This window comes from Allobosea sp. RIT-PG3_2 (assembly GCF_057321085.1).
Genome location: NZ_JBXWCA010000001.1, coordinates 227,349 through 342,691 on the forward strand (window position 1 = coordinate 227,349; position 115,343 = coordinate 342,691).

96 protein-coding genes and 1 tRNA gene (1 of these 97 only partly in view) are annotated in these 115,343 nt (G+C 65.3%); 56 read left to right on the plus strand and 41 right to left on the minus strand.

The window, feature by feature from the left end; all coding sequences use genetic code 11:
* Nucleotides 1-47 precede the first annotated feature (47 nt).
* Nucleotides 48-398: an AraC family ligand binding domain-containing protein gene (locus AC2FAN_RS01045; RefSeq protein ID WP_485172399.1), complete on the minus strand. Its 351-nt coding sequence runs from the start codon at nt 396-398 to the stop codon at nt 48-50.
* A gap of 1,053 nt (nt 399-1,451) precedes the next feature.
* Between AC2FAN_RS01045 and AC2FAN_RS01050 the strand changes: the two genes are divergently transcribed.
* From AC2FAN_RS01050 to AC2FAN_RS01115, 14 genes are all read left to right on the plus strand, one after another.
* Nucleotides 1,452-2,603, plus strand: a complete 1,152-nt coding sequence (locus AC2FAN_RS01050; protein WP_485172400.1) for a tyrosine-type recombinase/integrase — start codon at nt 1,452-1,454, stop codon at nt 2,601-2,603.
* Nucleotides 2,600-2,908 (plus strand): hypothetical protein, encoded by a 309-nt coding sequence (locus AC2FAN_RS01055; protein WP_485172401.1) that lies wholly within the window; start codon nt 2,600-2,602, stop codon nt 2,906-2,908. The genes AC2FAN_RS01050 and AC2FAN_RS01055 overlap by 4 nt, the downstream gene beginning before the upstream one ends.
* 93 nt (nt 2,909-3,001) lie before the next feature.
* Nucleotides 3,002-3,253 (plus strand): hypothetical protein, encoded by a 252-nt coding sequence (locus tag AC2FAN_RS01060; RefSeq protein ID WP_485172402.1) that lies wholly within the window; start codon nt 3,002-3,004, stop codon nt 3,251-3,253.
* 125 nt (nt 3,254-3,378) lie between these two features.
* Nucleotides 3,379-3,861: a hypothetical protein gene (locus AC2FAN_RS01065; RefSeq protein ID WP_485172403.1), complete on the plus strand. Its 483-nt coding sequence runs from the start codon at nt 3,379-3,381 to the stop codon at nt 3,859-3,861.
* A gap of 33 nt (nt 3,862-3,894) precedes the next feature.
* Entirely contained in the window at nt 3,895-6,180 is a 2,286-nt protein-coding gene (locus tag AC2FAN_RS01070) for a primase-helicase family protein (RefSeq protein WP_485172404.1), read from the plus strand.
* 238 nt (nt 6,181-6,418) lie between these two features.
* The gene (locus AC2FAN_RS01075) at nt 6,419-6,631 is read left to right on the plus strand and encodes a hypothetical protein (protein ID WP_485172405.1); all 213 of its coding nucleotides are present in this window, start codon (nt 6,419-6,421) and stop codon (nt 6,629-6,631) included.
* A gap of 282 nt (nt 6,632-6,913) precedes the next feature.
* Nucleotides 6,914-7,297, plus strand: a complete 384-nt coding sequence (locus tag AC2FAN_RS01080; RefSeq protein WP_485172406.1) for a phage terminase small subunit P27 family — start codon at nt 6,914-6,916, stop codon at nt 7,295-7,297.
* A 378-nt stretch (nt 7,298-7,675) separates the two neighbouring features.
* Entirely contained in the window at nt 7,676-7,807 is a 132-nt protein-coding gene (locus AC2FAN_RS01085; RefSeq protein WP_476807893.1) for a hypothetical protein, read from the plus strand.
* Nucleotides 7,808-8,023: 216 nt separating this feature from the next.
* Nucleotides 8,024-8,254 carry a helix-turn-helix domain-containing protein gene (locus AC2FAN_RS01090; RefSeq protein ID WP_485172407.1) on the plus strand — a complete coding sequence of 77 codons (231 nt, stop codon included), beginning with the start codon at nt 8,024-8,026 and terminating at the stop codon, nt 8,252-8,254.
* Nucleotides 8,255-9,005: 751 nt separating this feature from the next.
* The gene (locus AC2FAN_RS01095) at nt 9,006-10,445 is read left to right on the plus strand and encodes an oligosaccharide flippase family protein (protein WP_485172408.1); all 1,440 of its coding nucleotides are present in this window, start codon (nt 9,006-9,008) and stop codon (nt 10,443-10,445) included.
* Nucleotides 10,446-10,857: 412 nt separating this feature from the next.
* Nucleotides 10,858-11,547 (plus strand): sugar transferase, encoded by a 690-nt coding sequence (locus AC2FAN_RS01100; RefSeq protein WP_485172409.1) that lies wholly within the window; start codon nt 10,858-10,860, stop codon nt 11,545-11,547.
* Between the two features lie 300 nt (nt 11,548-11,847).
* The gene (locus AC2FAN_RS01105; RefSeq protein WP_485172410.1) at nt 11,848-12,960 is read left to right on the plus strand and encodes a glycosyltransferase family 2 protein; all 1,113 of its coding nucleotides are present in this window, start codon (nt 11,848-11,850) and stop codon (nt 12,958-12,960) included.
* Between the two features lie 215 nt (nt 12,961-13,175).
* A complete protein-coding gene (locus AC2FAN_RS01110) occupies nt 13,176-14,600 on the plus strand; it encodes a hypothetical protein (RefSeq protein WP_485172411.1) in 1,425 nt (474 codons plus the stop codon).
* A 275-nt stretch (nt 14,601-14,875) separates the two neighbouring features.
* Nucleotides 14,876-16,474 carry a hypothetical protein gene (locus tag AC2FAN_RS01115; RefSeq protein WP_485172412.1) on the plus strand — a complete coding sequence of 533 codons (1,599 nt, stop codon included), beginning with the start codon at nt 14,876-14,878 and terminating at the stop codon, nt 16,472-16,474.
* Between the two features lie 381 nt (nt 16,475-16,855).
* Here the strand turns inward: AC2FAN_RS01115 and AC2FAN_RS01120 are convergent, their stop codons facing one another.
* The gene (locus AC2FAN_RS01120; RefSeq protein WP_485172413.1) at nt 16,856-18,085 is read right to left on the minus strand and encodes a hypothetical protein; all 1,230 of its coding nucleotides are present in this window, start codon (nt 18,083-18,085) and stop codon (nt 16,856-16,858) included.
* 31 nt (nt 18,086-18,116) lie between these two features.
* Nucleotides 18,117-19,457, minus strand: a complete 1,341-nt coding sequence (locus AC2FAN_RS01125; protein WP_485172414.1) for a GumC family protein — start codon at nt 19,455-19,457, stop codon at nt 18,117-18,119.
* Nucleotides 19,458-19,628: 171 nt separating this feature from the next.
* Here AC2FAN_RS01125 and AC2FAN_RS01130 point away from each other — a divergent pair, with 171 nt between their 5' ends.
* Entirely contained in the window at nt 19,629-20,069 is a 441-nt protein-coding gene (locus tag AC2FAN_RS01130; protein ID WP_485172415.1) for a hypothetical protein, read from the plus strand.
* Nucleotides 20,070-20,072: 3 nt separating this feature from the next.
* Here the strand turns inward: AC2FAN_RS01130 and AC2FAN_RS01135 are convergent, their stop codons facing one another.
* Nucleotides 20,073-21,386: a Gfo/Idh/MocA family protein gene (locus AC2FAN_RS01135; protein WP_485172416.1), complete on the minus strand. Its 1,314-nt coding sequence runs from the start codon at nt 21,384-21,386 to the stop codon at nt 20,073-20,075.
* Entirely contained in the window at nt 21,383-22,474 is a 1,092-nt protein-coding gene (locus AC2FAN_RS01140; RefSeq protein ID WP_485172417.1) for a Gfo/Idh/MocA family protein, read from the minus strand. The genes AC2FAN_RS01135 and AC2FAN_RS01140 overlap by 4 nt, the downstream gene beginning before the upstream one ends.
* 222 nt (nt 22,475-22,696) lie before the next feature.
* On the opposite strand from AC2FAN_RS01140, the gene AC2FAN_RS01145 reads away from it, so the two are divergent.
* A complete protein-coding gene (locus tag AC2FAN_RS01145) occupies nt 22,697-23,923 on the plus strand; it encodes a glycosyltransferase (protein ID WP_485172418.1) in 1,227 nt (408 codons plus the stop codon).
* A 115-nt stretch (nt 23,924-24,038) separates the two neighbouring features.
* Here the strand turns inward: AC2FAN_RS01145 and AC2FAN_RS01150 are convergent, their stop codons facing one another.
* From AC2FAN_RS01150 to AC2FAN_RS01160, 3 genes are read right to left on the minus strand one after another with little or no spacing between them, the layout of a single operon-like run.
* Nucleotides 24,039-24,362, minus strand: coding sequence for a hypothetical protein (locus AC2FAN_RS01150; RefSeq protein WP_485172419.1), 324 nt, complete (start codon nt 24,360-24,362; stop codon nt 24,039-24,041).
* A gap of 11 nt (nt 24,363-24,373) precedes the next feature.
* Entirely contained in the window at nt 24,374-25,663 is a 1,290-nt protein-coding gene (locus AC2FAN_RS01155; RefSeq protein ID WP_485172420.1) for a Y-family DNA polymerase, read from the minus strand.
* Entirely contained in the window at nt 25,660-26,082 is a 423-nt protein-coding gene (locus tag AC2FAN_RS01160) for a LexA family protein (protein ID WP_485172421.1), read from the minus strand. Before AC2FAN_RS01160 ends, AC2FAN_RS01155 begins: the two co-directional genes overlap by 4 nt.
* Before the next feature lie 439 nt (nt 26,083-26,521).
* Here AC2FAN_RS01160 and AC2FAN_RS01165 point away from each other — a divergent pair, with 439 nt between their 5' ends.
* The 3 genes from AC2FAN_RS01165 to AC2FAN_RS01175 all read left to right on the plus strand — a co-directional run bounded on the left by AC2FAN_RS01165 (nt 26,522) and on the right by AC2FAN_RS01175 (nt 31,171).
* A complete protein-coding gene (locus AC2FAN_RS01165) occupies nt 26,522-26,746 on the plus strand; it encodes a hypothetical protein (RefSeq protein ID WP_485172422.1) in 225 nt (74 codons plus the stop codon).
* A 445-nt stretch (nt 26,747-27,191) separates the two neighbouring features.
* On the plus strand, nt 27,192-28,394 hold the full coding sequence (locus AC2FAN_RS01170) for an SIR2 family protein (RefSeq protein WP_485172423.1): 1,203 nt from the start codon (nt 27,192-27,194) through the stop codon (nt 28,392-28,394).
* Nucleotides 28,391-31,171 (plus strand): hypothetical protein, encoded by a 2,781-nt coding sequence (locus tag AC2FAN_RS01175; protein WP_485172424.1) that lies wholly within the window; start codon nt 28,391-28,393, stop codon nt 31,169-31,171. Before AC2FAN_RS01170 ends, AC2FAN_RS01175 begins: the two co-directional genes overlap by 4 nt.
* A gap of 451 nt (nt 31,172-31,622) precedes the next feature.
* Here the strand turns inward: AC2FAN_RS01175 and AC2FAN_RS01180 are convergent, their stop codons facing one another.
* From AC2FAN_RS01180 to AC2FAN_RS01190, 3 genes are all read right to left on the minus strand, one after another.
* The gene (locus tag AC2FAN_RS01180; protein ID WP_485172425.1) at nt 31,623-34,409 is read right to left on the minus strand and encodes a UvrD-helicase domain-containing protein; all 2,787 of its coding nucleotides are present in this window, start codon (nt 34,407-34,409) and stop codon (nt 31,623-31,625) included.
* A gap of 458 nt (nt 34,410-34,867) precedes the next feature.
* Complete coding sequence (locus AC2FAN_RS01185; RefSeq protein ID WP_485172426.1) at nt 34,868-35,854, minus strand: hypothetical protein; 987 nt, start codon at nt 35,852-35,854, stop codon at nt 34,868-34,870.
* A gap of 403 nt (nt 35,855-36,257) precedes the next feature.
* Nucleotides 36,258-36,542 carry a hypothetical protein gene (locus tag AC2FAN_RS01190; RefSeq protein WP_485172427.1) on the minus strand — a complete coding sequence of 95 codons (285 nt, stop codon included), beginning with the start codon at nt 36,540-36,542 and terminating at the stop codon, nt 36,258-36,260.
* Nucleotides 36,543-36,677: 135 nt separating this feature from the next.
* Here AC2FAN_RS01190 and AC2FAN_RS01195 point away from each other — a divergent pair, with 135 nt between their 5' ends.
* Complete coding sequence (locus tag AC2FAN_RS01195; RefSeq protein WP_265053253.1) at nt 36,678-36,845, plus strand: hypothetical protein; 168 nt, start codon at nt 36,678-36,680, stop codon at nt 36,843-36,845.
* Nucleotides 36,846-36,876: 31 nt separating this feature from the next.
* Here the strand turns inward: AC2FAN_RS01195 and AC2FAN_RS01200 are convergent, their stop codons facing one another.
* Nucleotides 36,877-37,074, minus strand: a complete 198-nt coding sequence (locus tag AC2FAN_RS01200) for a hypothetical protein (RefSeq protein WP_265053252.1) — start codon at nt 37,072-37,074, stop codon at nt 36,877-36,879.
* Between the two features lie 249 nt (nt 37,075-37,323).
* Here AC2FAN_RS01200 and AC2FAN_RS01205 point away from each other — a divergent pair, with 249 nt between their 5' ends.
* A complete protein-coding gene (locus tag AC2FAN_RS01205) occupies nt 37,324-37,875 on the plus strand; it encodes a PRC-barrel domain-containing protein (RefSeq protein WP_485172428.1) in 552 nt (183 codons plus the stop codon).
* A gap of 67 nt (nt 37,876-37,942) precedes the next feature.
* Here AC2FAN_RS01205 and AC2FAN_RS01210 read toward each other — a convergent pair whose 3' ends face one another.
* Complete coding sequence (locus AC2FAN_RS01210) at nt 37,943-39,469, minus strand: NAD(P)H-hydrate dehydratase (protein ID WP_485172429.1); 1,527 nt, start codon at nt 39,467-39,469, stop codon at nt 37,943-37,945.
* 282 nt (nt 39,470-39,751) lie between these two features.
* On the opposite strand from AC2FAN_RS01210, the gene AC2FAN_RS01215 reads away from it, so the two are divergent.
* Both AC2FAN_RS01215 and glnA read left to right on the plus strand, forming a co-directional pair.
* The gene (locus AC2FAN_RS01215) at nt 39,752-40,090 is read left to right on the plus strand and encodes a P-II family nitrogen regulator (RefSeq protein WP_265053250.1); all 339 of its coding nucleotides are present in this window, start codon (nt 39,752-39,754) and stop codon (nt 40,088-40,090) included.
* 98 nt (nt 40,091-40,188) lie between these two features.
* Entirely contained in the window at nt 40,189-41,598 is a 1,410-nt protein-coding gene (glnA, locus tag AC2FAN_RS01220; protein WP_265053249.1) for a type I glutamate--ammonia ligase, read from the plus strand.
* 127 nt (nt 41,599-41,725) lie between these two features.
* Here the strand turns inward: glnA and AC2FAN_RS01225 are convergent, their stop codons facing one another.
* Nucleotides 41,726-42,394: a hypothetical protein gene (locus AC2FAN_RS01225; RefSeq protein ID WP_476806481.1), complete on the minus strand. Its 669-nt coding sequence runs from the start codon at nt 42,392-42,394 to the stop codon at nt 41,726-41,728.
* Between the two features lie 151 nt (nt 42,395-42,545).
* On the opposite strand from AC2FAN_RS01225, the gene AC2FAN_RS01230 reads away from it, so the two are divergent.
* Entirely contained in the window at nt 42,546-43,649 is a 1,104-nt protein-coding gene (locus tag AC2FAN_RS01230; RefSeq protein ID WP_476806482.1) for a glycosyltransferase family 4 protein, read from the plus strand.
* Between the two features lie 9 nt (nt 43,650-43,658).
* Here the strand turns inward: AC2FAN_RS01230 and AC2FAN_RS01235 are convergent, their stop codons facing one another.
* Both AC2FAN_RS01235 and AC2FAN_RS01240 read right to left on the minus strand, forming a co-directional pair.
* Nucleotides 43,659-45,050, minus strand: a complete 1,392-nt coding sequence (locus AC2FAN_RS01235; RefSeq protein ID WP_485172430.1) for a hypothetical protein — start codon at nt 45,048-45,050, stop codon at nt 43,659-43,661.
* 162 nt (nt 45,051-45,212) lie between these two features.
* A complete protein-coding gene (locus tag AC2FAN_RS01240) occupies nt 45,213-45,407 on the minus strand; it encodes a hypothetical protein (protein WP_485172431.1) in 195 nt (64 codons plus the stop codon).
* A gap of 280 nt (nt 45,408-45,687) precedes the next feature.
* On the opposite strand from AC2FAN_RS01240, the gene parE reads away from it, so the two are divergent.
* The 3 genes from parE to AC2FAN_RS01255 all read left to right on the plus strand — a co-directional run bounded on the left by parE (nt 45,688) and on the right by AC2FAN_RS01255 (nt 49,233).
* Nucleotides 45,688-47,769 carry a DNA topoisomerase IV subunit B gene (gene parE, locus AC2FAN_RS01245; RefSeq protein WP_485172432.1) on the plus strand — a complete coding sequence of 694 codons (2,082 nt, stop codon included), beginning with the start codon at nt 45,688-45,690 and terminating at the stop codon, nt 47,767-47,769.
* Nucleotides 47,770-47,928: 159 nt separating this feature from the next.
* The gene (locus AC2FAN_RS01250; RefSeq protein ID WP_485172433.1) at nt 47,929-48,870 is read left to right on the plus strand and encodes a LysR family transcriptional regulator; all 942 of its coding nucleotides are present in this window, start codon (nt 47,929-47,931) and stop codon (nt 48,868-48,870) included.
* A gap of 102 nt (nt 48,871-48,972) precedes the next feature.
* Nucleotides 48,973-49,233 carry a hypothetical protein gene (locus AC2FAN_RS01255; RefSeq protein WP_265053241.1) on the plus strand — a complete coding sequence of 87 codons (261 nt, stop codon included), beginning with the start codon at nt 48,973-48,975 and terminating at the stop codon, nt 49,231-49,233.
* Between the two features lie 2 nt (nt 49,234-49,235).
* Here the strand turns inward: AC2FAN_RS01255 and AC2FAN_RS01260 are convergent, their stop codons facing one another.
* The gene (locus AC2FAN_RS01260; RefSeq protein ID WP_485172434.1) at nt 49,236-49,931 is read right to left on the minus strand and encodes an alpha/beta fold hydrolase; all 696 of its coding nucleotides are present in this window, start codon (nt 49,929-49,931) and stop codon (nt 49,236-49,238) included.
* A 162-nt stretch (nt 49,932-50,093) separates the two neighbouring features.
* Here AC2FAN_RS01260 and AC2FAN_RS01265 point away from each other — a divergent pair, with 162 nt between their 5' ends.
* Nucleotides 50,094-51,569: a DEAD/DEAH box helicase gene (locus tag AC2FAN_RS01265; RefSeq protein WP_265053239.1), complete on the plus strand. Its 1,476-nt coding sequence runs from the start codon at nt 50,094-50,096 to the stop codon at nt 51,567-51,569.
* A 186-nt stretch (nt 51,570-51,755) separates the two neighbouring features.
* Nucleotides 51,756-52,814 (plus strand): GGDEF domain-containing protein, encoded by a 1,059-nt coding sequence (locus AC2FAN_RS01270; protein WP_485172435.1) that lies wholly within the window; start codon nt 51,756-51,758, stop codon nt 52,812-52,814.
* A gap of 28 nt (nt 52,815-52,842) precedes the next feature.
* Here AC2FAN_RS01270 and AC2FAN_RS01275 read toward each other — a convergent pair whose 3' ends face one another.
* Entirely contained in the window at nt 52,843-53,232 is a 390-nt protein-coding gene (locus AC2FAN_RS01275) for a HesB/IscA family protein (RefSeq protein ID WP_265053237.1), read from the minus strand.
* Between the two features lie 206 nt (nt 53,233-53,438).
* On the opposite strand from AC2FAN_RS01275, the gene AC2FAN_RS01280 reads away from it, so the two are divergent.
* Both AC2FAN_RS01280 and AC2FAN_RS01285 read left to right on the plus strand, forming a co-directional pair.
* Entirely contained in the window at nt 53,439-54,506 is a 1,068-nt protein-coding gene (locus AC2FAN_RS01280; RefSeq protein ID WP_485172436.1) for a malate/lactate/ureidoglycolate dehydrogenase, read from the plus strand.
* 7 nt (nt 54,507-54,513) lie between these two features.
* The gene (locus AC2FAN_RS01285) at nt 54,514-54,873 is read left to right on the plus strand and encodes an MmcQ/YjbR family DNA-binding protein (RefSeq protein ID WP_485172437.1); all 360 of its coding nucleotides are present in this window, start codon (nt 54,514-54,516) and stop codon (nt 54,871-54,873) included.
* A 217-nt stretch (nt 54,874-55,090) separates the two neighbouring features.
* Here the strand turns inward: AC2FAN_RS01285 and AC2FAN_RS01290 are convergent, their stop codons facing one another.
* From AC2FAN_RS01290 to AC2FAN_RS01325, 8 genes are all read right to left on the minus strand, one after another.
* Nucleotides 55,091-55,978: a PhzF family phenazine biosynthesis protein gene (locus tag AC2FAN_RS01290; protein ID WP_485172438.1), complete on the minus strand. Its 888-nt coding sequence runs from the start codon at nt 55,976-55,978 to the stop codon at nt 55,091-55,093.
* Between the two features lie 110 nt (nt 55,979-56,088).
* Nucleotides 56,089-56,496, minus strand: a complete 408-nt coding sequence (locus AC2FAN_RS01295) for an SUF system Fe-S cluster assembly protein (RefSeq protein ID WP_265054819.1) — start codon at nt 56,494-56,496, stop codon at nt 56,089-56,091.
* A gap of 11 nt (nt 56,497-56,507) precedes the next feature.
* Nucleotides 56,508-57,761, minus strand: coding sequence for a cysteine desulfurase (locus AC2FAN_RS01300; RefSeq protein WP_485172439.1), 1,254 nt, complete (start codon nt 57,759-57,761; stop codon nt 56,508-56,510).
* Nucleotides 57,762-57,763: 2 nt separating this feature from the next.
* The gene (locus AC2FAN_RS01305; protein ID WP_400506761.1) at nt 57,764-57,970 is read right to left on the minus strand and encodes a tautomerase family protein; all 207 of its coding nucleotides are present in this window, start codon (nt 57,968-57,970) and stop codon (nt 57,764-57,766) included.
* A complete protein-coding gene (gene sufD / locus AC2FAN_RS01310; protein ID WP_485172440.1) occupies nt 57,970-59,319 on the minus strand; it encodes a Fe-S cluster assembly protein SufD in 1,350 nt (449 codons plus the stop codon). The genes AC2FAN_RS01305 and sufD overlap by 1 nt, the downstream gene beginning before the upstream one ends.
* On the minus strand, nt 59,319-60,071 hold the full coding sequence (sufC, locus tag AC2FAN_RS01315) for a Fe-S cluster assembly ATPase SufC (protein ID WP_476806493.1): 753 nt from the start codon (nt 60,069-60,071) through the stop codon (nt 59,319-59,321). The genes sufD and sufC overlap by 1 nt, the downstream gene beginning before the upstream one ends.
* Nucleotides 60,072-60,219: 148 nt before the next feature.
* Entirely contained in the window at nt 60,220-61,692 is a 1,473-nt protein-coding gene (gene sufB / locus AC2FAN_RS01320) for a Fe-S cluster assembly protein SufB (RefSeq protein ID WP_265053229.1), read from the minus strand.
* 59 nt (nt 61,693-61,751) lie between these two features.
* Nucleotides 61,752-62,957, minus strand: coding sequence for a cysteine desulfurase family protein (locus AC2FAN_RS01325; RefSeq protein ID WP_485173040.1), 1,206 nt, complete (start codon nt 62,955-62,957; stop codon nt 61,752-61,754).
* A gap of 291 nt (nt 62,958-63,248) precedes the next feature.
* On the opposite strand from AC2FAN_RS01325, the gene AC2FAN_RS01330 reads away from it, so the two are divergent.
* Nucleotides 63,249-63,920, plus strand: a complete 672-nt coding sequence (locus tag AC2FAN_RS01330) for an alpha/beta hydrolase (RefSeq protein WP_265053228.1) — start codon at nt 63,249-63,251, stop codon at nt 63,918-63,920.
* A gap of 10 nt (nt 63,921-63,930) precedes the next feature.
* Here AC2FAN_RS01330 and gcvA read toward each other — a convergent pair whose 3' ends face one another.
* Nucleotides 63,931-64,881, minus strand: a complete 951-nt coding sequence (gene gcvA, locus AC2FAN_RS01335; protein ID WP_485172441.1) for a transcriptional regulator GcvA — start codon at nt 64,879-64,881, stop codon at nt 63,931-63,933.
* On the opposite strand from gcvA, the gene AC2FAN_RS01340 reads away from it, so the two are divergent.
* Together AC2FAN_RS01340 and tyrS are read left to right on the plus strand one after the other, a co-directional pair.
* On the plus strand, nt 64,880-65,233 hold the full coding sequence (locus AC2FAN_RS01340) for a DUF1127 domain-containing protein (RefSeq protein ID WP_265053226.1): 354 nt from the start codon (nt 64,880-64,882) through the stop codon (nt 65,231-65,233). The genes gcvA and AC2FAN_RS01340 overlap by 2 nt on opposite strands.
* Before the next feature lie 206 nt (nt 65,234-65,439).
* The gene (gene tyrS / locus AC2FAN_RS01345) at nt 65,440-66,693 is read left to right on the plus strand and encodes a tyrosine--tRNA ligase (RefSeq protein ID WP_265053225.1); all 1,254 of its coding nucleotides are present in this window, start codon (nt 65,440-65,442) and stop codon (nt 66,691-66,693) included.
* A 16-nt stretch (nt 66,694-66,709) separates the two neighbouring features.
* Here tyrS and AC2FAN_RS01350 read toward each other — a convergent pair whose 3' ends face one another.
* Nucleotides 66,710-70,144 carry a hypothetical protein gene (locus AC2FAN_RS01350; protein WP_485172442.1) on the minus strand — a complete coding sequence of 1,145 codons (3,435 nt, stop codon included), beginning with the start codon at nt 70,142-70,144 and terminating at the stop codon, nt 66,710-66,712.
* Nucleotides 70,145-70,369: 225 nt separating this feature from the next.
* Here AC2FAN_RS01350 and AC2FAN_RS01355 point away from each other — a divergent pair, with 225 nt between their 5' ends.
* Together AC2FAN_RS01355 and AC2FAN_RS01360 are read left to right on the plus strand one after the other, a co-directional pair.
* Entirely contained in the window at nt 70,370-70,834 is a 465-nt protein-coding gene (locus AC2FAN_RS01355) for a peroxiredoxin (RefSeq protein ID WP_485172443.1), read from the plus strand.
* Between the two features lie 82 nt (nt 70,835-70,916).
* A complete protein-coding gene (locus tag AC2FAN_RS01360; RefSeq protein WP_485172444.1) occupies nt 70,917-72,227 on the plus strand; it encodes a M23 family metallopeptidase in 1,311 nt (436 codons plus the stop codon).
* 188 nt (nt 72,228-72,415) lie between these two features.
* Here AC2FAN_RS01360 and prfB read toward each other — a convergent pair.
* From prfB to AC2FAN_RS01375, 3 genes are all read right to left on the minus strand, one after another.
* A protein-coding gene (gene prfB / locus AC2FAN_RS01365; RefSeq protein WP_265053221.1) for a peptide chain release factor 2 occupies nt 72,416-73,544 on the minus strand; the annotation gives its coding sequence in 2 pieces (ribosomal slippage) (nt 72,416-73,474 and nt 73,476-73,544; 1,128 coding nt in all).
* Nucleotides 73,545-73,712: 168 nt separating this feature from the next.
* A complete protein-coding gene (locus AC2FAN_RS01370) occupies nt 73,713-76,157 on the minus strand; it encodes a penicillin-binding protein 1A (RefSeq protein ID WP_265053220.1) in 2,445 nt (814 codons plus the stop codon).
* A gap of 155 nt (nt 76,158-76,312) precedes the next feature.
* The gene (locus AC2FAN_RS01375) at nt 76,313-77,554 is read right to left on the minus strand and encodes an N-acetylmuramoyl-L-alanine amidase (RefSeq protein WP_485172445.1); all 1,242 of its coding nucleotides are present in this window, start codon (nt 77,552-77,554) and stop codon (nt 76,313-76,315) included.
* A 675-nt stretch (nt 77,555-78,229) separates the two neighbouring features.
* On the opposite strand from AC2FAN_RS01375, the gene AC2FAN_RS01380 reads away from it, so the two are divergent.
* Nucleotides 78,230-81,067, plus strand: coding sequence for an Rne/Rng family ribonuclease (locus tag AC2FAN_RS01380; protein ID WP_485172446.1), 2,838 nt, complete (start codon nt 78,230-78,232; stop codon nt 81,065-81,067).
* Nucleotides 81,068-81,216: 149 nt separating this feature from the next.
* Nucleotides 81,217-81,570 (plus strand): hypothetical protein, encoded by a 354-nt coding sequence (locus AC2FAN_RS01385; protein WP_265053217.1) that lies wholly within the window; start codon nt 81,217-81,219, stop codon nt 81,568-81,570.
* 4 nt (nt 81,571-81,574) lie between these two features.
* On the opposite strand, the gene AC2FAN_RS01390 is transcribed toward AC2FAN_RS01385, so the two are convergent.
* Both AC2FAN_RS01390 and AC2FAN_RS01395 read right to left on the minus strand, forming a co-directional pair.
* Nucleotides 81,575-83,896 carry a mechanosensitive ion channel family protein gene (locus AC2FAN_RS01390; protein WP_485172447.1) on the minus strand — a complete coding sequence of 774 codons (2,322 nt, stop codon included), beginning with the start codon at nt 83,894-83,896 and terminating at the stop codon, nt 81,575-81,577.
* A gap of 81 nt (nt 83,897-83,977) precedes the next feature.
* Nucleotides 83,978-85,162, minus strand: coding sequence for a pyridoxal phosphate-dependent aminotransferase (locus AC2FAN_RS01395; RefSeq protein WP_485172448.1), 1,185 nt, complete (start codon nt 85,160-85,162; stop codon nt 83,978-83,980).
* 270 nt (nt 85,163-85,432) lie between these two features.
* On the opposite strand from AC2FAN_RS01395, the gene AC2FAN_RS01400 reads away from it, so the two are divergent.
* The 4 genes from AC2FAN_RS01400 to accC all read left to right on the plus strand — a co-directional run bounded on the left by AC2FAN_RS01400 (nt 85,433) and on the right by accC (nt 88,754).
* Complete coding sequence (locus tag AC2FAN_RS01400; protein ID WP_485172449.1) at nt 85,433-86,239, plus strand: DsbA family protein; 807 nt, start codon at nt 85,433-85,435, stop codon at nt 86,237-86,239.
* A gap of 129 nt (nt 86,240-86,368) precedes the next feature.
* A complete protein-coding gene (gene aroQ / locus AC2FAN_RS01405; RefSeq protein ID WP_265053213.1) occupies nt 86,369-86,824 on the plus strand; it encodes a type II 3-dehydroquinate dehydratase in 456 nt (151 codons plus the stop codon).
* A gap of 71 nt (nt 86,825-86,895) precedes the next feature.
* The gene (gene accB / locus AC2FAN_RS01410; protein ID WP_476806505.1) at nt 86,896-87,351 is read left to right on the plus strand and encodes an acetyl-CoA carboxylase biotin carboxyl carrier protein; all 456 of its coding nucleotides are present in this window, start codon (nt 86,896-86,898) and stop codon (nt 87,349-87,351) included.
* A 41-nt stretch (nt 87,352-87,392) separates the two neighbouring features.
* On the plus strand, nt 87,393-88,754 hold the full coding sequence (gene accC, locus AC2FAN_RS01415) for an acetyl-CoA carboxylase biotin carboxylase subunit (RefSeq protein WP_476806506.1): 1,362 nt from the start codon (nt 87,393-87,395) through the stop codon (nt 88,752-88,754).
* 225 nt (nt 88,755-88,979) lie between these two features.
* Here accC and AC2FAN_RS01420 read toward each other — a convergent pair whose 3' ends face one another.
* Nucleotides 88,980-90,092, minus strand: a complete 1,113-nt coding sequence (locus AC2FAN_RS01420; RefSeq protein ID WP_265053210.1) for a M20 family metallopeptidase — start codon at nt 90,090-90,092, stop codon at nt 88,980-88,982.
* Nucleotides 90,093-90,406: 314 nt separating this feature from the next.
* On the opposite strand from AC2FAN_RS01420, the gene AC2FAN_RS01425 reads away from it, so the two are divergent.
* A tRNA-Gln gene (locus tag AC2FAN_RS01425) sits at nt 90,407-90,480 on the plus strand.
* A gap of 304 nt (nt 90,481-90,784) precedes the next feature.
* Here the strand turns inward: AC2FAN_RS01425 and AC2FAN_RS01430 are convergent.
* Nucleotides 90,785-91,288, minus strand: coding sequence for a YciE/YciF ferroxidase family protein (locus tag AC2FAN_RS01430; RefSeq protein ID WP_485172450.1), 504 nt, complete (start codon nt 91,286-91,288; stop codon nt 90,785-90,787).
* A gap of 134 nt (nt 91,289-91,422) precedes the next feature.
* Between AC2FAN_RS01430 and AC2FAN_RS01435 the strand changes: the two genes are divergently transcribed.
* Nucleotides 91,423-91,653 carry a hypothetical protein gene (locus AC2FAN_RS01435; RefSeq protein ID WP_476806508.1) on the plus strand — a complete coding sequence of 77 codons (231 nt, stop codon included), beginning with the start codon at nt 91,423-91,425 and terminating at the stop codon, nt 91,651-91,653.
* Nucleotides 91,654-91,702: 49 nt separating this feature from the next.
* Here the strand turns inward: AC2FAN_RS01435 and AC2FAN_RS01440 are convergent, their stop codons facing one another.
* The gene (locus AC2FAN_RS01440) at nt 91,703-92,389 is read right to left on the minus strand and encodes a DUF2161 domain-containing phosphodiesterase (protein ID WP_485172451.1); all 687 of its coding nucleotides are present in this window, start codon (nt 92,387-92,389) and stop codon (nt 91,703-91,705) included.
* Nucleotides 92,390-92,620: 231 nt separating this feature from the next.
* Complete coding sequence (glpK, locus tag AC2FAN_RS01445; RefSeq protein ID WP_485172452.1) at nt 92,621-94,123, minus strand: glycerol kinase GlpK; 1,503 nt, start codon at nt 94,121-94,123, stop codon at nt 92,621-92,623.
* 183 nt (nt 94,124-94,306) lie between these two features.
* Here glpK and AC2FAN_RS01450 point away from each other — a divergent pair, with 183 nt between their 5' ends.
* Both AC2FAN_RS01450 and AC2FAN_RS01455 read left to right on the plus strand, forming a co-directional pair.
* Nucleotides 94,307-95,455 carry a Ppx/GppA phosphatase family protein gene (locus tag AC2FAN_RS01450; protein ID WP_442864956.1) on the plus strand — a complete coding sequence of 383 codons (1,149 nt, stop codon included), beginning with the start codon at nt 94,307-94,309 and terminating at the stop codon, nt 95,453-95,455.
* 9 nt (nt 95,456-95,464) lie between these two features.
* Nucleotides 95,465-96,223, plus strand: coding sequence for an RlmE family RNA methyltransferase (locus AC2FAN_RS01455; RefSeq protein WP_485172453.1), 759 nt, complete (start codon nt 95,465-95,467; stop codon nt 96,221-96,223).
* 9 nt (nt 96,224-96,232) lie between these two features.
* On the opposite strand, the gene AC2FAN_RS01460 is transcribed toward AC2FAN_RS01455, so the two are convergent.
* Nucleotides 96,233-96,853, minus strand: a complete 621-nt coding sequence (locus AC2FAN_RS01460; protein ID WP_485172454.1) for a hypothetical protein — start codon at nt 96,851-96,853, stop codon at nt 96,233-96,235.
* A gap of 37 nt (nt 96,854-96,890) precedes the next feature.
* Nucleotides 96,891-98,330 (minus strand): DHA2 family efflux MFS transporter permease subunit, encoded by a 1,440-nt coding sequence (locus AC2FAN_RS01465; RefSeq protein ID WP_476806513.1) that lies wholly within the window; start codon nt 98,328-98,330, stop codon nt 96,891-96,893.
* Between the two features lie 290 nt (nt 98,331-98,620).
* Between AC2FAN_RS01465 and AC2FAN_RS01470 the strand changes: the two genes are divergently transcribed.
* The 9 genes from AC2FAN_RS01470 (at nt 98,621) to AC2FAN_RS01510 (ending at nt 110,986) form a co-directional block, all read left to right on the plus strand.
* Nucleotides 98,621-98,947, plus strand: a complete 327-nt coding sequence (locus tag AC2FAN_RS01470) for a hypothetical protein (protein ID WP_485172455.1) — start codon at nt 98,621-98,623, stop codon at nt 98,945-98,947.
* A gap of 183 nt (nt 98,948-99,130) precedes the next feature.
* Nucleotides 99,131-100,624: an IMP dehydrogenase gene (guaB, locus tag AC2FAN_RS01475; RefSeq protein WP_476806515.1), complete on the plus strand. Its 1,494-nt coding sequence runs from the start codon at nt 99,131-99,133 to the stop codon at nt 100,622-100,624.
* Between the two features lie 67 nt (nt 100,625-100,691).
* The gene (locus AC2FAN_RS01480) at nt 100,692-101,102 is read left to right on the plus strand and encodes an MAPEG family protein (protein ID WP_476806516.1); all 411 of its coding nucleotides are present in this window, start codon (nt 100,692-100,694) and stop codon (nt 101,100-101,102) included.
* Nucleotides 101,103-101,279: 177 nt separating this feature from the next.
* A complete protein-coding gene (locus AC2FAN_RS01485; protein WP_485172456.1) occupies nt 101,280-102,335 on the plus strand; it encodes a DUF2865 domain-containing protein in 1,056 nt (351 codons plus the stop codon).
* Nucleotides 102,336-102,559: 224 nt separating this feature from the next.
* Nucleotides 102,560-103,570 carry an extracellular solute-binding protein gene (locus tag AC2FAN_RS01490; RefSeq protein WP_265053198.1) on the plus strand — a complete coding sequence of 337 codons (1,011 nt, stop codon included), beginning with the start codon at nt 102,560-102,562 and terminating at the stop codon, nt 103,568-103,570.
* Nucleotides 103,567-105,252 (plus strand): ABC transporter permease, encoded by a 1,686-nt coding sequence (locus AC2FAN_RS01495; protein ID WP_476806518.1) that lies wholly within the window; start codon nt 103,567-103,569, stop codon nt 105,250-105,252. Before AC2FAN_RS01490 ends, AC2FAN_RS01495 begins: the two co-directional genes overlap by 4 nt.
* Before the next feature lie 94 nt (nt 105,253-105,346).
* Complete coding sequence (locus AC2FAN_RS01500; protein WP_265053196.1) at nt 105,347-107,107, plus strand: AsmA family protein; 1,761 nt, start codon at nt 105,347-105,349, stop codon at nt 107,105-107,107.
* Between the two features lie 78 nt (nt 107,108-107,185).
* Nucleotides 107,186-108,364, plus strand: coding sequence for an E22 family MetX-like putative esterase (locus tag AC2FAN_RS01505; protein WP_476806519.1), 1,179 nt, complete (start codon nt 107,186-107,188; stop codon nt 108,362-108,364).
* 573 nt (nt 108,365-108,937) lie between these two features.
* Nucleotides 108,938-110,986: a methyl-accepting chemotaxis protein gene (locus AC2FAN_RS01510; protein ID WP_476806520.1), complete on the plus strand. Its 2,049-nt coding sequence runs from the start codon at nt 108,938-108,940 to the stop codon at nt 110,984-110,986.
* Between the two features lie 105 nt (nt 110,987-111,091).
* On the opposite strand, the gene AC2FAN_RS01515 is transcribed toward AC2FAN_RS01510, so the two are convergent.
* A complete protein-coding gene (locus AC2FAN_RS01515) occupies nt 111,092-111,577 on the minus strand; it encodes a hypothetical protein (RefSeq protein ID WP_485172457.1) in 486 nt (161 codons plus the stop codon).
* A gap of 161 nt (nt 111,578-111,738) precedes the next feature.
* The gene (locus tag AC2FAN_RS01520) at nt 111,739-112,371 is read right to left on the minus strand and encodes a MarC family protein (protein WP_265053192.1); all 633 of its coding nucleotides are present in this window, start codon (nt 112,369-112,371) and stop codon (nt 111,739-111,741) included.
* A 214-nt stretch (nt 112,372-112,585) separates the two neighbouring features.
* Between AC2FAN_RS01520 and gyrA the strand changes: the two genes are divergently transcribed.
* Nucleotides 112,586-115,343 carry the 5' portion of a DNA gyrase subunit A gene (gene gyrA / locus AC2FAN_RS01525; protein ID WP_485172458.1) on the plus strand. Its footprint extends 41 nt past the window's final position, so the window shows 2,758 of its 2,799 coding nt (coding positions 1-2,758); it begins with the start codon at nt 112,586-112,588; its stop codon lies beyond the right edge, outside the window.

Below are 115,343 nucleotides of genomic sequence, written 5' to 3' on the forward strand. Positions count from 1 at the left end.
GAGCGCAGGGTTCCCTCTCCTAGCCCTGCGCGTCGCGATTCCCTCGCCTAACCTTGCGCGTCGCGCCAATGCGGATAGGTGACATAGGCGGTCACGACATCCTCCTCATCGGCGCGGATTGTCACCGTCTCGCCCTTGGGCATGTAGACGATCTCGCCGGGGCCGGCGGTCACCGTTCCGTCCTCCGTCGTGACGGAAAGCCGGCCCTTCAGCACGATCATGATGTCGTCGACCGCCATCGTTTCGGTCAGGCTCGATCCGGCGCCCCAGCGCCCATAGCCGATGGTGACCGGCCCGCCATGCCGCTCGTCGACGAGGTTGCCGACATAGATCTCGGCGTCCTGCCCGGGCGAGCGTTCCAGCGTCGCGTCGGTGATCGCAAGTTTGCGCAGCTTCATCATCCTCTCCATCTCATCCCCGTCGGGAACTACGGGCTTTCGGCGCTCAGGTTCCCCATGCAGGGCGCCGGCAGGGTGAGGGGCGGCTGCTGATCGCCCGAGCGCAACGGCGCCGCCTTGTCCTCGATTGCAGCGGCAGGCCCTCAACCGGCGCTCCGCGCCGCCTTCTCCCCCTGGAAGTCGGCTGTTGCCGACTTCGACACCCCAGGCTGAGCATCTCGGGCAGGCCCGAGACAGATGGGAGAAGGAAAAGGCGTCGCGGCTCCCTCGCCTTCCCGTCATTCCGGGGCGGCCAAGGGCCGAACCCGGAACTCACGACCGGGTGAGCGCTCCCCACAGCTCCGGCGAGAGGAACGCTCGGAAACGTGGCTCGGGTTGGCGTCTGGCAGGGGGTTCCGGGTTCTCGCTTCGCGAGCCCCGGAATGACGGAGGGCGCAAGCTCAGCCATGATCGCGCAGCGCGGGGATAGCGCGCCGCCCTTATCCCCGCCCCTCATCGCCCGCCCTAACCTGCCCTCGCCCATCACCCAAGCGGGGCGGCCGTCCGGAGGTGTGCTGGAGGTTGGGTGAGGGTCGGCGCCTGCGGGCGGGGGTCACGCCCCGCTCCCGGGAGGCTTCGGGGCACCGCTCTGGGGACATTACGATCCCTGCGCGAGGAGCTCGCTGGGAGGATCGAAGGGGAAGGCTCCGCAAGCGGAGACGCGACAAGGCCGGCATCGGGCCGAAACCGGGGGCTCCCCGTTTCGGAACCATCCGATGCACGAGACAAAACGGGCCGCCTCGCGGTCCGTGCCGAACTGGCGTCGAGGTGCGTGGAGCCGGAACCGGAGACCGTAGAAGCGCGGCCCGGAGACTGAAATCGCCGAAGGCGGAGCGCCACGGGGCGTGCGGATGGTGGCTCTATAAGGATTCAGTTTCGGTCGATTTCGGTCGATTTCAGATGCATTCATTCCTTGCAATTTCAAACGTTTAGGACCAATTTCGGTTTCAGAACATTTCCGTCCCTTTCAGTTTTTGGGGGGAACGGAAGGGTGTACGAAACCGGGATGGACCGATGCCGCTGCGCCAGAAAGACCTTAACGACCTCCCCCCGGGAAAATACCATGACAGCGGGCGGCTCGGCACTCCCGGCCTGATCCTTTGGGTGAAGCCGACCGGAACGCGCTCGTTCATCGCCCGCATGCAGATCGACGGCAAGCGGGTCGAGATGGGCGTCGGCTCACTGCGCGACACGCCGTTGTCGCTCGCCAGAGAGCGCGTTCTGGCGCTGCGCCAACAGGTCCGCGCCGGCATCGATCCACGCCGTGAAAAAGCCAGAGTGCGCGCTGCCGCGATCACCTTCGGCGAATTGGCAGATCAGGTCTGCACGGCGCGCGAACAGGCCGGCAAGGGCAACGCGCAGCACATCGCGCAATGGCGCACCACGCTCGACGCCTATGCCAACCCGACGCTCGGCAAGCTGCCGGTGGGCTCGGTCGATGCATCCGCCATCGCCGATGCGCTGCGGCCAATCTGGACCACGAAAGCCGAGACCGCCAAGCGCGTCCTGCAGCGCATCGGGACCGTGCTGGAACTGGCAAGGGCGCAGGGCGCCTATCCGCATCCGTCGCCGTTGCCGGCCGTTCGCGTGCAACTCGGCAAGCAGGACCGGGCGGTCGAGCATTTCGCCGCCATGCCGCTCGACGATCTGCCTGCCTTCATGCGGAAGCTGGCGGCGCTGAAATCGCCGTCCGCGCGAGCCTTGGAGTTCACGATCTTGACGGCGGCACGGTCGAAGCCGGTTCGGCTGCTCGAACCCGGCCAAATCGACGGAGCGGTCTGGACAGCGCCGGCCGAGAACATGAAGGGCGGTCGCGCGCACCGCACGCCGCTCTCGAAACAAGCGCTTGCCGTGTTGGCTGCGGCCAGCCGCTTCAACGGCAAGCGCTACCTGTTCGCCGGCAATGGCGGCAAGACGCCATTGAGCACGATGGCGATGGTCGAGCTTCTGAAGCAGAGCGCCCCCGGTTTCACCGTTCACGGATTCAGAAGTGCCTTCAACGATTGGTGCCGGCGCGAGGGAATCGACCACGATCTGCAGGAACGGGCGCTCGCACACATCGAGGCTGACAAGACGCGCCGCGCCTATGCCCGCGACGATCTGCTGGCCGAGCGGGCTCCGGTCATGCGGCGCTGGGCGGCGTTCTTGTATGGGGCTGCGGCATGAGCCCCCGGCGCCTTTATCCGGTGATGGCGCTTTGGCTGAGATTTACGCCAGACGGGCGGGTTTCCGGCGTCGGGTTTGGGCAGAAGCTAAAACAGCCTCCCGGCAGGCCGCTCGATGCCAGGCGCGGCATGCTCCTGCATGAGGCTGTCCGTCAGCGCTTCAAAGGCGAGCCGATTAACCGCAGCACGATGATGCGCGAGATGATGCGTCTTATCGGGACTGACGAACCGCGGACGCAGCGACGGGCCTTTCAACGCGCTGTTGCCCGCCTGGCGCAGGGACGCCCGATTTTCTGGCGGCTCTAGCCGGATTTCTTGCAAAAGGTACAATTATGGCCCGCTCGCCGAAATTCTAATCGGCCCATCTTCGGCTTCAGAACCCATCGCTGGAGCCATTACATGACCGACATTCGCAACGCAGACGCCCGGCTGCCGCACGAGGGCTTCGTCAACGGCGCGACCGTCCGCGACTTTCTCGGCGGCGTCTCCGAGACGACGTTCTGGCGGCTGATGAAAAGCGGGATCGTCCCTCCGCCCGATATCCGCCAAGGCAAGATCCGGCTTTGGGACGTTGGGAAGCTGCGCGCGATCGGCAACAAGCCGGCGTCCCGGCGCAAGGCCCGCACGCAACACATCTCGCCCGCAACATAGTTACCGCCGCGGCTGGTTCGACAGCAACGGCGGCTCGTCAATGTTCACGTCCACACAACGTGGAATCTAGCCAAGACGCGCCATCCTGTCGATCAGCCTGCGGCCACCCAAAACGGGAGGCCAACATGCACAACCCCGCGATCATCCAAGCCTCGGACGGCGCCTGGTGGGAGTGGACACCGACCGGGCCGAGGCGGTTCGACCCGACTGCAGCATCGGTTTGCTTCGATATCGAACGACTCGCCGCCGCCTGGTTACGGCATGACGGCGAGGGGCGATATCGGCTTTTCCGACATGAGGACAGTGGCTGCCGGCCACGGGGCTGCAAGCGCGGGTTTCATTGCAGCATCAGCGCCCCTCACCTGTTTCGCGACAGCCGGGTTCGGGCGCTCGTCTCGGCCGAGCCGGTGTGGCTGCGCTTTGCTGAAGACCTCCTCGCCGCGCGCGACCGGGCCGGGCATCCCGGCCAAGCCGCGCTCATCCGGATCGACGAGATCACCGCCACGCTGATCAAAGGGACGCTGCGTGGCTGGACCCCGCGCCCGCCCGGCTTCGACACAGTGAGCCCGTTCCAGCCGCAGCAGCTCCCCCTGCCCGGCATCGACTGACCGCGTGCAGCCGCGTCCGCAAAGGCAAACGCCATGGACATGACCGCGTCCCCATCCGTTCTCGATCGCCCCCTCCATGTCACGATCTGGCACTCGGTCACCGCCAAAAAAGATCATGGCCGACAGACGACGATGCGCAAGCTGGCGGACAGGATCAGGCACCACCGCGGCCGCGAGAAGGCTGCCCTGCCCCTCCTCAAGCTCTCCAATTTCGGCAACCTTGCGACCGACGCCGGCACACTGAGACACGACGCCAACCTGCTCGCGATGGAAGGCCTCGAGATCGATTACGACGGCGGCGAGATCACCCTCGACGAGGCCGCGGAGGTGCTGCTCAAGGGCAACGTCGCCGCAGTGCTCTACAGCTCGCCCTCGTCGACGGCAGAGCGTCCGAAATGGCGCCTCCTGCTGCCGACCAGCAGGCCGCTGGAACAGAGCTACCGCGACCAGCTGCTCGGCTTTGTCGCGGGCCTGTTCTTCGTCCACTACGGCGCCGACGTCTTCGACGGGGCGAGCTGGACGGCGAGCCAGTCGTTCTATTTCGGCTCGGTCGTCGGAAACGAGCAGCATCATCGCGTCGAACTGATCGACGGCGAGGCGGTCGACCAGGCGGCCCGGCGCAGACCCGAGATTTGGCGACCCAAGCCCGGCTATGTCGCCACCCCGGCCGACCCTGGCGCAGGCAGCCCTGCCGGCGCCACGAACGGCGCCAGCCGCCCCGACATCGCCGCAGCCCGTCAGGCGATCCGCCGCGGCACCAACTTCCACGACGCGATGAAGACGCTCGCGGGCTCGCTGTTCGGCCGGGGCCATTCCCGCGACGCGGTCGGGGCGGAGCTGCTTGCCGAGCTTGATGCCGTGCCGCCCGAGCAGCGCGACGGGCGATGGCAGCGCCGTCGGTCGCCGAAGCACATCGCAGGCTTGCTCGGCTGGTTCGAGAAGCGGGAGAACCAGAAGCAGGCCAGGGCGGGCCGCGAGGCGCCAGAGGACGAGCACGGGGACGCAGCCGGCGCCGGGGACGAGGCAAAGGAGCCCGCGCTCACGCTGGACGATTTCGTCGCCCATCTGCCGGATCACAAGTACATCCACATGCCGACCGGAAACTCATGGCCGGGGGTCAGTGTCGACGCCGTGCTGCCCAAGGTCAGCGGCGTCGGCACCAAGGAGATCAAGGCAACCCGCTGGCTTGATCGCCACAGGCGGGTCGAGCAGATGGCCTGGCTGCCGGGAGAGCCGGCGCTGGTCCGGGACCGCCTGTTTGTCGATGGCGGCGTTATCGACCGCCCCGGCGCAACCGTCTTCAATCTCTATCGCCGCCCGCAGCCGCCGAGGGGCGATGCGACGCTGGCCGGCCCCTGGCTCGATCACGTCCGGCTCATCTACCCGGACGATGGGCCTCACATCGTCGCCTTCCTGGCGCATCGCGTCCAGCGCCCGGGCGAGAAGATCAATCACGCCCTCGTCCTCGGCGGCAGCCCCGGCATCGGCAAGGATACGCTGGTGGAGCCAGTCACCCACGCCGTCGGGCCCTGGAATGTCCGCGACGTCGCCCCGGCTCGCTTGCTCGGGCAGTTCAATCCTCACGTCAAATCGGTGATCCTCCGGATCAGCGAGGCCCGCGACCTCGGCGAGATCAACCGCTACGACTTCTACGAGCACTGCAAGACACTGCTGGCGGCCCCGCCCGATTACCTGTGCTGCAACGAGAAGAACCGGCCCGAATACGCCGTCTCCAATATCTGCGGCGTGGTCTTCACGACGAACTACAAGACCAACGGTCTGTATCTGCCCGCTGACGACAGGCGCCACTATGTCGCCTGGTCGAACCTAACTACGGCCGATCTGCCGGAAGGGTATTTTGCCGGGTTGTGGGCGTGGTTGGAGAAGGCTGGCGGCCACGGACACATCGCGGCCTATCTGCGCCAATACGACCTGTCGGGCTTCGACGCGAAGGCGCCGCCCCGCAAGACCCCGGCGTTCTACGAGATCGCCGCTGCCAACGGCGGCGAGGAAAGCGAGCTGCGCGACGTGCTCGACGCCCTCGCTGGCAGCCAGAACACCGATGTCGTGACGATTGCCCAGCTGGCCGCCCAGGCCCGCAAGAGCGGCAACGACGCCCTCAGTGAATGGCTCAATGACCGAAAGAACCGACGGATGATACCGGCGGAGCTGGAAAAGGTCGGTTACGCCAAGGTTCCGAACCCGCACGCCGAGGATGGCCTGTGGTCCATCAAGGGCAAGCGGCTGGCCATCTATGCCCGGAAGGTGCTGCCAAAGGCCGAAGCCCTCCGGCGCGCAGCAGACCTTGCCCGTCAGTGATGTCAGTGAAGTCAGTGGTTCCCTATTCCGCTCGCCTATTCCCTCACGCGCACGCCTCTTTCTTGAACTTTTGGGTTGGGGACAGGCTGAGAGGGTGGATGGGAGAAAACCCGCAGCAAATAGGGAACCACTGACTTCACTGACTTCACTGACACGACCACGTGACTTGTCCGGCGCTGGCCACGCCCGACGACCCACCGAACCGGCCCGGCCAGGCCAGCCAAACGGGAGCAACGTCATGGACGAATACAAGCATGTGCGCGAGAGCTATTCAGTCGTGCGGGACGGCAAGCGGGTCACGGTTCCGACTCGTGAGCTGACACCTGAGGAGATTCGTGCGCTCGCTGACGAGCTGAGGCAGAGGGGCAAGCTCTACCTCGCTCTCGCCGACGACCCCGATCTCGCGCGTCGCTATGGCGGCACGCCACCGACCGACACCAGCCTGAACTGATCCGACCGGGGGAATCGAGGCCGGGGGGGAGGTCTGCAAGCCCGGCCGGGGCCTCCGGGAACCGACCCGTAGTCAATCGCTCGCGCTCGCCCGAAATTCAACGAATTTTGAAGTACAATAATCGAGATTGTGTCCATTCTCTCGGCGCAGATACTTGCCACGTTCGGAGCACGGCCGATGCCAGCAGGACGCCCGCCGAAGCCGCGTCGCATCCGCGAGTTAGAGGGCCGGCGCGGGCATCGACCTATCCCGAACAGCGTCGAGAGCTATGGCCGGCCACTGGTGCCCGCTTATCTCGACGACGAGCAGCGGGGCTTGTGGAAACAGATCGAGGCCGGTATGCCGCCCGGCCTGCTGACTTTGGCCGACAGTCAGGCGGTCGAAAGGATGTGCGTCGCGTGGGCGAGGTTCCGCGAATGCCAGCGCAAGATCGGGGCGTTGACGATGTTCAGCAGAGGCTCGACCGGCCAGTTGGCGATGTCGCCGCTAGTCCGGATTCAAAGTCTCGCAGCAAAGGAGATGCATCTGGCCGGCGAGGCACTTGGCTTGAGCCCGGTCGCGCGCGCCCGGATCAGCGCGCCCGAGAACGTCGACAATGATCCCCTGGCGCTGCTGCTCGACGGCCAGGTCTACAGGCCGGCCGTACCGCGAAGATCGAACAACTGAGAGGTTGTGTGTCAGTCTGGTGGGACGCCCTTGGAAGAAACCCCGGTTGCGAGTTTCTGCGAATGGGGCAAGTCCGCTTTAAGGATCCCCCCACATCGCGCCGCTAAAGCAATGGTGAGCGCGTTGAATTACATTTGCCGTTTGTCGAGGCTGTGTCAGCCTGTCCCAAGGGAATGCTGCTCGTTCCCACCTTCCACTCTTGCCTATGCCTTCCTCGCTTATGTCTTCCGTGGTTCATGGGGGCGTCCGATGTCGGCTGAAGATCGTGGGCTAGCCCGACTGCAGATGAGGTTCCCGGAGTTCCGCGACCGCTTCGCGCGAATGGAGGACCGACGTTTTCGCGGTGTCTGCGAGGAGTACGATCTTGTCTGGGAGGCGATGTCCCAGGACGAACACTGCGCGATGTTCAGCTTCGACGACTACTGCCTCCTTGCGGCCTCGATCGAGCACGACGCCATCACAATGGCCGAGGCCGATTCCGAATCCCGGCGCCATCGCCCGACCGGCTAGTCCCCGGGGGCAGCGCCGTCGGCTTCCTAGAATTTTATAGTCAGGATCTCGCTCCACAATTAGTGGACGATACACGATGGCAGGCGTAGCCTCGACCCACCGCTGGGACGCGGTCGAACGCCACCGGACCGCAAAAGCCCCCCGGCCCAAAGGGCCGGTGGCGTCTCGCGTCCATGGGACGGTATTTTCCGGGCCGGCCTTGCGATATACTGGGCGATGGCTCAGCCCTTTGATTTCGCTGCTATCATTGCCGGCCTCGAAACGGCCGGGCTCAATCGTTCCGAAATAGCCCGGCGCGTCAGGATTTCGCCGAGCTATGTGACCATGCTGGCCCGGGGAGATCGGAGAGCGCCGAGCATGCAAATTGGCATGCAACTGCTCTCGCTGGCAGCGCAGGTGCCCGGCGAAATAAAGGTTCCGGTTTTCCCCATCGTGAAACAGCGATGATTTATAGTCCGCGCGCCATCCTTGAGCGCGTGTCATGCCTGTCATCCATAAAAGCGGCCATCAGTCCGAGGATGATCCATCGAATTCGTCATGAGCGACAAGACGGTCGATCGCGTCGGCGACCCACATAACTGGCTGTTACACAGTCGCGTTGCTGACCTGACTATCGACGGCCGTCGCGCTCAGCGCGCTGGGCAGGATGTGTGCCGTTCCGTCACAGCGCACGGTTTCGTCAAGCTGCGTGCAGACGTCTAACCGAGATTGACTCTCGATCCCGTGCCGGTCGACCAGCGGCCCTCTTGATCTGAACGAGGGGTCGGGTCCGGTTTGAAACCGGGCGCAAACTGAATGCTGGCAATGAGTCCCGACATGAGACCTCAAAATCGACCGAGGCGGAGATGGCGCGGGTCAACCGCCTTTTAATCCGGACAGCCATCGTGATCGTGGTTGGCGCGATGGTCTTCATCCCGCTCATCAGGTGAGCGTGGTCGGCCTTTGCAGTAAAGGGCATCAGCTCGGTAAAAGCTGCCGTTCAATGACGGTTCGCGCAGAGGAGAAGCTGGCTTCCGCATGCGGCTGAACGGCCTGTTGGAGTTCCAGAAGCAGCGGGCCGACCACACGCACCTACGGTCCGACCGGATTAACGTGGAAACGCCTGTTGACCTTCGGCTAGGCTATCTGGGAATGGTCCTTGCTTGGGCCGGCTCGCGCGTCGTAAGGAGCGCGCTGGAGTCGGAGGGGTTTCATCCACTTGCTGAAACGTCTCGTTCGGTCAGGGGCATGGGCGGCCCTCGACAGCTTTAGCGCCGCCTTCCTGGCTTTCGCCTTTTTTGTCATATCGGCGCGACTGCTTCCGCCGGTCGAGTTTGGTATCGCCATGCTGGTTCTGAGCATCTACCAGATGCTCCAACCTTTGATCGACTCCCTGTTCCACGACGCTATCGTTCAGAAGGAAGGTCTCGACCATCGGGACGTCACCACCGCTACGACCTTCTGTCTCGGCTGGAGCGCCTTCCTGGCACTGACATTGTGGCTGCTTGCCCCGTCGTTGGCTTGGCTCCTCTCCGTTCCGTCCCTTGCCCTCTATCTCCCGATACTGGGACTTGGCCTCGTCTGTTGCGGTATGTCCGCGATCGTCAGCGCCCTCGCCCGCAGGGAAATGCAGTTCCGTTCCCTCGCGATCCGCACGGTCTGTGCTCGGACGCTGGGCTTGATCGTCGGAACCTGGATGGCGGTTCTCGGCTACGGCGTATGGGCGGTCATCGGCCATATTCTTGTCACTGCCTTCTTTTCCGCGCTCTTTCTGGTGGTCAGGACGGGCCTACCGATCGGGGCGGTGCACTGGCAGCGGCTCAAGCCGTTCCTCGCCTTCGCGGGGCCGACGGCGGGCACCCAGTTCCTTCTTTCCGCGAGCACCCGAGTGATAACGCTCATCGTCGGCGGCGCTCTAGGTCCGCTGGCAGCCGGCCTGTGGGGCGTCGGCTTCCGCTTCGTCGAACCCATCCTGGTCGTGTTCGCCACCACGGTCGGTCAAACCACTCTGCCCCTGTTTTCCAGGAAGCAGTCCGATCGTTCGGCGATCGCCGATTATCTCCGGCTCGGAACCCATGCGATGGCGGCACTGTTCGTGCCCGTCTTCGTGGGTCTCGCCTATTGCGCACCAGAGGTCATCGGCCTCTTCATCGGCGACCAGTGGCTCGAAGCCACCCGCATCATGCGGATCGTCTGTCTCGGCACCGTCGCCATCGTACTGCGACAGGTTGGGGAGATCGCCCTGATCTCGATCGGAAAACCCGGACTGGTCTTCAGGACCCACGTTCTCGGAAGCGTCCTTTCGCTCGCGGGGGTAGCCCTCGGCGCCCTTTTCGGCCTGGTCCCGGCCGCTATCGGATGGGCATTGCGGACGGTCCCGTTCCTCACTCTGAACACCGTATACGTGCGCAGGGAAATCGGTCCCGACGCCCGGGCCCAGTTTGCTGACACTCTTCCCGCCCTTCTGGCCAGTGTGATGATGTGCGCCGGTCTCTACGCCCTGGAGGGCTTCATTCCCGGATTTGTCACTCCCGGCGCTCGGCTTTCCCTGCTGGTCCCGCTTGGCGCCGCGGTCTATGCCATGAGCCTTCTCGCGCTAGACGGACGAGTACGCCGGATGCTCGTCTCCTTCGCTCGAGGGCGATCTCCTTGGTCCTGAACTTTATCCCCGCAATTTCGGAGTAGTCACGAAGGGGCGGGGCATCAAAATGAACCGTGGCTCGTTGTTACGACCTAAAGTCTGGTCGCGCAGCAGGACGCGGGTCCGGACTGCTTAAAAAATGGGCTTTAGGCTCGGTCGAGACGGCGTCCATCGATGTGGCAACGGTAGGCGTGCTCACAATTTAATCTAGTTCGGCTCCGGCACAGGCCGTCGGCTTACCAAACGATGCCTGGTAATTCCGGGGTCGCGCCAAGATAATCCCCTCGAAGCCTCCCGGACATTAACTTTCCTGGGCAGACCAGATTGCGCACTCTTTTTACGTGAGTTAAGCAACCGTTAATGCGGCGATCGAAATTTTAGGAGCCTTCTAAGGAAGGCCTCTGAGCACGGGGTAGTTGGGAGTCAATTCGTGAGCCACAGTTCCACGCCTCCGGAGTCAGGGGTGATAGGCCTCGTCCCGGCAGAGGAAAGTCGCACCGACGGACCGGTCGGAGGCAAATCAAAGCGAGTATTCGACATCGCGGTCGCCATCGGTTCGCTGATCATCCTGGCCCCCTTGATGATCATCATCTACCTCGTCTTGAAGATATCCGAGGGCGGCCCCGCGTTATACAGTCATCGCCGTGTCGGACGCGATGGAGCGCAGTTCGGCTGCCACAAATTCAGGACCATGGCCGTGAATTCCGCGGACATCCTGAAAGAACTGCTCGACCAAGACCCGGAAGCCGCCCGTGAATGGGCGGAGACGCGGAAACTCAAGAACGATCCTCGCATCTCTCGGTTCGGCCGACTGTTGAGGCGAAGCAGCCTCGACGAACTTCCTCAGCTCCTCAACGTCCTGAAGGGCGAGATGAGCCTTGTCGGCCCGCGCCCGGTCACAGAGGCGGAGTTGGATCGCTACGGGGCTGCCGCCGAGATCTACAAGCGGGCAAGGCCGGGTCTGACGGGGCAGTGGCAGGTGAACCGGACGGAGCAAACGACCTACGACATGCGGGTCCGCTACGACGTCGACTACGTGATAAACCAATCCATGTCCGGTGACATGAAGATCGTCGCTAGGACGTTCAGGGCCGTCATCTCGGGTGACGGAGCTTACTAAAGGATCAGTGGAAGAAGGCGCGCCAGATCGCCCAGCACAGCGCGGCCCAGATGCTAATAGACAACGGGTAACCGATCATCAGGCCGCGCATCGGACTTCTGCCTTTCTCGGACAAGCCGCTTGCTCGCTTCCGGTCGCGGAAACGCCCGAATAGTCCGGACAGGTCGGATCTTCGCAAACGCATCGCTCCATCCTTGTGCCGGATCGCGGTTAAGGACGGGTTAACTCTGAGGGCACAGAATGGCCATCACAAGGCGACCACCTCCGAAGTCGTTGACCGGAAGCGACGAGGCGCATGCCTTGCCCACGGCCACGATCATTATTCCCACATTGAACGAAAGCCGTCATATCGGCGGGTTGCTCGATCAATTGCTGCGACATGCTCCCCCGACGGTTCGTGAGATCATGGTCGCGGACGGCGGCAGCACGGACGGGACCCGCGACATCGTCCACGAATACGAGGAACGTGACCGCCGCGTTCGCCTAATCGACAATCCTTGCCGTATCCAATCGGTCGGGGTCAACCTGGCGGCATTGGCGTCCGACTCGGCGTCGGAGGTTCTCGTGCGGATGGACGCGCACGCGGACTACGGAGATGATTTTGTCGAGGCCATTCTCTCCGAGATGAGGCGTCTCGATGTCGACAGCGTCGTCGTCCGCATGCGGACCGAGGGATCGGGCTGCTTCCAGCGTGCAGTCGCCTTCGTATCGAACAGCGCCTCCGGAACCGGCGGGTCGTCCCACCGGATGGGAAATGGCTCACGGTACGTGGATCACGGGCATCACGCCGCGATCCGACGCACGACTTTTCTCGCCTTCGGAGGCTACGACGAGAGTTTCGCAGCCAACGAGGATGGCGAATTCGATCACCGACTGGTCAAGGCGCAGGGGAGCATCTGGCTCTGCGCGGAAGCGGATGTCAGATACTTCCCGCGGGAAACCCCGAAAGCCTTGGCGCGGCAATATTTCCGGTACGGCGTTGGTCGGCTGCGCACAGTCATGAAGCACCGCGCCATTCCCAAGGCGCGGCAGACAATTCCGGTCGTGTTGACGCTGTACCTGGCCGCGTGCCTGCCCGCCGCGATGCTGATCTCGCCCTGGTTGCTGTTGCCGTTGCTCGCTTATGTGGCTTTACTGGGAGGCGCGACGCTCTCGGCGTTGATGCGTTACCGCACCCCATGCGCGCTCGGTGTTCCGGTCGCGCTGGCGGTCATGCACCTGTCGTGGGGGAGCGGCTTTCTCGTCGGGCTGATGGGGCTCATCCGGGGGCGACACGACACCGGAAAGCGGCGGAACCACATCAGGCCCCCACGCATCGTAGAAACTGGATCGTCCTCTCAGAACGACCGCGGATCACCGATCAAGGCGGTCAGCACCGTTTCCACCTCGCCCTTACCCGAGCGGGTGCGTTGATGGGCCAAAAACCCGAGGCCGATACAGATCACGAGGACGAACGTCACGAGAGCCGCAGTCGCCATTTTATCGTTCCGTGAAAGACAACGGCACATCTTCTGCAAGCCGAACGCTAAGAAACCGCTAACCCACCCATTCGATGTCGATCCGTTCCACTTCGGTGCGTTCGGCGCGGGATGGAACGTTACGAACCGAAACATCCCTAGCGAGGCATGATGCTGCGCCAAGCCATACCAGAACGAATCGACGGTGGCGGCGAACTCGTCCTCGTCGACTTCGATCACACCTTGCTCGCATGCAACAGCACGGAGCTTTTCATCTCGCGATGCAAACCGAATCTTCTGGTCGCGATCATCGATTTCGTGATCAGAAAGCTGATACCGTGGAAGCTCACTCGCATCCCGCATTGGTATCGGCTGCGTGATTATGTCTGCTGCTTGCTAATCGTCCTTCTGACGCCCTGGAACGTGTTTCTCTGGCGTAGAGAGGCCCCGGCACTCTTCTCCCGCTACGAGAGCCGGGATGTGGCGGCTGCACTTGAGGACACGGACCTCTCGAAAGTCGCCATCGTCAGCTTCGGAATGCGATGGATCATCCAAGCTCTGATCCGAGACAGCCGCTGGCGGGAGGCTGTCCTTGTCGCGACGTCGGGGTTCGCGACGCCGGGTTATTTCGCCCGAGGCAAGCTCGAGATCGCAAGAGCACGGCTGGGGGAGGACGCCATCCGTCGGAGCACGTGCGTGACGGACTCGCTCGACGACCAGGACGTCCTTGACGAGGCCGGTCGCGGAATCCTCATCGAACCTCGCGGGGACAGGTTCAGGGCCGTAGAGCACCTCTATTTGCCGATGCGCTACACCACGATGGTGAAGTATCCGCGCTCGTATGCCCTGGATCAGTTCCTTTTCGTCGACATCCTGCTCGTGATCGCGGCGGCCAGCCTGAATCCGTCGACGTTCTGGAGTGCATGCCTCGTCGTGCCGCCACTGATGCTTTCGGTGATGTGCATCTACGAGGTCGGCTATTTCGAAAACGACATGAAGGCTGCCCTGAAGGAAGCCAAGCCCACGGTTTCGGACAACGTCGAACGCTATCGCGACTACCCGATAGGGTTCGGTGCTTGGGTGGCGGGCGTGGGCCTCGGACTGGTCGGGACCGGGCTCGGATGGATGTGTGGCATCCTTCGCGGCGAGCAATTCATGCCCTCGGCTATCGGATGGGTCGGTGCATTGATCGTCCTGCGCGGCGTCTTCTCTTTCTACAACGGGCTGCCGACGAGGCTTCGGACCTACGCCTACGCCCTGCTCCAGTTCCTGAAATACGGTCTGCCCTTCACACTACTGGTGCCGTCCCTGCCGGGCGCCATCCTGCTGTTCGCGCAGATTTCGCAGATGTGGGGTCGATACGTGTTCTATCGTGCCGGAGGCGATGCCAAGGCCTTCGATCGCGACCTGTTACGCTTGGGCTTCTTCTCGATAGGGCTGGCCTGCCTCGGCCTTGCCGTCGGCATCGCGCCGGGCGGAGCCTTCCCTTATCTGATCGCCGGGGGATGGGCCTGCGCTCGGGCACTCAAGGGCCCTATCAGGCGGCTTACAGCTGGCGCACGACTTGGCTTCGTCATTTCGAAGGATCCGGCCTGAGATGGACGATCCCTCGAACTTCACGGTTTCCCGACGCGTCTTCGTAGGAGGAATGCTTGCGGGAGCGACCTCCCTAACGGTCTCCACCTGTCCCGTATCCGCCGCCGTTACCATCGCGGAGATGCTGCCCGCCGGATACGGGTTCGTTCATGCCATCGGAGCAGACGGGGTCGCGAGATTGGTAACAGTCGAGCGGGACGGCGGCCGAGTTCCCGTCATCGCGAAACTGCCCTGAACCCCGACACCCTCGACGAATCACCGACTACAGGCACCCCATGGCTCCCCCGAAACCTCCGTCCATCGACCTCTCGCTGGCCCTTCCCGCGTTCATCACTGGATCCATCGATCTGGCACGATATCCGGGCATCGAGGTCGGGATGCTCGGCGCCGGCCCGTCGGTGGAGGCTCAACGCAAGCTCAACGCGAAGAAGATGGCTGAAGCCTTCGACAAGAAGCGCTTCATCGAACTGTCGCCGGACAGGTTCGAATACGACGCCTCAGACGTCCAGGAAGGCGTCAACGTAGGATTGCAAGTTCCCTTCGACTGCCCGGGCCTCATCGGCGCAGGTCCCGCACCCGAAAGAGGGACGCGGCTGATTCAGTTCGCCCGGAACCATCCGGCCCTGACGATCAGTGACGTCGGAAACGACGAGCGCCGACAGGCCTTCGGCCGGATCTACAAGGGCTTTGCCGTCGGCTACGGGACCGACCAGAGCAATCAGCCATTCGCCTCCACGCTGATGCTGGGGCGAACCTGGGCATGTCGCTTCGAGGACATTATCGAACACAGCTACCTTGCGGGAAACGGCAAGATGTTTCCGGGAATGGTTGGACTGCACTTCTTCACCGCGAACAAGCAGTTCAGCTTCTCGAACATCCTTTCGAACATCCGCATCATGTCGGCGCAGCGCAACCTACTTCGCACGAGTTCCCTCGGGACGGGGAATTGCTGGCAGAACGTCTACCTGGGTGGCGGCGGTTTCAAGCAGCGGGTGCAACTCACCGGAGCGGCCGTCCACTTTTCCAGCGACAGCCAGATGCATGCCGGCGGCAGCATATCTCAGCTCAACATCGAATGGGTCGTCGCCAACAGGCTGATGTTCTGCGAAGGCATGCGGAGTGGCGCGTTCAACAGCCTGCGCATTGAGGGTTGCGTGCTCACCGGAGCCAATCCCAGGCTCTTCCACGTGACGAATTCCAAGCTCGCGATACAGTCATTGGTGATGATGGATAATTTGGTCGCGAACGAAGCTTCATCGGCTTCGGTCTTTTTTGCCGACTACGGCAGCACCATCGACGTCGCCGATGCGGAGCTGCACTGGTCGGGTCCGGGTCATCATCCCGAAGCCGTTATGGGGCAACCGGTGCGGCTGGTGGACGTCGACGAGAGCGGGGTCGGCAGCCCTGCCGTATCCATCCGCCACCTGAACGTCGGAGGCCCCGGCTATGACGCCGGGAAGCTCGAAATCGACGCGTCGACCCCGGGGTCCCTAGGGGCGATTTCCTCATTCGGGAGCTACACTTACCGACAACCCCGGTCGACCGTCCTCGGCGCGGTCTTGCCCGTTATGGACAGGGATTTCGAAGCCTACGGCCACTTCGGACACGCGACGGTCAATTTCATCAGTCCGTTAACCGCGGAGCGTCGTGTCAGGGTGTCGTCGTTCCTGGCGCCAGGGATGACCGAGAGGCACCACCTCCGCGGCCGGGGGGATACCGTCCGGATCAGACGCGATGTGACGGCGAAGGGAGATTTTCCGGTCGTCGTCGAGAATGAGACGGGAACCCCGCTTGCCCGGCTGAACCGCCCCGGTGACGTCACCGTGTTGGCCGCCGACGGCGATGGCGGCTTGCATGTTGAAGCGGTCGGCTGAGGGCAAAAAGAACAGGTGCCGTCCGCTGCGGCTTCGCGCCGTCCACAGCGCCTTCGCATGCAGGATCCCCTGAACGATCAGAAGGGCCATGCCGCGGCGCTCACCTTCACGATCACATCCTGAAGCGCCCCCATGCCGGGTGGGCGCAAGCAGTTGGCCCGTCTCGATGATCAGGATCGCGATCAAGAGCAACGCCCCCATACGCCACGGCCGCGGCGGTTATCCGAGCGCAAGTGCACAAGCCCAGCAGGACCATTCCATCATGCGGCTGATAATTCGCGACGGAATCGACGAGATGGAGCCGCATAGCGATCGGTGCGAGAGTCGGCAAGATTAGTTAGATGAACGCGGACGGCGATCCGGACATATGGCATGCGAACTCTAGGTCATCTTGCCGACGGCTCTATCCTGCTCGGGAACTTCGTACAAGGTTGAGAGGAGCACGATGAGCAGGACGCACATGGGCAGGGCCAGCGTACTCCCCGCGATGTTGAAGAAGACGAACATGGTGAAGGCCATCGTCAGGTTCGCAGCCCCCCTGAACAATGCGATGAGCAGGAAGGTGTAGAACCCCACGAAAGTTAGGATGCCGTACTCCGAGACAAGCTTGGCGAACGGCAACAGCAGATATGCATCGCCTTTCGCCGTGGCCCCGGCCCCGTTTCCGGTGAGTAGAAATGCTGGATCGCCGAGCTGCTGGAGGAAAAGACTGATCGGCACCGCGAAACGGGCATATCCGCTCGTTCCCTGCGATGTGAACTCATCCATCCTGCGCCCAATCGTGTCGAACCATCCGACCAAGCCAGCAACGACCATGCCGATCGATCCAACCGAGGCCGCCGCGACCGCCATGCGACCCGAGAGCTGCGCGACGACGAGTGGGGCGCAGAAGGCGAGGATCATCAATCCCGTGCCCGAAAGCGAGAGCAAAAGCGCGGAGGCGATAACACCGCACACCACGATGCGACGGAAGAACAGGGCCTCCAGGATCAATGCGATGCCGCAAAACTGGGAAATGAACGAGGCCTCGAGAATGAACACGGCGTTCGGTTTGTAGTAGGGCGACAGGTAGGACAGAGGCTGCATGTAGTTGTAGTTCGAGAACAGCATCGCCTTCGGCATGAGGGCATCCAGATTGACCCAAAAGCCGATCCCGACCGTGTATTGCGTCGCGACTTGAAAGATGGCGAGCATCGACATGACTGCGACGCAGCCAACGAAGAACCGCATGATCTCAAGATAGGCGACCCGGTCGATCCTCGCCCGGAAAACCATCGTCGCGTAAAGGACTATGACGATCCCTAGCGATGTGATCGAGAACTGGAACGCCATCATCTGGCTCGCGATGGCGAGCACCGAGAAGATCAGGAAGCCGACCAGGCGCAGCAGATCCACCAGCACCGCCCCCCTGGTCAACAGCAGGATCAGGCCGACGATGAAGACGGGAAGCACAAGCTGGATTTCGCCTCCGGCCCCGGCCGGGATCGCGAACTTCTGAAGGAAGACCAGAGTAGCGATCTGCACCTTGGCGAAGAGGACCACCGCCTCGGTCGCCTGTCTTTCTCTCGAACGCGGTATCACCACCAATTCACGTCCGGCAGCAAACGCCATCCCATCAAACCTCCCCGGAGCGCCCACGGGTTCAGCTCAACCCCGCCGGGATGCGAGCGTGCGAGGTCTGGTCGTACTTGAAATCGCCGACGATGGTCAGGTTCGCCAGGTGATGTCTCCACACCATCTCGACCGCCAGTGCGGCCAGCACAGCGAGCATCAGGCTGGCAAGGACACCCAGCGGCAAGAGCAGCGATGCGCGCGGAAAGCTTGGTCGCAGAGGCTGAACTGCGGGCTGCACGACCTGAAGACTGGAGAGACGGTCATTGGAACGCCACGCATTGTCGATATCGGCCTCCGCGCCCTTGCGTCGCAGGATTTCGAGATAGCTCTCGGCGGCGGACACCTTCCGGTTCAGGCTGCCATACTCCTCGTCCGTTCTGGACAGCTTCAGGAGACGCTCCTCGATCGCCTTGATCTCCCCGACTTGACTGGCTTCCAGAGCGCGCATCCCCGCCAGTTCCGCGTTCGACGTGACCAGCTTCTGGGCGGTGTCTTGATAGATCTTGACGTGCAGCAACGAAGGATCCTGGCCGAGCTGGCGGGCGGAAGACGTCGCCGCATCGTCCTGCGTGGTGCTCGCAGCGCTCGTGGGGCCGAAAATCTCCGGAGGAAGGCTGATGCGCTTCCGCAGGGCCGCCACCTGAACCTTGATCGAGTTGATCTCGCTGTCGACCCGCTGGATGCCGCCGCGCGTGGCGGACAGGTCGCGTGCGATGGCGTCACGGCGCTCAAGCGCGAGGCGCCGCTCTTCCTTGACCGAGAAGACGCTGTTCTCGGCCTCGTACTTCCTTAGATTGCTGGCGGCTTCCCCCAATTCACGCTCGTAGTGCCGCTCTTGATTTCGGAAAAAGTCGGTCGTCTCCGGATTCGTTGATAGCGACAGGTGCCGCTCGCGCAAGGCGGCGGCAACCGCGTTCGCGACCTTGGCGGCATAAACCGGATTGGGATCGCGGAAGGCGAGCTTGATGATGTCGGTGTTCGGCTCGATCAGAACCCTGAGATTGGCAAGCACGAAGAGTTCCGCCTGCCGATTTGAGGGGATGTCATCGCGGAAGATCTGAGGCCTTGTCACGCGAAGATGGGCGACGGTATCCGAAATGTCGACGGCCCGCGCGATGACGGCCTCGCTTTGAGCAATCATGACTTCCGACTGAACGGCCTGTTCCCGGCGCGTACTGGCCCCTCCCTGCGTCCTGGATGCATCGAGCTGCGCCGCCCTAGAATCGTTGAAGAGGATCAGGGCCGTTGCTTCGAAGAGCGGGGGCACGAACTTGATCACCGCAATAGTCGCCAGATTCACCACCGCGACGCAAACCAGCATCAGATATTTACGCTTCCACAGGACCGAGAGGAAATCCGGGAACGTCATGCGGCGATACCTCTCGCAACGCCCTCCCGACCCCAGGATCAGAAGCGCAACTTGAACTCTCCTCTTCCATCTATGGGAGATCTCCCATAGCGGCAACTTAAGAAAATCTTAATGGTGAACGGAGCACCCGATCGAACCGTTACCCCAATTCCACCATTGCGGATCGGACGCATGCCGGCCATTCTGCGCACAGCTAACGACTTGGTTCCCTTCGGGAATTCGTTGCGTCAGGAGATGGCAATGAGCCTTTTAATGCGCTTCCGTGCGCCTGGACGCGACCGAAAAGCCGACGAGACCAGGCATCATGACATTCGCCGGAAGGTGAAGGACGTAATCGATGCCATAGACAGGGAGAGTTCCGGCCTGTCCCGTCGCTTCGAACAGGCGAGGGACCAGGCAGCGGCGGCTCTCGGAACGATGGATGCTTCCTTTGCGGAAAGAGAACCCGACGTCGAGCAGGAACTGGTCGGGGCGGAACGCCAGATGATTATCGCGAATTCCAGGATCGCCGCACTGGCCGCCCAGCGCCGCAAATACGGCCTCGTCCTGCGCGTTCTCGACGGCGTCGATGGCGAAGGGCTGTTCATCGGTAGGCTGGACGTCGCCGACTGAAAGTTAGCTCTTGTGTATCCTCGCGACGGCGCCTGCGAAAATGGCCTCCGATCGCGCCGGACGGTAGCTCTCGCGATACTGCGGCGACGGCTTGACCTCGTCACCGAGCGGTTGCATCGCAGCAAAGCTGGTCGTCGGTTTGACCGCCGCTCCCCCCTTGCCTGCATGGTGGATGAGCAGGGTGAGTTCATTGAGGTGCAGCAGGTAGTCCGGCGACATCGGCTGGGGCTGACCCTGCTCCATGGCCCGAATCATTTCCCCGATACCGAGCAACTTGTCCTGGGCATAGACCTCCTTGCGGCGCAGCCAGCTCACGAGCCGATGCTTGAGAGTCGTGCCAACACCTCTCTCCGCCTCGACCGCGTGAGACTTCCAGCGCCGCACGAGCGTCATCGCCCGCCCGCCGATTCCGAACAGCCGCCCGATCAAGGGCTGGGCCCTCGCCGAATAGAACTTGCGGCCGGCCAGGCTCACCCGCGAGAAACGCTCAAGCCTCAACGGGGACTGATCATGGAAGGCGTTGTCAGCGCTGATCTGCCCCTCGATGCCGATGATCCTCATCGAGTGGTCTCGCGGGGCGACCCATGAGCAGGTGATGCGCGCTGAGACCCCGTCGGCGAAGGTCAGACAGGCCACGGAGAAATCGGGCGTATCGTTGGGGTCTAGGGGCGTGTCGGTTTTCCGCTCCACGAGGTGCGAGGCATAGGCCGACACGGAAGTGGCCGGGCCGAAGATCGCGCATATCCAGGACAGATGGTAGCCAACATGCTCGACGGTGCAGCCCTCTTGGAGTTCCTCCGCATAGGGGAACGGCGCTCCAGTTGGACTTTGCACGGTCTCGAGCTTCATCAGATGCGCCGGGTTGTCGTCCAGCTCGGCATAGACGAGGACGGGCTTCCCTATGGCGCCGTCCCTAACAGCCTTCCAAATCGTCATCACGGCGTCGGAATACAGATTGCACGGCGCGCCCGTGAAGATCAGTCCTTTCGATCTCGCCAGATCGAACAGTTCCCGGGACAGTTCAAGATCCGTCGTCAGTGGCTTTTCTGAATAGACGTGCTTGCCCGCCGTAAGCGCCCGTTTGATCACCTCGTAATGAGATCGGATGCTCGTCAGGTTGACGATGATGTCGATGCTCGAATCTTCGAGGATTTCGTCGTAACTCGAGAAGGCTCTGAACCCATAATGCGCGGAGACGACTCCCATCCGCGCGGTGTCGATATCGAAGACGCCGGCGATCTCGATTTCGGGGTAGGCCCAGCGAGAGCGCATGTAGATGTCGAAGACGTAGCCGCAGCCGACGAACGCGATTTTCATGCGGCACCCCTGATCGACGACTTACAGGAATGGATATCGGATCGGATCGTCTCGATGGTTCGCATCACCGCGACGCTGTCGGACAGCGGCATGTGCGGACTTTCAAGCAATCCCGCTTCGACGCAGTTTCGGACTTCGTCCGCCTCGTAGTGATAGCCGTTGCCGACGTAGCGGTGGCTCGAACGAGCCCCGCGGCCGCGGCTAGAGCGCCCGGCTATCTGTGCGGCGAGATGAACGAGGGGATGCTGCTTCAGCCGGGACCTCCAGCCATACGTGGCGCCCCGGAACGAAAGGGGTTTTTCGCGTGTGACGATGAGCCCCGTCGGCCGAACGATCGAACCTTCCACCGCAATCATCCCATGATCGCCGAGCACATGAAATCCATCGGGCGCCCATGAGCGCAAGCTAACATGGAACGATCCGATCACGCCGCCGGGATAGGTCAACTGGAAAGCGGCATCCTCGTCGACCCCGGTCGGGCCGACCGTCCCGGTCGCCGTCACGTGGACCGGCGAGCCGAATAGCCATTGGCCCAGCGACAGCGGGTAGGCACCCAGATGGAAGGTGGCACCTCCGCCGAGCGCCGCATTGAACATGCCGTTGGCCTCCTCGGGAACCTGGGACGTTCCGAAACTCCCTGAGACGAATCTCGGCTGGCCAACAATCCCTTCCAGGATTTGCTCCCGCAGCGCGCCGGCGGCAGGCAGGAAACGCGTCCACATCGCCTCCATAACGAAAACAGACCGGGCCTTCGCCGCGCTGGCAATTTCTGAGGCTTCCGCTTCGCTTGTTGCAAATGGCTTTTCGACCAGCACGGGAATTCCGGCCTCGATGCACATGATCGCGTGGGAGGCGTGTTCGGAAGGCGGCGTCGCTACGTAGATCGCATCGACCCCGCCCTGCTGAGCTGCCTTCGTGTAACCTTCAATGGCTCGCGGGATGCCGAATTCCGCTGCGAACCTTTTGGCGGATTCGCTTGACCTCGAAGCGACGAATTCTGGCCCCGCCCCCCTCGCAGTAATGAGGCCCGATACGAATTTTGCGGAAATGGCGCCGGTACCGAATATCCCCCAACGGAAGCGCTTCACGTAAGTTTCCTCGAGTAAAAGGTCCCGCTCATTGGACGCGAATTCAGCACGTTGCGGAACGGTAGGCAATCGTAAGCCTGCGTTATCGTTAGCGCGCTGGGAAACTGCAAATCCAGGAATGAGAAGGCATACCGGACGATCGCTCGCGTTAATCAATGCTCGAAACGCGACTTGCCCCAGCGGCCCCTATATTGCATTTGAAAAACGCACAGCGACGTGCACGTGACGGGCGGTGAAGGGAACATTGTGGGCAAATCCGAAAGGCTTTCTATCCTTTGGCTGTGTCGGCGTGTCCCTCTTCCTCTCGACGCCGGAGATCGGGTTTATTCTTATCGGCTGATGGAAGCGGCCGCCCGGATTGCCGATGTAACGTCGTGTTCGATCCTGCCCGAGGGGGTGGACCCGACAGCTTTACCCACGTCCATCGAATGGCACGCGATCGATACACCTGAAATCGGGACTGTGCGCAGTCTTCTGAGTCCACTGCCGCTCGTCTCTGCGCGTTCATCTCCGCCGGCAGTGGTCGCGGCGCTTCGAGACCTCTTGGAAAGGCGGCGCTTTGACGTCGTCGTCTTCGACTACTACGCCTCAGGCTGGGCTTTCAATGAAGTCCGTCGATCGGCGCATTCGGGCAAAATACTCTACATCGCACATAATCACGAAGCCCGGCTGTCATCCGACATCGCGAACGACTTCACAGGTAACCCGATACGAGGTTATCTCCTTAAGCGCAATGCAGAAAAGATCGCGCGTCTGGAGCGCAAGGTCGTGCGGAACTCCGATCTTATCGTATGTCTTACGGACGCTGATCGCCTAGTGTTCGAGGCCGAAACATCACACAACGTATCCTATCTGATCCTACCTCCTGGGTATTCGGGGCCGCGCGTTCCTGAGCGCGTCATAACCGAAGAGACGCCGCGCCATGCCGTCATGCTCGGATCGGTGCGCTGGACGGCCAAGCAGATGAATGTGGCATCCTTCTTGCGGGCGGCCGACGACAAATTTCATCGCGCGGGCGTAACCATCGACATCATCGGCGACGTCGACGAGGGGTTCCGAGATCACTGGGAACCCCGCCTGAAGGCGACCAGGTTCCGCGGCTTCGTCGACGACGTGGCCATGGAAATGGCAAAGGCGAGGATCGGGCTGATGATCGAGGCGACCGGGGGCGGTTTCAAACTGAAGTTGCAGGACTACGTTTTTCACCGCGTCCCTGTCGCCGCGCTGTCAAGGTCTTACGAGGGGCTTCCCCCCGCCGTATCAGATACCTTCATCGTGGAGGACGGGATGAACAGCCTCACCGACCGCATCCTCATCGAGATCGACGACATCGACGGACTGAACACGAGGCAAAGCCAAGCTTACGAAGAGGCGAAAGGCCTCTTCGACTGGGATGCCAATGCGCGGATGCTGATCGAGTCCATCGCCGACAGGCGCGTCGCCGCCTGAATCTCAAGCAAGTTTCGGGGTCGGCTGGCTTGATACATGGCATGCCCCGCCCCGGCGGCCCGTCGCGAACGTTATCGAGAGACTTGCCAGGACGACGACGACAACCGCTATACGGTCATTGTCTGGCAGAACAATCCGAGGATTCCGGGCGTCTCCTATTCGTTGGAAGACGGAACGCCCCTTCACGGCGTTCGAATATAAAATAGCCACCGCCGTTTTCTTCGTCGCTGTCGTACGGACCGTCGACGAGGCAACCGTACTCCTCGGCAAGTTCCTCAAGCTGTCGCATCACATCGGTTGCGCCGGCCAATATGTGGAAGCCGACGCCACCGCACGTCCCGGTGTCCCGGGTTTCTGCGAGGGACTGGCGGATCACCTCTAAAGCCTTCGCCGGGATGTCGACGGGGCACTCCGGGCTAGTCAGTCGGAACTCGTCCATAGCCTCACTCCTCACGCTGACACGCGTTCTCCAATCACAGGTACTTCGCTGATACGGGTCGTGTAGCGAGGCGACCGCATCTCAAATTTGGTCACCCAAGCCTTCTGCTGGCGGGCGATTCCCGTAGCGGCAGGGAACACTGACCCACGGCCATGCTGACGGTTGCAGGCGTCCAAGGCCTGCATGAGCCTGCCGCTCTTCTCACGATCAAGGGCACTGATCAGGGCTCGCTGCGAGTGCTCCGGCGCAACGAGGTCGACCGTCATCAAACCGGCTTTGGAGTACCGATAGCCCGGCTCCCAGATGCGGCGCGCGCCCCATTTCGCAGCGCGAACCAGGACGAGAGTATCGTTGCTGGCCTCGGGGAAGTCGACGGTGGTTGAGACCGAGCGCGCCGGACCTTTGTCGAAGGGCGAAGTGTGAAAGAACACCGTGACGTGATCCGTTGCGAGGCCATGATGCCTAAGCTTCTCGCCAAGCCGGGTCGCGTGCGCGGCGATTGCCTCTTGCATCATCTCCAGGCTTTCAACCCGACCGGCAAAGGATCGAGTTACCGCGCAGCCTTTCCGAGTAGGCGCGACGGCCTCCAAATCGATGCAGGGCAGGCCGCGAAGCTCGTGGATGATGCGTTCGCCCACGACCGTGAGCGTCTTCCTCGCGAGCTTTGGGTCTAGCGCCGCTACATCCGCGGCCGTCTTGCAGCCGAAGGCGCCAAGCTTCCCCTGGCTGGCGCGACCAATGCCCCACACATCCGCCAGTTCCACGAGCGGCAGCCACTCGCGCCGGGCCTCGTCGCTGGTTAGGTCGCAGACGCCGCCGAGCTGGGGCGTTGACTTCGCAATCTTGTTGGCGAGCTTCGCCAGCGTCTTGGTTGGACCAATTCCGACGCAGGTCGGCACGCCCGTCCACTGTGAAACTGTCGAGCGTAGATCGCGCCCCAACTCCTCGCGCTGCTCTGGCGCAATCGCCGTCAGATCCAGGAAACTCTCGTCAATCGAGTAGATCTCGATATCGGGGGCGAACCCCTGATAGACCGTGTTCATGCGACGGCTCATGTCGCCGTAAAGCGTGTAATTGGACGAGAAGACGATAACGCCCTCGCGTTTGCAGAGGTCTCGGATCGAGAACATCGGGGCGCCCATCTTGATGCCGAGCGCCTTGGCCTCGGCCGTCCGAGCAACCGCGCAGCCGTCGTTGTTCGACAGGACGATAACCGGGCGTCGCTTCAGCTTCGGGTCGAACACCCTTTCGCACGAGCAATAGAAGCTGTTTCCATCGATCAGGGCGAACGAACGTTTCATCGCCGAAAGCGCCGCACCGAATTGGTGACGACGCCGAAAATCTCGATCTCGGCATCAGCCCCAGGCTCGTAATCCGGATACCGACGATTGCCGAAAGCGAGGCTTTGCCGGCCCCCGGAGATGCGGAGTACCTTGACCGACCGCTCACCGTTTACGTCGACAACCACAGCGTCGCCGTCACGCGGGGAAAGGCTGCGATCGACCGTGATCAGGCTGCCATCAAAAATTCCGACATCGATCGCGCTATCCCCCGCGACGGTCATGATGAAGGTTGCGGGAGCATTCTTGATCAGCGTTCGCGACAGATCGATGGGCTGATCAAGGTAGTCATCAGCCGGCGACGGGAAGCCCGCTCGAACGGCCTTCAGATAGACCGGAATGAGCATGGGCGGCCCAACGACCGCAGGCTGGGCATGCATAGGCAGCGCTCCTCTGTTGAGAACATAAGAGGAACATCAAACCATCGAGAGTCAAGTTGCGAGTCGGCAACATCCTAGGACAGCGTGGTGATTTCGGGCTTGTCAGCCAGCCGCCGAGATGCCGCGTAAGCCGTGCACCAGTGGGCTTCGCTGGGTCGGCTCCGGAGCCGCTAGTCCTGCACAAAAAAGCTGCCGACGCGCGGGGATGAGATGCGCGCCGGCAGTTGGTTCGCCGGCCTGGGAGGAGTCGGCGCCCCGCAGTCCTCTTACGCTGCATCAAGGCCCGGTGTTCCGGGTCATCCATATGAATGGCGAAGATTGGGCAGATCAGCTTTTGATTGCCGCTTAGCGGCTGGGAGCGCCATCACGCGTCCCAACTGGAACCGGGCCCCCGACAAGGTGTTTGACGATGGCGGCGTAAAATTGACGGAGCAAACATATGAACCTCCCGCAAGGGCAGGAGCACCCAGAAAGGCGCGAACTCTTTCGAGTGAAATGCCGCGATGAAGATCAAAACCATTACACGGTCATTGTCTGGCGAAGTTATCCTGGCCTCGACAAGACTTTCTACTCGCTCGATGACGGCACACCCGTCGATCGTGAGGACGGCGCCATCTTCACCATCGTGCCTACCGGGGAGCAACTGACCCGGTGCGAGGACTGAGAAAAGAAACAACTGGAGTGGCCGCCTAGCTGCCTTGCCGGCATTCCACCTGCCATTCGGCATCTCGCGATCTAAGGCTTACCTCTTGTAGGCTAGAATAGCGGTTATCCCGATACATCACGACGCTATCGTCTGGTAAAGCGGCGCGACGCCGGTTAAACGCGCCCTCCAGCATCTTAGGCGATTAGGTCAGCGGTTTCTGCCGCTGGGTCGACCAGCCTTGGAATCCCCTTCGCATGATCGGATGTCGACCCGCGGCGCAACCGGAGTTGGCCCCCTAGCCGACGTCCAGAACATCCGCTTCCCGGCAATCCAATCTTCACGCGTGTCCAAATCGCCTGGAGGGTCGAACGGAATCCCAAGTAACGTCGGACGATTTTGATCGTTGGCAACGACCCTATGAATTGCGAGCATGGTGCTTCTGCATTCTATTTTTTGAGTTTTAATGGCTACCGACGTTGCTCCCGAAGACAGGGTTATTCAGCTAGGCACTGGGCTGGCCGCGATTCCTGAACGCCTACTGCTAGCCCATGCGCGCGGTGAGGTGTTGTTCATTTGCGGCGCTGGCATATCGAAGCCAGCGGGACTTCCAGATTTCCGACAACTCGTCCTCGACGTTTACGGCGAACTCGACGCCCCAACACACGCCGTGCTGGCCAATCTCCCGCCAGTCGCCTCCAATGAGTGGCAATCCCCCAACGGTGAGTTGACCGATCGTCAGACGGCCGAAGTGAGGCGCTTTATCATCGGCGACTACGATGTCGTCTTGGGCATGCTCGAGCGACGGCTGGACGACCAGACACATGGCGGAAATCGGGTCAGACGAACCGTGGCGGCAATGCTGCGCTCAGGCTCCACGAGCCCAGCCCCGATCCACAAGGCGCTTATGGTCCTGGCGGATCGTGGGGCTGCTCGTTCTATCGTAACGACGAATTTTGACCTTCTTCTTGAATTGGCAGCACAGCGGTCGCGCTCGTCGGTCCAAACTTATTCGCTCGGGGCCATTCCACGGCCGTCGCGCCAGCCCGATTTCTCGGGAGTGCTTCACATCCATGGAGCACTCGGCCGGAGCGCCGACCGGACATCGGAACTCGTTCTTTCGGATCAGGATTTTGGCGAAATCTATCTGCGTCGGCGCGTGGTGCCGGACTTCATCTACGACGCGGCGCGCCTCTACCACCTGGTGCTTGTGGGCTATAGCGCCAACGACGCTCCAATGCGTTATCTGCTCAATGCAGTCGCCGCGGACGGCAAGCGCTTCGACGACCTAAAGGAACGCTTCACCTTTACGAGTACGTCCGACCTCGTGGCGCTCGAGGACTGGAGAGGGCGAGGGATCACGCCGATCCAGTATGACGCTAATGACAATCATCGCCCGCTACGGACAACTCTGGAGCGATGGGCGGCCTTGTCTGCGATCAACGGAAAGAAGGCGCTCGTCGACGCCGCCCTTCGACGAATCGTAAGAACGGATCGGCGATCGGCGAGCGATGTTGATCGCGACCTTTTCGACCACTTCTTCCGCCGAGACACCGCGAGCGAACGAGCAAGAATGTCCTCTCTGGTTTCTGAAGCCGGGGCCGGCATCGACTGGCTCGACGCGATCTTGAAGATCAGCGCCGAGCCAGAGCGGAGACGTCAATCTTGATACGGCCCTGGAGATATCTCGATCCGACGGAGCGCGAGACGTTCCGGGCGGCAACTGTCTTCCTTAAAAATCGACTTGCGGAGCAGGAAACCGTGGATTGGGCGCTTCGGCTCGATGCGAACCGGCGGATCGAACGGATCGTGCTGGAGGGTTTGCTGAATGAGCCAGGCGCACAGGAGCTTGCCGAACCCTGGGCAACGGCCTGGCGTCTCATCGACGAGAGCTGGTCGAACACGGGCTTAGCCGAGCGCGACAGTATCGCTGTTTACGGTGTTCAGAGAAGGCTCCGCGCAGGAGACCGCTCCGGCGCAGCGGTCGCAGCAATTGTGAACCTGGTCATGCCGCGCCTCAAAGTCGAGCCGATCGAGGCGTGGCGATGGGACTACGTCAAGAGGCCGCGGACGCCAACGACCGTTGAGGACGTCCTATCGGCCGCCCTCACAAGCGGCGGTCTGGTCGATCTGAACGTGCTCGAGCTGGCGGCAGTGCACGACGTCGCCTTCCTGACATCCCTCGCCAATGCGCTCGAAGCGGCTGTCAACCACGGCTTGGACATCGCGCGCAGGCTGGGTTGGGGCGAAACGCGGTCGTTCCTCGGATTGGGCATGCTCAACAGAGTCTACTACACCCAACCGACAAGACGGGGCGGCGAGAACAACGAAGACAGCGAGCCTGACGCCTACCATCACGGCATCGCTCCCTCGGTGAAGCTCTTACACGCGGTCGTGGAAAAGCTGTCGACCGTCGAGCCAGACGCGGCCCGGCCGTTCGTCGCCCGCTGGCACGCGAATCATTCGACGGTCTTTATCCGTCTTTGGACTGCGATGGCCCGCAGCGCGCAGCTCGTGTCGGTGGAGGCGGTAGCATCCTTCATGAGTTCACTCGCCGACCGGCTGTTCTGGAATGTGCATACTTTCCCCGAGATCGCCGAGCTTCGCGCTCTTCGGTTCCCTGAGCTAAGTCCGCGATCGCAAGCGGAGATAGCAGCTCGTCTACGGAAGGGCCCGCCGCGCAACCACTGGCCGAGGAAGGCAGAAGGAGAAAGAGTTGCAGAGGCCCGGCGGTATTCGGCCGCTCGCGAGCTGAGGCGGATTGAGATTGCAGGCGGCGTCTTGCCTCCTCGCCCGAAGGAATGGCTGGATGATTGGTTGCCGCAATTCGCCGATCTGGAGCGAATGGCGATCGACGAGGGATTTCCGGAAGTGGCCACCGCCAGATCCGTACCGGCGAACCCCGATGGTCGGTACAACGATCTTGAAGGTGTGGCGCGGCTCCAAGCTCTGGAGACGGCCTTGGCGGCAAGTCGAGGCGGTTGGAATGACGATCCTGCCGAACGTGCGAACGATTGGATAAATCAAGAGGGCAACGCCGAGAAGGTGCTGGCCGATCTCGAAGACGCCAAGGAGGGCGGCGATGACTTTCCAAGAGTTTGGAACCGGTTCGGCTGGGCGCACAGGGCACGTCAGCAGGACGGACGCGCGGCACCGGACGCGGAGTTGAACGCGGAGGCCGCCCGTGTACTCGCGCTCTTGGACAAACTATCGAAGTCGACGCTTTATGCCGCAATAGAAGGCGTCTGCGCTTGGTTGGACGCTTGGGGAAAGCGCGCCGTGGGCTCGCCTTTGGCGCTGCCGATCTGGCGCCGGCTCTGGCCACTTGCCGTTGAAGCCACGAACCGCGTTCCCGAGGGCGAAGACCAGAAGGAACTCACCGTCGCCTCGCCGACGGCACGCGACGACAACGAACCTATGGATCTGGACACGCTCAATACGCCCGCCGGTAAGCTCGTTGGCGTGTTCCTCGCCGCTTGCCCGAAGCTGGCCCCCGAGACGCAGGCCTTCGCTTCACGCTCGACGGAAAGGGAGATGCGCGACACCGTGATCGAAGCAGAAGGTCGCAGCGGCCTCATCGCCAGGCACCGGATGATCGAGGGGTTGCGCTATTTCCTGAAGGCCGATCGCGACTGGACGGAAGAACACCTTGTCGGTCCACTGTTCAAGGACGACGGCGCGGCGCCGGCGCTCTGGCGGGCCGTTGCCAGGAACACCCACTTCACGGAGGTCCTGAAGATCATTGGCCCGGCGATGGCCGAACGGGCGAAGGATCGTAGATTGGGCCGAGAAACGCGGCGCAGGTTGGTGTTCAGCCTGGTCGTCGAGTCGCTTCACGCCTTCCGCGAGGGCCGCCCTCCAGCGGTGCCCAACACGCGACTGCAGCAAACATTGCGAATGCTGGACGATGAGGTCCGCGCGTCGGCCGCCGACGTGATACAGCAATTCGTTCGCGACCTGTCCGCCAAAAATTCGGGCGGGGAAGCCGATCGCGAAGAGAAGGCGGAGGCGCCCGCGGATGAGGCAACCGCTGCTACTCTCTTTCGCTCCGCTGCGGTGCCTTTCTTGCGCGAAGTGTGGCCGCAGGAGCGATCACTCGCGACGCCTGGCGTTAGCAGGGCGCTGGCCGACCTGCCGGCAACCTCCGGCGAGGCGTTTGCCGAGGCCGTTGAGGCGATCGCGCCGTTCCTCGTGCCGTTCGAGTGTTGGTCGATGCTCGAATACGGCCTGTACGGCGACGAAGAGGAGCAAAGAAAACTGGCCATCGTCGACACCGAGGAGAAGGCTAAGGGACTTCTCCGGTTGCTGGACTTGACGATCGGCTTCTCGGAAGGGGCGGTAGTCCCCTACGATCTTGCCGACGCACTCGACCAAATTTCCCGTATGGCACCCGGATTGGCCGTCACGAAGACATTTCGCCGTCTCGAAACGGCGGCGCGTCGATGAGGAAGCGAAGCAGTACCAATCGCCGTTGCTGAAAAATTTGGCGCATCGGTAGGGCAATGCCTGATCCGGACTCGACCGAGAGCGTCGTCCGGCGTCGAGTTCGCGGTCGGAGCGTCCCCGCTGTGAACGACGCTTCGTCCGCTCCCGAAAAAGTCCGCCAGCGGAACGTGCTGCAGCCGGGACATTAGGTAGTCTAGCTTGAGTCTGCTGTTGGGCCGCGGCCGCATGTCGGCTTATGGCGCAGGGCTTCCCTAAGGCGCTCTGCTACGGCTAAGTTTGGGTGGCTAGCTGAAGTTTGGTAGTCCGCTCCGCAGGATCGGAGGCGCCCATATCGGCCCTGGGGATCACCTCCACAAGTGCTCGAAGGCCGACGTGAGCCGGTCCCGGGGGAAATCTTGAAGGGATCGGCGTTGCTTCAACGGCGACGTTGCCGACAGCGGTGGCTTTAGCACTACTGAACTGTAGGTCGCCGAGACGCTCGCGATCTATTTTGCTTTTGCTTGCCTGCGAACACGGCGTGCCTGCAGTTTGGATACTGGCTGCAGCCGACGAACGAGCGCCCGGTCTTCGTTTTCCTTTCGACCAACTGACCAACCCGGCAGGCCGGGCATTGCTGTAGCGGATGGCCGTCGATGGTCTCGAAGCGGATCTCCTCGCCCACGACCTCGCAGAGTTCCTGGATGTAGCGCGAGGGCTGGGCACTGTCGGCCAGCAGGAAGACGCCGCGGCTGGCCCTGGTCAAGGCGACGTAGAACAGGCGTCGTTCCTCTGCGTATGCGAAGGTCTCGGGATTGGGAATCACTAGGTTCAGCAGTTCGTCGTCTTCTACACGGCTCGGAACACCATAGTCGCCCTCGCTGATGTCCAGGAGGATACTGTAGTCGGCTTCGAGGCCTTTCGAGCGGTGGAAGGAAAGCGACGAAACGTCGATATGGGCGAATGCCGGCCTGTGTTCGGCGAACGGGTTGAGATGGTTGTAGCGCCAGAGAACAAGTACTCTAAGCTTATGCCTTGCCGTGCCGCGCCACTGTTCCGCGATGCTTCCCAGGAACACATCCAGCCGCGTTAAAAGCCGCAGGCAGGCTGCGCCGAAGTCCGGCCTCTCCTTTGCGCTTCCGATCGGGATGACGCGGAGCGATTTGGGTATAGCGGGGCGTACAGAGCGTACCGACTTACTGAGCTGTTCCGGGTTCCGTTGAACGAAACGCGCCGCCGTCTCCGCGATCAGCTGGTTGCAGCGGTAAGTCTGCTCGAGCCGGCCTTGCCAACTCGACCCGAAATTCCGCTCGAACCTTGTGAAGAGGGTCACATCCGAACCAGCAAAGCGGTAGATTGACTGCCAGTCGTCGCCCACGGCGAAGAGTTTGGAGAACGGCTTCTGGTCTCGCAGCGACTTAATGAGTTTAGCCCTGGGTCCAGATATGTCCTGAAATTCGTCGACGAGGATCAACGAGTAGGGACTGGTGTATCGTCTCGTCTCAACCAGCTGCGACGCATCGGCGATCATGGAATCGAAATCGATCCGTCCGGCATCCTCGAGCTTTTTGGAATAGGCCTGGGTGACTCTGTAAACGACGCGCGAAAATATTCGGCCGCGTTCCTTATCGTGGAGCGACTTCGCGCGCCCGAGCAGCATATCGAGCGTCAGATGGCTCGCACGGATGTGCTTGATGCATGTTCCGATGAGCTGGTGGTAGTGCTTGACCACCACTGGCTCCAGCGCCTTCGCCATATCGCTATACGGCTTCGGCACGATTGGTATCCCGCGACACTCAAGGTGCTCGTGCATGACATCGAATATCGTGCCGTCAGCGGCCTGGGCGGATCGCGTCTCGAAGAAATCGATCTGCCCGGCGTGATAGTCGCGGCGCTTTGCCTCGGCGTGGTCGACATAGTCCTTGAACGGTGAGGCTCCGTTTGCGTCGATCGCAAAATGTTCGTGCACGGTACCGGTCGCCGGATAATAAAAGTCGGGATGAATATGTCGGACGGCTCCTTCCGCATCCTGCACCTCGACCTGTCGTTCGTATTCGAACGCGACCGAGTTCATCCAAAGCCAATTGGCGATCGACTGTTCCTGCAATGACTTGACGTAAATTCCGGCCAGCGAGCCGATCGTCGCCTTACCTCTGGTCCGCCGCTCCGCAATGTATCGGTCATAGTCAACCTCGCTGTCGAACGTTTCCCGGGGGATATCGGCCTTGGGATGCACGACCAGGAGATCAACCCAAAGCCGCATAAACTCCCTGTCGGAACTGGCTAGTTCAACGATGATTTCCTCAATCGCCTGGGCTTCCCCGGCGGAATGTTCGACCCAGTTGGCAAGCTGGGGTGGCCGTCCGTTGACCTCCTGGATTATGCCGCGGCCTAAGGCGTGGAAGGTTGTCACACGACATTCAAGTTTGTCGGGCTCGACCTTCAATTGACTGGCGATGCGCTCCCTGAGGTCATCGGCCGCTTTTCTGTTGAAGGCCAAGACCAGTATCTCGTCAGGGCGTACCAACTTCTTCTCGAGCACATACGCCACTTTGCCCACCATTGTGGCGGACTTGCCCGATCCGGCCGACGCGATGAGCAAGTTGTTGTCCTCGAGGCGGATACAGGCCTCGCGCTGCTGCCCGGACAACGACCGGCCGTCCAGGTCGTCGAAGAACGAAGCAAAAGCGGCCAGTTCAGCCATGACGAACCGCTCGTTAAAGTGATGGCGCGCGTTTGGATCAGTTAGGAACGAGTAAGAGGCCGGCAAGGCAGCCTTGAGCATCTGCGCCATCAGCCCGGGATCGAACATAGGGTGGGAGAACGCCGTTGCCGCCTTTACTGGCACCCCGGCCATTGCGCTGCCGAGGTCCGAATTCGCCAGATATCGGTGGTTGTCCGTCACGACCGCGCCGAGTCTCGCGTCGATCTCACGCAGCTGATCAGTCGCGGAACGGATCAGCTCGCCCAGATATTGGTTGACGAACGCCACGAGGTCGGCCGCGAGTTCATCTGCGGCAGCTCGGCCGAGGCCCGATAGGCGATCAGTGTTGGTCCTTGAGCGGATCTCAACGGCGTGCCACAGCGCCCCTTTGGCGGTTTGGACCGATACTAGATCTAAGCATTCCAACTCGGTCTCGCTGCCGCCCGACACCAGGCAAATACCGGCGGTCGAACGCCGACCCGGTGTCAGTGTCCAGTTCTCGCCAGAGAACAGCCGGGCGAAAAGTCCGGGACGATAACTGCGGGCACGCTTCACCATGGCTGTTTCAATCGAGGACGTGGCATGGGCTCAACAAATTGCGAGTTCGATTATGTGCCAGGCTCGATGGCTGTTCGAGCGGACGCTCCTTCATCAAGAACCTTCTGGACATAAGATGTTAACCCGTGGGGGGCGAAAATCGACGCGATATCTATTTCGAGAGATCACCGCGGGAGATGGTGCGATGAAGACATCAGCGATTTTGGCATTTTCCATGAGTTTGCTCGTCATCGGCGGCTGCGTTGCCGTCGGGAAGGGCAAGGGGAAGGCGCCTCCGCCGGTCGCATCGCCAATCGTAACGAAGGGCTAATCGCGGCGCGCGATGGCCCGGCGCCGTCGCGCGTTTACCCTCGTTGGCGCCGCGATCCCCAGTTCGCGCACGGCTCTGGTTCCTCTACAACCCGTGTCTGGCCCGCATGTCCAGGTCGACGGAGCCGGCAGGTTGCGTCGAAGAATCCTTATCCATCGGTCATCGGCTCGGCGCGCCGCTCGACGCCGGTTCGTGGCCGATGCTGCGCGAGGCGGTCAAGGCGACCGTGGCCGAGATCGGCGTTCCGGAGGCAGCACGGCGCTAGGGTGCCAGCCCTGAGACCTTCAAGTCGGTGGTCTATCGCCGCGAGATGCCGGGGCTGGGCACGCGCGCCCGGCTGGCGAACGTGGTGGAGTTCCGGGCTCGGGCCGAACCGCGGGCGCTGACCGACCAGCGCGTCCTGGCGCTGCCCTATTTCGAGCGCGATTAGCCCTCGATCTGCGGATCGCGGGGGGGAAAACGGCCAGCGCTTAAGCACCGTCACCCGGCCGAGATGCCGGCGGTCGACAAGATATTCGGCTTCGCGATAGCCGCTACGGACGAGCGATGTGATGATGGCCTCGGCCGGTGCCTCGGTCTGGAGCAGGACAGCGCCGGAAGAAAATCGGACGGAAGTGTTCTCCGCGTGTTGCTCCGCGACATCGCGCCGCGCGCTCCATGACTGTGCGTAGATACGCCTTCGACGTTCATCCCCGGAGCACCCCCGATAAAGCGTCCGGCCGGGGCCTCGATAAGGCGGCATCATCATCCACAAGGCATCCAATAAGAGCCGGTCGTCGCAGTAATCGCTCAAAGTCTCGCTGTCAGAGGCGTACATCGCAGCGAATTTGGCTCGGCAGCGGGGATCGGGCTTGTGGCGCAAACGCACCAGAGCGCGCAGCACATCCGGCATGAGCAGTTCATTGGACGCCTGACTTAGCGTCGAGTTCAGGGCGTTGGCGTCGCCCGCCTTCATCGCCGCAACCGCGCTGTTGCCCAGATCGACCGGGCGCTGGCGTATGCGCGCGATCCGTTCGCGTAAATCCGGGGGGAGGTCAGCCTGGGACACGCCAGCAGGATGCCGCCGGATGCGGCGCGAGTCGACTCGCCGTCCAGTATTCACGGTGGCCGGTGCCGACCAAACCGTCTTGGCCATCGGGCCGGACCGAAACAAGCGACGCGCACCCATCAACGCAGCTCCACCACTCAACGGAGCCGGCAACGGGGCGATGCGAATCGTTCCGCTTGGTCAGCCGGTCAGGCGCTGCCACCAGCCACGGCGGGTGAAGCTAACGCTGGTGGTGGGGAAATCCACATGAACATTGAGGGGGCTTGAAGGGGGGACGCGATTTTTCCAACCATAAAAAATGCAAATAATCCAAAGAGTTATAGAATATTTGTGCGGATGGTGGCTCAATCCATCCGCGCCGCATCCTGGCAGTGGACGCGGATCACTCGACCAACGCGCCTCGCGGCGCTCCGCCAGCCCCGTATCGACGCGGCGAAGCCAGCCTTCGCCGCGTGCGGACGCATGCTTGCCGTGATGGCGCGCCTTGCGCTCAGCCGAGGCGGCGCGTCACGCCGCCCTTCTGCACGCGGCCATGGGGGGCGGGAGGGCCGAGATAATAGGCGCCGCCGCCTGCGCCCAAGCCGACACCGAGCGCCGGCCAGCCGGGATCGGCATAGGCGTTGAGCTCCCAGCAGCGCAGCTTCTGGCGCTCGGACTCGGTGGTGGCGTCGTTGCAGCGGGAAACCTGCGAGCGCTGCCAGAAGGCTGCGGCCGGCTGCGACGCGGCCGGCACGGCGGCGCCGGCCATCAGCGCCAGGAGGAACATCCTGTTCATCGCCTCTTCCCGTTCAGGGTTGGAGCCCTATGATGGCCGGCAGGCCCTTGCCGAACGCTTAAGGGGGCGTCCGAACCGGCGCGCGCCGATCGGACGCGGCGGCATGGCGACCCGGCCGAGCACAGGAGACCCGACGTGAAGCTGCCCATCGCCATCCATACCGACGAGGATTACGACCGCGCGCAGCAGCGCGTGGCCGAGCTGAACAGGTTGCCGGAGAGTTCCGACAAGGAGAAGGAGCTGCATGCGCTGGCCGAAGCCATGCTCGCCTTCGAGCTGCGCCGCGACGACGCCGAGGACTGAGGCGCGCGGGCCGTCTCAGCCGGGCCGCGCCTTATGAATCGTTGCTGGCGTTAAGCTCCTCGGGGCGCATCCCCTCATCCGGCGGCCCGGCCTGCCGCGCCGCCCATTTCGTCACGATCTCCGCGACGAGATCGGCCCTCGAGCGGCCGGGAGCCTGCTTCTCGATATAGCGATCGAGCGCCGCCAGCGTCTCGTCGCCGAGTGCAACCGCAACTGTAGCCAGCGACATCGAAGCCTCCATCGTCATTTCCAGGGAACAGCGCCGCGCCTGCGGCGTTTTCCCAGTGCGGCATACGAGCACGACCTCGTTCCGCGAGCAAATTCTTTCAGAACCGAAGCGAAACTGATGTCTTCGGGCAGGTTATCCTTGTCTTAGTGCATCCTCTCAGCTTCGATACATTACGGTCTGAACAAATTTGCCTCTCGTTTGTTGTTAGGACAACCCGCATCGCTGCGGAAACATTCAGGAGGACAGCAAATGATCAAACGTATTGTGTTAGCTTCCGTCGCCGCGGGCCTGCTCTCGGCTACAGCCATCGCCCAAACGACTTCGCCGACGCCTCCCTCCTCGGCTCCGAGCGCCTCGACCTCGGCCGAGAAGGCCACGCCGGCGCCGACCAATCTCGCCGGCCAGGGCAAGTGGCGCACGAGCAAGCTGATCGGCGTCGATATCTACGGCCCCGACGACAAGAAGGTCGGCGACGTCACCGAGGTGATCGTCGACAAGATGGGCAAGATCGAGATGGTGACCGTCGGCGTCGGCGGCTTCCTCGGCATCGGCGCGAAGGATGTCGCGATCCCGTTCGAACAGGTCAGCTGGAGCGACCAGCCGATCACGCCGCCCGCGCCGGCTCCGGCTCCGGCCGCTTCGGGTAGCGGCGGCACCGCCGGCGGCAGCGCGACGATGCCCGCCACGCCTCCGGTCGCCGCGGCGCCTAGGGCACCGGCGATGTATCCGGATCACGGCAAGATCACGCTGACCAAGGACCAGCTCCATTCGGCGCCCGCCGTGACGTATTCGGGCAGCTAAGCCCGAGCTGTTCCTAGCACGCACTGGAGCCCGCCCGCCAGGGCGGGCTTCTTGCCGTCTGGAAAGTTCAGCCGAAAGGCAGGCCGCGCATCAGCGGCGGGATCGCCTCCGGGAGATCATCCGCGATCAGTCCGAATCCGAGCGCTTCTCCGGCCCGGCCATGCAGCCAGACGGCCGCGCAGGCCGCCTCGAAAGCGCTCATCCCCTGCGCCAGCAGGCCGGCGATCAGCCCCGCCAGGACATCGCCGGAGCCCGCCGTCGCCAGCGCCGCCGAACCGGTGGCATTGATCGCAGCCCGCCCGTCCGGCGCGGCGATGACCGTATCCGCCCCCTTGTAGACGACGATGGCTCCGCACAGGGCAGCCGCCCTTCGGGCGCGCTCCAGCTTCGAGCCCTCCGCCGCAATCGTAGGCTCGTTGCCGAACAGGCGCTGGAATTCGCCTTCGTGCGGGGTGAGGACGCGAGCGGCGTCGCGCTGTGGAGTGAGGGCCTCTCCTCGCAGAGATGTCGCGAGCAAGGTCAACGCATCGGCGTCGAGCACAATCGGCTTGTCGCTGACGAGGGCGGCACGAACGAGCCCGGAAGCCCGATCGTCCAATCCCAGCGCCGGGCCGGCCAACACGGCCGAAACCCGCCGATCGCGAAGGAACTCGGAAAAGGCCTCACCATCCGCAATCGGCCGCTGCATCAGTGCATCCGGGCCGCGCGACGCATGCGCGGCCAGCGCTTCGGGTGCACAGAGGATAGTCGCGAGCCCGGCGCCGATGCGCAGGGCGGCCCTCGCGCTCAACCGCGGTGCACCGACACTGGCGATGCCGCCCGCGGCCACCGCGACGGCTCCGCGGCGGAATTTGTGCGTATCGAGGCCGTGATGCGGCCAGGCTCCCAGCCAAAGCGCAGGTTCGTTGCGAAAGGCGGTCGGTGCGATGTCCCGCAGCGCCTCTTGGGCCGGAATTCCGATATCGGCGACGACGGTTTCGCCGCAAAGCGAGCGGCCCGGCAGCAGCAGATGACCTGGCTTCAACCGGAAGAAGGTGACGGTCTCCGTCGCCTGTACGGCGGGGCCTTCCGCCTGCCCGGTATCGCCCGACACCCCGCTGGGAACATCCACCGCAATCACCGGCCGGCCGGAAGCGTTCATGATGGCGACGGTCCCCGCAGCCTCGCCCGAAAGCGGGCGCCCCAACCCGGCGCCGAAAAGCGCATCGACGAAGAGACCGGGCTTTGGATCTGCAAGCGACGCCAGAGGCAGAACCGGCCCGTTCCAACGGGAGAAGGCGATCGCAGCATCGCCTCGGAGAGCCTCTGACGCGCCGAGCAGCGCCACCTGGACCTTCAGCCCCTGCTCCTGCAGCAGCCGCGCAGCGACAAATCCGTCGCCGCCATTGTTGCCCGGCCCGCAGGCGACCGCGATGGTCGCGCCCTCCCCGACGCGGCGCAGCACCGCCTCGGCGACAGCACGTCCGGCCCGTTCCATCAGGACGATTCCCGCCGTTCCAGCAGCGATCGCGATGCTGTCGGCCCGGCGCATCTGCTCCGTGGAAAGCAGGACGAGTTCCGATGGCTTCATCGCGTCGGTTTCGGCGGTGGTCATATGCCAACATTGGATTGCGTCACCAAGCACTTCAAGAGAAGGCTCGCCTGGCTGATTGATCTAGAAATAAGCATATGATCATTTTTTGTGCTGTTTTTTGCCTCATAGGCAGGCTGTCCGACCGCCCCTGCCGCATGGCGGGGCGTTCGCGCCGATGCTATGAGCAGAAGAACGGTCGCAACCGTCCGAAGCTGAGGGCCCATCTGCCCGAGACGGCGGATCGTTGTGGTTCCATTCCGGCGCGAGCCGGATCCTCGAAGCGCAGTGGAGGTCGATCGGCGCATGAAGAAGATCGAAGCGATCATCAAGCCCTTCAAGCTGGACGAGGTGAAGGAGGCGCTTCAGGAGGTGGGGCTTCAGGGTATCACGGTCCTCGAAGCCAAGGGCTTCGGCCGCCAGAAGGGGCATACCGAGCTCTATCGCGGGGCCGAGTACGTGGTCGATTTCCTGCCGAAGGTGAAGATCGAGATCGTACTGGCTGACGACATGGTGGACCGCGCCATCGAAGCGATCGTCAAGGCCGCCCAGACGGGCCGGATCGGCGATGGCAAGATTTTTGTATCGACCATCGAGGGGGCGATCCGCATCCGCACCGGCGAGACCGGCGCAGACGCGATCTGAGGACTCTCTCCCCATCATTCGGAATCAAAGGCCGCGGCTGGATTGGAGCCGGCGACGGCCCACGAGTTTGAGAAACTATTGGCAAGAGGAATGCTGAAATGAAGAGCGCCAAGGATGTCCTCAAGGCGATCAAGGACAACGACGTCAAATATGTCGACTTCCGCTTCACCGACCCGCGCGGCAAGTGGCAGCATGTGACCTTCGATGTCGGCATGATCGACGAGGACATCTTCGCCGAGGGCACGATGTTCGACGGCTCATCGATCGCCGGCTGGAAGGCCATCAACGAGTCCGACATGCTGCTGATGCCGGATCCGACGACCGCGACGATGGACCCGTTCTTCTCGGCCGCCACCATGGTCATCAACTGCGACGTGCTCGAGCCGGCCACCGGCGAGCCCTATGGCCGCGATCCCCGCGGCATCGCCAAGAAGGCCGAGGCCTATCTGAAGTCGACTGGCATCGGCGACACGGTCTATGTCGGTCCCGAGGCCGAGTTCTTCGTCTTCGACGACGTCAAGATCGCTGCCGACCCGTACCACACCGGCTTCAAGCTCGATAACGTCGAGCTGCCGATCAACGGCTATGCCGATTACGAGGGCGGCAATCTCGGCCACCGCGTCGCCACCAAGGGCGGCTACTTCCCCGTCCCGCCGCAGGATTCGGCGCAGGACATGCGCGGCGAGATGCTGGCTGCGATGCAGTCCATGGGCGTGGTCGTCGAGAAGCACCATCACGAGGTCGCTTCTGCCCAGCACGAGCTCGGCATGAAGTTCGACACGCTGACGCACACCGCCGACCTGATGCAGATCTACAAGTACGCGATCCACAATGTGGCCCAGAGCTACGGCAAGACCGCGACCTTCATGCCGAAGCCGATCTATGGCGACAACGGCTCGGGCATGCATGTCCACCAGTCGATCTGGAAGAACGGCAAGCCGGTCTTCGCCGGCAACAAGTACGCCGACCTGTCGCAGGAGTGCCTCTGGTACATCGGCGGCATCATCAAGCACGCCAAGTCGCTGAACGCCTTCACGAACCCCTCGACCAACTCCTACAAGCGTCTCGTCCCGGGCTATGAGGCTCCGGTGCTGCTCGCCTATTCGGCGCGCAACCGCTCGGCCTCCTGCCGTATTCCGTGGACGACCTCGCCGAAGGCCAAGCGCGTCGAGGTCCGCTTCCCCGATCCGATGGCGAACCCCTATCTCGCCTTCGCCGCCATGCTGATGGCCGGCCTCGACGGCATCGTGAACAAGATCGATCCGGGCCCGGCGATGGACAAGGATCTCTACGACCTGCCGCCGCGCGAACTGAAGAAGATCCCGACCGTCTGCGGCTCGCTGCGCGAGGCGCTGGAGTCGCTCAAGAAGGACAACGCCTACCTCAAGGCCGGCGGCGTCTTCAACGACGACTTCATCGAGAGCTATATCGAGCTCAAGATGCAGGATGTGGCGCGTTTCGAGATGACGCCGCACCCGGTCGAGTTCGCGATGTACTACTCCTACTGAGGGATCTCGGTGGGCGCCTCCTGGCGCCCACCGGGCAAACCTCGCCGGATGCGGCTCAGCCGCACCGGCCCAGGATGCCGGGGCGCTTATGCGCCCCGGCTTTTTTGTGCGCCCCCCACCTGCCTCGTCAGGATGCGCGGTTGTCGACGATGAGGATTTGCCCGGAGCTCCCCGCCGTCTGGGAAGCGAGATTGGCATTGTAGCTCGTCAGCGGCGGGACGAGCCCGACCGTCGACGCCGAGACGATCGCATTGGCGCCCGCCCCCGAAATGATGTTGTTGCTCACGACGATCTTTCCGGTCTGGGCGCTCGACGAGAACGCGATGCCGACGCCGCAATCGCGGACCAGGTTTCCGTCGCAGGCGAGATCGCGCGCGCCCTGCGCCGCGCCCAGCTTGATGCCGCCGGCCGCGCCTTCGATGATGTTCCCGTTCACCGCGGAATCCTGCTCCACGGTGATGCCGATGGCGGTGGTGTTGTAGTTTCCAACCCCACCTGAACCCGGAATCGCGGCGACGGTCAGGTTGCTGATCTGGTTGCCGGCCACGATCGAGCGGCGGGCGACGCCATCGTTGAAATAGCCGGAATTGGCGATGTTGATGCCGTCGCCGGCCGTGTCGACCCGGTTGTTCACGATGGTCGCGCCCGTTCCGTTCCGTCCCGCGCCCGGGGCTTCGTAGTAGAGGCAGGCCTCGCGGATGTTCCAGCAGGAGTTGCCCTGAATGAGAACCCGCGAGCCCCCATTGACGCGGACCGCCGAGGATTTGCTCGCCTCATCGTTAGCAAGAGAAGACAAGAACGAACAAAGAACATAATGGGTATATATTCCTACGCGCAACCCCCGGCCTTTTTGCTTGACCGCTGTCATTCCCAGGCCGAGGTAACGTCACCTTCACGCGTGATCCGGCAGGTTCAGGAGACAGTTTCCGGACGGCGGCGCGCAAGACTTGCAGACCATCTCGATCAATGGGCGTTTTCTCGGCCAGCCGCTGACCGGCGTGCAGCGCTTTGCGCTGGAATTGACCAGGGCGCTTGACCGGCGGATCGGCGCAGGCGCGGTTCCGGAATCGCTCAAGGCTGCGCGCTGGCGCCTCCTCGCTCCGCGGGATGCCCCCGAGACCCATGAATTCCGGCATATCGCCCTGGAACGCTTCGGCCCGTTCTCCGGCCATCTCTGGGAGCAAACCGCGCTCGCACGCCGGGCTGCGGGAGACATCCTCGTCGGCTTCGGCGGCAGCGGGCCGCTGCTGCATCGCAGGCAGATCGTCGTGATCCACGACGTCACCATCTTCCGCCACGCGGAGGCATTCAGCACCTCCTATCGCGCCACGCACAAGCTCCTCGGCTTCGGGCTGACGCGCACGGCGCGCGTCGCGACCGTCTCCCGCTTCTCCCGTGGCGAGCTCGGCGCGGTCTTCGGCGTCGCGCCTGAGACGATCCCGGTCCTCTACAACGCTACCGATCATTTCTCCGGGATCGTCCCGGACGAAACCGTGCTGCAACGCCTGGGCCTGGAAGGCGCGAAATTCTTCTTCATGCTGGGAACCTTGAAGCCCAACAAGAATGTCGATTTCGCCATCCGCGCCTTCGACGCACTCGGCGACACCGGCTGGAAACTCGTCATCGCAGGGGCGCTCGACCGAAGCGGGGTGTTCAAGGCCGATACCCCGGCGATCGCCGACAACCTCATCTTCACCGGGCGCCTGACCGATCCGGAGATCGTCGCGCTCGAACGCCGCGCCCGCGCCTTCGTCTTTCCGAGCCTCTATGAAGGCTTCGGCATTCCGCCGCTCGAAGCGATGACGCAGGGCTGCCCGGTATTGGCTGCGGATATTCCTGCCGTTCGCGAAGCCTGCGGAGACGCGGCGCTCTATTTCGATCCCCGCGATCGTGCCGACCTGGAAAGCGCGATGCGCCGGATCATGGGTGCCGATGGCGATGCGGCCGGGCTGGTCGAGAAAGGCCGTGCCAATCTCGCGCGCTTTTCCTGGAACAAGAGTGCCGAGACCCTCCTGTCGACCCTGTCGGACATGGCTGCGCCACGGCGCTGACCGCGCTCTTCACGAAATCTCGGACGCCGCATCCTGGCGCCGGAGCAGCGACGCGACGGTTGCCGTCGCCGGCGGGATGCACAGCAGGAAGACAGCCAGCGACACCGGCAACGAGGTCTGCGGCGTGCCGGCATTGGCGAGCCCGGCGATGGCGAGTGCCGCGAGCGCGCTGGCCAATGTCAGTCTGGGCCAGCGGAACGGCATCGACAGGAACAGCGGCCTCCCCAGGATGACCGCCACCGCCGCCCCGGCGGCACCGCTGTAAAGCAACCCGCTCAGCGAGCCGCCGGACAGGCTCCAGCCGGCGAGCGAGCTCAGGTTGAGAAGGATGGCGTCGATGACGGCAAGTCCTATGATCGGCTTCAGCCGCTGCGTCAGATGGGCAGGCGTCGGCAGCAGGTTCTGGACCCAGGCGCGCAACAGCGCGAGAATCGTCACGGCCGGGGCGGCGAGCAGGAAGGATTCGCGCAGCTCGGCCTTGACCAGCCAGGCCGCGGCCGGCGCCAACAGGCACAAAATCAAGGCCGCCGTCACGAGCGAGCTGTTCGCCAGTTGCCCGTAGTAGCGGCCGAGGCGCGTCCGGAACGCCGGCGAATCCGGCTCGCGGTCGTAGCTAGCGACCAGTTCGGGATAGCGGATCGCATGTAGCGCCGAGACGACCAGGATGAAGGGTCGCTGCAGGAGGTCGAGCGCCAGCAGCGCGCCGGCCGCCCCCTGGCTGCCGATCACGGCCGTCAGCAGCGTCTTGAGCCCGAGTGGCGCCAGAAGGCTGGCCACGGATGCTCCGGCCGAAACGCCGCCATAGGCCAGGTACTTCTTCAACAGATGGCGCTGCGGGCGGTGGAGCCCGTGCGCCAGCGGGCCACCGGCAAGCCGCGCCAGCACGATATAGACGAGGCTTCCAGCCAGCATGCCTGCTACCGCGCCTGAAAGCGTCGGGGCAAGCATGGCGCCGCCGAGCGTCCCGATCGCCACGAGCGACGCCCGAGCAGCCTGCAGGATCGAGAACAGCCGAAAATTCTGCCGGAAGCGCAGCATCGTCAGATGCAGCTCCGTGCCGCCCTGGAACACCGCAAAGAAGACTCCGCCGATGGCGATGCCTGCCGACGCCGCGCCCGACGCGAGAACGCCTCCTCCCACCAGCAGGCACAGCGCGGCACAGACGGCGAAAGCGTACAGGATGACCGAGCGCTGGGCCGTCTCGTCTGCGCCGGGATAGAACCGGCTGCAGGAGAACCGAATCCATTCGAAGACGGTGATGCTGGCGAACTGGCTGATCGTGATGAAGAGCGAATAATGGGTGAACTGCTGCGGCGCCAGGATGCGCGAGACAAGGAGCAGCAGCCCGAGCGCCAGCACGGCCTGATAAACATAGGCTCCGAGAGCAGCGATCTGGCCCACCCGCGCGATGCTCCGCTCAGGCCATGCCAGGCGCAGCACGCAGCCGCGCGCCGCTATCGGCCGGCTTGAAATCTCCAGCGATGGCGCAGCACATCGAATTGCCCTCCGGCCACAGGCCTAGGGCAGAAAGGTTGATATTTCCGTGTTGTCGGAGCGACCGGCTCAGTAGCAATGCAGGGCCGCCAGCCCGGCCGAGGCGGCGAGCGCCGCGAGCCACCACAGCCAGCGAGACGAGGCAGTCTCGGCGCTCAGCGAGGCGCTGACGACATCCTCATGACCGAAGGATTCGCCCGCAAGGCGCGCCGCGCGCTGCAGACCCGCGATACCCGTAACCGGCACTGATTGACGCGAAGCCACGGTCTCATCCCCCTTAGGCCGATCATAGCGCAATGCGACTATCCGCATAAGCCCTGACCGCAGCTTGCATCCTCTGCGGCCGTGGTTAACGCAGGCTGAACGCGCCCGGTTCCGCATTGGTCTTAAACCTGGATCGTCACAGCGGTATGACGGCCGGTGCATAGCCGCCGGCGAGAGAGTTTCGATGTGATGGGGAGCTGTCTATAAGCAGCTTGGCCGGGCTTTCCGCGCGGCGATGCGCTACAATTTAAAGTCGCGAATCAGGAAGCGTTTGGCAGTGATGGCGGATAACGGCGATCTTTTCGGCTCGGAACCGGAGCGGCCCCGCGCGGCCGACCCCGCGCCGGAAGCGCGTTCACCGGCTCCTGTGCCCCGCGCTCCGGCCAATGCGGGCAATGCGCCGCGCAACGGCACGCTGTCCGAGGCCGGCTACGACGCGTCCGCGATCGAGGTGCTGGAAGGGCTGGAGCCGGTGCGGCGCCGGCCCGGCATGTATATCGGCGGGACCGACGAGCGCGCCCTGCATCATCTCTTCGCCGAGGTGATCGACAACGCGATGGACGAGGCCGTCGCGGGCCATGCCAGCTTCATCGAGGTCGAACTGTTCGAGGACGGCTCGCTCGCCGTGAACGACAACGGCCGTGGCATCCCGGTCGATCCTCACCCGAAATTCCCCGGCAAGTCCGCGCTCGAAGTCATCATGACGACGCTGCATGCCGGCGGAAAGTTCGACTCCAAGGCTTATGAGACCTCTGGCGGCCTGCACGGCGTCGGCGTCTCCGTGGTCAATGCGCTCTCGGACCGGCTGGAAGTCGAGGTCGCGCGCGGCAAGACGCTCTATCGCCAGATCTTCTCGCGCGGTCTGCCGCAGGGGCCGCTGCAGACGGTCGGCCCCGTCGCCAACCGGCGCGGCACCAAAGTGCGCTTTCATCCCGATGCGCAGATTTTCGGCGAGGGTGCGCATTTCTCCCCTGCCCGCCTGTTCCGCATGGCGCGCTCTAAGGCCTATCTCTTCGGCGGCGTGGAAATCCGGTGGACCTGCGCGCCGTCGCTGCTGAAGCCGGAAGGCGATGTAGCGGCGGAGGCCGTGTTCCGCTTCCCCGGTGGCCTGCGCGATTATCTCGGCCGCGAGATCGAGGGCAAGGACCTCGTCGCCGAGCCGATCTTCTCCGGCAAGATCACCAAGGAAGGCAGCCACGGCTCGCTCGAATGGGCTGTCGCCTGGCTCGCGACCGGCGAGGACGGCTTCTCCTCCTCCTACTGCAACACCATTCCGACGCCCGAAGGCGGCACGCATGAGCAGGGCCTGCGCATCGCCCTGCTGCGCGGCCTGCGCGACCATGCCGAGCGCATCGGCCAGTCGAAGCGCATGGCGCAGGTCACATCCGACGACGTGATGGCGACCTGCGCCGCCATGCTCTCGGTCTTCATCCGCGAGCCGGAATTCCAGGGCCAGACCAAGGACAAGCTCGCGACGCAGGAAGCGCATCGCATCGTCGAGAATGCGATCCGCGACGCCTTCGACCACTGGCTCGCCGCTGCGCCGCAGCAGGCGCTGCGCCTGCTCGACTGGTCGGTCGACCGTGCCGAGGAGCGCCAGCGCCGGCGCCTTGAAAAAGAGGTCTCGCGCAAGACCGCGACGCGCAAGCTGCGCCTGCCCGGCAAGCTCGCGGACTGCTCCAATGCGGGCGCGGCCGGCTCCGAACTCTTCATCGTCGAGGGCGATTCGGCCGGCGGCTCGGCCAAGCAGGCGCGCAACCGCGCCAACCAGGCGATCCTGCCCTTGCGCGGCAAGATCCTGAACGTCGCCAATGCGACGCGCGAAAAGCTCAACGCCAACCAGCAGCTCGCCGACCTGATCCTGGCGCTGGGTTGCGGCATCGGCACGCAGTTTCGCGAGGACGATCTCCGCTACGAGAAGGTCATCGTGATGACCGACGCCGATGTCGACGGCGCGCATATCGCCTCGCTGCTCGTCACCTTCTTCTGGCGCCAGATGCCGCGGCTGATCGAGAAGGGCCATCTCTACCTCGCCGTGCCGCCGCTCTACCGGCTGCAGCACGGCGGCAAGAGCGTCTATGCCCGCAACGACGCCCATAAGGACGAGCTGATCGAGACCGTCTTCAAGGGCAAAAAGCCGGAGATCTCGCGCTTCAAGGGCCTCGGCGAAATGATGCCGGCCCAGCTCAAGGAAACCACCATGGACCCGAGCAAGCGGATCCTGCTCAAGGTCATGGTGGACCATGAGGCGAAGGAGGAGACCTCCGATACCGTGGAACGACTGATGGGCAACAAGCCGGAGGCGCGTTTCACCTTCATCCAGGAGCGCGCCGCCTTCGCCGGCGAACTGATCGATCTGTGAGGGTCGAGCCCCGCAATCCTGAGGGGCTGGGCCTCATGCCCGCCGGGCTGCCGGGAGATGCGGTTACGGGCAGGGTCCGCGCATGCCGAACCTGCCCCTCCCAACGGACCGCCATGACCGCAAGCACCACGCGGCACATCGCGACTGGCCGCTGACCACATGGCCGAGCCTGCTCCACCTCCATCTCGACGCGACGGCGATCTGGCATCGCCCGGCTGGGACGTCTCCTGGGACGACATCCGCGTCTTCAACGCGATCGCCGTCGGCGGGTCGATGGCCGTGGCGGCGGCGCAGCTCGGATTGAGCGAAGCGACCGTCGCGCGCCGGCTGAAGGCGCTCGAACGCGATCTCGGGCTGCAGCTCTTCACGCGCGAGGCCAACCGGCTGGCACCGACGGCAATCGGGCTGGAACTCGCCGCCGAGGCCCGCGAGATCGAGGCCGCTGCTCATCGCTTCACCATCCGGGCCGATGTCGCACGGCCGCTCGCCAACGCGCCGGTCCGCATCACCGCGACGACCTCGATCAGCCTGCTGCTGACGATGCATGCGACCGCCATCTCGGCGGCGGCCGGCGGTGTGGAGATCGTCATCCTCAGCACGCGCAGCCGCCTCGATCTTTCGCGCGGCGAGGCCGACATCGCGCTGCGCATGAGCAAGGTGCCGACGGAGCCCGGATACTACGCACAGAAGGTCGGCCGGCTGATGCAGGCGCTCTATGTCCGGCGCGACATCGATCCTGCGAGCGCCCCCGTCATCTCGGTCAACCGCGAAACCTCCTCGCGAATCGACGACTACATCATGGCCTATGCGACCGGCCGCCCCATCGCGGCGCGCGTCGGCGATTCCTCCGCGCGTTACGAAAGCATCCGCTCGGCCGGCGCCCTGTCGATGGCGCCGTGCTTCATGGGCGACGCCGATCCGGGTCTGGTCCGCCTCGAGCCGCCGCCGGAGCAGACCGGCGACGACATCTATCTGATTTCGCACGATGTCTCGCGCGGGCGGCCGAGCGTGATCGCCGTGCTGACCGCGCTGCGCAGGCTCTTCCGCGAGCAGCGATCCCGCCTTGCGGGAGACGCCGTCGAAGCGGAGCCCGGTCGGTAGAATTGCGCGTATCCCGGCAAGAACCGGCTAACCAAGCTTTTACGGCTCTCGCGTAACGTCGCCTCCAGTGCTCGTGACGTTACGAGACGCGGAGAGTGCGCCATGCGCCTGATCGAACTGTTCTGGAAGAATGACCGGGGCACCATGGCCGCCGATGTCGCCAAGGCCGGCGCGGCCATCGCCTTCCTTTCGGTGATCGCCGCCAACTTCATGTCGAGCCGCACGCCGCCACTGGACAAGGACCGGATGGCGGCCGTCAGCCTCGCGGCTTCCAAGCGGCAGCCGGTCGATCCGCTGACCACGGGTTCGATCACAAAGGCCGCGAACGAGACGCGCCTCGACCCCTGCGTCCTGCCGCGCTGATCTCAGCCGAGCCAGCGCAGAAGTTCGCGGGTCACGGCATCGGGCGCTTCCAGCGTCGAGAGATGGCCGCACTGCGGAACGACCGCAAGCCGCCCGCGTTCGCCGACGATCCCCGCCATTTCCCGCGCTTCGGCAACGGGCGTGATCTCATCCTCCGCGCCGACGAGAACCAGCGTCGGGCAGGTCGAACTGGCGAGCGTGGGCCGCGAATCCGGGCGCCGCATGATCACCTGCTGCTGCCGGATGAAGCCCTCCGCCCCGACATCATCCGCCATCTGACGCACCAGGAGTCGCAGCGGCTCGTCGGTCAAGCGCGCGGGGGCGACGAGCTTCTGCCAGAGCAGCGTGGTGACATTGTCGAAGGCGCCCTTCTCCGCCAGCGTGATCATCTGCTCGCGCGGCACATTCGTCTCCGGCGTCGCCGGCTTGGCGCTGGTGTCGAGCAGGGCGAGACGCGTGACACGCTCCGGCGCCTGCCGCAGGATCTCGAACGTGACATAACCGCCCATCGACAGGCCGCAGAGCGCGAAGCGTTCCGGAGCGCTATCGAGCAGACGGCGTGCAATGGCGGCCAAATTGTCGTCGAGACTGTGTTCGGCGACCAGAATGGGGCGTCCATCGGCTAGCGCGGGCCACTGCCCGGCATAGAGCGCAGCGTTGCAACTGAGCCCCGGAACGAGAATGAGCGGCTCCTTCATGAGGTGAAAAACGTCCTTTCAAGGCTAGATGATTGACTTTGCCGCGTTTTCTTTGCATTCCACACGAGTCCGAAGGCGCGCAGGAAGTGTTGTCGCGCCAACGCGGTGGTCGAGCAGGTCATCCCGCCGCGTTTCACCGACCCTGAAGAAGCGCCATACGCGATGTCATTTGCCGAACTCGGCTTGAGCGAAAAGGTTCTGACGGCCGTCACGACCGCAGGCTATAGCACGCCGACACCCATCCAGGCCCAGGCCATTCCGCATGTCCTTGCACGCAAGGACGTCCTGGGCATCGCCCAGACCGGCACGGGCAAGACCGCAGCCTTCACGCTGCCGATGCTCACCATCCTGGAAACCGGGCGCGCCCGCGCCCGGATGCCCCGTACGCTGATTCTCGAGCCGACGCGCGAGCTTGCCGCGCAGGTCGAGGAGAACTTCACGCGCTACGGCGTCAACCAGAAGCTCTCGGTGGCGCTGCTGATCGGCGGCGTCTCCTTCGGCGATCAGGACGCGAAGATCACGCGCGGCGTCGACGTGCTGATCGCGACGCCCGGCCGCCTGCTCGACCATGTCGAGCGCGGCAAGCTGCTGCTGACCGGCGTCGAGCTGCTCGTCATCGACGAGGCCGACCGCATGCTCGACATGGGCTTCATCCCGGACATCGAGCGCGTCTGCAAGCTCGTCCCCTTCACCCGGCAGACGCTGTTCTTCACGGCGACCATGCCGCCGGAGATCACCCGCATCTCCGAGCAGTTCCTGCACAATCCGGTGCGCGTGGAAGTCTCCCGCCCCGCGACGGCCGCGACGACGATCACCCAGCGGCTGATCGCCTCCAACGGCCAGGACTTCGAAAAGCGCGAGACGCTGCGCAAGCTCATCAAGGGCGCGACCGATCTGCAGAACGCGATCGTCTTCTGCAACCGCAAGCGCGATGTCGCGACGCTGCATAAATCGCTGCTGCGCCACGGCTTCCCGGCCGTCGCCCTGCATGGCGACATGGACCAGTACGCCCGCATGGCGGCGCTGGAATCGTTCCGTACGGGCGAGAACCCGATCCTCGTCGCGTCCGACGTGGCGGCTCGCGGCCTCGACATCCCGGCCGTCAGCCATGTCTTCAACTTCGACGTGCCGACCCATGCCGAGGATTATGTCCACCGCATCGGCCGCACCGGCCGCGCCGGGCGCGAAGGCGCTTCCTTCACCATCGTCACGCGCCATGACGAAAAGCTCGTCAGCGCGATCGAGAAGCTGACCGGCCAGGCCATCGCCTATGAGGGCGGCGGTCTCGACGCCCTGCCGCCGGGCGAGCCGCGGGACGAGCGTCGTGGCGGCCGTCGGGACGAGAAGCGCAGCTCTTCGCGGGGCGGTCGCGGGCGGCCGGAGCGCAGCTCGCGCTCCGAGACAGGGGCCTCGCGGGCGGGCAGCGACGAGAACGCGGCGGATACGCAGCGCAAACCACGCCGTGTCCCGATCCGGCCCGATTCCGAGACGACGCCGCCACCGCCCGTCGCGCGGAGTCAGGAAGAGCCCCGGCGCTCCCGCGCGCCCCGCACGCGTGACGACGATGACGGCCCGCAGGTGAAGGGGCTCGGCGATCACGTGCCGGCCTTCCTGCTGCGTCCGGTCCGCGTCGGCTGACCTTACGGCATCAACCGGATTTTAACGCCAGCTTCCTAGATTGGCCGTCGCTGCAGCGAGATCATCGCAGCAGCGGACGGGCGCATGCCGCCGTATAGACGGACAGGATGTCCCGCTTCGATTGGATCAATCGAAGCTGACGTGGCCGAAGGCCACGATCCGGCTTCATACCGGAATGGCGAAGGCATGGACGACGAAGCTTCGGTTTCCGCCCGCACCAACGATCTCGCCGAGCGCGTCGTCGCCGCCATGCGACAGCACGGCTCGCCGAGCTATCCCCGCGCCTTCGAGGTCTGGTACGCCCATCTGAGCGGCGAGATGCCGGCCGTCAGCATGGCGATGAACGCGATCATCGCCGGCAGCGAGGGGCAGGTGAACGCCGCCGACATCGACAACCTCTACGAGCGCTTCATCAGTTCGGAGCGCTTCTCCCGCCAGGCCGAGCGCACCAGCATGCAGGTTCTCGGCGAGATCGATGCGATGATGTCGCTGGTCGACAGGGCGCTCGGCTCCAGCGAGCTTTATCATGGCCGCCTCACCGCGATGTCGGAGGAGGTTCCGCCGCCGACCGACCGACACCAGCTGCGCGAATGGGTCGAGGCGCTGGTGATGTCGACCCGCGAGGAAGTCGTCCGCAAGGCCCAGCTCGAGGCCGAGCTGCGCAACAGCGCCAACGAGATCCGCAACCTGCGCGAGGCGCTGGAATCGACCCGCGCCGAGGCGCTCACTGATCCGCTGACCGGCCTCGCCAACCGCCGCCATTTCGAGGAGATGCTGCAGAAGTCGATCGATCAGGCGACGCTCCGGCGCGAGCCCTTCGCGCTGGTGATGGCCGATATCGACTTCTTCAAGCGCTTCAACGACGCCCACGGCCATCTGACCGGCGACCAGGTGCTGCGCCTCGTCGCCCGCACCATGAGGGACAAGTTCAAGGACAAGGCGGTCATCACCCGCTTCGGCGGCGAGGAATTCGCGATCATCCTGCCGGAGGCCGATCTGATCGCCGGCAAGTTCGGCGCGGAAACCGTGCGCCAGGCCTTGCTGACCCGTGAGCTGATCAAGCGCTCGACCAATGAAAACCTCGGCCGCATCACCATCTCGCTCGGCGTATCGAGCTATCGGCGCGGCGACACCGCCGGCTCGCTGGTGGACCGCGCGGATCAGGCGATGATGCAGGCCAAGCGCGACGGGCGGAACCGCACCGTCACCGAGGATGCGCTGGAGACGACGAGCCGCGTGGCTTGAACCGTCCTGACGCGGCCGCGTGGGCCGCTCAGGACGCTGCGAGCGCGCTTTCGCTGCGCGGCTTGATCTCGACCGACTCGCCGCAGCCGCAGGCCGAAACCTGATTGGGATTGTTGAACACGAAGGTCGAGGAGAAGCGGTCGGTCTTGAAGTCGAGCTCGGTGCCGAGCAGGAACAGCACGGCCTTGGCGTCGACGATCACCGTCGCATCCTTTTCGCTCACGACCTCGTCACCCTTGTCGACCGTGCGGGCGATCTCGAAGGTATACTCCATCCCGGCGCAGCCGCCCTTCTTGACGCCCACGCGCAGGCCGAGCGCCGGCATGTCTCCGCCGGCCGACTGAGCCATGATCTCACGGATGCGCGTGGCCGCGGCGTCGGTCAGAGAGATGACCTTGAGGCCCGGTATCGAAAACATCGTTGTCCCTCCTCGACCGGGGTCAAGGCCCGGTGAAGCAAGATTGTCCGCCTAACATAGGGATTGCGCCGCCCTACGTCGAGATGCCGATGGCGTGGCCATGCATCGCCGATCCGTCCCCCGCCCGCCAGACGCATTGTGGATCGAGCCGAGGCATGCACTCTGGCGCGATCGCCCTCGAGACCAGCTCAAGCGCCGGAAAGCCCATGCCTCATCGCCTCCACCGCCCCGAATCGCTGCGCGCCCTCGTCAGGGACATGGTCGCGAAAGCCGGCTGGACGGACGCGGAGGCGCAGGAGACCGCCGACCATCTCGTGCTCGCCAATCTGAGCGGGCATGACAGCCACGGCGTCGGCATGATTCCGCTCTATTTCCAGTCGCTGGCCGACGGCAATCTCAGCCCGCAATCGCAGCCGCAGACGCGGGTCGACGCCGCACCCTTCCTGATCATCGACGGCGCGGTCGCTCTGGGCCAGCCGAATGCGCGCAATGCCGTCGACCGCGCGGTCGAAATGGCCAGGACCGGCGGCGTCGCCATCGTCAACCTGCTCGATTCGCATCATATCGGCCGCATCGGCCACTACGCCGAGGTCGCGGCGGAAGCCGGGCTGATCTCGTTCTTCTGGGTGAATGTCGCCGGCCGCCCGCCGATCGTCGCGCCCTATGCGGCCAAGGAGGCGCGCTTCGGCACCAATCCGCATGCGATCGGCATCCCTGTCCCCGGCGGCGAGCCGCTCATCCTCGACTTCGCGACGAGCCGCATGGCGCATGGCAAGGCCCGCGTGGCCCTGAACAAGGGCGAGCAGGTGCCGCCCGGCTACATCATCGACGGCGAAGGCAGGCCGACGACGGACCCGGCGCATGTGTTCGCCAGCCCGGATCATCCGCTCGGAGCCCTCCTGCCCTTCGGCGACCACAAGGGCGCCGGGCTCTCGCTGATCGCCGAGCTGCTATCCGCTGGGCTGATGGGCGCTGCCCGCATCGACGAAAAGCCGCGAAAGACCTGGATCATCAACTCGCTCTTCGGCGTCATCATCGACCCCGCCCGGCTGGAGCCTGATGCCGAGCTGCGCCGCAGCCGCATCGAGAGCTATCTGGCCTTCGTGCGGGCGGCGAAGCCGCAGGACCCGGCCAATCCGGTGCTGGCGCCGGGCGACAAGGAGCGGACGGTCCGGGCCGAGCGTGGCGCGGCCGGTATTCCGCTGGACGACGAGACCTGGTCGCAGATCAAGGCCGCGGCCGCGCGCCATGGCATCGACGCCGAGAGCTATTGAGGCGGCCATGTCGCCCGAGGCCTACAACGCCTTCTGCGCCACCCTGCCCGCCACGCGCCATGTCGTGCAATGGGGCGGTGTCGATGTCTGGAAGGTCGGAGAGAAGGTCTTCGCCATCGGCCGCCAGCAGGATGACGGCGAGATGGCCATCAGCTTCAAATGCTCGCCGATGGCCTTCGATATCCTCAGCGAGCTGCCGGGCCTGAGACCCGCGCCCTATCTCGCCTCGCGCGGCATGAAATGGATCCAGTGGCAGTCCGGCGAAAGCATGCCGGACGATGCCCTGCAGGATTATCTGCGCGAGAGCCACCGCCTGGCCGCCGCGGGAATGACGAAGCGCGCGCGGGCCGAATTGGGGCTCGCCTAGAGCCTGCTGGGTTCTGACGGAACCACGCCGTCATTCCGGGGCTTCGCCTTCGCGAAGAGCCCGGGACCCATAAACACCGGGCCGGACAAGTTGCGCTGCAGACCGGCTCAGCCCTCTCTCATGCGTCGTGTTCATGGGTTCCAGGCTCGCCGCTTCGCGGCGCCCCGGAATGACGGCGGCGGGGCTCGAAGCCGGCGCGGCCAAGTGTCAACACCGGCTAGAGCAGCGCCTCGCCGCGGAACATCGGCACACTGCCGCCTCCGACGCGGGAGCGGAAGCCGTCCGCGACGCGCCGGGATGTCACGTTCAGCAAGCTCGGCCGGCCCATCTCGACGCCCTGGGTGATCGTATACGCGGCCTCGTCGCCGCCATCGAGCGAGAGCAGGAGCGCGCCGAGCGTCGCGCTGGCGCTGCCGGTTGCCGGATCTTCCCAGGTGCCGGCCAGCGGCGCGAACATCCGCGCCCGGATGCTGTTGCCGTCGCGCGCATAGAGAAACAGCGATAGCCGCCCGGCCAGTTCGGCATACTGACCTTCGAGGCTCCGGAAGGCTGCGAGATCGGGGGTGGCCGTGGCCAAGGCCTCGGGCGCGACCTGCGCCAGCACGAACTTGACCCCGAGCGAGGCCTGGACCGGCTGGTGGGCTGCCGTGACGATATCCCTGGGCGCGAGGCTCGCGCAGGCGGCGATGCCCTCGGCCGGCAGCTCGATGCCAAGCGAGAGCGCCTGCGGAGCGGCGATCACGGCGCCAGTCACCTCGCCTGCCCCATTACGCTCGATCGCGATCTCGACGAGGCCAGCCATCTGCTCGAAACGCAGCACGCCATCGCGGTCGCGGCCATGGCGCGCGAGCACGCAGGCGGTGCCGACATTGGGATGGCCGGCGAAGGGCATCTCGGCCGTACGGTGGAAAATGCGGACCCGCGCATCGTTGGCCGGGTCGTCAGCCGGCAGGACGAAGGTCGTCTCGCTGTAGTTCATCTCCGCCGCGAGCGCCTGCATCTGCGCATCGGAGAGCCCGCGCGCATCCGTGAAGACGGCGAGCGGATTGCCGCCGAAGGGGCCGTCGGTGAAGACGTCGACGGTTTCGTAGGGGAAGCGCGGCATCGCAGGCTCCGGGGGCGGATCGGGCTCAGCCTTTCCTGCCAGCGAAGCCGACCGAACGCCAATGAAGCGATGGAATGCGATTCATCACGCCGGCATGGGGCCGGCGGCATTCACCACATATCGAGGGCGACGCGAGCCTCGTCGGACATGCGCGACTGATCCCAGGGCGGATCGAACGTCATGTTCACCGTGACGCCGGCGATCCCGTTGACGGTGCTGACCGCGTTCTCGACCCAGCCCGGCATTTCGCCCGCGACCGGGCAGCCCGGCGCCGTCAGCGTCATGTCGATCGAGACCTGCCGGTCGTCGGCGATGTCGACGCGATAGATCAGGCCGAGCTCGTAGATATCGGCCGGAATCTCGGGGTCGTAGACCGTCTTCAGCGCCGCGACGATGTCGTCGGTCAGCCGGTCGATCTCCTCGGGCGGCAGCGACGAGCTCGAGCCGACCTGCGGCTCGTTGGGCTTGTAGCTGTCTTCCTTCAGCTCGATGGGTTCGGACGTAGCCAAGGCTGGGATCCTCGAAGAAATCATGCGAACAGGTTCTCGGCCTTCCTCAGCGCTTCCACCAGGCTGTCGACCTCCTCCAGCGTGTTGTAGAGGCCGAAGGAAGCGCGGCAGGTCGATGTCACTCCATATCGTGCCAAAAGCGGCATTGCGCAATGGGTGCCGGCGCGAACCGCGACACCGGCGCGGTCGATCACCGTCGCGACGTCGTGCGCATGGGCGCCCTTCATCTCGAAGGCGACGATCGCGCCCTTGTCCTTCGCCTTGCCGAAGATGCGGATCGAGTTCATCTCGCCGAGCCGCTCCATCGCATAAGCGCCGAGCTTCGCCTCATGCGCGGCGATGTTCTCGCGGCCCAGCGCCATCATGTATTCGAGCGCCGCGCCGAGCCCCACCGTCTCGATGATGGCCGGCGTGCCAGCCTCGAAGCGGTGCGGCGGGTCGTTATAGGTCACGGTATCTTCGGTGACGGTAACGATCATCTCGCCGCCACCTTCGTAGGGCGGCAGCTTGTCCAGCCATTCCTTGCGACCCCACAGAATGCCGGAGCCGGTCGGCCCATAGGTCTTGTGGCCGGTGAAGGCGTAGAAATCGCAGCCCAGCGCCTGCACATCGACCGGCAGGTGCACCGCGCCCTGGCTGCCGTCGACGACGAGTGGGATGCCATGCGCCCGGCAGATCTTCGCGACCTCAGCGATCGGCACGATCGTGCCCGTGGCGTTCGACATATGCGTCAGCGACACGACCTTGGTGCGGGCTGAGATCAGCTTCTCGAATTCCTCGACAAGGAAGTTGCCGTCCTCGTCGATAGGAGCCCATTTCAGCACGGCGCCGTGGCGCTCGCGCCAGTAGTGCCAGGGCACGATGTTGGAGTGGTGCTCGAGGATCGAGACGATGATCTCGTCGCCCTCGCCGAGGTTCAGATACCGCCCGAGCGAGGACGCCACAGTGTTGAGCGCGCCCGTCGAGGAGCGGGTGAAGACGACCTCCTCCAGATGCGCCGCGTTTAGGAAGCGCCGCGCGCTTTCGCGTGCAGCTTCATAGGCTTCGGTCGAGGCGTTCGCGAGATAGTGGAGCCCGCGATGGACGTTGGAATAGTCATCGCGCATCAGCTTCGTCATCGCGTCGATCACCGCGTTCGGCTTCTGGGCCGAGGCGGCGTTGTCGAGATAGACAAGCGGCTTGCCGTAGACCTCGCGCGACAGGATCGGGAAATCCCGCCTGATCGCCTCGACGTCGTAGGGCTTCAGCACGGGCTGGCCGGTGACCGCGTTCATGCTCACGCCTTTCCGGAACCGGGCTGCCGGTCGGCGACGAGCGCCCCGGCATGCCCCCAATCCTCCCGTTCGATCTCCTGGATCACGATATGGGTGTTCTGCGGGTTCTTGCCGAGCACCTTCACCAGCGTCTCGGTGAATTCCTTGACGATCTGGGCCTTCTGCTCGCGCGTCGCGCCCTTGGTGATCTGGAGATTGATGTAGGGCATCAGACGGTGCTCACCTCGGAAGCGGCCTCGCGGGCCTGGAGCCAGGCCACGACCTCGCCCATGACGATCTCGCGCACGTTCTCGTCGGCAATGAACTCGACCGCCTCGCCGGCGAAGGCCTGCAGCACCAGAGCTTCGGCCTGGGCACGCGGCAGGCCGCGCGCCATCAGGTAAAAGAGCTGGTCGCCATCGATCTGCGCGACGGTCGCGCCATGACCGCAGACGACGTCGTCGGCGAAGATCTCGAGCTCCGGCTTGTTGTACATCGAGGCGCCGTCGTTGAGCAGCAGCGCGTTGCTCTTCATGCTGCCATCGGTCTTCTGCGCGTGGGGACGCACGACGACCTTGCCCTGGAACACACCAGTACCCTCGCCGCCGATGATCGACTTGAACAGCTCGCGGCTGGTGCCGTGCGGCACTTCATGGTCGACGATCAGCGTAACGTCCGAATGCTCGGAGGCACGGAGCAAGTTGACGCCGCGCAGGCCGATCTCGCTGTGCTCGCCGGCATAGCGGACGAAATGCTGCTGGCGCACGGTGCCGGCCTTGCAGACCAGAGCGAAGGAGTCGAACTTCGCGTGGGCACCGACCGTCGCGAGCAGGCTCTGCACCTGCACGGTCGCGGGCTGCTGGCGGGTCACGAACCGGACATGCTGGATCTCGCTGTCGTCGCCGGTCTCGAAGACGATGGCGCCGTTGATCTGCTGGGCAGCGGAACCCGCGGCTTCGCTGACCTCGACGATCGTGCCCTTGGCGCCCTTGCCGGCCAGAACGACCGAGCGATGGAACACCGCCCGCTCCTCCTCGCCCGAGACGAGCGAGACGATCACGACGGGCTCCTCTAGCTCCACACCCTCGGCGATCTCGACGAAGACGCCGTCGCGCATCAGCGCCGTGTTGAGCATCAACCCCGTATCGTCAGCGCCGACCGAGGGGCCGGCCAGGATGCGGGTCAGATCCTCGCGCGGCGACACCAAGGCGTCGGCGAGCGAGTGCACCGAGACGCCCTCGGGGATCGCATCGAGCGCCGATAGCTCCGGCGCGAAGGCGCCATCGACCAGCACCAGCCGCAGACCCGCAAGCTCGATCTCGCCGAGCCGGGCCTTGACCCTGGCGGTCACATCGGCGGCGTCAGCGAGCGGGCGCGCCTCGCGCAGGATGCTGCGCAGGTCGGTATAGCGCCAGGATTCGAGCCGGCGATGCGGCAGGCCCTTGGCCTCGAAGCCGGCAAAGGCGTCCTCGCGCAGCTTGCGCACGGCCGGGCCGCCCGGCAGCTCGGCCTTGCTGTCGGCGTATTGCTGCGCGAGCTGCTGCTCGGCCGCCGTCTTCAACGGGGTGACGATGGCCATCACGCCGCCTCCGCATAGGCCGCATAGCCCGACTTCTCGAGCTCCAGCGCCAGCTCCGGGCCGCCGGTCTTCACGATGCGGCCCTTCGACATGACGTGGACGGTGTCCGGCACGATGTGATCGAGCAGGCGCTGATAGTGGGTGATGACCAGGAAGCCGCGGCTCTTGTCGCGCAGCGCGTTGACGCCCTCCGCGACGATGCGCAGCGCGTCGATGTCGAGGCCGGAATCGGTCTCGTCGAGGATGCACATGGACGGCGAAAGCAGAGCCATCTGAAGGATTTCCATGCGCTTCTTCTCACCGCCGGAGAAGCCGACATTGAGCGGCCGGCGCAGCATGTCCTTGGCGATGCCGAGCTTGTCGGCGGCCCCGTTGACCAGCTTGATGAAGTCCGGCGTCAGCAGCTCGGCCTCGCCGCGCGCCTTGCGCTGTGCGTTCATCGCCGCCTTCAGGAAGGTCATGGTGGCGACGCCGGGAATCTCCAGCGGGTACTGGAAGGCGAGGAAGATGCCGGCGGCGGCGCGGGCATCGGCCTCCATCTCCAGCACATTCTCGCCGTCGAGCAGGATCTCGCCGTCGAGTACCTCATAGTCCTCCTTGCCTGCGATGACATAGGACAGGGTCGACTTGCCGGAGCCGTTCGGCCCCATGATCGCGGCGACCTCGCCGTCGTTCACGGTGAGGTTCAGGCCATTGAGGATCTGCTTGTCCTCGTCGGCGATCTTGACGACCAGATTGCGAATTTCGAGCATCGTTTCGTTCCTGTGTCATCCCGTGCGCGGTGCAGCGCGAAGCGGTGCTCCGCAGACCCGGGATCGTTTTGTCCAGTGATGGTCCTGATGACGGTCCCGCATCTGCGCAGCAGCACTTCGTGCCGCAGCGCGTGCGGGATGACCGCCCTTATCCAACCGAGCCTTCGAGCGAGATGGTGATCAGCTTCTGCGCCTCGACGGCGAACTCCATCGGGAGCTGCTGCAGCACCTCCTTGACGAAGCCGTTGACGATCAGCGCCACCGCCTCCTCCTCGGAGAGGCCGCGCTGCTGGCAGTAGAAGAGCTGGTCCTCGCCGATCTTCGAGGTGGTGGCCTCGTGCTCGAAGATCGCGGTCGCGGTCTTGGCCTCGATATAGGGGATGGTGTGCGCGCCGCACTGGTCGCCGATCAGCAGCGAGTCGCAGTTGGTGAAGTTGCGCGCGCCCGTCGCCTTGCGATGCGCCGAGACGATGCCGCGATAGGTCGAGTCCGATTTGCCGGCCGCGATGCCCTTGGCGATGATCTTGGAGGTGGTGTTCTTGCCGAGATGCAGCATCTTGGTGCCGCTATCGACCTGCTGCGCACCGTTCGACACCGCGATCGAGTAGAACTCGCCGCGCGAGCCGTCGCCGCGCAGGATGCAGGACGGGTACTTCCAGGTGATCGCCGAGCCGGTCTCGACCTGCGTCCACGAGATCTTCGAGTTCTTGCCGCGGCAGTCGCCGCGCTTGGTCACGAAGTTGTAGATGCCGCCCTTGCCCTCGGAATCGCCCGGATACCAGTTCTGGACGGTCGAGTATTTGATCTCGGCATCGTCGAGCGCGATCAGCTCGACCACCGCGGCGTGGAGCTGGTTCTCGTCGCGCTTGGGCGCCGTGCAGCCTTCGAGATAGCTGACATAGGCGCCCTCGTCGGCGATGATCAGCGTGCGCTCGAACTGGCCGGTGTTCTGCTCGTTGATGCGGAAATAGGTCGAGAGCTCCATCGGGCAGCGCACGCCCTTCGGCACATAGACGAAGGAGCCGTCGGTGAAGACCGCGCTGTTGAGCGTCGCGAAGTAGTTGTCCGTCACCGGCACGACGGTGGCGAGATACTTCTTCACCAGCTCGGGATGCTCCTGGATCGCTTCCGAGATCGAGCAGAAGATCACGCCGGCCTGCGCCAGCTCCTTCTTGAAGGTGGTAACCACCGAGACGGAGTCGAACACGGCATCGACCGCGACGCGGTTCTCCGGCGCGACGCCGGCCAGGATCTCCTGCTCGCGCAAGGGGATGCCGAGCTTCTTGTAGGTTTCGAGAATCGCCGGATCGACCTCGTCGAGCGACTTCGGCGAGGCGCCCTTCTTCGGCGCGGCGTAGTAGTAAAGGGCCTGATAGTCGATCGGCGGGTATTGCACGCGCGACCAGACCGGCTCGGTCATCGTCTTCCAGCGGCGGAAGGCGTCGAGCCGCCATTCCAGCATCCATTCCGGCTCGTTCTTGCGCGCCGAGATGTAGCGGACGGTGTCTTCAGTCAGCCCCTTGGCCGGCTTGTCGACCTCGATCTCGGTGACGAAGCCGTATTTGTACTCGGTCACGTCGATCGACTTGACCTGATCGATGGTCTCCTGGACCGCTGCCATGTTCAGTCTCCAGTCGCGGGTTCAAGGCCCGCCGGTTTGGTCTTCGTTTTGCGGAACGCTCAGGCGGCAGCCCGGGTGCCCCGATCGGTGCTCGCAGCCACGAGCTTGCCGTAGGCCGCAAGAAAGAGATCGATATCTGCTTCGCAGGTGGTCCATCCGAGCGACGCCCGCAAGGCCCCTGCGCTCATGGCGGGGTCGATTTTCATCGCATCGAGCACATGCGAGCGCTTGACCTTGCCAGAGGAGCAGGCCGAGCCGGAGGAAAGCGCCGCGCCGGCGAGATCGAGCCTGATCAGAAGGGTCTCGGCCTTGAGGCCCGGCGTCGCGAAGGCGCTGGTATTGGGCAGGCGCGGAACGCTGCTGCCGAAGATCGCCGTCTCTGGCGAGAGCGCCAGCAAGCCGGCCTCCAGCCGCTCCCGCAATCCGCCCAGCCGGCCAGGCTCCGTTGCCAGAGCTTCGCGCGCGATGTCAGCCGCCGCACCGAGGCCGATGATTCCCGCAAGGTTTTCGGTTCCGGCGCGCCAGCCGCGCTCCTGCCCGCCGCCGCGCATGGGTTTGTCGGCGAGTTCGAGAGCACCGGTGCGGAAGACGATGGCGCCGATGCCCTTGGGACCACCGATCTTGTGCGCCGAGAGCGTCAGCACATCGGCGCCGAGAGCCATGATGTCGATGGCGATCTTGCCGGCAGCCTGCACGGCATCGCTGTGAAGCAGAGCGCCATGGCGATGAGCGATCGCTGCGGCCTCTGCCACCGGCTGGATCACGCCGGTCTCGTTATTGGCCAGATGGATCGAGACCAGCGCACGCGCGCCCGGGTTTTCCGTGACGAAGCGTGCTAGCCGCTCGTCGAGCCAGCCCAGATCGACCACGCCATGCTCGTCGACCGGGATCGCCTCGACGGCGCCGGCGGGGAAACGATGCCCCTCGCGCACGCAGGCATGCTCGGTCGCGCTGTGAAGCAGCAGGGAGGCCGGGGTGCGCACGCAGTCCCGCCCGCCATCGCAATCCATCAGGCCCGGCGAGAGCACCGTGACGTTCGCTTCGGTGCCGCCGCTGGTGAAGACGACGTTCGACGCCTTGGCGCCAACGAGCGTCGCGACCTGCTCGCGTGCCCGCTCCATCGCGCCGCGCGCGGCGCGTCCCTCGCCATGGACGGAGGATGGATTGCCCGGCAGTGCCAGCGCATGCGCGACCGCCTCCACCACCTCCGGCCGGGCCGGGGTCGTGGCGTTGTGGTCGAGATAGGCGCGTCCCGCCGTCACGATCCTTCCTGCTCCATCGTCATCATCATGCAGCTGCCAACACGAAATGCTTGAAATCGCACCAGTGCGCCGTGCTATAGCCGCCCATCACAACCGGCCGTAACGGTCGAAACGCGGTTCGCATGAGCGATCCACCGTTTTGTTCCTGACTTGTTCACGGCTGTTAGAACTATTCTAAGCGCTCTTCATCTAGGGCGCGCATGGTGGCGCCGTCAAGGGTGGCCGGGTTTCGAGCAGGCATGCGCCCGCTTTCTGCCCGCCCGCGCCGGCACTGCCGCAAGAAGCGGTGAGACGATGCCAGAGGTGATTTTCAACGGGCCGGCAGGCCGGATCGAGGGCCGCTATCAGCCCGCTAAGAAGCGGGGCGCGCCGCTGGCGATCATCCTGCACCCGCACCCGCAGTTCGGCGGGACGATGAACAACCAGATCGTCTACAACCTGTTCTACACCTATGTGAACCGCGGCTTCTCGGCGCTGCGCTTCAACTTCCGCGGCGTCGGCCGCAGCCAGGGCCATTTCGACCATGGCGCGGGCGAGCTCTCGGACGCCGCCGCCGCGCTCGACTGGATGCAGGCGCTCAACCCGGAGGCCAAGAGCTGCTGGATCGCCGGCGTCTCCTTCGGCGCCTGGATCGGCATGCAGCTGCTGATGCGCCGCCCCGAGATCGAGGGCTTCCTCTCGATCGCGGCGATGGCCAATCGCTACGACTTCTCGTTCCTGGCGCCCTGCCCGTCCTCCGGCCTGTTCGTGCACGGCTCGGAAGACCGCGTCGCGCCGGTCAAGGAGGTGATGGCGGTGATCGAGAAGGTGAAGACCCAGAAGGGCATCCAAATCGAGCACACGGTCGTCGAGGGCGCCAACCATTTCTTCGACGGCAAGGTCGACGTGCTGATGGAGCAGGTCGGCGTCTATCTCGACCGCAAGGTCGGCCCCGAGATCCTTAAGAGCGAGCAGGAACAGGCCTGAGCGGGCCGGCTCATGGCGCCGGGCGGGTCAGCCCCCGGCTCGATGCCATGACGGGCAGCGCCATGGCCGCTGCCCGCGCTTCCGCCAGGATCCAGTCGCGGAACAGCCTGATCTTGCGCTCGCGCTGGCGCTCCTGCGGATAAACGATCCAATAGGCCCATTCGTCGCGTACGGCGTGCTCGACCGCATAGACGAGCCGCCCGGCCGCGATGTCGTAGGCGAAGAGCTCGGGCACGGCCATCGTGACGCCGTGCCCGCGCATCGCGGCCTGGACATTCATCGCCTGCATCTCCAGCGACATCGTCCGTCCGGCCTGCTGTGGCATGTCGAGGCCGAGATCGGCGAACCAAACCTTCCAGGACGTCTCGTCGGCGCTGAGCAGCGGCGCCCGCAACAGGTCGGCCGCCTCGCGCAGTTGCAGCCGCTCGCGCAGTTCGGGCGCACAGAGCGGCGCGTAGTGGCAATCGAACAGCTTCTCCGCCGTGACGCCCGGCCATGAGCCCGGCCCATAGCGCACGGCGAGATCGACGCCCTCGGTGGAGAAGTCGACGAGATGCTGCGAGGTTCGAACGCGCACGGCGAATTGCGGGTTCTTCATCTGGAACTGCGCCAGTCGCGGCGAAAGCCAGGTGATGGCCATCGTCTGCAGCGAGGAGATCGTCAGGACCGTCTGGTTCTCCTCGCAGATTTCCCGGAACACCATGCCGATGTCGGCAAGCGCCTTTGCGACGGGTTTTGCGAGCCGCTGCCCGAGCGGCGTCAGCTCGACCTGTCGCGGCCGGCGCACGAACAGGGCAGCGCCGACGCGATCCTCCAGCAGCCGGACCTGATAGCTCACGGCGGCCTGCGTCATGCCGAGTTCCTCGGCGGCGCGGGTGAAGTTCTGGTGGCGCGCCGCAGCCTCGAAGACACGGACGGCGGCAAGCGGCGGCAGCTTCGGCGGCGGAAGGTGAGCGGGCATGCCGAAGCATAAGCTCTCCTTATGGCAGGTGACAATCTTCCGCTTTGTCGTGCCACGGCATTTCGCTCAGTTTCGACCCACACCGGCGGGCGCCTGTGCCCGCAATGCCGAGGTTCGGATCATGACATGTCTCTCCGAGACGGCGCTCCTGCGCGCGCCAAGCCGTTTGCCCCTCAATCATCCCTGGCTGGCGATATGGGATCGCTGGAGAGGCGCGTGGCGGGCGGGGCGCTATCTCGCCTCGCTCGACGAGCGTGCCCTGCGCGATCTCGGGCTCCAGCGCGATTTGCTGGCGCCGCCCGGCCCGCGAGACGCGGCCGAGCTGTGGCAGCAGCTGCCGCCACCTGTCTGAACGCGCCGAAGGTATTCAGGGACAGCCCCGGCCGCAGAAGCGGTTTCCACTTTGGCTGGAACATGCCGGGTCGCCCGGCGTCCTGTCGGACGCAAGCGGCGATCCAGCTCTTTGTTCGGCATTGGATTTTCCGAAAAGTGGTTTCCACTTTTCGGTCCGATGCTCTAGACGACGGCGGAACGACACCCATCAGATCGCAAGCCGCCATGACCACCTACAAGTCCGATTTCCTGCGCGTGCTCGACGAGCGCGGCCTCATCCATCAGGTCTCCGATCCGGCAGGCCTCGATGCTCTGTGCCGTCAGGGAACCCAGACGGCCTATGTCGGCTACGACGCGACCGCGACCAGCATCCATATCGGAAACCTCATTTCCCTTACGATGCTCTACTGGTTCCAGGAGACCGGCCACCGCCCGATCACGCTGATGGGCGGCGGCACCTCGATGGTCGGCGACCCCTCCTTCCGCGACGACCAGCGCAAGCTGCTCACCGTCGAGGAGATCGCCAGGAATATCGAGAGCATCAAGCGGGTCTTCGGCCGCATCCTGCGCTATGGCGACGGGCAGACCGACGCGATGATGGCCAACAATGCCGATTGGCTGCTGAAGCTGAACTATGTCGAGTTCCTGCGCGATGTCGGCCGGCATTTCTCGGTCAACCGCATGCTATCCTTCGATTCGGTGAAGCTCCGGCTCGATCGCGAGCAGTCGCTGTCCTTCCTCGAATTCAACTACATGATCATGCAGGGCTACGACTTCGTCGAGCTCAACCGCCGCTATGGCTGCCGTTTGCAGATGGGTGGCTCCGACCAGTGGGGCAACATCATCAACGGCGTCGATCTCTCGCACCGGATGGGCGGCCCGCAGCTCTACTGCGTGACGACGCCGCTGCTGACGACCTCGTCGGGCGCCAAGATGGGCAAGACCGCCAATGGCGCGGTCTGGCTCAATGCCGACGTCTTCAGCCCCTATGATTTCTGGCAGTACTTCCGCAACACCGAGGACGCCGATGTCGGCCGTTTCCTCAAGGTGTTCACGCGGATGCCGCTGGACGAGATCGCCCGGCTCGCCGCGCTCGGCGGTGCCGAGCTCAACGAGGCGAAGAAGATCCTCGCCACCGAGATCACGGCGATCGTCCACGGCCGCGAGGCCGCGGAAGCCGCCGCCGAGACCGCGCGCAAGACCTTCGAGGAGGGTGCGCTAGCAGTCGACCTGCCGAGTGTCACGATAGCACGGGGCGAGATCGAACCGGGCCTCGGCGTGCTCACGGCCTTCGTCAAAGCGGGGCTGGTGCCCTCGACCGGCGAGGCCCGCCGTCAGGTCAAGGCCGGCGGCCTGCGCGTCAACGACGTGGTCGTGATGGACGAGCGCGCCGCGCTCGGCCTCGCCGACCTGTCGTCCGACGGCGTGATCAAGCTCTCCTTCGGCAAGAAGAAGCACATCCTGCTGCGGCCGGAATAAGCCGCGGCGGAACCTCTCAACGCAGCGGCGCCTGGCCGGGCTGGACCGGGCGCTGCGCCGGCGCGCCGCCGAGCGGGTCGACGAAGCGGCGCAGGATGCCGGGTGCGATCGCCGATAGCGGGTTGATCGTCATGGTCGGCGCGCTCGCCGGGCCGGAGACGCGGAAATTCACCGCGAACAGCCCGCCATACTGGCTGCCGCCGCCGAGCAGCGCACCGACCACCGGCACCTGCGCGAAGGCGTTGTTGAAGGCATAGCCCGGCACGAAGGTGCCGCCGATATCGACCCGGTCGCGGCCATAGTCGACATGCCCCTGCAGGGTGAAGCCGACCTGGTGGCCCCAGATCACCATGTCGGAGACGTCGAGGCGGCTGGCCGAGCGCGTGAACTCGGCCTTGAGCTTGGTGAACGCCACCTCGGTGGTATCGATGCGCTGCTCTTCGGGGCGATCGCCGGAAAAGGCATTCGCGGATTGGGCGCCGACCACGCGGCGCAGGGCCGGCTCATCGCGCACGATGAAGTTCCGGAACAGCAGGTCGCCGCTCTGGTTCTCGCCGGCGCCCATGGTCAGGATGAGGTCGCCGCCATAGGCCTTGTTGTAGAGATCGAGGAAGCGCAGGAACGAACCGCCATTCTCTGACTGGACGACGAGCTGGTTGTTCTGGCGCCCCTGTTTCGCCGTCACCTCGGCTTTGCCGATCCGCCCGTGGAAATTGATGGAACGCAGGTCCCCGCCACGCTTGGCAAGCTTGAGCGTACCGTTGGTGATGGCCTCGTTGTTGAAACCGGTCAGGATCGGCACGTCGAGGTCGACATCGTAATCCGCACCCTTCGTCCCGGACTTGTCGCCGCCTTTGCCCGACGGCGCCGCGCCCTGGATATCCTTGATGAAGGGGCGCAGATCCGCGACGGCGCCGCGCACCGTGAGCTTCGTGACGTTGCCGTCCCGCCGCGCGTCGAGCTTCAGGTTATCGCCGGGCGACAACCGAAACTGCGAGAAACTCGCCACATCCAGGCCGTTCTGCTTGTTCAGCTCCACGCGCCCCTTGATCAGGGCCGATCCGGCATCGAACGTAAAGTCATCGAGATCCGGGCCGTCCGGATCGGCGACATAGAGGAAGCTGATCTTTCCGGCGCGCCCGGCCGGCTTGTTCAGGCCCGGAATGACGCCGTCCAACGCCACCTTGGTCAAGTCGATCTCGACGCGCGGCGGCCCGTCGCCGCCCTTGCCGAAGGTTTTCGCGACCTTCACGGGAAGCGTGCCCAAGACGCCCGAATCCGTGCCGAAGCCGCGCCTCTGCCGGGCGGCTGCATCGAGATTGAGCTGCAGGATGGCCTCGCCCTGCCCCTTGCCGTTCTGCCTGAGCTCGATGGTTCCCTTGTCGCCACCGATGCGCGCATCGCCGCGCAGGACAAGGCCATTGCGATCGACATTGACGGACAGATTACCGCCCTCAAGCTTCTCCGTGCCGAGAAGCGTATCGGAGCTGACGTTCGACAGTGTGCCCGACCCGGTCACCGCGACCTCGTCCGGCCGCAAATCGTCCGCCAGCGGCAAGGTGATCACGACCTTCATGTCGCTGCTTCCCTTGACGGCGCTCGGATCGATCTGCCCGAGGTTGAAATCCTTGAGCGCCGGGAAGGCGAACAGCGCGGCCAGCCCGTCCATCGAGCCCAGCGAGCGGAAGCCGATGCGCGCCTGCGCCCGCCGCACCGCGTAATCGGGCATCGCGAAGCTGCCTTCGCTGAGCTGCAACTGCCGGCCATTTCCCAGCTCGGCCGTCGCCTTGCCGACCGCGAGCTGAACGGTCCGGCCCGTCACCTTGCCGGTGACTGTGGCATCGGCGAGCGGCGGCAGGCCCGGATCGGGCAGGTAGCGAACCTGATCGGCATCGATGACGACCGACAGGGCGCCGTCCGGCAGGCCGTGGCCACGGATCAGGCGGGCATGATCCTCCGGCGCCAGATCGAGATCGACGGAGAGCGACTTCATCCGGCCGGCAGCGAGCTGGCGCCGCAACGTCCGATGAACATCATGCGAGGTGAATTCGGGCCAGATCGCCAGGAGCGCGCGCGCATCCGAGTTGGCGGCCTTGATCGCGAAGCGTTGCAGCGGGGAATCGCCGACCTTCTGGATGAAGGCCGTCATGTCGACGGTCGCGGCCGGTCCGCGGATCGCGGCCTCCTCGATCGTCAGAGCGCCATTGGCGGGATCGATCTTCAGCGCTGCCCTGAGGCTGTCGATCTGAACGGCGGGGTCGGCATCGAGCCCGGCGAGTTGTCCGCCTGCGTCGAGGGCCAGCCGCCAGCCGCCATCGTCCTCGCGCAGCGAGCCCTTGGCCTTGAGCTGCGTCGCCCCTGCCTTGAGTTCCGCGCTGCGGATGTCGAGCTGCGTCAGGTCGGCCCCGCTCGCCAGCTCGAAACGGGCCGAATCGACCACCACCGGCGGCATCGGACTTTCCGGGAACTTCAGCGTGCCCGAGTGGACGTCGATCTGGGCGGTGATCGACTTGCGGCCGTCCGGCGTCTGGCGGAGCGTCGCCTTGCCCTGCATGGGCATGCCTTCGACGATCAGCCCACCAGTGCCGAAGGCGAGCGCGACCGCCTCGGCCGGTTCGAAGCGCAGGATGTCGATATCGGCGCGCTGGGTGCCGTCGGCCTCCGTCGACATGTCGACCGCCAGCTCCTTCCAGCGCTGGCCGGTGCGCCCCTTCATCCACAGACGGGTGCCGCGCTCGCCGTTGCGGGTCAGGCGGATCTCGACATCCTCGAGCCCCGCCTTCTGGCGGCCATCGGGATCGACCAGCGACAGGCGCGCGCCGTTCATGCCGGCGGTTTCGAGCGCACCGAGCAGCCCGTCGCCGCGAGCCAGGGTCGAGATCGCGCCCATGATGCCGGTGAAGGCGTTCCATTGCGCCGCGTCGGGCAAGGTCGGCTGCGGCGGGGCTTCGACCGGCGCCGAATCGGCATTGATGACGAGAGCCCCGTCCTTGTTGACCCCGAGGCGGACATTGACGCCGCGCAGGTCGACCGACACGAGCCGGATATCGCCCTTGAGCAGGGCGAGAGGCTCATAGCCCAGAACCGCTTCGGGAGCGCGGATGACGGCGCCGCTGCTGTGGCGGAACGAAACCTGCCGAACCCTGAGCTGGGAGTGGCCGTCGATGCGGCTGAGCTCGGCGGCGGCGGCCTCGACCTCCCAGCCCGGCCCCAGACGCTCCTCGATCGCAGACGAGATCCGGCCCTCGAGGCCCGACAGCGGAACGATCCCCGTCACCAGGAGCGTGATTCCCGCCGCAGCCAGAACCAGGACGGCGACCGTGACAGCGACGCAGATCGTCGCGAGCCCGGCCTTTGCGCCGCGCTTCACGATCTCGATGTCGCAATCTTCGCCTGCGGGCTGCGTCTTTGCCTGCCCCGAAGCCGCGGCCTGAACGTCCTGGTCCGACAAAATCCGCGTGGTCCTTCTCGGCGCCGGTATCGGTCTGCACAGGGTGCGTCCGTTCGCCCCTTGCCGCAATCCCGGGAGACGTCATCCATGTCGATGCGGGCAGATGAAGCGATTCGGCAATCCGGAAGAGGATTGCCACATCCTTCGCTGACCGATGACGTCGCTGGCCTGCTTACAGTGCCGCGGTCCATGCAGCGAGAAGGCGACGAAAGGAAGGCAGAAGCGATGGCATTGCAGGAAGGTGATCCCGCGCCGGATTTCACATTGCCCCGCGACGGCGGCGGAGAAATCAGCTTTTCCGCGCTGCGCGGCCGGAAAATCGTGCTCTATGCCTATCCAAAGGACAACACACCGGGCTGCACCGAGGAGGCGATCGCCTTCAACCGCCTGCGCCAGGCCTTCGCCGCATGCGGCACCGAGATCATCGGCGTCTCGCCGGATTCCGTGCAACGTCACGGCAATTTCAAGCGCAAATATGAGCTGGACTTCGCGCTGCTGGCGGATGAGGAGCAGAAGCTCGCCTCCGCCTACGGCATCTGGGTCGAGAAGAGCATGTATGGCCGTACATATATGGGCATCGAACGTTCGACCTTCCTGATGGACGCCGAGGGCCGCCTCGCCCGCATCTGGCGCAAGGTCAAGGTCGCCGGCCATGCCGACGAGGTGCTGGCTGCCGCTCAGGAATTGTGAGCCGGCACCGGTCGGATTTGCGAAAGATTAACCCTAACAATCTCTAATAGCGGTATCGGCAGCGTTCTTTCCGGTTCCGCGTATGCATAATCAGCCACAAACGGGCCCTGTCCTCTCGACCGTCGGCCTGGTCACCCACAAGACTTACACGATCCGCCGCTCGACGATGCTCGCCGGGCTGGCATGGCTGACCCTGACGACAGCCTGCACGGGCGCCGCGGGGTGGTACATCCTGAGCCGCGACGATCTCGCCGCGCGGCTGATCGCCCGCGAGACGACACGCCAATACGCTTACGAAGATCGGATCGCCGGCCTGCGCGCCGATATCGATCGCTATGCCAGCCGCGCCCTGCTCGATCAGGACGGCGTGGAATCCCGCGTCGATGAACTCGCGATCCGCCAGGCCGAACTGGAATCGCGCCAGTCGCTCGTCACCGCGCTCACCGACACGCTGCAGTCGAGCGGGCTGCTGCCGGCTGCGAAGCTGCCGCTGCGCTCGCGGGTCATCAAGCCCGAGGAGCCGATCCGTGCCTCTGGCGTCACCAGCTTCGCGCCGATCATGCCGGGCAAGCCGATGCCGGCCCCGGATACGCCGCCGCTGCGCGGCGCCGAAACCAATCCGACGGGCGGCTGGCAGTCGGGCGAGGCTCCGGCCGAGCCGCCCGCCAAACGCGTCGAAGCGACCCTGACCAAACTGGATCAGGCTATCGCCAGCACCTACGACGCCCAGATATCGGCGCTTAAGGATATGGACGAGACGCTGGCGGCAACCCAGAAGCGGCTGCGCAGCAGCCTTGCCGAGACCGGGCTCGATGTCGAACGACTGGCGGCGCCGGGCAATGCGGCCGGCGGCATGGGCGGCCCCTTCGTCCCGGTCAAGCTCGACGCCTCGGCCGGTCCGTTCGAGGCGACGCTGACCGCGCTCCAGCCGCGCATGGCCTCGGTCATGCGCCTGCGCGGCGCGATCGAGCAATTGCCCCTCGGCCGGCCGATGGCCGGCGACCACGACTTCACCTCCAATTTCGGCTACCGGACCGACCCCTTCACCCGCGGGCTCGCCATGCATACCGGCGTCGACTTCCGCGCCGAAACCGGTTCCTCGATCGTCGCCACGGCGCCGGGCAAGGTCGTCGCGGCGGAGTACAATGGCGGCTACGGCAACATGGTCGAGGTCGAGCACGCCAACGGCCTGAGCACGCGCTACGCCCATATGTCGGCGATCTCGGTTTCGGTCGGCCAGATGGTCAAGGCCGGATCAGTGGTCGGCCGGGTCGGCTCGACCGGCCGTTCCACCGGTCCGCACCTGCACTACGAGACCCGCATCAACGACGAGCCGGTGGATCCGACGCGCTTCCTGCGAGCCGGCAGCAAGCTTCTCGCGAACGCTCTCTGAGTTCAGGCCGCAACAAAAAAGCCGCGCAACCCGCGCGGCTTTTTCTGTTTCAGGTGAATGCTGTCATCCCGGCGGAGCGAAGCGGAGAGCCGGTATCCCCGCCTGAACCTTGACGGGCACCGCTCCGGCATGGATCCCGGGTCAAGCCCGGGATGACGGCGCGGGTCCGGCAGCAAGCCGGCAGCCTTCTAGTCGATATCCTCGACTTCGACCTCGGTCCCGTAGACGCGCTGGGCCAGCGATGCCTCCATGAACGGGTCGAGAGCGCCGTCCAGCACCTCGGATGGGTCCGTCGAGGCCACTCCGGTGCGCAGGTCCTTCACAAGCTGATAGGGCTGCAGCACATAGGAGCGAATCTGGTGGCCCCAACCGATATCGGTCTTCGAGGCCTGCTCGGCATTGGCCTTCTCTTCGCGCTTCTTCAGCTCGACCTCGTAGAGCCGGGCGCGCAGCATGTCCCAGGCCTTGGCCCGGTTCTTGTGCTGCGAGCGCTCCTGCTGACAGGAGACCGCGATCCCCGTCGGCAGGTGAGTGATGCGCACCGCCGAATCGGTGGTGTTGATGTGCTGCCCGCCGGCGCCCTGGGCGCGGTAGGTGTCGATCCGGCAGTCCGACTCCTTCACATCGATGATGATCCGGTCGTCGACGACCGGATAGACCCAGACCGACGCAAAGGAGGTCTGACGCCGCGCGTTCGAATCGAAGGGCGAGATTCGGACGAGACGGTGCACGCCGGATTCGGTCTTCAGCCAGCCATAGGCATTGTGGCCCTTGAACTGGAGCGTCGCCGACTTGATGCCGGCCGTGTCGCCGTCCTGATATTCGAGCGTCTCGACCTTGAACTTCCGCCGCTCGCCCCAGCGCCGATACATGCGCAGCAGCATCTCGGCCCAATCCTGGCTCTCGGTGCCGCCGGCGCCGGGATGGATCTCGATATAGGTGTCGAGCATGTCGGCTTCGCCGGAGAGCAGTGTCTCGACCTGGAGCCGCGCGGCCTCGTCCTGCACGGCCTTGATCGCCTGCTCGCCCTCGGTGACGGTGGCCGCGTCATCTTCCATCTCGCCGAGCTCGATCAGCGTCAACGCGTCATCGAGTTCGCGCTCAAGCTTGGTGATGCCCTCGATCTGGGTTTCCAGACCGGTCCGCTCGCGCATCAGCTTCTGCGCAGCTTCGGCATCGTTCCAGAAATCGGGCCCCTCCGAGAGGGCGTTGAGTTCCGCTAGGCGGCGCTGGGCTTGATCCCAGTCAAAGATGCCTCCTCAGCAGTCCGATCGACTGCTTGGCGTTATCGAGTTGCGTCTGGATTTCGGGGCGCATGATTCCGTCGAAACGTCCTTGTGAGCTCTGTGCGAGCGTTGAGATAGGGGTGAAAGCCGCGGCTGTAAACGCCCCCTCGACCTGAGCCCGCCATTGCAGCGAAGCTTGGCTCGAAAAAGCGAAATGCCCGGAGCAGTGCTCCGGGCATCGAGAAGACGCTGGGCTGGCTCAGTAGAGGCCGCCGGTTCCTGAGCCGACGGCGCGGCCGCCGCTGGGGCCGACCGAGAGCGGCGCGCTGCCGTCGCCCGCGGCGCCGATCACCGAATAGCTGTCCGGCGGCGCCGTGCCCGGCTTGAAAGCCTCGAGGATGCCGCCCTCGCCACCGGCGCGCATGCCACTGCGGGGATCGACGCGGATCAGCTTGATGCCGGCCGGCACGCGGAACGGAGTCGCCGGCTTTTCCTTCAGCGCGACCGTCATGAAGTCCCGGAAGATCGGCGCGGCATACTGGCCGGCCGTGGCGGAGGTGCCGAGGGACTTGGGCTTGTCGAAGCCCATATAGACGCCGACCGCGAGGTCCGGCGAGAAGCCGACGAACCAGACGTCCTTGGCGTCGTTGGTCGTGCCGGTCTTGCCGGCGAGCGGCTTGCCGACCGACTTGACGACCGTCGCCGTGCCGGCATTGACCACGCCTTCGAGGATCGAGACCATCTGGTAGGCAGTCAGCGGATCGAGAACCTGCTCGCGGTTGTCGATCAGGCGCGGCTCGGACTGGTTCGCCCATTTATCGGCGTTGCAGCCTTCGCAGACGCGCTGGTCGTGACGGAAGATGGTCGAGCCCGAACGGTCCTGGATGCGGTCGATCAGGGTCGGGCGGATGCGCTTGCCGCCATTGACCAGCATCGAATAGGCCGCGGTCATGCGCATGACCGTCGTCTCGCCGGCGCCGAGCGACATCGACAGCACCGGCTGGAGATCGTCATAGACGCCGAAGCGGCGGGCATATTCCGCGATCAGCGGCATGCCGACATCCTTGGCGAGCCGCACGGTCATCAGGTTCTTAGAGAACTGGATGCCGTAGCGCAGCGTGCGCGGACCGGTCGACTTGCCGTCGTAGTTCTCCGGCCGCCACATCCCCAGCCCCGGCCCCTGATCGATCTCGATCGGCGCGTCGAGGATGATGCTCGACGGCGTGTAGCCGTTGTCGAGCGCCGTGGCGTAGACGAAGGGCTTGAAGGAGGAGCCGGGCTGGCGCAGCGCCTGCGTCGCGCGGTTGAACTCCGACTGGTCGTGCGAGAAGCCGCCGACCATGGCGAGCACGCGGCCCGAGAACGGATCCATGACCACGATTGCGCCGTTGACCTCGGGCAGCTGGCGCAGGCGCGCGAAGCCCGGCCGCGTGTCCATCGGCTCGATATAGACGACATCGCCGACCGAAACCGCCTGGGACACCCGCGCCCGGCGGGTCCATTTGATACCTTCGGCAGCCAGCGTGACGGTCTGGCGTTCCTTGTTGAGGTGGCCCGCATTGTCGCGCAGCGGATGCAGCCCGAGCTTGGCGCTGTCGCCGTTCACATCGAGCACGACGGCGAGCCGCCAGGGCGAGACATCGCCGAGCACCGGGAGTTCGCCGATCGCGGCGCCCCAGTCGCGGCCGACATCGAGCTTCTGGATCGCGCCGCGCCAGCCACGCGCCTCGTCGAAGCGCACGAGACCGTCGACGAGCGCCTTGCGCGCCATCAGCTGGGTCTTGGGATCGACGGTGGCGCGCACGGAGAGGCCGCCCTCGAGCAGCTTCTTCTCGCCGTAGCGGTCCTGCAGCTCGCGGCGAATCTCCTCGGCGAAATAGCCGGCGGCGATCTGGTTCGGCGAAACGGTGCGCGGATTGACGCCGAGCGGCTGCTTCTTCGCGTCCTCGGCGACCTCGCGCTTGACGTAGCCGTTCTCGACCATGCGATCGATGACGTAATTGCGGCGCTCGATCGCGCGGTCGCGGTTGCGGAAGGGATGCAGGTCGGACGGCGCCTTCGGCAGCGCGGCGAGATAGGCCGCCTCCTGCAGGTTGAGCTCATGCACCGACTTGCCGAAATAGTTCAGCGCGGCCGCGGCGATGCCGTAGCTGCCCTGCCCCGGCGCCGGCGCACCGAGATAGATCTCGTTCACGTAGAGCTCGAGGATCTTGTCCTTGGAGTAGGTCGCTTCGAGCTTCAGCGCGACAAGCGCCTCGCGGATCTTGCGCTCGATCGACTGCTCGGGACTCAGGAAGAAGTTCTTCGCCACCTGCTGGGTGATGGTCGAGGCGCCCTGCGGCCGGCGATTGGCGCTGCGGTTGCGGTAATTGGAGATCGCGGCGCGGACCAGGCCTTCGGGGTCGACGCCCATATGCTTGTAGAAATTCTTGTCCTCGGCCGAGATATAAGCGTCGACGACGAGCTTCGGCACGGCCTGGATCGGCAAATAAAGCCGGCGCTCGCGGGCGTATTCCGCGATCAGGCTGCCGTCGCCCGCATGGACGCGGGTCATCACCGGCGGCTCGTAGTTCCGGAGCTGGGCGTAGTCCGGCAGATCCTGAGAATAATGCCAGATCAGGCCGCCGGCCACGGCAGCACCGATCACGAAGGCGATCGCACCGGCGGCGAAAAACCATCCGAAGATTCGCAGAATGAACCGCATCTCAGGCCCTGGACCTCATATCTGCCAACCGGCGGCGCCAAATCGGGGCGCTTCGCAAATCACAGCTATAACATGACGTAGATGGCGGAACCGTGGCCTTGAGACCACATTTCGCAGGATCCGACACAGTAACGGAAGCGCCTGCTCGGCCTGCGCTAGTTCCGGTTCTCCGCCGCCCGCCCGACGGAGGCGCGTTCGCGTGCGAAATAATTGTCGATCGCACCGGAAACCGCCGTCACGGCCTTGCCCCGCCATTCCGGCGAGTTCAGCAGTTCGGCGTCCTTGGGGCTCGACATGTAGCCGAGCTCGATCAGCACCGACGGCACATCCGGCGCGCTCAGCACCCAGAATCGCGCGGAACGCAGCGGAATCTTGTGCATCTTGATCGAGCCGCCGAGCTTGTCGACGAGATTGCGGGCGAAGACGCCGGAAAAGGTCCGCGTCTCCCTGCGGGCGAGGTCCATCAGGATGCCGGCGACGTCCTGGACCTCCTCGCTCGTTTCCAGGCCGGCGGCAGAGTCGGCCTCATTTTCCTTTGCGGCGAGCCTGGCCGCGTCGGCATCGGTCGCCCGTTCGGAGCGCGTATAGACCGTGGCGCCGCGCACATCCTGCGCCTGCACCAGCGAATCGGCATGGATCGAGATGAAGAGATCCGCCTGCTCGGCACGCCCGACCTGCACCCGCTCGGAGAGCGCGACGAAGCGGTCGTCGTCGCGCGTCATCACGATGCGGTAGCGGCCGCTGGCCTCGAGCTGTTCCTTGAGCGCCTTGCCGAAGGCGAGCACGACCGATTTCTCGGCGATGGAGGCGACCAGCGTACCCGGATCGATGCCGCCATGGCCGGGATCAATGACGATGGTGCGGCGCGACTCGCCGGCAGGCTTGGAAGGCACGGCCGGCATGACGGGAAGCGCCGCGGCTTCCTGGGGCTTCTTTGCCTTGCCCGCTTCGGCCAGGAATTCGGCCCGCGCCGCTTTCCTGAGCTCGATCGTCAGCTCGCCGAAGCCGCCACGCACGGTCTTTATCTCTGTCCTGGCGATCGTCGCGGGCTGGGCCAGGTCGATGATGATTCGCGCCTTGTCGGCCGTGAACAAGCCGTAGCGATAGCCGCTGACGAAACCGGCCGCCTTCCTGGCACTGGGCTGAATCTGGAAATTGGTCGAGGGCATCTCGACGATGACGCGATCGGGAGAGGCCTGCACCCAGGCATCGACCTCCACGATGGACGAGAGCGTCATGGTCAAGCGCACGCTCTCGCCGCTCTGCTCGATGCGGGCGTCGGTCGCGACCGGATATTCGCTCTGCGGCTTGCCCTCGGCCCATGCACGCGATGTGACGATCGCGAAACCGCAGGCAGCCGCAACGATGGCGGCCCGCCATGCGAAACCGCGCGGCAAGCTATCGCGGCGACCCCGAGCGGCGTGGCTGATGCGCGAAAACAGCTGTAAAATCCCGTCTATCGTCACCAAGGCTTAACCATAACGGGGGTGAAATCTTAAGAGGCGGTTACCATCTCCTCCACAGGGCGTGAACCGCCTCGGAGCGGTGGTCGGCGAAATGCAGCCGTCATGTGACTTGCAAATCACCATCACCTGTCTGTAATGGAATTGGCTGCCTGTCAGCCTGCCCATGGGACACACCCGGATCGAGATATCCGTCGGCGTCCGGAGCAGGTCGTGCTGCCTTCTCCTCCGGGAGCGGCAGCGGCGGGACGGCCGCAACGGATCGTCCGCAGACGGTTGGTATGGGGATTGCGAGTTTTCTGCGCCCCGCCCTGTCTCGCGAGCGTGCAAACGCGATGGGCCCGGCCGTGAGGCGGGTGCATTGCAGGTCAGGACAGATGACGGGGCATACGACGCCGCTAGCACCAACGGTGAACCGTCCGAACCTGCGGGACCGCGCCGGGCTTTCAGCCCGAGTGGCCGTCCCGAGCCGCATTTCTGTCCAGACCGCTCTCCTCCTCCTGCAACATGCCGGCACATGCCGGCCTCAACGCGGCGCCCCTGCCCGCGGCAGCGGACTCCCATCCGTAGCCGCGAGGCTTCCGGCAGCCGCGCCAATGGAAGTTTCATATGGCCAACAAGATGCTTATCGATGCCACCCACCCGGAAGAGACCCGGGTCGTGGTGGTCCGCGGATCGCGCGTCGAGGAATTTGATTTCGAATCCGCCAGCCGAAAGCCACTCCGGGGCAATATCTATCTCGCCAAGGTGACGCGCGTGGAGCCCTCGCTCCAGGCGGCCTTCGTCGAGTATGGCGGCAACCGCCACGGGTTCCTGGCCTTTTCCGAGATCCATCCCGACTATTACCAGATCCCGGTCGCCGACCGGCAGGCGCTCATCGACGACGAGGCGCGCGCCGAGCGTGACGAGGAACGCGACGAGGAGCGCCGCGAAAAGCGCGGCCGCCGCGACCGCGGTCGCCGTGGCGACCGCGACAACCGCGCCAAGAAGGCCGTGGCCGACGAGACCGTCTCGGCCGAGGTCGAGACCAATGGCGAGGATGCCGGGGAGCGCGTCGAGACCGACGGCAAGGAAGCCGCCATGGTCAATGAGGGCGCGCCCGCCTTCGGTGAGTTCTTTGCTCCGGACGTCGCGGAATCGACGAGCGAGGACGTCGCCGAGAACGCGGCCCCGCTGACCTTCGAGACCACGGAAGCCGGCACGCCGGACGAGTCGTCGACGGAGGCCGTCTCCGAGGAGCAGACCGAGACACAGGCCCGCAAGCCATCCGAGGATGGCGACGACGAAGATCATGGCGAGGATGCCGAGGAGCAGCCCGAGCAGCTCGGCGGCGGCGACGCCCTCGACGACATGCCGGAGCGTCCGCACCGCCAGTCGCGCCGCCAGTACAAGATCCAGGAGGTGATCAAGCGCCGCCAGATCATCCTGGTCCAGGTCGTCAAGGAAGAGCGCGGCAACAAGGGCGCGGCGCTGACCACCTATCTCTCGCTCGCCGGCCGCTATTCGGTGCTGATGCCGAACACCGGCAAGGGCGGCGGCATCTCGCGCAAGATCACCAATGCCGAGGACCGCAAGCGCCTCAAGGAGATCGCCCAGGAGCTCGAGGTTCCGGATGGGATGGGCCTGATCCTGCGCACGGCCGGTGCCTCGCGCACCAAGGTCGAGATCCGGCGCGATTACGAATACCTGATGCGGATGTGGGAGAGCGTGCGCGAGCTGACGCTGGCCTCCGTCGCTCCGGCGCTGGTCTATGAGGAGGGCAACCTCGTCAAGCGCTCGATCCGCGATCTCTACAACAAGGACATCGACGAGGTTCACGTCGCCGGCGACGAGGCCTATCGCGAGGCCAAGGACTTCATGCGCATGCTCATGCCGAGCCATGCCAAGAGCGTGAAGCCCTATCGCGACCAGACCCCGCTCTTCGCCGCCTTCGGCGTCGAGAGCCAGCTCGACGCGATGTTCTCCAACACGGTGACGCTGAAGTCCGGCGGCTACATCGTCATCAATCAGACGGAGGCCCTGGTCGCGATCGACATCAACTCCGGGCGCTCGACCCGCGAGCACAATATCGAGGACACCGCCCTCAAGACCAATCTCGAAGCTGCGGAGGAAATCTCCCGCCAGCTCCGCCTGCGCGACCTTGCCGGCCTGATCGTGATCGATTTCATCGACATGGAGGAGAACCGGAACAACCGCGCGGTCGAGAAGAAGCTGAAGGAGTGCCTCAAGGACGATCGCGCCCGCATCCAGGTCGGCCGCATCTCCGCCTTCGGCCTGCTCGAGATGTCGCGCCAGCGCATCCGCACCGGCGTGCTGGAGAGCTCCTCGGTCCCCTGCCCGCACTGCGCCGGCGCCGGCATGATCCGCTCGACGCCGTCCGTCGCGCTGCAGATCCTGCGCGCGCTGGAGGAGACGCTGATCAAGAGCGCCTCGCACAACCTGACCGTCCGCACCCGGCCGGAAGTCGCGCTCTATGTCCTCAACCAGAAGCGCGCCCATCTCGCCGATCTCGAGGCACGCTTCGCCATCGCGATCACGATCGCGACCGACAGCAACCTGATCGGCACGCGCTACTTCGAGGTCGAGCGCGGCGAGTTCGTCGGCAATGAAGCCCGCGTCGTTCCGACGAGCTTCAAGGCCGAGGCAATCGCCTCCGACGTCGATGACGAGGCGCTCGATGCGGCGGCCGAGGCAGCCGCGCTCGACGCCGAGACCGGCGGCAACGAGACGACGGCCGCCGAAGCCCAGGAAGAACGCGGCGAAGGCGAGCGCAGTGAAGGCGAGCGCGGCGAAAGCGATCGTGACGGCAACCGCCGGCGCCGGCGCCGGCGTCGTCGGCGGCGCGGCGGCGAGCGTGACGGCCAGGGCCAGCAGCTCGACGGAAGCCAGTCGGACGACGATGCCGAAGGTGACGAGGGCGAGGACGGCGAGGACGCTGCCGAGTCCAACGACAATCAGGTGGTCGCCGAGACCGTGATCGAGGCCGTTGCCATCGACGCGACGGAGCCGGCCGCGGAAGAGGCTGCCCCCGTCGAGACCGCCAAGCCGAAGCGTAGCCGCGCCCGCAAGCCGAAGGCGGAAGCCGCCAAGGAAACCGAGGCCAAGGAAGCCGAGGTGAAGGAAGCCGAGGTGAAGGCCGAGGCGGTCGTCGCCGAAGCCGCCCCGGCGGAGGGCGAGAAGCCCAAGCGCAGCCGTTCGCGCAAGAAGGTGGTGCCGATCACCGAAGGTGGGGAAGCTGCTGCCGAGGCCGCTCCCGCCGAGGCAAAGCCCGCTGCGGCGGCTCAGCCTGCCGAGGAACCGGCGGCACTGGCCGAGCCTACGGCAGCGCCGGAACCCGCGCCTGCCCCGGCACCGGTCGAGGAGCCCGTCGCGGTCGTGCTGACCCCGGCCGATCCGAGCCGGCCCAAGCGCGGCGGCTGGTGGAACAAGCTTGCCGGCCGCTCCTGAGCGCCAGGCGCCAAAACCATAGAGATGAAGCCCGCTGCGATCCGCAGCGGGCTTTTTCATTCGCGCTATCGGCTGGCGGCCCCATTGGCAGTTTTTGGAAGGCGGGCCATGATGACCTCCGCCTTCGTCGCCTCTCGGGAAAGGAAGCCATGCCGCCGCCTCGCAACAGGGAGCGCGACGTTCTGATTGCCGTGTGCGCCGTTGCGCTGCTCGTTTCGGCCTATCTCGCCTGGCGCGCTGTCGGCTGGTTCGGCGTCGGGCTTCTCGGACTTCTGGTGCTGTTCATCGCGGTCCGGATCGATCTCGAAGGCAATCGGCCGATCGGCCCGCCGATGACGGCCGATCTCCACGCGAGCCAGTACCGCAGCGAGGCGGCCCATGGCCATGCCGAGCGTGCGGGCCGCACGGCCGAGCGCGGCGGCATCGCCAGCGCCGCCCGCCTTGCCAGCCTGTTCGGCGGCGGCCTGGCGGTCGCCGGTTTCGGCCTGTTCTTCCTGCTGTAGTCGCTCAGCTCGCGGCCGGCGCGAGAGGGGTCGGTGGCGGCACCGCCGCGATCGCTGCTGCCGCGCCGCTCTGCGACCCGCCCTCGCCGCCGCGCACGGTGACGGCGTTGGACGCGAAGGGGATGTGGGCCTCGTTCAGTGCGCGATAGACGCGCTTCAGTGCCTCGCGCTGCAGCATCGAGGCCTGATTGGGCTTTCCGGTGAACTTGAGCCGGATCACGATCGCCTGGTCGGTGATATCCGCGACGCCCTGCATCTTGAGGGGGGCGATGAAGTGCGGCCCGTACTCCGCATCCTCCAGCAAGGCGAGCCCGACCTTCTTGATGGCCTTGCGCGCCTGCTCGATATCGGCCGAATGGTCGAGGCGCACATTGAACTTCACCGTCGCCCAGTCGCGGCTGGCGTTGGTCAGCGACTGGACCTGGCCGAAGGGCACGGTGTGGATCTGGCCGCTCTGGTGACGCAGTTGCATGGAGCGCAGCGAGATCTTCTCGACCGTGCCCTTGAGCCGGCCGGTATCGACATATTCGCCGACGCGGAAAGCGTCCTCGAGCATGAAGAACACGCCCGAGACGATGTCGCGCACAAGGGCCTGCGAACCGAACGAGATCGCGAGGCCGAGAATGCCGAAACCGGCGAGCAGCGGGCCGATATCGACGCCGAGCCGCGACAGCACCACGAGAATCGTCAGGCCCAGCACTGCGCCGAGCACGACGCCGCGCAGCACCGGCAGCACCGTCGCCAGCCGGCTCGGCACGCCCTCCTCATGCGCCACATCCTCGTCACCAGGGCCGACCACCCGGTGCTGCGGCTTGTAGGCCTCGAAGAAGGCATGCAGGAAAACCAGAGCGACCCAGCCGACGAAGGCGAACACGGCGACACCGGCGATCTGCCGCATGACGGCGGCGAACTGTCCCGAGCTCACGCCGAGGAGGAGCCCGGCCCAGAGCCGCGCCAGAATGAAGAAACCGACGGCCCACAACAATCCGACCGCTGCGGCCCGCAGCGCCGCGCCGCCGGCGCGCCTCATCGGGGTGGCGCCATGTTCCGCCTCCTGCCGCATCGCATGGCAGCGAAGCAGGCTGGCAATTCCCACGGCGAGGATCGGAATGATGACAATGGCCACCTGCGTCAGGGCCGAAGCCTCGGCCCAGCGCCCGCCATTCGACATCATCGCGGCGGCACTGCTGACCATCCACAGCACAGCCGTCGTGGCGATATAGAACCAGGCCGTTCCGGCCGCGATGAAGCGCCGGATCGGGCCGGGTTCGGACGATCCGGACAGGACCAGCACCGCGAGATCGTGCCGCCCGTCGTAGAACCACCAGATCTTGAACAGCGTGATGGCAAGCCCGGTCAGCGCGATCAGCCCCGTCACCGGCCGCGGACCGGAGCTGACATGGTGTGCAAGCAGGATTCCAGTCACGATCATCGGCGTCAGGGTCGCGTAGACGACCAGCCGCCGGAAATGCCGCTCGGCACGCGGCAACGGCATGATACGCCGCTCCGGCACGCCCGGCGAACCCAGGAACCGACCGACGGCGATATAGAGCGCGCCGATCGCCGCGCCGTTGGCGCCGGTCGAGAGGGCGATATTCGCAAGATCGCTTTCCGGCAGCCAGGCATTGCGGGCGATCCGCGCCACGGCCAGCGCCAGCAGGATCGTCGCGACATCCTGGAGCAACCCCCAGGATGAGGCGATGAGTCGGGGTGTGAATTCGGGCCCCGCGGGCCGCAGCTTGCGGGCGAACCATCGTGCGGTCGCCATCCTGAATGCGAGGGCGATGGCGAGCGCAAGGCAGATGATCCCGAAAACCCGCCATCCGGGCGTCGGGCCGCTGCGGCCGTTCAGGTTGCGTTGCCAGGCCTGGCCCCAATCCCCCGGCAGCTGGGTGACGGTCGGGATCGAGGTCGCGCTGTATTCGACGCCGTCGACGAAACGGTCGACCAGCACATTGACCTCGGCCTGGAAGCTCTCCTCCTCGTCCGCCATCGAGGGCGCGGGCGCGGCGGCCTTTGGCTTTGCCTTCGCCTTTGCGGCGGGCTCCTGCGGAGCGGCAGCGGGCTCGACCGTGGAGGCTACCCCGCCAACTCGGATTTCGACCTGCCGGCCCGGAGCCGACAGCGCATCGACCATCTTGCGGATCGTCTCGGGAGTCTCGTCGCCGCGCAGGTTGAGCACGACGGGCGCCTGCGTCTCGGCCTGCGCCGTGCTGGAGATGCCGAGAAAAGCACTGGCCAGAAGGGTCGTGGCGAAGACGACAGCGCCGATGAGACGGGCTGAAGCCCGCTTCGGAGAAGCCCCGCCAGCTGCTGCGACGTCCATGGCCTACCTCCGGCTCGTCCTCGACGATGCAGAATGCGGAGCTTCCGCGGATTCTGGCAAGTGGCGTGCCGGGCTGTAGCCTCAGCGCTTCTTGAGCCAGCCGCCGATGCGGGAGACGGCATCCTCGCATTCGGCGAGCGAGCCCGCGAAGGAGAGACGCACCGTGCGCGCACCCCGCGCCTCGTCGAAGTCGAGCCCCGGCGTGATCGCGACCCCGGCCTCCTCCAGAACGCTTCGGCAGAAGCTCATGGAATCATTCGAATATCGCCCGATGTCGAGATAGATGTAGAAGGCACCGTCGACCGGCAGGAAGTCCCCCAGCCCGATCTCCGGCAAGGCCTTCAGCAGGAAGGCGCGATTCTCGGCGTAGCCGGCCTTGATCGCCTCGCATTCCTGCGTCGCGTCGAAGGCCGCCTCGCCCGCCACCTGGCTGAGATAGGGCACCGAGATCGAGAAATTCTGCTGCAGGCGCTCGATGGTGCGCACCAGCCGCTCCGGCACCACCAGCCAGCCGACGCGCCAGCCGGTCATGCAGTAGTATTTGGAGAAGGAGTTGACGATGATCGCGTCCGGATCGGCCGCGAGCGCGGTCGTCGCGGGCGTCTCATAGGTCAGGCCGTGGTAGATCTCGTCGGAGATGTACCAGAGCCCGAGCTTGCGGCAGCAGGCGGCGACGTCGGCGATCGCCTCGGGCGCCATCACGACCCCGGTCGGGTTGGCCGGGCTCATCGTCAGCACGCCGGCGAGCGGCTTCTCGCGATGAGCGCGCTCGATCAACTCCGGCGTCAAAGCGAAGCGCGTCTCGGGACCGACTTCGATCGCGACCGGATCGAGGCCGAGCGCGATCAGGATGTTGCGATAGGCCGGATAGCCCGGCGCGGTGATCGCGACTCGCGCGCCGGGCTGGAAGCAGGCGAGGAAGGCGAGGATGAAGCCGCCCGACGAGCCGGTCGTGACCACGACGCGCTCGGCCGGCACTTCGACGCCATAAGCTTCGCGATAGTGACGTGCGATCCGGGCCCGCAGCGAATCCGTCCCGAGCGCCTGCGTGTAGCCGATGCGGCCATGCTCCAGGGCGCGGGCGGTCGCGGCACGGATGGAGGCCGGGGTCGGCGCCGAGGGCTGGCCCACTTCCATATGCACCACCGAGCCGCCGCGCCGCTCGATCGCGGCCGCCTGGTTCATCACATCCATGACGATGAAGGGCGCGACGCGTTCGGCCCGCGCCGCCAGAGCGGGAATGATCGGGGTCTTGAGGTCGATCATGGCAGGCTTTCGCTGAAGAGCGGCGGGGTCGGCGGCGTGTTTGGCCGCGAAACGCGCGGCTTTCAAGCCCGATCGCATCACGGAGTGCCACACCGGCCGTTAGACCGCAGCAAGAACGCGACCAGCGCGTCCAAAAGCCACATGGCTGCCGCAAGCTGCTGTCAGAGCTGTGATTTGACCTTGAAGGGGCGAAGGCACACAAGCTCGCGCTCAGAAATGCTTTGTTCCGCCGCCGGTCTCCCGACCCGGCGGCTTTGAAAGGAAGATGAGATGGCTTTCCGCACCCTCACCAGCCTGGCGCGTGCCTGCCTGCGGCCAGCCGGCCTCGTGCTCGGCCTGTGGCTCGCGGCCTCCGCCGCGCCGGCCATGGCGCAGGGCCAGCCTCTCTCGCCCGAGCAGCGCAAGGCGGTGACCGATCTGATCCGCGAGACGATCCTGAAGAATCCCGAGATCATCCAGGACGCGCTGGTCGAGCTGGAGCGCCGCAACACGGTGGCCCAGGCCGAGGCGCAGCGCGGCGCCGTCGCGGCCGAGAAGGCCCGGATCACCGATCCCGCGACCTCCGTGATCATCGGCAACCCCGAGGGCGACATCACCCTCGTTGAGTTCATGGATTACAATTGCGGCTTCTGCAAAAGGGCGATGGAGGACGTGACCGCGCTCACCAAGGCCGATCCCAAGCTGCGCGTGGTGCTGAAGGACTTCCCGATCCTCGGACCCGATTCGGTCGAGGCCAGCCGCGTCGCCGTCGCCGCGAAGAACCAGCTCCAGGGCCAGAAGTACTTCGATTTCCACAACAAGCTGATGGCCGTGAAGGGCAAGGTCAACGCGGCCAAGGCGATCGAGATCGCCAAGGAAGCCGGTGCCGATGTCGCCTTGCTGAAGAAGGACATGGAAGCGCCTGCGACCAAGGCCGCGATCGAGGACACCGTCGCGCTCGGAGACCGTCTCGGCCTGACCGGCACGCCCGCCTTCATCGTCGGCGAGGAGATCGTGTTCGGTGCCGTCGGCCAGGCCGCGCTGAAGCAGAAGATCGACTCCGTGCGCCGCTGCGGCAAGACCGACTGCGCCGGCTGATCGCCCCAGGCTGCCGCGAGACGAAACACGCCGGGCCGGCAGGCGCCGTTCAGGCTTCCCCTGCCGCCCCGCAACGTTTATGAGGGCGGCACCTGCCGCCCGCGCGCGGCGCCGGAATCAACGCCTTCCATGGTCGCCGTCCACGTCCTGAACGGACCCAACCTCAACCTTCTCGGAACCCGCGAACCGGGAACCTATGGCGCGGTCACGCTGGCCGGCGTCGAGGAAAGGCTGCGGCGCCGGGCCGAGGCCGCGGGCGTCGACCTCACCTTCCGCCAGACCAATTTCGAGGGCGAACTCGTCACCTTCATCCAGGAGGCCGGGCAGGCCGGCGCCGGCGTCGTCATCAATGCCGGGGCGTATACCCATACGTCCGTGGCGCTGCGCGATGCGATCAAGGGCGTCGATGCGCTGACGATCGAGGTCCATATCTCGAATGTGCATGCGCGCGAGGAATTCCGGCACCATTCCTACATGGCGCCGGTCTGTGTCGGCGTGATCTGCGGCTTTGGCGTCGCGAGCTACGAGCTGGCCTTCGACGCCATCGTGCCGCTGCTGGAAAAGCGGGCGGCGAAGGCCGCCTGAGACCGAATGAACGGGGCGGCGGCGCTGCGGCCGGCCCATCCGAGAATCCGAAGAAGACGGTGATATCCGCCATGGCGACCAAGAGCCCGATCGATCCCGAACTTGTCCGCGAGCTGGCCGAGCTCCTGAACCAGACCGATCTCACCGAGATCGAGGTCGAGAAGGGCGATCTGCGCGTACGCGTCGCCCGCAGCATCACCGCGACCGTGCAGGTCCCGACCGCAGCGCCGCTGCCGGTGGCCGCCATCGCCCCGGCCATCGCAGCGGCAGCTCCGACGCCGGCCGCCGCCCATCCCGGCGCCGTCACCTCGCCGATGGTCGGCACCGCCTATCGCCGCCCCTCGCCCGAGGCCAAGCCCTTCGTCGAGATCGGCAGCGTGGTGAAGCAGGGCGAGCGCATCCTGCTGGTCGAGGCGATGAAGACCTTCAACGACATCGTCGCCCCGCGCGCCGGCAAGGTGACCGCGATCTTCGTCGAAGACGGCCAGCCCGTCGAATACGGCGAGCCGCTGCTGGTGATCGAGTGAGCGGGGCGCAAGGCGCTGCTGGGGCCGGGCTGGGTTTCAAGATGTTCGACAAGATCCTGATCGCCAACCGTGGAGAGATCGCGCTGCGCGTGCTGCGCGCTGCCAAGGAGCTCGGCATCGCCACCGTCGCGGTCCATTCCACGGCCGACGCCAACGCCATGCATGTTCGCCTCGCCGACGAGAGCGTCTGCATCGGCCCGCCGCCGGCCCGCGAGAGCTATCTCAACATCCCCGCCCTGATCGCCGCCTGCGAGATCACCGGCGCCGATGCGGTCCATCCCGGCTACGGCTTCCTCTCCGAGAACGCCCGCTTCGCCGAGATCCTGGAGCGGCACAACATCACCTTCATCGGCCCCAAGGCCGAGCATATCCGCAGCATGGGCGACAAGATCGAGGCCAAGCGCACCGCAAAGCGCCTCGGCATCCCCTGCGTGCCCGGCTCCGAGGGCGGCGTCAGCGACGACGACGAAGCGCTGCGCATCGCCGCCGAGATCGGCTTCCCCGTGATCATCAAGGCGGCATCGGGCGGCGGCGGCAAGGGCATGAAGGTCGTGCGCAGCGTCGAGGAGATGTCGGTCGCGCTATCGACGGCGCGCACCGAGGCCAAGGCCAATTTCGGCGACGACGCCGTCTATATCGAGAAATATCTCGAGAAGCCCCGCCATATCGAGATCCAGGTTCTCGGCGATGGCCGCGGCCATGCCATCCATCTCGGCGAGCGCGACTGCTCTCTGCAGCGCCGCCACCAGAAGGTCTGGGAAGAAGGCCCCTCGCCCGCGCTCAACGCCGGCGAGCGCGACCGGATCGGCGAGGTCTGCGCCCAGGCGATGGCCAAGCTCGGCTATCTCGGCGCCGGCACGATCGAGTTCCTCTACGAGGACGGCGAGTTCTATTTCATCGAGATGAACACCCGCATCCAGGTCGAGCATCCGGTCACCGAGATGATCACCGGGATCGACCTCGTCAACGAGCAGATCCGGATCGCGGCCGGCGCGCCGCTCTCGCTGAAGCAGTCCGACATCGTCATCGAGGGCCATGCCATCGAGTGCCGGGTCAATGCCGAGCATCCCGCGACCTTCCGCCCCTCGCCCGGCAAGATCGCCTCGTTCCACACGCCGGGCGGCCTCGGCGTGCGCGTCGATTCCGCGGCCTATCAGGGCTACACGATCCCGCCGCATTACGACTCGCTCGTCGGCAAGCTGATCGTCCATGGCCGCAACCGCGACGAATGCCTGATGCGCCTGCGCCGCTCGCTCGACGAGTTCGTCGTCGACGGCGTCGACACGACGCTGCCGCTGTTCCGCACGCTCGTCCGCAACCCGGACATCCTGAACGGCGATTACAACATCCACTGGCTCGAGAAATTCCTAGCCGCCGGCGGCATGGCCGAACCGGAAGCCTGAGCGCCGGTCCAGCTCGGAAACGACAAAGCCCCCCGCATCGCGAGGGGCTTTTTTGTTCTGCACCTTCGAAATGAAATGCGCCGATCATCCCGGGCGAGGCGAAGCGCAAACCCGGGATCCACACCGGAGCGCTTCCGACCAAGGTTCGGGCATGGATCCCGGGTCTCGCTGCGGTCGCCCGGGATGACCCGTGTTTCTCTCGATATCGCTGCGCGCAGCGACGCCTCAGACCGTCTCCAGCAAACCCTTGATCAGCGCCTGACGCGGCGCGATCGAGGAGATCAGCGCGTATTCCTGCAGCGTATGCGCGCCGTCGCCGTCGATGCCGAGCCCATCGAGGGTCGGCACGCCGAGCGCGGCCGTGAAGTTGCCGTCCGAGCCGCCGCCCGTCATCGGGCAGTCCTGCAAATCGAATCCGACCCTGGCGGCAACCTGGCGCGCCGTCTCGAACAGCTCCGCCACCGGCGCCGACTTCTCATAGGGCGGGCGATTCATGCCGCCGGTGATCTTGAGCTGAACGTCGGGATCATGCGGCTTCAGGCTGAGGATGCGGTTCTCCATCGTCACGCCATCGGCCAGCGTGGTGACGCGGCAATCGACGCTGAACCAGGCGTGCTGCGGGATCACGTTCGCCGCCGTCCCGCCGCCGACGAGCGCGACGCTGGTGGTGATGCCGCGGCCATAGTCGGTCATGGCCTCGACGGCGAGGATTTGGTGCGCCGCCTCGCGGATCGCGCTGCGGCCGTCGGCATGGCGCGAGCCGGCATGGGCGGGCCGCCCTTCCAGCCTGACATCGAAGCGGCCGACGCCCTTTCGGGCGGTGACGATCCTGCCGCCCTGCCGCGCCGGCTCGGTGACGAGGACCGCCGCCGATCCGCGGCCGAGCTCCTCGATCAGGCCGCGGCTGGTCGGCGAGCCGATCTCCTCATCCGGCGTGAACAGGAAGACCATCGGCCGCCTGGCGCTGCCGGCGACGGCGACCTGCTTGAAGGCCTGCAGCGCCAGCCAGGCGCCGCCCTTCATGTCGTAGACGCCGGGGCCATAGAGCCTGTCGCCCTCGATCCGCACCGGCAGGTCCTTGGCGCTGGTGCCGACGGGATGCACCGTATCGAGATGCGACATCAGAGCGACGGTCGGCTGGCCATTGTCGAGCCCGGCGCGCAGCACGACCATATCGCCGAGGCCGTCACGGCCGGGAATGCGCTCGACCGATATCGGAAGCCCGTCGACCTCCTTCTGCACGAGGTCCATCATGCCGTTCAGCCCGGCGGCATGGCTGGTGGGGCTTTCAAGCGCAACCCAGACGGAGAGCGCGGCGGCGGCATCGTTCTGATTCATGGGCGCGATGTTCTCCGAAGAGGCCCTCGCCGCGCAAGGCGGTTTCCATGCACTGGGCACAGGCCGGCAAAGCGTGCGGCCGGATGCCTGGCTTCCCGACAGGGTGGCCCGCCATAGCCGCCTCTGCCGCCGCCACGATCGAAACAGCGCGACGCCACTCCTGCCGAGCCGTGCTCAGTCCCGACGCGCGGAGTGATCGTCATCATGCTGTGAAGGGTTTCGCGCTTGTCGCGAATTCACCTCTTGCCAAGCCGGATCGCATTGATTAGACCCCGGCTCACCAACGCGGCGCACCACTGCAGCGCCCTCGTCGTTGGGGGATCGTCTAACGGTAGGACCCCAGACTCTGACTCTGGTTGTCTAGGTTCGAATCCTAGTCCCCCAGCCACTCATCCAGTGGCGACGCACAGCCCGATAAATCTTGATACTTACACTGTGAGCTTCTGCCGTGGCGACGCGGGCCGCGATTGTGCGGGCAAATTCGCACGCGCCGCGTTAAGGCCGGCTTGCGGCCACCACTCTGTAAATTTCGGAAGGGAGCCTACGGCTTGCTTCGAGGCGGAGTGGCGAGCGCCGCGTGCCGCGCTATCTGATCCGGATGCCCGCTATGAGATAAACACCCGCACGGCGCAGGGTCCTGGGATCGCGGAAATGGTGATCGCTCCGGCTCTGTTTCCGGAGCGATCGATTCCTCAGGCGGCCTTGGCGACGGCGGCGGTATTTGCAGGCATGCCGAGTTGCGTCAGGGTCTTGTCGGTCTTGGTTTCCTCGGCAAGCGTGGCGTCGAGGAGCGTGACGGCGTCGTTGTGGCCGAGTTGCTTGGCCCAGGCTTTCAGGGTGCCGTATCGCGCCATCTCGTAATGCTCCACCGCCTGGGCGGAGGCGACGAGGCCGGCGTCGAGAGCCGGGCTGTCGGCGTAATCCTCCATGACCGCCTTGCCTTCCTCGAGAATCCCGAGAATGGCGTCGCAGGTCTTGGCACGGGGCGCCTTGCCGATGATCTCGAAGACCTGGCCGAGCCGCTCGACCTGCCCTTCCGTTTCCTCGCGGTGGGTCTCGAATGCCTTCTTCAGTTCGGGTGCCGTCGCGGCCTTGGCCATCTTGGGCAGCGCCTTCAGGATCTGTTTTTCGGCGTAGTAGACGTCCTTGAGCATGTCGAGAAACATCTCGTCCAGCGGCTTCGGTGTCGTGGCCATGGCGCATCTCCGGAATGAGGGGGTCGTGGAAGCCAAACCCGTCGTTTGCCGATCCGTTCCTGCCCGAAGCCTAAATGTTTCCGGAACTTCGTATCCGGCGCCTGAGTTGCTCCCGATGCAGTCAGGAGGCTGATATGGCCAAGCAACCGGAAGCTCTCGCAACCTTCGCCGCAGCCGCGCGCAAGGACGGCAAGAAGCCCGACGATATCGGGCTCGAAGCAACCGCCGAAACGAAGCCGCTACCGGACGACCCGGCGAAGAAGGCCGACGCGGCGACGAAGGTGCTTCGCGAGGGCGTGCTGAAAACGGATCAGGGCGCGGACGAGGCGATCGACTCGCTAACCGATCGCACAAGAGATCTCTGAGACTGACAATTGCGCCAGCCCACGCCTTTCGCGCGCTGATCGTCAGTACCTAAGCGGATACCACGCTTTCCTCCTGCCGCGGCGAAGGCTGGGGCAGCCACGTTGCCAATGCGCTGCGGCCCGTCTCGGTTAGCGCGTAGACGCCGCGACCGGAGCGTTCGAACCAGCCATAGACATTGCGGCGCAGGATTTTCTGGGCATCGGGAAAGGATGGCTTGAGGTCGCGCGGCCGCTGCGGCCCCGATGACATCGCCGCGGCGCAGGCGAGCGCCTGCTGGCGATAGGCCGTCATGATCGGCTTGCGCGTACCCCCGCCAGCGACGGGGTCGCCCTGACGCCGCTTGTGCTCCTCCACCAATCTCGAACGCCGGCGCGAATCCTTTCGCGGTATCGGCGCGGTCGGAGATACGAGGATGTCGACGCGGCCGGATTTGGAAACGCCCAGCATTCCAAAGCCGAGCCGCCGGCAGAGATTGCGATATCGCGGATCGCTTTCGCGGCCCCTGCCCTTGGCGGAGAGTTCGGCGGCCAGCCAGATCTCGTCGCCGAGGCTCAGCCGGTCGACGCCCTGCAGAACGAGTTCGAGATTGAACGTCAGCTTCAGCTCGCCGATAACCACCACGGACGGGTCATCGTCCCGAAGCCCGACGAGATCGCAGGGCCCTATTTCTCCCTTGACGGTATAACCCAAGCCTTCGAGGAAGCGCTTGACGGGTCCATAAAGAGACGTTTCCACATCGCACCTCGCCGACAGTCTTCCGGAACATGCGCCGATAGTCGTTTCGGAGAGGCAAACGCCGGCGAGAAGACGACGGATATGGCTGCCGGACCATCCCTCGTAAACGCTCCGGCATGGATCCCGGGGCAGGCCCGGGATGACGGCGTGGTTCCGTGCCGGATCAGCTCGCTCCAGCCCACAGTGTCGGCGATGATCTCCGAGCCTCGATGATCTGCGCTGGCGTTTCGGTTACCTTGCGCTCAGCGTCCGCCTTACGCTGTCATGCCAGCCCCGGACCTTGTGCTCGCGCTGGCTCGCAGCCATGGCCGGCGAGAAGCGCCGTTCCAGCCGCCACTGATCGGCGAAGCGCTCCGGCTCCGGCAGCAACCCCGCATCGAGACCGGCGAGATAGGCCGCGCCGAGCGCCGTCGTCTCGAGCACCGTCGGCCGGTCGACCGGCAGGTCGAGGATGTCGGCGAGGCGCTGCATCGTCCAGTCGGAGGCGACCATGCCGCCATCGACCCTGAGCACCGAGCGCCCGCCCTGCCCGGCCTCCGGCCAATCGGCGTGCATCGCCTCGATCAGGTCGAGCGTCTGGTAGCAGACGCTTTCCAGCGTCGCGCGGGCGAACTCGCGCGGCCCGGAATTGCGGGTCAGGCCGAACATCGCGCCGCGGGCATGCGCATCCCAATGCGGTGCGCCCAAGCCGACGAAGGCCGGCACGAGATAGACGTCCTGCTCGGGATCGGCCGCCTCGGCGAGCGGGCCGGTCTCGCTCGCCTTCTCGATGATGCCGAGCCCGTCGCGCAGCCACTGCACGGCCGCGCCGGCGATGAAGATCGAGCCTTCGAGCGCATAGGTGCGCTTGCCGCCGAGCTGATAGGCCACGGTGCTGAGCAGGCGGTGTTTCGAGCGAACCGGCTTGTCGCCGGTGTTGAGCAGCGCGAAGCAGCCGGTGCCGTAGGTCGATTTCACCATTCCCGGCGTGAAGCAGGCCTGCCCGATCGTCGCCGCCTGCTGGTCCCCCGCAATGCCGCGCACCGGGATCGGCGAACCGAAGAGCTCCGGCACCGTGTCGCCGAAATGGGCGGCGCAATCGCGCACCTCCGGCAGGATGGCGGCGGGGATTCCGAAGAGAGCGAGGAGTTCGGCATCCCAGGCGCCGCGGCCGATGTCGAACAGCATGGTGCGCGCGGCGTTGGTCGCGTCCGTGGCGTGGACGGCGCCGCCAGTCAAACGCCAGAGCAGGAAGGAATCGACCGTGCCGAAAGCGAGTTCGCCGGCCTCCGCACGGCGTCTGGCTCCGGGAACATTGTCGAGCAGCCAGGCGATCTTGGTGGCGGAGAAATAGGGGTCGATGCGCAAGCCGGTGCGCGCAGCTACCAACTCCTCATGGCCGGCGGCGACGAGATTCGCGCAGGTCTGCGCCGTGCGCCGGTCCTGCCAGACGATGGCGCGGTGGATCGCCCGGCCCGTCCGCCGGTCCCAGATCAGCGTCGTCTCGCGCTGGTTGGTGATTCCGATGGCGGCGACTTCGCTCGCGCCCAGCCCGCCTTTGGACATCGCTTCGCGGGCCGTCGCCAGCACGCTGTCCCAGATATCCTCCGGCTCGTGCTCGACCCAGCCCGAAGCGGGGAAATATTGCGGAAACTCCTGCTGGGCGGTGGCAACGACCGAAAGGGACGCGTTGAACAGGATCGCGCGCGACGAGGTCGTGCCCTGATCAATGGCGAGGATGTGTCTGGCGGCCATGGCGATTCCCTGCCCTCATCTGGATTGGCCGGCATGCCGGCCGGCGGACACTGCCGATCAGCCCCCGCTCGCGCAAGGCCGGCAGGGTGCCGCGGCAAGGTTCCGCTTGGCATGGGGCTTGCGCTGTAGTTAGCTCAACATCGAAGCAACGGGCTGCGCTGCGTCGCGGCCCCTGCCGGACCGATGCGCCCGGCAGGTCAAGGGATTGAAAAGGTGGCGGTCGAGGACCGGCAGCAACGGGACGTCACGCATGTGACGCCGCCGCGTAGACCTAACGCCGATCCGCAACGGGCCGGCGCCGCTTCGGTTAGCGCGGCCTTCAAGACCTATGATCCGGCTTCGATCGATCCGCGGACCATCGCGACCTACGCGGCGCTCGATCTCGGCACGAACAACTGCCGGCTCCTGATCGCGCGCCCGGCGCAGCACGGCTTCCGCGTCGTCGATGCCTTCTCCCGCATCGTTCGCCTCGGCGAAGGCCTGGCCGCCAGCAGCAAGCTGGCCGATGCCGCCATGGACCGAGCGGTCGAGGCGCTGAAGATCTGCCGCGGCAAGATGGCGAATCGCGGGGTCACCCGCGCCCGGCTCGTCACCACCGAAGCGTGCCGCGCCGCGACCAACGGGCTCGACTTCATCCGCCGCGTCGCGGCGGAGGCCGAGCTCTCGCTCGAGATCATCGACCAGCGGACCGAGGCCTCTCTCGCCGTCTCCGGCTGCGCGGCATTGACGGACCCTGCGGCGGAAAGCGTCATCGTCTTCGACATCGGCGGCGGCTCGACCGAGATCGTCTGGCTCGGCGGGCGCAGCGAGGCGCGCGACCCGGCCGCCCGCATCCGCGAATGGGCCTCGCTGCCGATCGGCGTGGTCACCGTCGCGGAACGCTATGGCGGCATCCAGGTGAGCCGCGAACTCTTCGAGCGAATGGTGCAGGATAGCGCGCAGGCGCTTGAGCCCTTTGCGAAAAAGGCCGCAGCGGCGCGCAGCGCCAAGGGCTTCCATCTGCTCGGCACCTCAGGGACCGTGACGACCGTCGCCGGCATCCATCTCGACCTGCCGCGCTACGACCGCCGCGAGGTGGACGGGCTGTGGATGCAGCAGCGCGACATCCTCGCCGTCATCGACCGGTTGATCGAGATGGACTATGCCGCCCGGGCGGCCAATGCCTGCATCGGCCGCGAGCGCGCGGATCTGGTGCTGGCCGGCTGCGCGATCTTCGAGGCGATCCGCCGTGCCTTTCCGAGCGAGCGCGTGCGCATCGCCGATCGCGGGCTGCGCGAGGGCATGCTGCTGCGCATGATGCACGAGGACCGCGCCTGGTGGCGGCGGAAATAGGTTGAGACCATGAGTACCGGAAAATCGGGCGGCAAGACCGGCGGCGGAAAATCTGCCGGCGCGCGCGACATGCGCGTCAAGGTGAAGAAGGCCGGCAAGCTCAAGCATTCCTCGCAGCTCTGGCTCGAGCGCCAGCTCAACGACCCCTATGTGAAGCGCGCCAGGGAAATGGGCTATCGCTCCCGCGCCGCGTTCAAGCTCGAGGAGATGGACGACCGCTACAAGTTTCTGAAGCCCGGGCAGCGCCTGCTCGATCTCGGCTGCGCTCCGGGCGGCTGGTGCCAGATCGCGGCCAAGCGCATCGGGCTGGAGAACGGCAAGGGGCGCATCGTCGGCATCGACCTGCTGCCGGTCGACCCGATCCCCGGCGTCGACCTGATCGAGATGGACTTCATGGCCGAGGAGGCCCCGGCCCTGCTGACCGAGCGTCTCGGCGGACCGGCCGATGGCGTGATGTCCGACATGGCCGCCAACACCACCGGCCACAAGAAGACCGACCATCTCAAGATCATCGCGCTGGCCGAGGCGGCAGTCGAATTCGCGCACAGCGTGCTGGCGCCCGGCGGCTTCTTCCTCGCCAAGCTCTTCCAGGGCGGCGAGAGCGCCGAGCTGCTGGCCCAGCTCAAGCGCGACTTCACCACGGTGCGCAACGTCAAGCCGGCCGCGAGCCGCTCCGACTCCTCGGAGCTCTACGTGTTGGCGACCGGCTACCGCCGTGACGCACGCGGAGCCGCAAGCACCGACGCGGAGCCCTCCGCAGAGACCTGATCGCGCCGATCACTCCGGGAAGATGTCGCGCGGCAAGTGGCGGGGATCGTAGCCGCCGGGCGCTGTCCGCTCTATCGAGCGCCAGATCCAGACGCCGAAGCCGACGAGCCCGGCGAGCGGCCCGGCCACTTCGAGAAAACCGGCCCTGTCGCTGAGCCAGATGCCGAGGACAAGGAGCCCGGCGCCGCCGAAGACGATCGCCGAGACGATGGCGACGCCGAGCATGAAACGGTAGCGCCCTTCCGGAATGCCGCGCCGGAACACGACATGGCCATGGCGGCCATCGATCAGGCGCCGATGCAGATCCTCGACGAAGGCGACGAACACCGCGTCGCGCGGGGGATCGTCCGTGCCCCAGGGGCCACTCGAGAGAACGACAAGCGGCAGGCCGGCAGCGAATGTCAGCTCCGCCATCGCCTCCCAGGGCGCCCGCGGACCGCCATTGACTGCCTGCAGGCGCACGCTGCGCAGATCGGCGAAGGGCCTGAGACCCGAGCGGCCATCGAGTTCGTAAGCGATGCCCTCGTCGCTGAGAGTCAGTTCGGTTTCGACATGCTTGAGCCGAACTCCGCCCGTGCCGACGCAGAGCTTGTAACGCGCCTCGGATGCCGGATCGGGCACAGCCTGCATGAGCTTGACCCTGCGGCAAGCCGCGCGGCCGGGCAAGCTATTCGAGCGGCTTCTGATCGGCGATCGCCTCGGCGGTGACCTTGCGGGCGCTGACCGGGACATGGCCCGAGACCTCGGCGCCGGCATCTGGCGCGAGTTGCACCATCCACAGCACCGAAGAGGCCGAGACGAGCCCCACCAGCGCAAAGGCCGGCCAGAAATCCCCGGCACCCAGGGCCTGGCCGCCGTGGAAGGCGTTGACGCTCTCCAGCGCGAAGGCGCCGATCGTCACACCCATGCTGAGCGAGAGCTGCTGGGCCACGCTCGACAGGCTGGTCGCGCTCGACATGTCCCGGTTGGAGACATCGGCATAGCTCAGCGCGTTGATGCCGGTGAACTGCAGCGAGCGGAAGCAGCCGCCGATCAGCAGCACGGACAGCATGATCGCGTGCGGCGTCGTCGGCGTGAACAGGCCGGATGCCGCGAGGAAGGCCGCGCCGATCACCGCATTGAACGTCAGCACGCGGCGGAAGCCGTAGCGCGCCAGAATCGTCTTCGCCAACGTCTTCATGATCAGCGCGCCCGCCGCCGAGACGAAGGTAATCAGGCCCGATTGCAGCGCATCGAGCCCGAATCCGAGCTGCAGCATCAGCGGCAGCAGGAAGGGAATCGCGCCGATGCCGGTGCGGAAGATCGAGCCGCCGATCACGCCGATCCGGAACGTCGGAATCCGGAACAGCGACAGGTTGAGCACGGGGTAAGGCACGCGCCGGGCATGGAACCAGTAGGCCAGCAGCGCTGCCGCGCCGGCCAATACGCAGCCATAGGACACGAATTGCGGCACCAGATGCCGCCCGCCCGTGGCGAGGCCGAGCATCAGGCTGGCGAAGCCGAAGGACGACAGGATGAAGCCCTTGACGTCGAGCGGCGCGACATCCTCCTCCCGGATATCCTCGAAGAACAGGGTCGACAGCACGATGCCGATAAGGCCGATCGGGATGTTGATGAAGAAGATCCAGCGCCAGTCGAAATAGGTGGTGATGAAGCCGCCGAGCGGCGGCCCGACTACCGGGCCGACGAGCGCGGGAACCGTCAGATAGGCGAGCGCGCCGACGATCTCGGATTTGCTGACGCTGCGCAGGATCACGAGGCGCCCGACCGGGACCATCATCGCGCCGCCCATGCCCTGGACGAAGCGCGCGCCGACGAAGGCGCCGAGCGAATTCGACATCGCGCAGAGGATCGAGCCGAGCATGAAGACGCAGAGCGCCGAGCGGAAGATCGTGCGCGCGCCGAAGCGGTCGGCCATCCAGCCGGAGATCGGGATGAAGACGGCGAGGCTGACGAGATATGAGGTCAGCGCGAGCTTGAGCGCGATCGGGTCCTCGCCCAGCGACTTCGCGATCACCGGCAGCGAGGTCGCGATCACGGTGGAGTCCGTGTTCTCCATGAACAACGCGCAGGCGACGATGAGGGGGAGCAGTTTGGCGCGTTGCAAGGCTGTGACCTTTCGCGCTCGCGGTGAAGCGAGCGCGCGTGGAAATCATAAGCTCGGCTATTAATGCGATGGTTACGGTCTGACGAGAGGCGGAGTCGCATTTTCCGGCGGTTTCGCCGGCTCGTCACGCGCTTCCGTCATGCGCTGAGCTTATGGCCCGTCGGATGGCACAAATCTGCCATGCGTTTGCCTCACTCCTAGACGCACTCGGGAAGCCCCATTTTCCGGACATCCGGCCTTGTCCGGATCGTCGCGAGGGGCGCGCGGCGTAACTTTCCGGAGAAGCTGACATGACCCCTGTTTCAAGTGTTTCCACCCTTTCGCGCCGGGTGCCCATGAGCGTCCGGATGGCAGCTCTCGCCCTACTCGCCGGCCTTACCTACGGCGCAGCCATGACGGGTCCGGCGTCCGCAGCCTCGAACGATTGGCGCGCGGGCTGCGACTACAAGGCGGCCCCTCAGGGCTATGGCGACAGCATCCGTTACAACAACTGCATGCATCAGTCCGACTGCCAGCGCATGGCCAATGCCGCAGGCACCACGATGTACTCGGCGGGTTGTTTCGGCGTTGCCCCGGACGCGCCGGCTGCCCCGATCACGCAGCGCCCTTCCCGCTGAACCGGGGCAAAGACACCGAAACGGCGCCGCCATGAGCCGGCGTCGTTTCTGCACTGCAAAAGAATCCCGCCCCGCGCACTAGCCGAGGCAACGCGCGCATGCTAACGGGCCTCGTCAACTCGGCATTGGGCCTTTCGCCCTGCCCCTTTGAAAAGCCGGTTTCGCCCGGCGTCGGAGTTGACGATGACGCTTTCCCTCGACGGTCTGATTCGCGACGGTTTCACCTTCGACGACGTGCTGCTTGAGCCCGGCCCGTCCGAGGTCATGCCGGCCGATGTCGACATCCGCACCAAGCTCACCAAGTCGATCTCGCTCAACCTGCCAATCATCGCCTCGGCGATGGATACGGTGACGGAAGCCCGCATGGCGATCGCCATGGCGCAGGCCGGCGGCCTCGGCGTGATCCATCGCAATCTCGAAGCCGATCAGCAGGCGGCGCAGGTGCGCCTCGTCAAGAAGTTCGAGTCGGGCATGATCGCCAACCCGATCACCATCCACCCGGACGAGACGCTGGCCGACGCGCTGGCGCTGATGAAGAACAACGGCATCTCCGGCATTCCGGTGGTGGAGCGCGGGCCGCAGGGCCATAAGGGCAAGCTCGTCGGCATCGTCACCAACCGCGATGTGCGCTTCGCCGCCAACCCGGCCCAGCCCGTCTCCGAGCTGATGACCAAGGAGCGCCTGATCACGGTGCGCGAGGGCGTGAATCCCGAAGAAGCCCGCCGCCTGCTCCACCAGTTCCGCATCGAGAAGCTGCTCGTCGTCGACGATCACTATCGCTGCATCGGCCTGATCACCGTCAAGGACATGGAGAAGCAGGTCGCCCATCCGAACGCGGCCAAGGACTCGCAGGGGCGCCTCCTTGTCGCCGCCGCGACCACGACCGGCGATCTGGGCTTCGAGCGCTCGGAGATGCTGATCGATGCCGGCGTCGACCTCATCGTCGTCGACACGGCGCATGGCCATTCGTCGAAGGTTCTCGACGCGGTCAGCCGGGTGAAGAAGCTTTCGAATTCGGTGCAGGTCATCGCCGGTAACGTCGCCACCGCCGGCGGGGCGCAGGCCCTGATCGATGCCGGCGCGGATGCGGTCAAGGTCGGCATCGGCCCGGGTTCGATCTGCACCACCCGCATCGTCGCGGGTGTCGGCGTGCCGCAGCTGACCGCGATCATGGATGCCGCCTCGGCCGCCAGCAAGGCGGGCGTTCCGGTCATAGCAGATGGCGGCATCAAGTATTCGGGCGACCTCGCCAAGGCGCTCGCCGCCGGCGCCTCCTGCGCCATGGTCGGCTCGCTGCTGGCGGGCACGGACGAGACGCCGGGCGAAACCTTCCTGTACCAGGGCCGCTCCTACAAGGCCTATCGCGGCATGGGCTCGGTCGGTGCGATGGCGCGCGGCTCGGCCGATCGCTACTTCCAGCAGGACATCAAGGACGCGCTGAAGCTCGTGCCCGAGGGCATCGAGGGCCAGGTTGCCTATAAGGGCCCGGTCTCGAACGTGCTGCACCAGCTCGCCGGCGGCCTGCGCGCCGCCATGGGCTATGTCGGCGGCGGCACCCTCGAGGATTACCGCAACAAGGCCCGCTTCATCCGCATCACCAGCGCCGGCCTGCGCGAGAGCCATGTCCATGACGTGACGATCGTGCGCGAGAGCCCGAACTACCCGACCCGGTCTTGAGCCTTTCGCGCCTTTGTGCAGTCTGGCCCCGACAAGCGGGCCGGACGGCCGGGGCGGAGCACGACACATGACACTGAAGCTGGTCTATCCGGCGCTGGCCATGATCCTCTGGATCTTCGTGGTCGGCCTCATCCTCGCCATGCGCCGGAAGGATGCCTTCACCTCGGGCGCCGTGCGCCCGGGTGACGTCGACGTTTCGACCGAGCGCTATCCCGTCCCGGCCCGCCTCGCCTCCGCGAACTTCTCGAACCAGTTCGAAACGCCCGTCGTCTTCTTCGCGCTGATCATGCTGGCGATGGAGGTCAATGCGACGAGCTATGTCATGGCCGCGCTGGCCTGGCTCTTCGTCGCGACCCGCGTCGTCCACACGCTCATCCATATCGGCCCCAACAAGCTTCCGCTGCGCGGAGCGATCTACGGCGTCGGCGTCATCGCCCTGTTCGGGATGTGGATCGGCGTCCTGCTCGCCATACTCTGATCGCGAGCGCGACCACCAGCAGACCCCAGCCCGGCGTTAATCATCCTGCGGGTTTCCCCCCGCCAGCGGGGCGGAAGCGTTGAAGCTTAACGAAAAGTAAACTACATCCAAAAGGCGGCGGACGGTGGAACAAGCGTAGGTTGGAGTGACGCGATGTTGCGAGTCCGTGAGGTCCCCGTGCGGGCTTTGCCCCGTGACGGCGAGGCTGTCCCTGTCGGCTCGGCCAAGAGGGCAAGGTCCGCTCGGTCGCGAGCCGGCCGCTGGGCCGCGGTAACCGTGCTCGGCATCGCGATCGGCTCCGGCGGCATGGTGCTGACGGCCTCGCTGGTCCAGGCCGACGACGACGCCGGCATCCGCTCCTTCTTTCTGGAAGAAGCCGCGCGCAAGGCGGCACGCGCCCCGGCGCAGAGCGCTTCCTACGCATCGGCCCGCCCGACTGCCTATGCTCCCGCCGGCAATGGCTGGCGCCTCCCCCTGCTGCAGATGCAGCCGAACGGACGCATCGCTCACCCGCCGATCCAGATCAACCCATTCCGGCAGGCTCCGAAGAAGGTCGCGAACCGGCAGCATAAGCCTGCCGATGCCGGAGCCGCCCTGGTTTCCGTCAACAACGCGCAGACCTTCTGCGTGCGGCTCTGCGACGGCTTCCATGCCCCGCTCGGCCTTCTGCGTTCGGCGAGCGACATCGGCGCCCACGACGCCCTGTGCAAGGCGATGAACCCCGGCATTCCGGTCAAGGTGTTTCGGGCCGCCGCCGGCTCGACCAGCATCGACAATGCGGTCGCCGCGGATGGGCAGCGCTATGCGGCGCTGCCCATGGCCTACAGCCATGAGAAGGCGGCCGATCGCGCCTGCCGCCCCGCCATCGTGCAGGCCGGGGAGCGCCGCATCTCGCTGCTGCGGGACATCACCTTGCGGCCGGGCGACAGCGTCGTCCTCGACGGCAAGGTGTCGACTTTCGCCGGCGGATCGAGCTGGCCCTATAGCCGGCGCGACTTCCGCGACTTCCGTACAGCTTCCGAGCTGACCAAGGGCCAGCGCCAGCAGATCGACGAACGGGTCGGCATTTCGCGCATGGAGGCCGATGCCAGCAGCCTTCGTCGGCAGATGCGGGTTCGCGAGGCCAGGCTTCAGGACGACGACGTTGTCAGCGATGCCGTGCTGCGCGGGTCTCTCGATCCGACTTCGCATGCGCCAGTGCGCCTGATCCCCATCACGACTGCGTCACGCTGACGCTGAGAGAGGGCTTGGACTAAAGGCGTACGACCTGGTTCATCGAGAAATCTTCTCGCCTTTCCAAGGTCATGGCGGTGTTATTATAATTAGTCCAAATAAAGACTATGCTCACATTCTTATAACACGCTGATTTAAAAGGACGATTTCGTTGACAGCCTCGCCGGGGGCGCATTAACGCTCGGTCGTCGCGCGTTTGGCGCCTTCACCGACGGAGCGTAAAAATGATCAGAAAAGCCCATCTCCACGCCCTGGCGCTGTCGTCCTGCTTGCTGGCCGCGCCGGCCCTCGCCCAGGAGGTCAATCTCTACACCACCCGCGAGCCGGCCCTGCTCAACCCCGCGCTCGAAGCCTTCACCAAGGATACCGGGATCAAGGTCAATGCCGTCTTCCTGAAGGACGGCCTGCAGGAGCGCATCCGCGCCGAGGGCGCCAACAGCCCCGCCGATGTCATGCTGGTGGTCGATGTCGGTGAGATCAACGCCGCGGTCGAGGCCGGCATCACCCAGCCGATCCAATCGGCGACGGTCGACAAGATCGTCCCCGCGCAGCTTCGCCCGGACAACAACTGGGTCACGCTGACCAAGCGCGCCCGCATCGTCGTCGCCTCGAAGGACCGCGTGGCCCAGGATGCCATCACCTATGAGGAGCTCGCCGATCCCAAGTGGAAGGGCAAGTTCTGCATCCGCGCCGGCCAGCACCCCTACAACAATGCGTTCTTCGCGGCCTTCATCGCGCATAACGGCCCGGAGAAGGCGGAAACCTATCTCAAGGCTCTGCGCGCCAACGCCGCCCGCAAGCCCGGCGGCGGCGACCGCGACGTGGCCCGCGACATCCAGTCCGGCCTCTGCGACGTCGCCGTGATCAACACCTACTATATCGGGCTGATGAGCCAGGCGAAGAACGAGCAGAAGGGCTGGTTCGACGCGATCAAGCCGCTCAAGACGACCTTCGCCAATGGCGGCACCCATGTGAACGTCTCGGCCGCGGCGCTGGCCAAGAACGCTCCGAACAAGGACAACGCCGTCAAGCTGGTCGAGTATATGCTCGGCGAGAAGGCGCAGGCCCTCTATGCCAACGGCAACTTCGAGTTTCCGGTCAACCCCGCCGTCACCGAATCCGACGCGGTGAAGCTGCTCGGCACGATCACGCCCGACAAGCTGCCGCTCTCCGAGGTCGCCAAGCAGCGCAAGCCCGCCGCCAATCTCGTCGACAAGGTCGGCTTCGACAGTTGAGCCCGAGCACGTCGCTCGCAATCTCCGGACGGTCGCCATTCGCGTGGCGGCCGTCGACGCGTTTTGCCCTGGCCTCGCTGCTGGGCGCCGCCCTTGTCCTGACGCCCCTGCTGGCCCTCGTCGCGACGGCCCTGTCATCGTCGCAGGCGGTGGAAATCTGGCCGCACCTCGCGGCCAACGTGCTGCCGACGGCGCTTGTCCAGACCGCGCTGCTGCTCGGCGGCGTCGGCGTCGTCAGCGCCGTTCTGGGCATCGGGACCGCCTGGCTGGTGACACAGTATGAGTTCGCCGGCCGGCGCCATTTCGAATGGCTGCTCGTGCTGCCGCTGGCCCTGCCGACCTATCTGACGGCCTACATCTATGTGGAGTTCCTCGGCTTTCAGGGGCCGCTGCAGAGCGGGCTGAGAGCCGTCACCGGCTGGCGCACGCTGCGCGACTACTGGTTCCCCGATCCGCGCAACCTGCCCGGCGCCATCGCGATCATGGCGATCGTCCTCTACCCCTATGTCTATCTCACCACCCGCGCGCTCTTCAGCATTCAGGGTGCGACGATCGTCGAGGCGGCGCGCAGCCTCGGCGCGACGCCGAGCCGGCTGTTCTGGCGCATCGGGCTGCCGCTCGCGCGGCCGGCGCTCGCCGCCGGGCTGACGCTCGTCCTGCTCGAGACGCTCAACGATATCGGCGCGACCGAATATCTCGGCGTCCGCTCGCTAACGCTCTCGATCTACACCACCTGGGTCAATCGCGGCTCGCTGCCGGGCGCGGCCCAGATCGCCTGCGTGATGCTGCTCGTCGTCTTCCTGCTGATCCTGACGGAGGCCCGCCTGCGCGGCCAGCGCCGCTTCGCTCTGCCGGTGCGCCAGCCGCGCCCCGCCGGCCGCAAGCCGCTGCGCGGCCGCGCCGCCGTCATTGCGACCGGCGCCTGTGCCCTGCCCGTCCTGTTCGGCGCCATCCTGCCGATCGGCTACCTCGCCAGCGAGATCCTGCAGCGCGGATTGCTCGCGCAATTCGACATCGCGCTGCTGCGGCTCCTCGGCAATGCCGTGCTGCTCGCGGGCATTGCATCCGCCATCGTGCTGCTGCTCGGGCTCGGTATCGCCACCGCCAGCCGCGCCGGCCGCGAATCCTGGCTGAGGCCCCTCGCCCGCCTTGCCTCGCTCGGCTATGCCGTGCCGGGCACCGTGCTCGCGCTCGGCCTCCTGATCCCGATCGCCGCCTTCGACAATGTGCTGGCGAATGCCGTCACGGCCCTGTTCGGCATCAAGGCGGGCCTGCTGCTGATCGGCTCCGGCGCGGCGCTGGTGATCGCCTATGTCGTGCGCTTCCTCGCCATCGGCGTTTCCGGCGTGGAGAGCGGCCTCAGCCGCGTCTCGCCGCGGATCGACGACGCAGCCCGTGCGCTCGGCGCCGGCCAGCCCGAGATTCTGCGCCGCATCCATTGGCCATTGATGCGCCCGGCCATCGCCGGCGCGGCGCTGCTCGTCTTCGTCGATTGCCTGAAGGAATTGCCGGCGACGCTGCTGCTGCGCCCCCTCAACCTCGATACGCTGGCGACGGTGGTCTACGGCCACGCCTCGCGCGGGGTCTTCGAGGATGGCGCGCTCGCTGCCCTGCTGATCATCCTCGCTGGCCTCTATCCGGCCATCGTTCTGGCCAAAACCGGTGCAAATCGTGTGGGATAGCTGGTTTCCCGGCCTCGACAACCCGCCCGCATCGGCCTAAACCAAGCGCCGCCAGGGGGCTGGCTGACTTTCGGCCCGTCCGATTCGGAAGTCCATGACCAGACGCACAGCGATCCTCGCCTTCAGCCTTGCCGTCGTCATCGGCCTGCTGCTCGGATTGCAGTCCTGGGATCTCGCGCTCGGCCGGGTGGAGCGTAGCGCCATCGCCGCGGTCGAGGAGAAGACGGGCTTCGTCGTCAAAGGTATCGAGCGCGCCGAGATCGCGCTCCTGCCGTTCCCGCGCATCAGCCTGTCCCGCGTCGGCTTCAGCCAGCGGGATAGCGCGCTCTCGGGCGAGGCTGTCCGTGTGCGCGCCCATCTGCGTCTCCTGCCCCTGCTGACCGGCCGATTGAGCTTCGACAGGATCGACCTCGTCGCGCCGCAGATCGACGTCTCGGTCGCACCCGGCAGCGACGGTGTGACCGAATGGCTCGCGGCGCCGCTGGCCGAGCTCGAAAGGCTGCGCAGCCAGAGCAAGATCGTCGTCCAGGGTGGCTCGATCTTCCTGCGTGCCAATGGCGTCATCCAGAGCGTGGTGCGCGATCTCAGCCTCGTCATCGACGAGCGCAGCCTGAACGAGCCGCTCGACCTGGCCGGCTCCCTCACCTGGCGCGGCGTCCCGACCGAAGTGAACCTGCGCTGGCCGATGGTCGGCGGGAGCGCCAAGGCGGCGCTTTCGGTCACCTCGCCGCTGCTGAAGCTGCGGTTCGACGGCACGCGCTCGGGGCCGGAGGAGCCTGTCGTCAACGGTCTTCTCGCCCTCTCCTCGCCGTCGGTTCCCGAGCTGCTGCGCTGGTTCGGCGAGGATTCGCGACTGGCCTCGGCCCTCGGCGCGCTCACGCTTTCGGCCGATCTGCAGCTCAAGCCGCACGAAGCCTCGTTCAACAACGCCATCGCCAGCCTCGACGGCGAACGCCTCGACGGCGTCATCAAGCTGTCTGAGGGCGCGGGCGGGCGCGCCGCGCTCTCCGGAACTCTCGCAGGCGCGACCCTCGACATCGGCCGTCTCGTCAACCGCCTGCCGATCCCGGCCATCGATGCCGCCGACACCGGCCCGCTCGATCTCGACGCCTGGACGGCGCGCGAGATCGATCTCAGGATCTCCGTCGATGCCGCCAGGCTGAATGGCGCCCGCCTCAACGACGTCGCGACCTACCTCCTGATCAAGAAGGGGCGTTTCGAAACCGGCCTGCTGCGCGCCGGCGCCTATGGCGGCAGCGTCAAGACGCGGTTGCTGGCGGTCAGCGCCCCTGCCGGCGTCGACATCAAGCTCCAGGCCGGGCTCGAGAAGGTGAATATCGGGCAGGCCAGCAGCGATATTCCGCAGCTTGGGCGCCTGAGCGGCAACGGCACGTTCCAGCTGGCGCTCGACGGTGCCGGCCGCACCTTCGACGAGATGCTGGGGTCGCTGACCGGGCGTGCCAACCTCTCCGTGAAGCAGGGCGAGCTCGCCGGAGCCGCTTTCTCCGATCTGCTGCGCCGCGCCGAGCGCAACCCCGCACAGGCCCTGCGCGACTGGCGCCAGGGCAAGACGCCCTTCGAGAGCCTGACCGCCAATGCAGGCATCGCCGGCGGGCTGCTGGTTCTGACCGAAGCCCAGATGAACGGCCAAACCTATCGCTTCAACCTGAGCGGCAATGCCTCGCTGCGCAGCCGCACTCTCGACATGGTCGCTTCGCTCGCCTCGACCAGCAGCGCGCTGAAGCTGCCCTTCAGTCTCAAGGGGCCGGTGGCTTCCCCGCTCTTCGAGCTGGAGACCGAGGCCTTCGTAAGCCCTGCCAGCGGCACGGCCTTTCCGGCCCTCCTCACCCGCTGAGCGAAGCCGCTTCCACAGGGCGCGGAAATCCGCTCTGATGCGGCAACGGCCGCATGACGGCCGAGGGAGGAAGCGGCGATGCGGATTTGGATCACGGGCGTTCTCGCCCTTGCGGGATGGGTTGCAGCGGGAATGGCCGGCGCACAGGATCTGATGGTCGAGAAGAAGGTCTTCGAGCTGCCGAGCTTCACGACCCAGTCCGGCCGCACGCTGAAGCAGGTCCGCGTCGGCTGGGAGAGCTACGGCACCCTCAACGCCGACAAATCCAATGCGGTGCTGATCTGCCATTTCTTCTCGGGCAATTCGCACGCTGCGGGCAAATACGCGGCCTCGGACGCTGCGCCCGGATACTGGGATGCCATCATCGGCCCCGGCAAGGCGATCGACACCGACAAGTATTTCGTCATCGCCTCCGACACACTGGTGAACCTCAACACCGGCGACCCGAAGACAACCACGACGGGCCCGGCCTCGATCGACCCCGCTACCGGCAAGCCCTATGCGCTGGATTTCCCGATCGTCGGCATCCGCGACTTCGTCGAGGTTCAGAAAGCTCTGGTCGAAAGCCTTGGAATCAAGAAGCTTGCACTGGTCGCCGGCCCCTCGATGGGCTCGCTCCAGACCTTCGAATGGGCAGCGAGCCACCCCGAGATGGTTGCCAAGGCGATGCCGGTGATCGGCGCGGCCGAAGCCGACGCCATGCTGATCGGCTGGCTCGACGTCTGGGCCGCTCCGATCCTGGTCGACGCCAACTGGAACGGCGGGAACTACTACGGCAAGGCGCCGCCGCTAGCCGGGCTCGCCAAGGCGCTGGCGGCCGTGACGCTACAGGCCAACCATCAGGACTGGGCCAACGCCACCTTCGGCCGCAGGCCGGCCAAGGAGGGCGACGATCCGGCCAAGGCGCTGCTCAACAGGTTCCAGTTCCAGAGCGTGCTCGACAATGCCGGCGCTGCCCGCGCAAAGGTCTCGGACGCCAATCACTTCCTCTACCTGATCAAGGCAAACCAGCTCTTCACCGCCGGCGGCACCTCGCTCGCGGATGGCATGGCGAAGATCAGGGCGCCGATGCTCTACATCACCCAGCCGAAGGACCTCGTCTTCACGCCGGACGCGGTCGAGCGCACGGTGAAGGTGGCCAAGGATGCCGGCCGCGACATCACCCATGTCACCATCGACGGCTCGCGTGGCCATCTCGACGGCGTGATGTCGATGAAGCAGGCCGAAGGCGCGATCCGGGCGTTTCTGGCGAAGTGACCCGCGAACGCTGGTGCGACGAGGCGAACGCCGCATCGATTCGCGGCATTCGCCTCACAGGCCAGCCCGATTCCCCGGCGGGCCGAGAGCCGCCCGCCGCGCGTGACCATGCGAACGCGCCGGCACCCTGCGCCGCGGCAACCGCTGCTTGATCTGGGCAGATCGTGGTGCCCCAGAGTTATGTCTTCGATAATACTTAATTTCGACCGAGCGTCGTTTTAGATTAATTGTAAAACGCATCAGAAGTCGTCGGGTGCATCTTTGGCGACGCGCCATCATCGGCCGCATGCCCCAGCGTTTCACCGAATATTTACCACAAATGACCATGGTGAACCCGACCGCGCAAGAAGCGGATCGGAGGTCGGCAGGCGCCGTATCGCGATCCGAGCGGAGGGGGAATGATATGGGCCCGGTTGCAGGCAGGGGTTACCCGCGTGCGCAGCTGACGGCGGCCCAGGGTCGTTCGTTCTCTCCCGAACCTGGCGTGGTCGGCGTCGCTCCCCGCGATGTCGAGCCGACTATCCCTGCCAAGCCCTCCCCGGCCTAAGCCCCACGCAGAAGAGCAAGACGGATATGATCAAGAAGCTCAAGATCGGCCAACGCCTCGTCGTCGGCTTCGGCATCATTCTCGTCATGCTGATCGCGCTCGCGGTCGTCAGCGTCGACCGTGTCGGTGTCATCAATGACGGCCTGACGACCATCAACGACGTCAATTCCGTGAAGCAGCGCTTCGCGATCAACTTCCGCGGCAGCGTGCACGACCGTGCGATCAGCCTGCGCGACGTCAGCCTCGGCGGTGCGCGCGATCTTCAGGCTAATGTCGACGACATCGCCAGGCTGGCCGAGAATTACCGCAAGTCGGCGGTCGCGCTCGATGCGCTCTATGCCGGCAGCGCGGCGGGCAATTCCGACGAGCAGCGCATCCTGGCCAGCATCAAGGAGACCGAGGCCAAGACGATGCCGCTGATCGCCAAGGTGATCGATCTGCAGCGCGCTGGCGATGGCGAGCAGGCCAAGACCGCGCTGATGACGCAGGCGAAGCCGCTCTTCACCGAATGGCTCGGCCGCATCAACCAGTTCATCGATCTGGAAGAGGCGAAGAATCAGGCGCTCGGACACGACGTGCGCGGCGTGGCACAGAGCTTCACGCTGCTCACGATGATCCTGTGCGGTGTCGGCCTGCTGGTCGGCGGTACGATCGCCTGGTGGTCGCTCAAGGCGATCAGCCCGCTGCGCGAACTGACCGGCATCATGACGCGCTTCGCCGAGGGCGATCTTCAGCCCGCCGTGCCGCATGCCGACCGCAAGGACGAGGTCGGCGCGATGGCGGCGGCGCTGCAGATCTTCCAGGGCAACCTGCAGAAGATCCGCGCTCTCGAGGAGCAGGAGCGCACCGAGGCCAAGGCCAGGCTCGAACGCGCCGACTCGATGGCCCGCATCGTCAGCGACATCGGCGAGGTCGTCGCCTCCGCCGCCGCCGGTGACTTCTCGGCCAGGCTCGAGATCGAGCAGGCCGACGAGCAGATGCAGCAGCTCGTCGCCGGCATCAACGAGATCAATGCCGTGGTCGATTCGGCGACGACCGAATTCGCCGGCACGCTGTCCGCCGTCGCGGCCGGCGACCTGACCCAGACTATCGCGACGGCCTATCGCGGCCGCTTCGCCGACCTGAAGGGCGCGATCAACGACACTGTCGAGCGCCTCTCGGCGACGGTGCGCACGATCCAGGTGACCTCGTCGGATGTCGGCCTGGCCGCCCGCGAGATCAACATGGGCGCCAACGACCTCTCGAAGCGCACGGAAGAGCAGGCCTCATCGCTGGAAGAGACGGCGGCAACCACCGAGCAGCTGGCGGCCTCGGTCAAGGCGTCGGCCCAGGCGTCGCGCCAGGCGACCCAGATCGCCGAGGAGGCGATGTCAGCGGCGCAAAGCGGCGGCACCATCGCCGGCCAGGCGGTCGATGCCATGGCTCGCATCGAGACCGCCTCGCAGAAGATCTCCGACATCATCCGCGTGATCGACGATATCGCCTTCCAGACCAATCTGCTGGCGCTGAACGCGGCGGTCGAGGCGGCCCGCGCCGGCGATGCCGGCAAGGGCTTTGCGGTCGTCGCTTCCGAGGTGCGCACTTTGGCACAACGCTCCGGCGAGGCGGCCAAAGACATCTCCGGGCTGATCTCGTCCTCGAACATCGAGGTCGGCGAGGGCGTGAAGCTGGTGCGCCAGGCCGGCGACGCCCTGCAGCGTATCCTGGAGGCGTCGCAGCGGGTGTCCTCAACGATCTCGGACATCTCGTCAGCCGCCAGCGAGCAGGCCAACGGCATCGACGAGATGAGCCAGGCAGTGGCGCATCTCGACGAGATGACCCAGCAGAACGCAGCGCTTGCGGAAGAGAGCGCGGCCTCCGCCGCCTCGCTCTCCGACAAGATCGCCCAGCTCAACGGGCTGGTCTCGACCTTCCGCACCGGCGGAGGCGACTCTGGCTTTGCGGCCAAGCCCGTGATCGTGCACGACGCCGCGGCGCAACAGGCCCGCGACCTGCGCAGGATCGGCCGTGCCATGGCACCGTCCGCACCGGTGCGCGGCCGCGCGGTCAACGAGAGCGGCTGGTCGGAGTTCTGAGCACTGCCGTGCCGTAAGGCATGAACGTCTTCGCGATACCGGGATGCAAAGCCTGCGTCCCGGCATCGCGCCGTCGAGGTCAGGCGACCTGCAACGGAGCGCTCGTCAGCGGGAGGCGTTGCAGACAGCGCCCCTCGCCGGCCTGAGCAAGAAAGTCGAGTCGTTGGGACCGCCGATGAGCTTTTCGTTCAAATCGGGCCCGGTCTCATCGTCGAAGATCTTCAGCTTGCCGGGGTTCGTGAGTCTGAGGTTGCGACCCTCCAGCGATAGTAGAAGTCCGGAGGCGCCGTCCGTGTCGGGCTGGCAGCTCAATCCTTCGGCGCTCTGTTCGCAGCGGCCGCCTGCGCGCCAGATCTGTTGCCGTCCTCTGATCCAGAGATTCATGCCGAAATCGATCTTGCCCGGATCGTAGCGGGACTTTTCGACGCGAAGCCATAGGCGCTGAACCTGCTGGTCAAGATGCAGGTGAAGATGGGCGGCATCATAAGTCCGAGCGAAACAACCCAGAAGGCTCCGAGCGGCCACGGGCGTGCCAGACAGCAGGACCGTGCAGACGATCGACACCTGTACGGCCCTCGCGAACCCCGTCAAATCCTGCTCCTGTGCTCGTCGCGCAGCTGCATTGTCGACTGCGCCCGAGTGTTAGGGCCGCAAGTGTTAGAGCCGCTTGCAAGCCGGAGCAAATCCCTGCCCTCGCAGTTTAGGCGCGTGAGTCCGGAAAGGGTCGGAAGCGGAACACTCCGCCTCGCCCCCTACCCCGCCAGCATCGCCGCCCTTATCCCGTCGATGACGAACTGAACGGCGAGCGCCGCCAGGATCACGCCGAGCAGGCGCGTCAACACGACATTGCCGGTGACGCCGAGCAGCTTCGCGATCGGCGTCGCGGTCAGGAACACGGCGAGGCAGGACAGGATCACCAGCCCGCAGATCAGCGCCAGCGTCACCAGCAGAAGCGGGTCGCCGCCGGCGCGGCCGGCGAGCAGGATCATCGCCGTCAGCGCGCCGGGCCCGGCCATCAGCGGGATCGCCAGCGGGAAGGCCGCGACGTTGCGGATATGGTCCTGCGTGATCGCCGTCTCGGCCGTCTGCTGCTTGCGCTCGTTGCGGCGCTCGAACACCATCTCGAAGGCGATCCAGAACAGCAGCAGCCCGCCGGCGATGCGGAAGGCCGGCAGCGAGACGCCGAGCGCCTTCAGCACGACGTCTCCCGCCACGCCGAAGAAGGCCATGATGCCGAAGGCGATGATGCAGGCGCGCACGGCGACCTGCCGACGCTCGCCCGACGACATGCCACGCGTCAGCGACAGGAAGATCGGCGCAAGGCCGGGCGGATCGAGCGTCACCAGCATGGTGACGAGCGCGGAAGTGGCGAATTCGATGAACATGCGGCGCCGACTTGACCACGGCTTTTGCCCGCCGTCACCCGTCAAGAAAGGCGGGATTGTGGCAGCGCTTGTGGACGGCTCAGAAAACCCCCTGCAAGCGATTGATATCGCAGGCTTTATTTTTGCCGGGACAGAGCCCGCTTTTGCTGGCGCCAAAGGCCGGAATCGGGTAGCCAGAAGCCTGAAAAACTAGCAGGAATCGGGACATTTCCCTTTGAGCGACGACACCGACGACAAGCGCGACGGCGCCCCGGAATTCGGCGGCGACATCAAGCCGATCGCGATCACCGACGAGATGAAGAAGAGCTATCTCGATTACGCGATGAGCGTGATCGTGAGCCGCGCTCTGCCCGATGTCCGCGACGGCCTGAAGCCGGTCCACCGCCGCATCTTGTTCTCGATGCACGAGAACAAGAACCTGCCCGAGCGGCCCTACACCAAATGCGCCCGCATCGTCGGCGACACGATGGGTAAGTACCATCCGCACGGCAATCTCGCGGTCTACGACGCGCTGGTGCGCATGGCGCAGGACTTTTCGCTGCGCCTGCCGCTGATCGATGGCCAGGGCAATTTCGGCTCGATGGACGGCGACAGCCCCGCCGCCGACCGTTACACCGAGGCGCGCCTCGACAAGGCGGCGATGCCGCTGCTGGAAGACCTCGATCTCGATACGGTCGATTTCCAGCCGAACTACGACGGCAAGGAGCACGAGCCGACCGTCCTGCCGGCGCGCTATCCGAACCTGCTGGTCAACGGCGCCGGCGGCATCGCCGTGGGCATGGCGACCAACATCCCGCCGCATAATCTCGGCGAGGTCATCGATGCCTGCGTCGCCTTCATCGACAACCCCGAGATCTCGATCGACGAGCTGATCGAGATCGTGCCCGGCCCGGATTTCCCGACCGGCGCCTCGATCATGGGCCGCAGCGGTATCCATTCGGCCTATCACACCGGGCGCGGCTCGATCGTGATGCGCTCGAAGACGCATATCGAGGAGCTGCGCAAGGAGCGCGAGGCGATCATCGTCACCGAGGTTCCCTATCAGGTGAACAAGGCGTCGATGGTCGAGAAGATCGCCGAGATGGTGCGCGAGAAGCGCATCGAGGGCATCTCCGACCTGCGCGACGAATCCAGCCGCGAGGGCGTCCGCGTCGTCATCGAGATCAAGCGCGACGCGCTGGCCGATGTCGTGCTGAACCAGCTCTACCGCTTCACCCAGCTGCAGACCTCCTTCGGCGCCAACATGGTCGCGCTGACCGGCGGGCGGCCGGAGGTGCTGAACCTCAAGGACTTCATCTCCGCCTTCGTCGAGTTCCGCGAGGAAGTGGTCTCGCGGCGCACGCGCTACCTGCTCAACAAGGCCCGCGAACGCGCCCATGTGCTCTGCGGTCTCGCTACAGCAGTCGCGAATATCGACGAGGTCATCCGCCTGATTCGCACCGCGCCGACCCCGGCGGCGGCGCATGAATCGCTGATGGCGCGCGACTGGCCGGCCGAGGACATCGCGCCGCTGATCGCGCTGGTCGACGATCCGCGGCACCCGATCAATCCGGACGGCACCTATCGCCTGTCGGATGCGCAGGCCAAGGCGATCCTCGAGCTGCGCCTCGCCCGCCTCACGGCTCTGGGCCGCGACGAGATCGGCGACGAGCTGGAGAAGCTCGCCAAGGAGATCGCGGATTATCTCGACATCCTGCGCTCGCGTGCCCGCATCCAGGAGATCGTCAAGAGCGAGCTCGCCGAGGTCAAGAACGCCTTCGCGACGCCGCGCCGCACGGTCATCCAGGACTGGGGCTCCGATCTCGACGACGAGGACCTGATCGCCCGCGAGGACATGGTCGTCACCGTCTCGCATGGCGGCTACATCAAGCGCGTGCCGCTCTCGACCTATCGGGCGCAGCGGCGCGGCGGCAAGGGCCGCTCCGGCATGGCGACCAAGGACGAGGATTTCGTCGCGCGGCTGTTCGTGGCCAACACGCACACGCCCGTGCTGTTCTTCTCCTCGGAAGGCCAGGTCTACAAGGAGAAGGTCTGGCGGCTGCCGCTGGCGGCGCCGAATGCGCGCGGCAAGGCGCTGGTCAACATGCTGCCGCTCGAAACCGGCGAACGCATCACCACGATCATGCCGCTGCCTGAGGACGAGGCGAGCTGGGAAACGCTCGACGTGATGTTCGCCACCGCCTCGGGCGGGGTGCGCCGCAACAAGCTCTCCGACTTCGTCAACGTCAATCGCGCCGGCAAGATCGCGATGAAGCTCGACGAGGGCGACCACATCGTCGACGTGCAGATCTGCACCGAGAACGACGACGTGCTGCTGACCACGGCGGACGGCCAGTGCATCCGCTTCGCGGTGCCGGAGGTGCGCGTCTTCAAGGGCCGCGATTCGACCGGCGTGCGCGGCATCAACCTGGCCAAGGGCGACGAGGTCATCTCGCTCGCGATCCTTCGCCATCTCGATGCCACGCCGGATGAGCGCGCCGCCTATCTCAAGCGCGCAGCTGCGAACCGCCGCGCCCTCAATGGCGAATCGGACGAGGGAGCGGACGCAGCACCCGCCGTCGAGGCCGATGCCGAGGAGAGCGCCGGGGATATCGAGCTCGGGCTCGAGAAGTACACGGCGATGGGGGCTGCCGAGCAGTTCATCCTGACCATCTCGGAGCGGGGCTACGGCAAGCGCACCTCGTCCTTCGAGTACCGGGTGACCGGACGCGGCGGCAAGGGCATCGTCGCCATGGTGGTCAACGAGCGCAACGGCAAGCTCGTCGCCTCCTTCCCGGCGGTGGACAGCGACCAGCTGATGCTCGTCACCGATGGCGGCCAGGTCATCCGCGTGCCGGTGGATGCCGGCCCGGACAACCGCATCCGCATCGCCGGCCGCTCGACGCAAGGCGTGACGGTGTTCAACACCGCCAAGGACGAGAAGGTCGTCTCGGTGGAGTGCATCAACGACGATGGCGAGGGCGATGCCGAAG

Bases quoted from the DNA above. Each gene is read 5' to 3' on its own strand.
- AC2FAN_RS01290 (WP_485172438.1), bottom strand. From the start codon at position 55,978: ATGCCGCGCTTCCCCTACGAAACCGTCGACGTCTTCACCGACGGCCCC.
- AC2FAN_RS01050 (WP_485172400.1), top strand. From the start codon at position 1,452: ATGCCGCTGCGCCAGAAAGACCTTAACGACCTCCCCCCGGGAAAATAC.
- sufC (WP_476806493.1), bottom strand. From the start codon at position 60,071: ATGCTCGAAATTCGCAATCTGGTCGTCAAGATCGCCGACGAGGACAAG.
- AC2FAN_RS01355 (WP_485172443.1), top strand. From the start codon at position 70,370: ATGGCATTGCAGGAAGGTGATCCCGCGCCGGATTTCACATTGCCCCGC.
- AC2FAN_RS01470 (WP_485172455.1), top strand. From the start codon at position 98,621: ATGACCCCTGTTTCAAGTGTTTCCACCCTTTCGCGCCGGGTGCCCATG.
- AC2FAN_RS01450 (WP_442864956.1), top strand. From the start codon at position 94,307: ATGCGCCCGGCAGGTCAAGGGATTGAAAAGGTGGCGGTCGAGGACCGG.
- AC2FAN_RS01455 (WP_485172453.1), top strand. From the start codon at position 95,465: ATGAGTACCGGAAAATCGGGCGGCAAGACCGGCGGCGGAAAATCTGCC.
- AC2FAN_RS01520 (WP_265053192.1), bottom strand. From the start codon at position 112,371: ATGTTCATCGAATTCGCCACTTCCGCGCTCGTCACCATGCTGGTGACG.
- AC2FAN_RS01070 (WP_485172404.1), top strand. From the start codon at position 3,895: ATGGACATGACCGCGTCCCCATCCGTTCTCGATCGCCCCCTCCATGTC.
- aroQ (WP_265053213.1), top strand. From the start codon at position 86,369: ATGGTCGCCGTCCACGTCCTGAACGGACCCAACCTCAACCTTCTCGGA.
- AC2FAN_RS01480 (WP_476806516.1), top strand. From the start codon at position 100,692: ATGACACTGAAGCTGGTCTATCCGGCGCTGGCCATGATCCTCTGGATC.
- AC2FAN_RS01255 (WP_265053241.1), top strand. From the start codon at position 48,973: ATGCGCCTGATCGAACTGTTCTGGAAGAATGACCGGGGCACCATGGCC.
- accC (WP_476806506.1), top strand. From the start codon at position 87,393: ATGTTCGACAAGATCCTGATCGCCAACCGTGGAGAGATCGCGCTGCGC.
- AC2FAN_RS01135 (WP_485172416.1), bottom strand. From the start codon at position 21,386: ATGAAAATCGCGTTCGTCGGCTGCGGCTACGTCTTCGACATCTACATG.
- AC2FAN_RS01305 (WP_400506761.1), bottom strand. From the start codon at position 57,970: ATGCCCTACATCAATCTCCAGATCACCAAGGGCGCGACGCGCGAGCAG.
- AC2FAN_RS01200 (WP_265053252.1), bottom strand. From the start codon at position 37,074: ATGTCGCTGGCTACAGTTGCGGTTGCACTCGGCGACGAGACGCTGGCG.
- AC2FAN_RS01400 (WP_485172449.1), top strand. From the start codon at position 85,433: ATGGCTTTCCGCACCCTCACCAGCCTGGCGCGTGCCTGCCTGCGGCCA.
- parE (WP_485172432.1), top strand. From the start codon at position 45,688: ATGGCGGATAACGGCGATCTTTTCGGCTCGGAACCGGAGCGGCCCCGC.
- AC2FAN_RS01395 (WP_485172448.1), bottom strand. From the start codon at position 85,162: ATGATCGACCTCAAGACCCCGATCATTCCCGCTCTGGCGGCGCGGGCC.
- AC2FAN_RS01190 (WP_485172427.1), bottom strand. From the start codon at position 36,542: ATGAACAGGATGTTCCTCCTGGCGCTGATGGCCGGCGCCGCCGTGCCG.
- AC2FAN_RS01280 (WP_485172436.1), top strand. From the start codon at position 53,439: ATGCCTCATCGCCTCCACCGCCCCGAATCGCTGCGCGCCCTCGTCAGG.
- AC2FAN_RS01045 (WP_485172399.1), bottom strand. From the start codon at position 398: ATGAAGCTGCGCAAACTTGCGATCACCGACGCGACGCTGGAACGCTCG.
- AC2FAN_RS01390 (WP_485172447.1), bottom strand. From the start codon at position 83,896: ATGGACGTCGCAGCAGCTGGCGGGGCTTCTCCGAAGCGGGCTTCAGCC.
- glpK (WP_485172452.1), bottom strand. From the start codon at position 94,123: ATGGCCGCCAGACACATCCTCGCCATTGATCAGGGCACGACCTCGTCG.
- AC2FAN_RS01360 (WP_485172444.1), top strand. From the start codon at position 70,917: ATGCATAATCAGCCACAAACGGGCCCTGTCCTCTCGACCGTCGGCCTG.
- AC2FAN_RS01285 (WP_485172437.1), top strand. From the start codon at position 54,514: ATGTCGCCCGAGGCCTACAACGCCTTCTGCGCCACCCTGCCCGCCACG.
- sufD (WP_485172440.1), bottom strand. From the start codon at position 59,319: ATGGCCATCGTCACCCCGTTGAAGACGGCGGCCGAGCAGCAGCTCGCG.
- AC2FAN_RS01490 (WP_265053198.1), top strand. From the start codon at position 102,560: ATGATCAGAAAAGCCCATCTCCACGCCCTGGCGCTGTCGTCCTGCTTG.
- AC2FAN_RS01380 (WP_485172446.1), top strand. From the start codon at position 78,230: ATGGCCAACAAGATGCTTATCGATGCCACCCACCCGGAAGAGACCCGG.
- AC2FAN_RS01065 (WP_485172403.1), top strand. From the start codon at position 3,379: ATGCACAACCCCGCGATCATCCAAGCCTCGGACGGCGCCTGGTGGGAG.
- AC2FAN_RS01420 (WP_265053210.1), bottom strand. From the start codon at position 90,092: ATGAATCAGAACGATGCCGCCGCCGCGCTCTCCGTCTGGGTTGCGCTT.
- tyrS (WP_265053225.1), top strand. From the start codon at position 65,440: ATGACCACCTACAAGTCCGATTTCCTGCGCGTGCTCGACGAGCGCGGC.
- AC2FAN_RS01330 (WP_265053228.1), top strand. From the start codon at position 63,249: ATGCCAGAGGTGATTTTCAACGGGCCGGCAGGCCGGATCGAGGGCCGC.
- AC2FAN_RS01340 (WP_265053226.1), top strand. From the start codon at position 64,880: ATGCCGAAGCATAAGCTCTCCTTATGGCAGGTGACAATCTTCCGCTTT.
- AC2FAN_RS01370 (WP_265053220.1), bottom strand. From the start codon at position 76,157: ATGCGGTTCATTCTGCGAATCTTCGGATGGTTTTTCGCCGCCGGTGCG.
- AC2FAN_RS01435 (WP_476806508.1), top strand. From the start codon at position 91,423: ATGGCCAAGCAACCGGAAGCTCTCGCAACCTTCGCCGCAGCCGCGCGC.
- AC2FAN_RS01205 (WP_485172428.1), top strand. From the start codon at position 37,324: ATGATCAAACGTATTGTGTTAGCTTCCGTCGCCGCGGGCCTGCTCTCG.
- accB (WP_476806505.1), top strand. From the start codon at position 86,896: ATGGCGACCAAGAGCCCGATCGATCCCGAACTTGTCCGCGAGCTGGCC.
- glnA (WP_265053249.1), top strand. From the start codon at position 40,189: ATGAAGAGCGCCAAGGATGTCCTCAAGGCGATCAAGGACAACGACGTC.
- AC2FAN_RS01460 (WP_485172454.1), bottom strand. From the start codon at position 96,853: ATGCAGGCTGTGCCCGATCCGGCATCCGAGGCGCGTTACAAGCTCTGC.
- AC2FAN_RS01125 (WP_485172414.1), bottom strand. From the start codon at position 19,457: ATGACGTTCCCGGATTTCCTCTCGGTCCTGTGGAAGCGTAAATATCTG.
- AC2FAN_RS01060 (WP_485172402.1), top strand. From the start codon at position 3,002: ATGACCGACATTCGCAACGCAGACGCCCGGCTGCCGCACGAGGGCTTC.
- AC2FAN_RS01085 (WP_476807893.1), top strand. From the start codon at position 7,676: ATGTCCCAGGACGAACACTGCGCGATGTTCAGCTTCGACGACTACTGC.
- AC2FAN_RS01130 (WP_485172415.1), top strand. From the start codon at position 19,629: ATGCCGGCCATTCTGCGCACAGCTAACGACTTGGTTCCCTTCGGGAAT.
- AC2FAN_RS01270 (WP_485172435.1), top strand. From the start codon at position 51,756: ATGGACGACGAAGCTTCGGTTTCCGCCCGCACCAACGATCTCGCCGAG.
- AC2FAN_RS01155 (WP_485172420.1), bottom strand. From the start codon at position 25,663: ATGAAACGTTCGTTCGCCCTGATCGATGGAAACAGCTTCTATTGCTCG.
- AC2FAN_RS01090 (WP_485172407.1), top strand. From the start codon at position 8,024: ATGGCTCAGCCCTTTGATTTCGCTGCTATCATTGCCGGCCTCGAAACG.
- AC2FAN_RS01215 (WP_265053250.1), top strand. From the start codon at position 39,752: ATGAAGAAGATCGAAGCGATCATCAAGCCCTTCAAGCTGGACGAGGTG.
- AC2FAN_RS01170 (WP_485172423.1), top strand. From the start codon at position 27,192: ATGGCTACCGACGTTGCTCCCGAAGACAGGGTTATTCAGCTAGGCACT.
- AC2FAN_RS01150 (WP_485172419.1), bottom strand. From the start codon at position 24,362: ATGGACGAGTTCCGACTGACTAGCCCGGAGTGCCCCGTCGACATCCCG.
- AC2FAN_RS01120 (WP_485172413.1), bottom strand. From the start codon at position 18,085: ATGGCGTTTGCTGCCGGACGTGAATTGGTGGTGATACCGCGTTCGAGA.
- AC2FAN_RS01260 (WP_485172434.1), bottom strand. From the start codon at position 49,931: ATGAAGGAGCCGCTCATTCTCGTTCCGGGGCTCAGTTGCAACGCTGCG.
- sufB (WP_265053229.1), bottom strand. From the start codon at position 61,692: ATGGCAGCGGTCCAGGAGACCATCGATCAGGTCAAGTCGATCGACGTG.
- AC2FAN_RS01185 (WP_485172426.1), bottom strand. From the start codon at position 35,854: ATGGCCAAGACGGTTTGGTCGGCACCGGCCACCGTGAATACTGGACGG.
- AC2FAN_RS01510 (WP_476806520.1), top strand. From the start codon at position 108,938: ATGATCAAGAAGCTCAAGATCGGCCAACGCCTCGTCGTCGGCTTCGGC.
- AC2FAN_RS01075 (WP_485172405.1), top strand. From the start codon at position 6,419: ATGGACGAATACAAGCATGTGCGCGAGAGCTATTCAGTCGTGCGGGAC.
- AC2FAN_RS01110 (WP_485172411.1), top strand. From the start codon at position 13,176: ATGCTGCGCCAAGCCATACCAGAACGAATCGACGGTGGCGGCGAACTC.
- AC2FAN_RS01385 (WP_265053217.1), top strand. From the start codon at position 81,217: ATGCCGCCGCCTCGCAACAGGGAGCGCGACGTTCTGATTGCCGTGTGC.
- AC2FAN_RS01210 (WP_485172429.1), bottom strand. From the start codon at position 39,469: ATGACCACCGCCGAAACCGACGCGATGAAGCCATCGGAACTCGTCCTG.
- AC2FAN_RS01430 (WP_485172450.1), bottom strand. From the start codon at position 91,288: ATGGCCACGACACCGAAGCCGCTGGACGAGATGTTTCTCGACATGCTC.
- AC2FAN_RS01055 (WP_485172401.1), top strand. From the start codon at position 2,600: ATGAGCCCCCGGCGCCTTTATCCGGTGATGGCGCTTTGGCTGAGATTT.
- AC2FAN_RS01180 (WP_485172425.1), bottom strand. From the start codon at position 34,409: ATGGTGAAGCGTGCCCGCAGTTATCGTCCCGGACTTTTCGCCCGGCTG.
- AC2FAN_RS01250 (WP_485172433.1), top strand. From the start codon at position 47,929: ATGGCCGAGCCTGCTCCACCTCCATCTCGACGCGACGGCGATCTGGCA.
- guaB (WP_476806515.1), top strand. From the start codon at position 99,131: ATGACGCTTTCCCTCGACGGTCTGATTCGCGACGGTTTCACCTTCGAC.
- AC2FAN_RS01160 (WP_485172421.1), bottom strand. From the start codon at position 26,082: ATGCATGCCCAGCCTGCGGTCGTTGGGCCGCCCATGCTCATTCCGGTC.
- AC2FAN_RS01300 (WP_485172439.1), bottom strand. From the start codon at position 57,761: ATGAACGCGGTCACCGGCCAGCCCGTGCTGAAGCCCTACGACGTCGAG.
- AC2FAN_RS01265 (WP_265053239.1), top strand. From the start codon at position 50,094: ATGTCATTTGCCGAACTCGGCTTGAGCGAAAAGGTTCTGACGGCCGTC.
- AC2FAN_RS01115 (WP_485172412.1), top strand. From the start codon at position 14,876: ATGGCTCCCCCGAAACCTCCGTCCATCGACCTCTCGCTGGCCCTTCCC.
- AC2FAN_RS01500 (WP_265053196.1), top strand. From the start codon at position 105,347: ATGACCAGACGCACAGCGATCCTCGCCTTCAGCCTTGCCGTCGTCATC.
- gcvA (WP_485172441.1), bottom strand. From the start codon at position 64,881: ATGCCCGCTCACCTTCCGCCGCCGAAGCTGCCGCCGCTTGCCGCCGTC.
- AC2FAN_RS01275 (WP_265053237.1), bottom strand. From the start codon at position 53,232: ATGTTTTCGATACCGGGCCTCAAGGTCATCTCTCTGACCGACGCCGCG.
- AC2FAN_RS01505 (WP_476806519.1), top strand. From the start codon at position 107,186: ATGCGGATTTGGATCACGGGCGTTCTCGCCCTTGCGGGATGGGTTGCA.
- AC2FAN_RS01165 (WP_485172422.1), top strand. From the start codon at position 26,522: ATGAACCTCCCGCAAGGGCAGGAGCACCCAGAAAGGCGCGAACTCTTT.